The following is a 115,343-nucleotide window of genomic DNA, read 5'->3' on the forward strand; positions in this document are numbered from 1 at the left end:
CCAATGTCCTCCATATGGTGCTCTATATGTCCTACCAACGCCGCCTCCATTCCAAATCTACACGTGGAAACGGACTCGCAGATCAGCTTGTCGTCTGGAAGGTGGGGGCAGCGCACCGCTTACACATAATTGCACTCCCGGCTTGGGATATGGCCATTGGCACGCTCGAAGATAAACTCGGGCTTGGATTGGGCTTTCATTTGCATGTTGGGTCCTTTTGTTCTCGCTGGGGTTTTCCCAGTTGCTGAACAGGACATAAGGTCGCAAATTGCGTGCCCATAAGGGGGTTTGAATCCCTTTTTTCAGTTTTTTCTTTTGCACCCACGTTGAGAACACCAACATAGAAAAAAGCTCCTCCAAGAGCTTTTTTCTATGTTGGTGTTCATCAGGGCTAAACTGGCAAGGGCAGTCGATGATACACGAATAGCTCTCCCAAGAACTAACTTCGCATTTTCCGGTGTCTTCCCCTCTACCTCAACTCATAAGTGCTCAACGCCCTTCTGTCAGAGTGTCGGTTATGATCTTGTTCAGATCCGCCCCTACTCGCTTGAAGCCGAGTAGCCTTGCCGTAGCTCGAACAAGATCATCCATTTCCATATAGCCACACTCTTCTGTGAGCTTTTCCGATGCGGCTTTGATCTCCATAGGAGGAAGATACGCGGCCTTTACGACATTTCCCGTCTCTTCAGAGCGATCCCGCACAGGGGGAACTTCCGACTGAGACTTAGTAAAAAGAAATCTCCCTGAACTTAACAATGCACCGCCGGAATTTCTCTCTGCGGTTTGAACTGCCTGTTTCGTGACTTCAACGATACGCCGTCCTGCCCTTGTTCGTCCGAACGAGGCAGAGACTCGGCGCGCCAACTCTTCAACGTGTATGGGACCTTCGCGTTCAACGATCTGTGTCACGATCCTCACCAATTGAGAAATGGGGGCCTCATGTGGCTCCAATCCATTGGTATTCACGTTCAAATCTGCGCGTTCATAAAGCGGTGCTGTAACGGAAATCTGTTCAACATCAAACACTTCTTGATCTGAAATTTCCCCTGCCGCACCTGCTGTTTCCTCTAACAACTGTCGACCATCATTTGCCCCAGTCACAGCGATACCCGCCCCCGCTTTCTCCAAAGCTTTAGTCAGAGCCAGTCTCAGCCTCTCGATTTCAGCGTCACGACGGTAGAACCAATCAGTGCTCCATATGCGATGAAACTCCCAACCAAGGTTCTCAAGAATATCTTGACGCAACCTATCTCTCTCACGCGCCCACAAAGCCGAGTGGTAAGTGGCTCCGTCACACTCTACTGCCGCAATATATTGCCCAGGCTGATCCGGATGGCGAACCCCCAAGTCGATTCTAAATCCTGCCGAACCAACTTGTGGGTCAACAAGGTAACCCATTCCTTTGATTACCTGAGCCACATCTTCTTCAAAGGGGCTGTCCGCGTCGAGGCCCGTCGGTGCACGGTCATCCAAAATGCCTGACTTCGCATACTCCAAAAATCTCTTCAGAACCTTTGGTCCTTCACGCGTTGTCCGCGCAGGATCAATATCACCTGGGTTGAACGAAGCAAAAACGGAGCAGCGAACACGAGACCGAGTGAAAAGCACATTTAACCGCCGCTCTCCGCCTTCTCCGTTGATCGGTCCAAAAGACATACTCGGAAGGCGACCGTTCGGCTCGGTTGGCCCATACCCAACCGAAATCAAGATGACGTCACGCTCATCCCCCTGAACATTTTCAATGTTCTTGACGAAGACATCCTCCCTTTGGCCCTCCCTCAAGAACCCATCCAGAACCGGGTCGTTTCTTCGGGCGTGCTCCAATACTTCAGTCAGCATATCCGCTTGAGACTTGGAAAACGCTACAACTCCGAGCGAGAGATCAGGCCAGTCACGGGCATGCTTTGCGATTTCCGCTACAACGGCTTGTGCTTCAATCTTGTTGGTTCCCGTTCGCCCAGGGCCAGATTTTCCGCGTGAATAAACGCCGGGCACTCTGTGGAATTTCAATCCATAGTTATCATCGTGTTCAAGCGGTGACGGCGGAAGAACAAGATTGCCCTCGTAAAAGACTGAATTCGACATACGGATCAACGAAGGGTCTCTTGACCGATAGTGCCACTCCAGCATGCGTTGCCTCATACCTCGGCTTGAGCATGCTGTTAGGATGCTTTCCATATCGGCTGCGCTTGCACCAAAGGTTTCTTCTGCTTCATCGCTTTCTTCATCGCCGCTATCAACCAGGCGATCAAAGAATGATGTTGGTGGCAGCTGTTTTTCGTCACCGACCACAACGATTTGCTTGGCTCTTGCGATCACTCCAAAAGCATCTTCGGGTCGGATCTGCGATGCTTCATCAATAACCAAAAGGTCAAATGACAATGATCCGGGCGTTAGATACTGAGCAACTGAAATGGGACTCATTAGAAACACAGGTTTCATCCGTTGGACCATTTCCCCTGCGTTCTTCATGATCCAACGAACAGGTTTATGCCCACGCTTTCTTCCAATTTCACCGCGGATAATGCCCATCTGTCCGACACTACCCTTCGGAATCTGTTCTGAATGGCGTGCCAATATCAGCGAACGTGCGTCTTCAATACGCTTCCTGTCCAGCGAGCTGAATGCAGCAACAAGATCTGAACGGTCGAGCTCAGCCAATCCTTCGAGCTCTGGCTTTAACCTTCTTGCTTCCGCCCATCGCGCTTCTGCACAAGCGTAAAGAAACTCATCCTCGGCGTTTTTTGTTTCGACACGACCGTCATTGACAGCAGTGACAAGATCGCCAGCTCCTCGATCTACAAGAGTTTGGGTTGAGTTGGCGAGTGCGGTCCATTCAGAGTATCTTCCATGATCCGCTTCTATTCGTTTGAACCTTCGCAAAATCTGCTCCAGGTCAACATGATCGGTATCGTCCCAATACTCCGAGATCTGTTCAAGATCGAACTTCAGTCTATCGAGTGGAATCCTAAGGAGATCGTTAACCTTGGCGGCGGCCTTCCGCAATTGTTCGCCATTTTTGTCGATCGAACTCGATAAAGACAGTGCTTCAACCAATTCTTTGGACGAAGCAAACAAACTGGTTTCGTGAATACTGGATAGCCACCGTTGAACAGTCTGCAATTCGGAGAATGAAGTCCTCTCACCCCTCCAGTGTTCTCCAAGGGACGACGATAGATAGTTTTCTTCTTCGGCAAGCGTCGCTCTCTGCCTTTGGATATCAGCAAGCTTGTCGAGCAATGCGAGGCGTTCGTCAGGAGCTTTAGGTAATTGATTATTCAGATAAGAGGCGAACTCAGAAGATGCCTTGCGGTAAGAGCCAAACAGTCTGGAAAAGAATGAATTTTTCCCTTTGAGTAATGCAGAACGCAAATCTCTTAGCTCCGCATCCCAAGCCGAGGAGTTGAAATCGGTCTCTCCATGTTTGCGAGCTGCCGCCCAAGACTCTCCCACCGCAAGCGCCTCTGTGAGCCGTTGCTCAGAGCTTCGTTCAAACAAAGCGGTGCAAAACTGCTTTGAGCCAACAGGGGCTTCGCCCAACTTATCCAAACACGACGAAATACGATCAACCTGAGCGAGCGTCGAAGGTGCCTCAACTCCAATTGATTTTGCTATGTTCGTCGCATCGTTCAAACACGCCTCGATAGCGGCAACGGCTTCATTCAGTTCATTTCGAAGCCTTGCGATATCTGTTGGCTGGAGATTAAGCGATCGAACCCCAAAAAATGGATGATGTTCGGGAGATCCGACAGTCTCTCTGGAAACAACAAATCTATGAATCCCGCCCAATATTTCTCGGCGGACGTCAGGTCCGATCTTCTCAAGACCTGAAACCGGGATCCTGGGGGGCTCAACTTCGCGGCCGATAAACCTTGAAAGCTCAGCAATTGCGCCAAAAGCAGTCTCTTCACCGGCAACTATAGGTGTGTGAAGCAGATTTGAAATCCGATTAAGTTCGTCCCGCTTGTGTCGAAGCTCATCAGCCTGATTGACCGCTGACGACCCCCTTAGGCTTGCCATCAAAGTTCGGCCAAGCTCTTGGGCAAGAGCCTTTTTGTTTGAACTCCTTGAATGAAGTTCCAGGCAGACATCTCGAAGTCCGGACTTCACCAATCGTTCATGCACCACCGACAAGGCAGCCATTTTCTCTGCTACAAATAAAACCCTTTTTCCATCGTGAACTGCTGCTGCGATGATGTTGGAAATCGTTTGAGATTTGCCCGTTCCCGGAGGACCTTGGACCACAAGACTTGCGCCTTTTCGCACCTCCTCGATTACCTTCGTTTGAGAGGCGTCTGCATCTACAATTTGGATGATATCCGCAGGATCAAGGATTTCGTCCAGTTTGTCTTCTTTTCCAAACAATTCACCATCAGATTCAAACCCTTCAGCAATCAGTTGCTTTAGCAATGGGTTGTCGTCAAGTTCTCCATCAGGCCAATTCTCCGGAGCCAAATCCCTGTGCATGAGAAGCTTGGCAAAGGAAAAGAAACCCATTTGCATCCCATCATCTTCCACGCTCCAGCCTGGCTTAGATCCGATGACATCGCGAACTGAGTCGAAATAGGTATGAGGTTTCCACTCCTCACCTTCTTCAATTTCGGGAAGCGCGATCCCGTAATCTTGTTTCAGGCGCTCCTGAAGAGGCAAGTTTGTCGTGATATCCTCTTCTCGACAGCGGACATCGTAGGTCGATGTGCGCTCGTTCCGGACCAATTCCACGGGCAGAAGAATAAGTGGTGAGTTGCGTTCGACCTCAGAGTTTTCGCTTTCTCGCCATTTGAGAAACCCTAACGCCAAGAACAGGATGTTAACACCTTGCTCTTCTTCAGCGGTCTTAGCCGCTCCGGCCATTCGGAGCACCCGCTTCTGCAATGCTTCGGGTCCGAGAGGTGTTTCGAGGATTAAATCCGTGTAGCGTTCTGCCGACACCTCCTCAGTAATTTCTTTTTCTTCAAACCTGAGTTCGGGATCTTCGACTTCTTTATCCCAGCCCATCGCCTTGAACCGCATTCGTCGAGATTTCGAACGTAGAAGCTCGAAGACGTCATCAGATCTTTCATTGATGAGGTTCAAGCAGTTAGCGCGCTGGTTTTTCCGGTTCACATGGATCAAACGGTTTCGAGTTCCCGTCTCAAGTAGCTTTCGGCGAGCGTCCTCAAGAACTGAGATTACTCTGGTCGGGGTCAAATCGTTCATGTTGAAATCCAGTTATTGCTTAAACATCCAACGGGCACCCACCCACTAACAAACTCGCTGAAGTTGAACACTATGTCACTGAACCTTCAAGAAGAAACAGAGAGCTAATTGTATAAATCAACCACAATTAAGCCGCTGATCATTTTGCCTCCATTTCCTCTGCGCGCTCTCGCGCATTAAGACATCGCAATTTAGAATAAATCGGTTGCCATGGCCTCCTGATCCTCCCCCACTTGAATGATCCGCCCTTATGAGTTTTCTTTCGGTCGATTTTTCTCTTTTGGGAAAACGGACCCACATCCTTGTCATGAAGCAAAACATGGCAAAACTACGCGCAGCAGCGCGTTCCGTATCAAATCTACCAGCTCTTTCTCAGTCGCAAGTTGCGACGCGCTGGCGGCTGGATGCCGACACCGTTAGAAAGATCATACGAGAGCACCATCTGCTGCCTGTTCCGGGGCCGTGGAAGCGTGCGCGATACAGTATGCTCGATGTCTGGCGGATCGAGAGGATCCCGCACACCGCTGCGTTGGATCCGGCATTGCACCGCGAACTTCTTGAACCTCTCGCCAAGGCGACTGACCTCGCCAAGATGTGCGACTGCACCCCAGCCACCATCCGCAATTGGGCGCGCGAGGGTGTCCTGCCAAGTCTCCGGCTTGGGGGCTCTGTGCGGTTTCACCCTTTCGCTGTCCGAGGGGTTCTGAGTGCCTTTTGAGGTTCCAAAACCCGAATATCGCGTCTTGGACCGAACCGGAAAAAGTGAGGCAAACGCCCACAGAGTGTCACCTGTCAACTCTTTGCGGTCCTTTTCCTCATTTCGTGTTTCGGGTGCCGAAATTCGAAAAAAGGACCTCAAGTCGCATCCAAGCAAACCCAGACAAGCAACAGCATTCTTGAAGGGTCATGTGGCCCGTTTCGCAAACAAAAACAACAAGGAGCGAACTCATGCAAATGAACTTAAAACAGGCTGTTGAAATCCTGGACGCGGGCGAATTGCCTTACTCACCTGCGAATGCCGCCAAGGTGCGCGGTTCAGCAAACAAATGTGCACGTCTACCCGGCTACAATTGCGATATTTCACGGATCCCCGTCGATCCTGACGCCTTCGTCGAGCGCTGGCATAGGAATATGCAAAACAAAGATGCGCCAGAAGGCTTCAAAACCTTCAAGCAGTTCTCGACATGGCATTCGAACGTGAAGAGCCTCATGGACCACGTGTCTGGCACGCGCCGTGAGCGAGATCTTCTGCGAGATGTGGAAGATGACTGGTCGCAGCTGCTGGAGGCAACCTCGCAGCTTATCCGTAGGACGCATAAAGGCACCGGCATTCAGCAGATTGATTTGGTGGCGGTGATGGTGTTGCGCAACTTTGCGCGGGAAAACAATCGCCAGCCGCATCAGCTTACCGCGGGCCTGATCCATTCATGGATGCAATCCGCAACTGCAAGCCAGCGGACAGCCATGCGCAATGCCTCCAAGATCATCAACAAACTGCTGGAGCTGGATCACGACCTTCCGGAAGACCTACTGCCGGGGAAGATCGAGGAGATCCCGATGGTCACAGCCCGCCGGGTTACCCCGACATTGCCGCCTAAACTGGAGCGCGCGATCTCGGATATGCAAGCAGAGTTGCGCGAAGGTGAACGCTACAGTGGGTTGCTCAAGAACAAGCGCAAAGATCCATGCAGCGAGGGAACCGTGAAGAATGCACGTGAAGCCGCGCAATGGTTCTACTCCTGTATGGTAGAACTCGACCTTCTCGACCTCAGTGAAGATCCTGATCCAGTAACATTCGCTACGATGGGGCACATTCTGGCCGCCTTTGAGGCCGAGGTGGCAGGTGACTTCTACTGGAAGCCTCTGGCGCAAACGACGGTTCGCAAGAACTTGGAGGGAACCTTCCGCTTCCTGCGTCGATTTAACTCCGATCTGAAATCCGAGCAGAAAGAGTTCTTTCAGGGCACGTATTTTGAGAATTGGGACAGCATGACAGCTGACAATCAAGCCTTCTGCAGACGCCTCATGAATTCAGATCATAGCAAAGCCAAGTTTTTCTCCCTGGCGCGCCTTTTCCATGAAAAGGCAGCACCCCTGATCACCCGCTATGATGACCTGCCACACAACCAGAAAGCTCAGGCGGCAAACTGGGCGTTGGCCGCAGCCGCAGCGGCTGTGCTGACATTCCTGCCTGTGCGCGCCGATACCGCGATCCAGCTCACCGTGGAAGGGCCAGATGCGCATGTGACATTGCCTGTAAAATCCAAATTTGTGAAATTTGCGCTGCCACCTGAAATCATCAAGAATAAGAACTCCATCACCGCCGAAATTTCTCGTCGTGGGAAAGTTGACCCGCGCGCAATCCTGGAATGGTGGCTCAAGATTGCGCGTCCCGTGCTGATGAGCCGTTTACAAAACCCCGATCCCACATTGCTGCTGGGCGGCGCCGGTTATGCAAGGCTGAACAAAGCGTGGCGCTTCGCCACGGCATCGGTGGACTTCTACATGAACCTCCATCAGGTGCGTCACGCGATTGCGTCAATCCTATGGAATGAGCCGGGGGCTGACATCAACGTGATTGCATCCCTTCTCGGCGACCATCCTGAAACCGTAGCGCGTGTCTACGCCTTCCTCGATGTCGCCGCTCAGATGCAACGCGGCATGGACGGGATGGCAGCAGTGAATGCTGAGTTGGAAAGGAAGGTGCGCCCATGAGGTTCAATGTGAGCGAAGATCAACTGCCGCCCAAGATGCGGCGGTTCCTGAAAGACATCGACACGGGGCGCGCATATTCCGCGCCCACGCTGCAAAAAAACCGGGCAAATGTCTCATCTGCCCTTCGCTGTCTCGCCGAAACAGCTCAGATGAATGGCCTTTCGGCTGCCCTATGTGCAAAGACCGCTGATGCGGTGATTGAGCGTCTGCAAGCCGGAAACTGGTCGCCCAATACCGTTTCAAGCTTCAAGACGTTGATGCGCCATTATGCTTATGAAACGGGTGAAGGCGTGGATTGGGCTTTGAGTAGTGGCGCTTCAGATCGTCGACCGGTGGAGCTGGTCCTTCGTGCACCTCATTGGACGCCGTATCGCGCGATCTTGCCGTTGGCTATTGAAGGAGGTATCAGCGCCCGGGAACTTCGCTTGGCAGACCGCTGGTTGCGCCACCGCAATCAAGTGACACACTTGTCATTGGAACATGCCATGACGTTTCGCGCAGACCCAGGCAACCTCCGTAAGCTGGCAGCGTTTATGACGGCGATTGATCCGGGAAACCCGGATACTCTGATCCTTCAGACTGCTCAACGCAAGAGACGTAGCACCGCCAAGGGAGTGCAACACAAGCCAGCATACGGCGAGCTACCAGAACCCTTTTTGTCGCAAATGAAGGTGATCAGCCGCAAACCGAAGAAGCTTGGTGGCTATTCGGTGTCGCGTATCAAGGTGATGGGGTGTGCCATCAGACGCCTGATCCGCTCTGCAAAGCAGCGCGGGTTGGAGCCTGAGCTCACCATGGAAACCGCAACGGCCTTCGCTGAAGATTTGGTGTCAGGTGATCTGAAGACCACCTCCGCTGCTGGCTATTGCGAGTTCTTGGGATATTTCGCCAAGCGAGCTGGATATCCTGCCGAGATCGGGGACGCCTTGCTGGAGACCCATTGGGCACTCAAGGCGGCGTCCAAAGGCGATCTAAAGCGCAAGGAAATCAAGCTGGCCCAGGTGCCGATTGACCTGGTCGACCTCGCAAAAACGGCGAGCAAGCTCCTGGAGCAGGCGCCATTGGAGGAGGATCTCCGTAATCGTCGGCGCGACTACACTTTGGCTGGCGCAATTGCACTTCTGTGCAAGCTGCAAATCCGCGCAAAAGATCTCCGTGAGGGAAATGTAGGTCGGGAGTTCAGCCGCGATAGCGAAGGATGGTTCGTAGACTTACAAACGTCCAAAACCGGCACCCGCATAGATGGGCGGCTGGCGGATTGCCTGACACCATTCCTCGATACGGTTCTATTGATGGATACGGATCCGGCATATCTCTGGAAGATCTACGATCAACGTGCGGGCACCGCTCTCTTTGCCAATCCGGCACGCGATTGGAAATGCTATGGGCGTGAATGGTTGCGCCGCAATATGACCGAACGCACAGGCCACAGCGCGCATATCGTGCGGACGTTGATCTATGATTACTGCACCCTCGACGATGACCTTGATGCGAAGGTTGCACAGGCACTCGTCGGACACGCGCACGCAACCAGTAAGCAGTTCTATGAGGTAAACGCAGATCGGTATCGCAGGATTGAGGCCCTCAAGAACTTGGCAGACATCGAAAAATCCCTTCAGGGGTAACATCTGGCAGGTTGAGAGCACTTCGATAGACAAACCTGACGAAAAACTGATAGCGTGTTCAACGTCTTTGAAATTTCGTTAATTCTCGAAAGTCGTCGAAAGACGTTTGGTTGGAAAGACAAAAACTGAAATTGGGTGCTGGTATCATGTTTGTGGGCTTTCATGAGGCCGGATACTGCGTCGAAATCCAGATACGAATGGGCTTCACAAGTGAAGCACAGCGAAGGTTCGAAGCGAGATCAATACGGCAATTGAAGGCAAGTGCCTTTGCGCCATGCCTCTAAATTGGTTATTCAAACAAATAGTCTATTCACCAGGCAAGCTTTAACACAACGGAGCAAGTTGTTTGTGACGTCAATCTCCTACTCTTTGGGCCGTCCAACGCAACTCTCACCTAACAATCCCTGCTGGACCAATATATCTATAACTCCGAAAATTCTGAGCAGTTGGGCCTACTGATTAAGGCCACCGAATAAAAGGCTTAAATATGCGAGTGATCTTACTTGGAGCGGGCGCTTCAAAGAGCTATGGCGCCTCACCGACCGGCCAAAGAATGCCAATCGCAAAGGACTTTTTCCCGACATTCTTTGAGTTGGATGCTGCAGCCAACCCTTGGGTGCTGCGAGATGGGCTGATCCACTACCTGCAGTCACAGAAAGGTATCATGGACACGGATGATTATCTCGCTGCTGGCGTGGACATTGAGGAAATACACAGCGAGATCGCCACCAAATTGGCCAGCGTCGAAAAGAATGCAGAAGATCTCGACCGGATCATCTTCTCAAGACCCTACAACCAATTGATGTTCCTCTTCGCGACTACCTTGAACGAGATCGCGAATGGTCCGGTCTCGAAGAGCCACATTGATCTCGCGACATCGCTGAGGCCAGATGACGTCATCGTGACTTTCAATTGGGATACGCTTATGGAGCGCGCGCTGATTGAAACTACAGATTGGTCAGTTGATAGTGGTTATGGCGTTATTCCACATAGTGTGTTCCGCGACGAATGGGGCAGCCCCAAAGACTGCCATTCATCCAACAAACTAATTAAGCTCCATGGTTCGGTGAATTGGCTGACCGCCCACCCGATATACGAGGGAGAGGAACTGGTCCTAACTCACGCGCTACCGGCAGAGTCCCTGTTTGTCTACGAGCATGCCACTCGCCCCTACCCGACACATGCAGGACGCTATATGGAAGGCTACGCTCCCCTTACTTATGGATATTATCCGCCAAACCTGACAAATGTTCCGGGGCGCGCGGCCCCAGAAGGGCATTCAATTCTCAAATTCCAGCCTCGGATGCCTTGGATGCCGGAGGGTAAAGCAGAAAAAGACGGCCTTCCTTCTATGCCGTTGATCATCCCGCCGGTGAAGGAAAAAAGCTATCAGTTCTTTGGAACTTTATTTGAAAAGCTCTGGCAGCAGGCCGGAGATGCACTTCAAGCCTGCGAAGAAGTCCTCGTAATCGGGTATTCTTTCCCAAGAACTGACCTGAAGAGCCTGGATCTATTCACGAACGCTTTCGTGCAGCGCAGCTCTGTTCCACGTGTCACTATCATCGACCCTTATCCATCCCGCCCGAGAGAGGTTTTTCAACTGGAACTCGGAATTCCGGAAAGCCATCTACGCGTTGTGGAGGGCCCTTTCCTTGGCGAGGAGACGCTTGCACCGCTCTTTAAGAACTGACGGGGCAAAATTAAAATACTCTCTGAATTTGTGATTTTGATCGGCCTTGACCAACAAGTCGTTACTTGATGTCGCCGCCACTAATGTCGAACGCATGTTTAGCATCGAATAAAGGAAAATAGGACCGGACGCCGATGATTCATTTCGGAGTGTTCCCTTGCGTGAGAACACTCCGAAATGAACCACAGCACCGGAAAGAACATCATTAACTGAGAGAAAGCAGCCTCTCAAAACAGAAACCGCGCAAGTGAAAGGAGCATCATCATCACAAGTCGCGCTTGAAGCCCTCAGCACCATCGCAAAGGGCGCTGCACAGGAGAACGAATATGTTCGACCTTTCCAACGACACCATGACCAGCATGCGTGCGTTCATGGCCTCACATTCCGAAGCCGTGCAAAACACTGCCTATCTACTCGGCGGGCAGCCTGCACTGCGTAAAGCGCAATTACTTTTGGATGAGATTGCATCCTCACCCGTGATGACACGTCGCCTCGGCCGTCAATTGCTCGATTTTCATTCGCTGTTGACTCTTCAAAACGTGCACCACAGCGACACCGTTGAAGCGGCCTGCTTTGCAGATCTCGACCCTACTTCACCAGTCGTCGAAGACATCTGCGTCCTCTGTGATGAGCTCGAATGTGAAATGCACAAGCTCGATGACGCTGAATTAAGTTCTGTGTTGAGCCATCGTTTGGCAGCTTGATCTGCCAAACGAGCCCCGCCGGATCCGCACTCCTCGGATCTGGCGTCTTGAGAGGCTGCAATCTGCAGTTTCAAAACCAAAGGAGATATCAATGCATATCGAAATCGAACGTGAAGTGCACGAGATGACACTGGAAACACTTCGTCTGGGCAGGTTTCTGGCAGAAGAGTGGTTGGGCGGTAGCTTGGTCCCCAGAGGCACGAGCAAATCCGTCATTCTCGAAGCCCTACACGCACTTCAGGATCGGACGGGCTTTAAGGCGGTTGATGCAGATCTGATCGAGCTCATGGGGGAGCAAATCCGCGCGACCCTCAATGAAATCCGCAAAGGCAAAGGGGATGCGGCCCTCTCGCAGGATGTGGATCTCGTTTGGGAGCAGGATCAGAAAGTCGTCGAATATGTGAACCTCGCTTATCGCTGGAAGCAATTCAAAGCGGCCAAGGTCGCCCTGGATGACAAGCTGGCTGCCATCCGTGAAGCGGATATTCTCCTGACCTCGGTCGTTTAATTCCCCAATTGAATAGCCGGGGCTCATGGCGCAGTCCCGGCATAAACGATGCATTCCCAACGCAGACAAGCACGGTTTCGCTGTCGGAACCTGACAGAAAGGGCCGCGAGCGGTCGTTAGCTGCGTTCAGGCGCAATGTCCGCAAACAGAGAGACTATTACTAATCCCGTGACGGCAAACTGCGGGAAATTCCCCGGAACTCGGCAATCAGCGCACCATTCTGATCGGTGACAGACCCGTTATAGACATACACCCCGGCAATCCACATCAGGTCCAATCCCTGAAAGGCCCAGCTGAACGCAACGATCTGGATCAGATGGATCGTGATAAACGTTATATGTCTCCATTTCTCGCATTGAATGTGTCGGCGACAAATTCGAGGGATGCAGGTTGTCGCAATGGAACAACTGACTTGTTGCACGGGACTCCACATTGTGGCACTTCTGGGTGCACATGCGGAGTCATCGCCGAAGTCGGTTGCGAAAACTTCTAAGAAATTAAAGGACCCCAGGAAGAGGCTAACGCCCCTACCGCCGGAGCCAATACAAATAGAATTCAAACACTTATCTACGTTCGGTGTTTGTTGTATTGGCACATCTAAATACCTGCCACATTTTCGCCACAATATGCCCGCTTTAGTGCCTTTATTCACATGCATCGTTAACCAATTCGTCATCAAAGCCTGGGGATCGAAAGAGGCACAAAATGGCAAAGATTAGTAAAACGACGACCAGTGAAGCGGCGCCACAAAGGCGGTTTCATAAGGCTGACCCCTCCCCTTCGCAGAAACGCGCGTCCCCAAAAGAGGCACCAAAGGATCAACCATATCTCTTTTCAGATTGGGCCAGCATCTAAATAGGCCAAATTCTGACTTTGCGCGGCCATCCAGGCGGGTTAAACTGTGGGATGGCTCCTGTATCGACCTTAGACCAATCAGATCATCCCGTTTCAAGCATTCGAAATCTTGGACCGGCCTCTGATGAAAGCTTTTCGCGTGCGGGGATTCACACCGCCGCGCAGTTAAGAGAGCTTGGCCCAGATGCGGCCTATGAAAAGCTTCTTTTGGCCGGTAGCAAGCCCCATTTCATTGGGTATTACGCCATGGTCATGGGGCTGCAGGGTCGCCCTTGGAACGACTGCAAAGGCAAAGAAAAAGAAGCGTTGCGCCGTCGCTTTGATACCATCAAAGAAAAAGTTGCGCCCAACGTCCAAGCCTCTGATCCATTGGCAAAAATCTTTAATGAGATCGGGATTTTGCCGCAGCGTTAATCCCCGCTTCGCAGCGCTGGCAAACCTACCCCCGTGCTTTCAAAACCGCCGTCTGCCGCGATCACCTGTCCCGTGACATAACTGGCTTTGTCAGAGCACAGAAATGTAATCACATTTGCCAGCTCCTCCTCGGAGCCATACCGATTTAACGGAATTGCATCGTGATAAGACGCGATGATTTCCGGGCTGTGGACGGCCATCGCTAGCTTGGTGCGCACCGGCCCCGGACACACGCAATTTGCGCGCACGCCGTGTTCACCCAGCTCTGCAGCTTGCTGTTTTGTCAATTGGATCACAGCGGCCTTTGATGTGCCGTACGCCACGCGCAACGTGGACGCGCGAAGCCCCGAGATGGAGGCGATATTTACGATCACCCCCTTGCTCTTTTTCAGCTCGGCCATTGCAGCACGCGTGCACAGGAAAATGCCATCCAGATTGGTGTCCATCACCCGGCGCCACATTGCAAAGTCACACTCTTCAATCGGCCCAAACTCGGCCACACCGGCGTTATTGACCAAAGCATCGACTTGACCATAGTCCTGTTGAACCTCGGCGATCATGCGATCAACGTGTTCTGGCTGTGACACATCGGCCAGAACCCGCAAGCCACCGGTTTCAGAAACAGCAGCGTCCAAGGCCTTTTCGTCGCGGTCCACCATCGCCACGCGCCAGCCATCCGCCAAAAACTGCTTGCAGGTTGCAAGGCCGATCCCGCGCGCCGCACCGGTTACAATTGCCACTTTGCTCATGAAACTCTCCCTTTTTCAAAACGCTACACGGTGACACAGTTTGTGCAACAGATTTGAGGTGTGACCGTACGGCACAAAAAAAGGCCCGACCCCAATGGGACCGGACCTTTAATACGTCGGGTTACTGCGGCGATTTAGCCGACCAGTTCAAGACCCGAGAAGAAGAAGGCAATCTCTTCTGCTGCGGTTTCAGGTGCGTCTGAACCGTGAACCGAGTTTTCGCCAATCGACAGGGCGAATTCTTTACGGATGGTGCCTTCGGCCGCATCTGCTGGGTTGGTTGCGCCCATCACTTCGCGGTTTTTCGCAATCGCGTCTTCACCTTCGAGAACCTGAACAACAATCGGCTCAGAGATCATGAATTCGCACAGTTCGCCAAAGAAAGGACGCTCAGAATGTACGCCGTAGAACTGTTGAGCTTGCGCCAATGTCAGTTGGATGCGCTTGGAGGCAACGATGCGCAGGCCAGCTTCTTCAAACTTCGCAGCAATTTTGCCGGTCAGGTTGCGTTTGGTGGCATCTGGTTTGATGATCGAGAAAGTGCGTTGAACGGCCATGTCGGTCCTCATTTAAAGCTATGCCGGACAGGATGATCCCACCGGCCAAGTCGTTTCAGTGTCATTTGTCGCCCCCGTAACATGGCCCCCGAAACAAGGCAAGACGCGTTTGAAAAGCAGTGATTGACGCCCCCGCTTCACTCAGGCACATGAGGGGCATGCTTAAGATTTCCAACATCTCCTACGCCGTCGAAGGCCGTCCCCTTTTTGAAGGGGCCAGCGCGACCATTCCAACCGGGCACAAAGTGGGTCTTATCGGGCGCAATGGCGCGGGTAAAACCACGTTGTTCAAGCTGATCCGCGGCGAACTGGTGCTTGAAGGCGGGTCCATCACCCTGCCCGACCGCGCCCGCATCGGCGGCGTGGCGCAAGAGGTGCCAAGCAACGAAGTGTCGCTGATCGACACCGTTTTGGCGGCCGACAAGGAACGCGCGGCCCTGATGGCCGAGGCGGAAACCGCAACAGACCCAAACCGCATCGCCGAGGTGCAAACCCGCCTGACGGATATTGACGCCTGGAGCGCGGAATCGCGCGCGGCCTCGATCCTGAAAGGTCTTGGCTTTGATCAGCCCGAGCAATTGATGCCCTGTTCCGCCTTTTCCGGCGGCTGGCGTATGCGTGTGGCTTTGGCGGCGGTGCTGTTTTCACAACCTGACTATTTGCTGCTGGATGAGCCGACCAACTACCTCGATCTAGAAGGCGCGCTGTGGCTGGAAAACTATTTGGTGAAATATCCGCACACTGTGATGATCATTTCCCACGACCGCGAGCTTTTGAACCGTTCTGTTGGTGCGATCCTGCATTTGGACGAACGCAAGCTGACCTATTACACCGGTCCCTATGATCAGTTTGTGCAACAGCGCGCCGCCAAACGCGCGGTTCAGGCCGCTGCCGCCAAGAAACAAGATCTGCAGCGCGCGCATTTGCAAAGCTTTGTTGATCGTTTCAAAGCCAAGGCCAGCAAGGCAAAGCAGGCCCAAAGTCGCGTAAAAATGCTGGAAAAGATGACCCCGATTACGGCGCCGGAAGATGCCGCGCGTGTGGTCTTCACCTTTCCAACGCCAGAAGAGCTTTCCCCGCCGATCATTGCAACCGAAGCCGCCGCGGTGGGGTATGACGAAACCATCGTTCTAAAGAACCTCAACCTGCGCATCGACCAAGATGACCGCATCGCCCTGTTGGGGAAAAACGGTCAAGGCAAATCCACGCTTGCGAAATTGCTGTCTGGCCGGCTTGAAAAGAAAAGCGGGAAATTCGTCACGTCCAGTAAACTGCGCATCGGTTTTTTCGCGCAACATCAAGTGGATGAGCTTTACGTTGATGAAACGCCAATCCAGCACCTGACCCGTTTGCGCGGCCATGAAGGCCAAGCGCGTATTCGGGCACGGCTGGCGGGATTTGGGCTGGGCGCGGCCCAAGCCGACACAGAAGTTGGGCGTTTGTCAGGTGGGCAAAAAGCGCGCCTGTCTTTGCTTCTGGCCACCATCGACGCCCCACATTTGTTGATCCTCGATGAGCCGACCAACCACCTGGACATCGAAAGCCGTGAAGCTTTGGTGGAAGCCCTGACCGCCTATAGTGGTGCGGTAATTCTGGTCAGCCATGACATGCATTTGCTCAGCCTGGTGGCGGATCGTTTGTGGCTGGTCAAAGACGGCGGCGTGACCCCATATGACGGTGATCTTCAAACCTATCGCGCCATGTTGTTAGAGCGCGACAAGCCAGCGGGCAAACAAAAAGCCAAAGCCAAAGCCCCGATCAAACGGGCCTCGCGGGATGACATTTTGGCCCTGCGCGCAGAGGTCCGCAAATGCGAGGCCCGCGTCGAAAAACTGAATGAAATGAGCGAGAAGCTCGCGAAGAAACTCGCAGATCCAGAGCTTTATGAGGAAGAGCGCCTCGATGAAATGGCCGTTTGGCAAAAGAAGTATTCCGAGGTCATGGATGCAATGGACCGCGCCGAAGAGCTTTGGCTGAAGGCACAGGAAAAACTCGAGAAAGCAGGACGTTAACCTTGGATCCGCAATTTTTCATTCCAGCCTTTGTCACGTTGTTTGTTGTGATGGACCCCATCGGGCTGACGCCGTTGTTTTTGGCGCTGACACAAGGAATGAACAGACAGCAGCGGCGTGTGATCGCATTGCGCGCAGCGCTCGTTGCGGGTCTGTTGTTGACCCTTTTTGCCTTTCTCGGTGAAAATGTGCTGGGCTTTCTTGGAATATCAATGGCCGCTTTTCGCATCTCGGGCGGAATTTTATTGCTGCTGACTGCGCTTGATATGCTGTTTGAGAGACGTAGCAAACGGCGAAAAGATCAGACAGAAACCAAGGTTGACGCCGAAGAAGACCCCTCGGTTTTCCCCTTGGCGATGCCCTTGATGGCTGGGCCGGGTGCCATTGCAACGATTATTCTTTTGTCCGGTCAAGGGGATGGATTGTCCGGCACCGTATTGGCCTTGGCTGCGATGTTCACCGTGCTCTTGATCACATTGGCGCTGTTTTTCTCCGCAACCTTATTGGAACGCTTCTTAAAAGAAACCGGTGTCACGGTGCTGACGCGCGTGTTGGGAATGCTTTTGGCCGCCCTCGCCGTGCAATTTGTGCTGGATGGTTTAAAGGATTTTGGCGTGGTTGGCTAACGCGACACCTTGCCCCTATCGCTGTCCTTGCGCCCATGACAATCTTATTTGACGCCCTATATATTGTTGGCGGAGGATTTTATGACCAGTGATATGATCGGACAAATGGCCTATCTTGCGCTGCTTTTGGTGGCGGTTGCTGGCTATTTTATTTCGGAAAACAGGTTTTCACTTGGCCAAACCTTACGCCATGCTCTGATCTGGATTTTTATCTTTGTTGGTGCTTTGGCCGTTGTTGGACTATGGCAAAATGTGAAAAATGACATATCTCCGCGCCAGACATATATGAGCGAAACTGGCCAAATCACCCTTCCGCGCGCCTACGACGGGCATTTTTACGCACAATTAATGCTAAACGGAAAACCCGTAGATTTTGTGATTGATACCGGCGCAAGCAATGTCGTTTTGACCAAAAAAGACGCCGAGCGCGCAGGTATTGATCTGTCCGCGTTGCGGTTCTTTGGTCGGGCGATGACCGCCAATGGCCAAACCCGCACGGCGCCTGCCCGCATCGCACGGGTCGAGATCGAAGACATAATGGATTTCAATTTGGAAGTGTGGGTGAACGAAGGAGAAATGTCTCAATCCTTGCTGGGCAACACCTATCTTCAAAGATTTACCAAAATAGAAATTGGGCAAAAAGAGATGATCTTAACACGGTAAAACTCAATAGTACCTTTAAAACTCAGCAACTTAAGACTGCGCCTTCATCTCCCACGGGCCGTTTTCCTGCGACCAGTATTTTGCGGCACATCCCGCGGCAACAACGGCTTTCCACTGCCGTCGTGCGTGCGCAACAGCATCAGGGTCATTCCCGTCGAACATGATGGAAACCCGCTCCATCCCAGACATCTCAATGTCTGAAACATCAGCCCCATCAATGGAAATCAGCGCATTTGCACCATTCGCTATCGTCGCGTCAGCGGTCAACAAAACAGGCTGGTCAGCGTCATGAGAACCACCAGACACCGCGTGCGGCAAGAACCCATCTTCAGGCTCTTGCCACAGCTTTTCATCCAGCCAGCGCAGCCGCTGCATGTTGGTGCCGCGCACCAAAACCCGCCAGTCATTTTCGAGTGATCTCGACAATAACACCGGCAATGTCGCCTCAAGCGGCGAACGGGTCATGTGATAGAAGAAAACTTCTCCACCTGACTTTTTATCCGCCGCTTCCGTCACGCTCAGCCCTCAAACAAGTCTGAAACCAAACGGCTCAGCGCCAAAACACCCCAACCCGTGGCCCCTTTGGGCGCAAGCGCAGTTTCGCCAGCCGTCTGGGCTGTGCCGGCGATATCCAAGTGGATCCACGGTGTGCCGTCTTTCACAAACCGCTGCAAAAACTGTGCAGCTGTGATGGAACCGGCGGCCCGGCCGCCCACGTTTTTCATGTCGGCTTTGTTGGATTTGATCAGCGCGTCATACGCCTCACCCAATGGCAAGCGCCACGCGCCTTCGTTTTCGGTTTGCGCGGCTTTCAGAAAGGCGTTGCAGAGCTGATCGTCGTTTGAAAAGACGCCCGTGTTCTCATTGCCCAACCCGATGATAATGGCGCCCGTCAGGGTGGCAAGATCAATCATGCCCATAGGCTTAAAGGTTTCTTGCGCGTACCACATGATATCGCACAGCACGAGGCGCCCTTCGGCGTCTGTGTTGATCACCTCAATCGTGTCCCCCTTCATGGATTTCACAATGTCGCCCGGGCGTTGCGCACGACCATCAGGCATGTTTTCAACCAGCCCAACCACGGCGACAACATTGGCCTTGGCTTTGCGCAGCGCCAGCGCCTTCATGGTGCCCGCAACCGTGCCCGCACCGCCCATATCCATGGTCATGTCTTCCATGCCAGCGGCGGGTTTCAGGCTGATGCCACCGGTGTCAAACACCACACCTTTGCCGATCAACGCCAAGGGGGCCGCGTCTGTTTCACCACCGTTCCATTTCATAACCACAACTTTGGACGGGGTTTCTGACCCCATGCCCACCCCCAACAGCGCGCGCATCCCAAGTTTTTCAAGCTCTGGTTCATCGAGCACAGTCACGTCCACGCCCAATTCACCAAGTGCGACAAGACGATCCGCGAACTCAACCGTTGTCAGCACGTTGGAGGGTTCATTGACCAGATCACGGGTGAAAAACACACCGTCCACCATCGCCGCAATCGTTTCGGCTTCCGCTTCGATCTCATGCGCGTTGGTCATCATGACGGTCAGCGCGCCGCCCTCTTGGGCTTCTTTTGACATATGATCCACAAACTCATAGGCGCGCAATGCGGCCCCCATTGCAAGCTCGCTGGTGAAGCGGCGATTGCCTGCGAGGATCAAGATATCTTTTCCAAGCAATGACTTACCAATCTGACCGCCGGCTTTTCGCAAAGCGGCCCCTTTGGCTTGCTTGGACAGGCGAAGAACCTGAACGGCATCCGCGGCAAGCCCCGTGGGATAGGCCAAATCCGCCACATCCCCTTCTTTCATCTTGGAAAAGGCGTCGCTTTCCGCAAACCGCAACAGCGCTCCGCGCATCAGTTTGTTTACACGGCGCGCGCCCGGATCCAGCTTGCCCGGTTCAGACAGGATCACAACAATCCGGCCCTCATGTGTGGCGATGGCATCCAGATTGGTTTCGATAAAACGGGGGGTAATGGGGGTCGGCATGAGAAGTCCTTTTACGGCGATTTACGGCGATCTTTTGCCATTCGTAGCCTTAGGCGGCCCGAAACGCCAGATAGCAGTTTTCCCCTGCGGCCCAATCGGCTAGAAACACACAAGATGTTGTGGCTAACCGGGGGGCTCGTGGCCAGATTCGACCGCTATATCCTTGCGCAGCTGTTGTTGCAGTTCGGTTTTGCCGGGCTGGTACTGGTATTGCTGTTCTGGATCAATCGCGCGGTAAAGCTGTTTGATCAGATCATCGCCTCGGGTGAAACCGCCCTGGTCTTCCTTGAATTTTCCGCGATGATTCTGCCCAGTGTGATCGTCTTTGTGCTTCCTATTGCCGCCTTTACCGCCACGGTCACGGTCACCAACCGCCTGAGTTCAGAAAGCGAATTGGTGGTGGCACAGGCCACAGGGTTTGGGCCCTTTCGGCTTGCCCGCCCGGTTTTGATCTTTGGCGTCATTGCTGCGGTTTTCATGCTGATCCTGACACATATCCTTGTGCCAATGAGCCAACTTCGTTTTGCAGAACGTCAGGCTGAGATCGCGGAAAATGTCACCGCGCGTTTTCTGACCGAAGGAAGCTTTGTGCACCCGTCCGAAGGCATCACGCTTTATATCCGCGAAATCACCTCTGACGGGGAACTGCTGGATCTGTTTTTATCGGATGAACGGGGAAAAGGCGATGGCGGCGCGCATCTGACCTATTCCGCGGAACGGGCTTTGATTTTGCGCACTGATGATGGCCCACGCCTGTTAATGTTTGATGGTTTGGCGCAAGTTCTATCCACCGACGGTCGCTTGACCACAACCGGGTTTGATGAATTCACCTATGACGTATCTGCGCTATTAACGGGACCAATTGCGGGGAATCGAACCGTCAGTCAGATTTACACGCCCGAACTCCTTGATCCCAGCGACGCCGTGCTAAAGGAAACGGGTCTTACGCGCCCTGCACTTCGTGCCGAGGCTCATTTCCGCAATGCCCAAGCATTTTATGTGATTGTGGCCGCTATGGCAGGGTTTTCAATGTTGATCGTCGCGGGCTTTAGCCGCTTTGGTATGTGGCGTCAGGTGATTATCGCCATCGCCGTTGTTGCGACGTTACAATCCTTGGACAATACAATGTTGGATCTGGCACGGCAAAGTGACAAGGAATTGCCGCTTGTTTATGTCGCCACATGCGCTGGGGCCGTATTTAATATCTTGGTGCTTTGGCTCGCGACCCGCCCTTCGCCATTTGACGTCCGGCGCCGACGTCGTTTTGCACGACACATGGCCAGCGGGGGCTCCTCATGAAATTGCATTTCTACATTGCTCGCCGCTTTCTGTTTTCTTTCGCCGCGATGCTTATGGTTCTTGGGTTGATTTTCGTCTTGCTCGACATGGTTGAGAGCATGCGCAAATTTGATGCCGCACAAATCGGGATACCCGACATTATAGAGCTGACCCTGCTTCACATGCCGATGTGGATCTACCGGATTATTCCTTTGGTTGTGATCCTTTCCACCATCTGGATGTTCCTCAGCCTGTCGCGCAGCTCTGAGATGGTGGTCACGCGCGCGGCGGGGCGATCCGCTTTGATCACCCTGATATCCCCCGCTCTGACTGTGTTTTTATTAGGTGTGGTCTTGCTGGCGGTGGGCAATCCGATTGCCGCGGCGACATCAAAAAAATACGAACGATTGGCCGCGCAATATAAAGGATCTTCCGCATCGGTATCCTCGATTTCAAAAGAGGGTGTTTGGTTGCGACAGGGCAACGAAGACGGGCAAATCGTTATTCACGCCGCCTCTTCTGACCTAGGGGGCACGCGCCTTAGAGATGTGACATTCTACTCGTTTTCACTCAAAGGCACCCCAACAATGCGCATAAGGGCCGCATTGGCCACGTTGCAACCCGGACGCTGGGCGTTACGGTCCGCAAAGGTCTGGGATCTGGGGAAAGCGGACAACCCCGAGTCCGAAGCCTTAACCCATCCGGCATATTGGATTGCGTCGAACCTGACCGAAGACCAAATTCGCGACAGTTTGGGAAAACCCACTGATATCTCAATTTGGGATCTGCCCGCCTTTATTGATCAGCTCGAAGAGGCTGGGTTTTCGGCGCGTGCCCACCAAGTCTGGTTGCAAATCGAACTTGCCACGCCGTTCTTTTTGGTGGCCATGGTGTTGGTTGGTGCAGGTTTCACAATGCGTCACACACGTTTTGGCCGTACCGGTATGATGATCATGTTTGCGCTTTTGCTCGGCTTTGGTGCCTATTTCATTCGAAACTTTGCACAGATCCTCGGGGAAAACGGCCAGATCCCGGTGATGTTGGCCGCATGGACACCTCCGATTGCAGTGATTTTCTTGTCGCTCGGTATTTTATTACATTTGGAGGATGGATGATGGGGCGGTTAATGCGTCATCTCTGCGATCTTCGCATTGTCACAAGGCATGTATTGAGCATTGCTTTGCTCACAGCCTTTGTTCCACTCTTGCCCTCTTCTTCTGCGTTTGCGCAAAGCACCTCGACACAATCGTCGATGGCAACCTTGGTTGCAGACAAAGTGCAGGTGTTAGGGAATTCCGGCGTTTTGGCGCAGGGCAATGTTCTGATCTACTTCGGCGGAAAATCATTGACCGCGTCCAGCGTTCGGTATGATCAACAAGGTGACAAGTTGATGATCGAGGGGCCTATTGTCCTTCAGGATGGTGATGATCAGGTTATTTTTGCCAGTGCGGCTGAACTGTCCGGCGATCTCCGCAATGGAATCTTACAATCCGCTCGTTTGGTTCTGAACCAACAGCTACAGATCGCGGCTGTTGAGATTAATCGCATCCAAGGGCGCTATACCCAGATGAACAAAGTCGTGGCCTCCTCGTGCCAGGTCTGTGCCAAACATCCCGTTCCCTTGTGGCAAATTCGGGCAGAACGCGTGGTCCACGACCAGCAAGAACGGTTTATCTATTTTCACAATGCTCAATTCCGCATTGCCGATGTGCCCGTCTTTTTCCTGCCGCGCCTGCGCATGCCTGACCCGACCTTGACCCGCGCGACGGGGCTTCTTGCCCCCAAAATACGCACCAACTCGGCCTTTGGCACCGGCCTTCTCGTGCCATTTTTCATCCGCCTTGGCGATCATGCGGATCTTACCTTATCACCGTTTGTTGCAACAAAATCTAGAACACTCGAATGGCGATATCGGCATGCCTTTCGCTCCGGGGATCTGACATTTCGTGGTGCGATCAGCGATGACAGCATCCTGCCTGGTGAAAAACGGTTTTATGTCTTTGGTGAAGGGACATTTGCGCTTCCTCTGGATTTCAAGTTGAAGTTTCAGCTGCAAGATGTGTCGGACCCCGGATATTTGCTCGATTATGGCTACTCTGATGAAGACCAACTGCGCAGCGCCATTGCAATCACCCGTGCGCGCCGAGACGAGTTTATCTTTGCGGGCCTCACGCGCCATGAAACTCTGCGCGCAGATGAAATTCCGATTTCGGATCAATTGCCCTTTGCCCAAGCCGATCTTCTTTATGAAAGACGCTGGGTGCCCGGTTGGGTTGGTGGCATCGCAAGCTACCAATTGTCGGCACAAAGCTATTTTCGCGAAAGCAGCGAGGATCAGTTGGGGCGCGATGTGACGCGTCTTGGCGCCTCGTTTGATTGGCAACGAGATTGGCAGTTGGATGGCGGGGCGATTGTGAAAGTTGAAACCGCCGCGCAATCTGGGCTTTATTGGATTGAGCAAGACAGCAACTATGATACCGAACAAAGCTTTATTACGCCCTCCGCTGCGGTAACGTTGCGCTGGCCCTTTTCGCGTGTCGCAGCGAACGGAACGCTGGATGTAATTGAACCCGTCGCTCAACTGGTTTGGAGCAAAAACGCAGGCGCGAGCATTCCGAATGAAGACAGCACATTTGTCGAGTTTGACGAGGCCAATTTGTTTTCGCTGTCTCGCTATCCCGGATTTGATGCCATTGAAGACGGCGCGCGTGCCAACCTGGGTGTGAAATGGACGCGCACCAGCCCTTCGGGTTGGGGCATGACCTTAGCCGCAGGTCGGGTGTTTCGGTTTGACGGTGCAGAAAATTTCTCGAACGCGTCTGGCCTGTCTGGTGATCAGTCAAATTGGTTGATTGCGGGGCAAATTCAGTTTGGCAGTCAGTTCGCGATGCAAGGGCGTGCTTTGGTCGATGACAATTTTAACATCGCAAAAACGGAAAGCCGCATTGCGTATCTTAGCGACACATGGCAACTGGGCGCCGCCCATCTTTGGGTTGTTGCAGATCCTCAAGAGGGTCGCGCCGACAAAATCCACGAGCTGCGTTTAGATGGTGCCTATCAAATCAACGACTTCTGGCGGATCAGCGCCAATGGAGATTTCGATATTGAAGCGCATCAGGCCACACGCGGAAAACTTGGCATTCAATACAGCAATGAGTGCGTGAAGGTCGATTTTTCCCTCTCGCGCCGCTTTACCGCATCAACTAATGTTAAGCCAACAACCGATGTCGGCTTGCAGGTAGAACTGATGGGGTTCGGCGGCTCGACGCGCGGCAAAGCGCGGCAATGTGCACAATGAGCGCCCCAATAATACGCGAATATCTTGGGGCTAGCATCGTCCCGCCTATTCGGTGCAATATGCGCCAAGACGCGAACTGACTGCGACGGATAAACAGATGAGCAGGACCAATATGACACGGGCTTTTACCACCGCCAAAAAGACACTGACCCATTGTGTTGGCGCGCTTTCTCTAGGTGTGTTGCTGTTGGGATCACCGGCGCAGGCACAAAACCTGTTTGCCCCAATTGCAAAGGTCAATGACCGGGTGATCACCGCATATGAACTGTCACAGCGCGCGGCATATCTGACGTTGCTGCGTGCCCCTGGCGATCCACAAATTCTGGCCCGCGAGCAATTGACGAATGAAGCACTGCAACGCGGCATCGCAAAACAGCTAGGCGTCACCATCTCCGACGAAGAATTACAAACCGGGATGGAGGAATTCACCGCCCGGTTCAACCTGACCGTCGAGAAGTTTCAGGTCGCGATCGCACAAGGCGGGGTTGCCATCGAAACCTTTCGTGACTTTGTGGCCGCGGGGCTGATTTGGCGAAACGTGGTGCGGGAACGCTTCCGCGGGCGCATCAACATCACCGAAGAAGATGTGGATCGTCGATTGGCACAAACTGGATCTTCGTCAGCTGTGCGCGTGTTGTTGTCAGAGATTATTTTGCCCGCAAACACGCCGCAGGCCCAGGCCGCCTCATCGGCACGCTCAACTGAAATCGCGCAAATTACAACGTTGCCCGCCTTTGCCGCAGCAGCGCGGCGTTATTCCGCGTCGCCGTCGAAAGGGCGCTCGGGACGTCTGGATTGGATGGACCTGTCCAACCTTCCCCCTGCCATCGCCGCACAGATCATTGCGCTTGCGCCTGGCGAGGTCACCGACCCACTTCCAGTGAACGGTGGCATTGCATTTTTCCAGATGCGCGCCTTGGAGGAATTTGAAGGACCGGCGCCGGAAAATGTCAGTGTCGACTATGCGACATATCTCATCCCTGGTGGAAAAACCCCAGAAACCCTTGGCAAAGCGGCAACAATTCGCGCCAAGATCGACACTTGTGATGATCTATATGCCGTGGCGCAAGGTCAGCCGGTGGAACAATTGGTTCGGGAAAACCGCCCAGTTGGCGAGCTTCCGAATGATTATGCGATTGAGTTGGCCAAAATGGATCCGGGTGAAAGCTCCACCGCTTTGGTGTCGCCCTCCGGTCAGAACCTTGTCTTCTTGATGTTATGCGCCCGAAGCAGTGAATTGCCGGAAGAAGTAAGCCGGGATCAGATTAAGGCACAGCTGCAAAATCAGCGCCTTCAATCTTACGCAAAAAGCTACCTCGAGGAACTGCGCGCCGCGGCCTTTATCGAAGATTACACTCAGCAATGACCTCTCAGTCGACGGTCGCGCCGATTGCTCTGACGATTGGGGAACCCGCAGGGATTGGGCCCGAATTGGTTGCACCAGCTTTTCACGATCTGAACGGCACGGTCCCGTTCTTCGTGATCGGGGATCCTAACCACCTGCCAGACGGGACCGATTTTACGCCGATCCAAGCGCCTCATGAGGCCATTTCCGCAAGCAGTTTACCTGTGTTGCCACATGCTTTCGGCCCAAAGCGCACCCCCGGCACCCCCAATCCCACGCATGCCCAACATGTCATCGACGTGATTGCGCGGGCCGTTGATTTGACCCTGTCTGGGACGGCCTCGGCGGTGTGCACCAACCCGATCCATAAAAAAGCCCTGAAGGTTGGGGCCGGGTTTCCCTTTCCGGGCCACACTGAATATTTGGCGCATTTGGCAGGTGGGGCTGATGTTGTCATGATGCTGGCGTGTGACGCGCTGCGCGTGGTGCCCGCCACCATTCACATTGCCCTGAACGACGTTCCCAAACAATTGACGCAAACTGGGCTGGAGCAAGTCATCCGCACCACCCAAGCCGCCCTCATCCAAGATTTCGGCATCTCTAACCCGCGCCTGTCAGTGGCCGGATTAAACCCCCATGCGGGCGAAGGCGGCGCGATGGGACAGGAAGAAATAGATATGATTTCCCCCCTTCTGGACAAACTGCGCGCAGAAGGTTTTAGCATTCTCGGCCCACAATCCGCAGACACAATGTTCCATGCAAAAGCACGCGCCGGGTATGATGCCGCGATTTGCATGTATCATGATCAGGCCCTGATTCCGATTAAGACCATTGATTTCGCAGGTGGGGTCAATGTCACATTGGGCCTGCCCTTTGTGCGCACGTCACCGGACCATGGCACCGCCTTTGACATTGCCGGTCAGGGCAAGGCGGACCCCAGCTCGCTGATCGCGGCCTTGCGGATGGCCTGGCAGATGGCACAAGCTAGAAATGGAACCCCCGCATGAGCCAAATCGACAATCTTCCGCCATTGCGCGAAGTGATTGAAACCCACGACCTCGTGGCGAAAAAATCCCTCGGACAGAACTTCCTGCTTGATCTTAATCTAACCGCCAAAATTGCACGGCAGGCTGGGGATCTGACAGAATGCGATGTGCTGGAGGTCGGCCCCGGCCCTGGAGGATTGACCCGCGGTCTCTTGGCAGAAGGGGCGCGCAAAGTGCTGGCCGTTGAAAAAGACAGCCGGGCGATGGCGCCGCTTGCGGAAATCCAAGCCGCCTATCCCGGCCGACTTGAGGTGATCAATGCCGACGCGTTGGAGCTTGATCCGCTTGAACATCTGACAGCCCCGGTGCGCATTGTATCAAACCTGCCCTATAATGTCGGCACCGAGCTTTTGGTGCGTTGGTTGACGCCAAAATCCTGGCCCCCCGCTTGGTCAAGCCTGACCTTGATGTTCCAAAAAGAAGTGGCTGAACGCATTGTCGCCAAGCCCGGCTCAAAGGCCTACGGCCGTCTGGCAGTACTGGCACAATGGCGGGCCGATCCGCGCATTGTGATGGAGCTTGCCCCAGAGGCCTTCACCCCGCCACCCAAAATCAGATCCGCCGTCGTTCATCTTGAGGCCCTACCGGAACCCCGGTTTGAAGCGGATGGCAAAAAACTTCAGATGGTTGTTGCGACAGCTTTTAATCAACGACGAAAAATGTTGCGCGCCTCATTAAAGGGGCTTAGCCCCGATATTATCGACATCCTCACATCTGTAGGGATCAAACCCACTTGCCGGGCCGAAGAAATCGGGCTTGAGGAGTTTTGCGCTTTGACCCGTGCGCTCACCGGGGCGACGGGGAAATAAATCTGTCAGGACAGCCCGACAGCACGGACCATCAAAACCCTCTGTGCACCTTGGCTAAGAATGCTCTTCATGTGCGGTTGCCGCCAGTGCTTTGTTAAACGCCTTTAGCGCATCGACCTGATAGATAACCCCCCAAAGCTCTGGCGCATCGCCCTCACCGCCCAGCGTCACAACCGGGATAAACGTGCTGCCAGATGTTTCAAAGATCGGCATGACAACTTCTAATGTTGTGTTTCCATCGACATAAATACCCTGCTCTATCAGTTCCCAACAATAGGCGGCATCCGGTGCGCGACCGCCATCAATGTCGCGCATCACCGACACGACCCGGACCATCGACAGCAAATAGGCCTGCGGACCGGCTGCAAGGTGAATATTGCGGCGTTCCAATTGGGTGAGGAAAAAGGAACGATCAACAAGCCTGCTGGACAGGGCCGTGGATAAAGATACCGCACTCATCACCGCGATACCGGTCTGCCAGTCTCCGGTCAGTTCAAAGACGATCAAGGTGGTGGAAATGGGCGCCCCCAGGACCGCCGCGGCAACCGCGCCCATGCCCGCAAGCGCGTAAAGTGTCTCTGACCCAGAGACATTGGGGAACACCGCGGTTGCGATTATACCAAAGGCCAGACCGGTCAACGCCCCGACCATCAAAGCAGGCGAAAACACCCCGCCGCCCATACGCCCCGCCATGGTAATCGACACCGCTATCACCTTTATCACAGCGAACACCACGAGTTCATGCAACACCAGCTTCCCCGTGAGTGCAAGTGAGGTGGTTTCGTATCCAACACCGATAATATGCGGGAAGAAAATCGCCAATCCCCCCAACATCAGCCCCGCAAGCGCAGGGCGTAACAGCTTGGGAAGTCTTATTTTTTCCTGAAGTTGAGTGCCAATATCATCTGCCCAAAATATCGACTTCATCAAAACCACGGCCACAAGACCGCTTAGGATACCGAGCATCAGAAAGGCGGGCAGCTCGACATAAAACGCCAAACTGCCTTCAAGCGGCAAGACAAACTCCGTCATACCGCCGTATTCCAGCCGGTTGATCACCGTGCCCGCGACCGCCGCAATAGCAATCGGGGCAAAGGCGTGTACCGCGAAATGGCGAAGCACCACCTCGAGCGCGAATAAGGCCCCGGCGATAGGTGCATTAAAGCTGGCTGACACGGCCGCCGCCACAGCACAGCCCAACAAATCGCGCCCGGTGATCCCATTGGCGTTGATCCGGTTGGCGATCCAACTTGACATCACCGCAGCCACGTGCACCACTGGCCCCTCACGTCCCGTTGAGCCGCCGGTCGAAAGTGTGATCAGCGAGGCCAGCGCCGACCCAAGGCCCGCGCGTTTTTCAACCCGCCCTTCCCACAGCGCAGCCCCTTCAATCACATCCGCCACAGACCGCACCCGCCCGTCTGGTGTAAACCAATTCAAGATGCCCCCAACAACCAAGCCGCCAATAGCAGGCAGCATCAAAATCCAGTACCATGGCAAGGTAGAGGCAAAGCTATGGAGATGCGCGAGGTCATTGGTTCCGTAGAGTGAGGCTTGAAGCCACTCGATTCCCTTCCGAAACGCCAACGCAGCACCACCGGAGGCGATGCCAATAACCAATGCAATCAACCAAAACTGAAGCTGTGACGGCCCTTTTTGGATCAACAGTTTCCAGCCCGTAGACAATACCTGAACACGAGCCTTTAATGCACGGATAATAAACAATTTTGTTTGATTAAAGATTATCAAAACTTCGCCCGACCCTTTTCCCGCATGCCCATTCAGGCTAATCTGTCTCGGCTGCTGTCTAGGAGATGATGGATGTCCATCAACACCGTTTATGCCGAGCTCACATCGTTTCTAGGCGATCGCGTGAGCCGCTCCAAGTCTGATCTGGAACAACATGGCGGATCAGAAACCCATTTTGCCGAAACTCTGCCAGAACTGGTGGTGTGGCCGGAGAACACCGAAGAGGTGTCTCGGATCCTGTCGCTTTGTCACAGCTTCGGTGTGGCGGTCACGGCGTTTGGGGCGGGAACCTCACTTGAGGGGCATACACTCCCCCTACGGGGGGGCGTCTCTTTGGATATGACCCGCATGTCTGCGTTGGTTTCGGTGGACCCCGGGGACATGATCGCCGTGGTTGAACCAGGGCTTACGCGTGAGGCGTTGAACGAAGAACTTCGCGCGACGGGGTTGTTTTTCCCTGTGGATCCAGGGGCAAATGCCACAATCGGCGGTATGGCCTCTACCCGGGCCTCTGGCACCACCACCGTCCGGTATGGGTCAATGCGCGACAATGTGCTGGGCCTGACCGTCGTGCTGGCAGATGGCCGTATTATTACGACCGGATCGCGCGCCGCAAAATCTGCATCCGGTTATGATTTGACCGCATTGATGCTTGGTGCGGAAGGCACCTTGGGGATTATCACCCAGTTGACCCTGCGCCTTCATGGGACACCAGAGGCGATAAGCGCCGGGGTTTGCGCGTTTCCTGACCTAGCCTCGGCCGTGGCCACGGTTCAGCAGGTGATCCAAATGGGCATCCCGGTCTCGCGGATTGAATTTCTGGATGAAGACAGCACCCGTGCCATCAATGCCTATTCGGGCATTGCCTTGCCAATATGCCCCCACTTGCTGGTCGAGTTTCACGGCACGTCTGGCATGGTTGCTGAGGCAGCCGAAGAATTCGGGCAGGTCGCAGAAGATTTTGGCGCGACCAGCTTTGAAAGCGCAACAAAAACAGAAGACCGCAACCGGTTGTGGAAGATCCGACATAGTGCGTTTTATGCGGTGCTTGGGTTGCGGCCCGCCGCGCGTTCCATGGTCACCGATATTTGCGTTCCCATCTCCAAACTGGCCCAAGCCGTCGAAGAAACACGCGCTGACATTGCAGCATCTGGTCTAATTGGCCCCATTTTGGGCCATGTCGGGGACGGTAACTTCCATGCTATTTTGCTGTTAGAAGACGGCAATTCCGATGAAATGGCCATCGCGAAATCGCTCGCGGAGAAAATGAGCAAACGCGCCTTGGCGCTTGGTGGAACCATTACCGGCGAGCACGGCGTGGGCATGGGGAAACTTGGCTTGATGGATGCGGAACACGGGGCCGCGTGGGGTGTCATGGGCGACATTAAACGCGCCTTGGACCCCAAAGGCATACTGAACCCTGGAAAGCTCGTGCGCCCATCAAATTAGCTGCCTGCGACAGCTATAAAGAGCCTTATTAGCCCTTCGGCACGAATAAGGGTGATTAGCCGTTCAGAAGTTCTTTCGCGGCCTCACGCGCCGCATCCGACACCGTGTCACCAGAAATCATACGGGCCAATTCATCGACACGCTCACTTGCGTCCAATGACACCACGGTTGAAAGCGTGATACCGTTGGTGACGGCCTTTTGAACCCGCCAGTGATGCCCCCCCAATGCCGCAACTTGCGGACTATGTGTGACCACCAGAACCTGCCCCCCGTCTGAGAGCGATTTCAAACGCCGCCCAACCGCGTCGGCCGTCGCCCCGCCAACGCCACGATCGATTTCATCAAAAATCATCGTCACCCCTTGGGCATCGCGGGTCAAACAGACCTTTAATGCCAACAGGAACCGGCTCAACTCGCCGCCAGATGCAATTTTATTAAGCGGGCCAGAGGGCGCACCCGGGTTGGTCGCAACGGTAAAGGTCACCGCATCGGCCCCATCTGGCCCCGCCTCACTTGGTTCAACCAATGTCGTGAAAACCGCACGCTCCATCTTCAGCGGCGCAAGCTCGGCCCCCATTGCCGCATCCAACGCGGCGGCTGCTTTTTTTCGGGCTTTGGTGAGGGCTTGCGTGGCAATCGCATAAACCTGTTCGGCTTCCGTTACAAACCCCTGAAGGGTTTCGATTTGCCCTGCACCCGCATCCAATGCCTTCAGCCGTCCGCGCAATTCCTGCGCAAAATCGCCCAGCTCATCCGGTTGCACATTGTGCTTTCGCGCCAATCCCCGAATGGCGAACAACCGCTCTTCAGCTTCTTCAAGCTCATGTGGATTAAATGAAAGCCGGTCGAGAGCGGTCTCAACGCCCTGCACAGCCTCGCCCAATTCAACCATTGCCCGCCCGAGCGCAGAAATCGGCGCCTCAAGCGCCCCGTCAGATTGCGCAAGCGCGCCCTCAAGCCAGCGTAGCGCATCCCCCATCCGCCCTTCGGCCCCTTCACCATGGCCCAACGCCTGATGTGCTTTGGTGATGTCTTCACCAATCCGCTCAGCCGATTGCATCAAACGTCGACGCGCATCCAACGCGCCCTCTTCACCCGGTTGCGGGTCGAGTTTATCCAACTCACCGACCGCATGGCGCAGGAATTCCTCTTCAGCCTGAGCCGCCGCCAAAGCATCTTGGGCTTGGGCCAAAGCTTTGCGCGCCGATGCCAGACCTTTCCAAGCCAAATGCGACCGGTCGACCAAGCCTGACATCCCACCAAAACTGTCCAAAAGCTGGCGATGCACGCGTGGGTTCAGCAATCCACGGTCATCTTGTTGACCATGAAGCTCGATCAAAGTGTCTGATAAGGCGCGCAACACATCGCCCGACGCGCGCCGATCATTCACCCAAGCCGTTTTTCGCCCGTCTGCACGATTGATACGGCGCAGAATCAGCTCGTCCTCTGCCTCAATGCCTGCGTCCTCCAACACGGCGCGCGCCGGATGGTCCGCCGCAAGATCAAACACAGCGGTAACCTCACCCTGTTCCGCCCCGGTACGAACCAAATCGGCACGTCCGCGCCAGCCCAGAACAAACCCAAGACTGTCCAAGAGGATGGATTTTCCGGCCCCGGTTTCCCCGGTCAACACATTCAATCCCGGCTGAAACTCTAGCTCCAGACGATCAATGATCAACAGATCTCGGATTTCAAGACCACGCAGCATTCTGCCCCCAAACCGGATCGAACAGGCTTACAGCCAGTCGCCCTTGATCAGCTGACGATAAACACTTGCCAGCCAATTGTCGCCTTTGGCTTTGGGTTCCAGCCCCGCATTCGTCAACAACCGATAGCTGTCTTGATACCATGGGGTCGATTGGAAGTTATGCCCCAAGATGGCCCCGGCGGTTTGGGCCTCATCCGTCAAGCCAAGTGCAAGATAGCTTTCGACCAAACGATGCAACGCCTCCGCCACATGGCTGGTGGTCTGGAACTTTTCAACCACCACACGGAATCGATTGATCGACGCTGTGTAATGTTTGCGTTTCAGGTAATAACGGCCGATTTCCATCTCTTTGCCCGCAAGGTGATCAAATGCGAGATCAAATTTAAGAATCGCCGAACGCGCATATTCGGTGTCGGGGTAAAGCTCGATCACCGCACGCAACGCTTGCAGCGCCTGAAAGGTCAGCCCCTGATCCCGGCCCACTTCGTCGATCTGATCGTAGAAGCTGAGCGCCAAGAGGTATTGCGCATAGGCCGCATCCTCATCGGCCGGGTAAACATCAATGAACCGCTGTGCCGTTGCACGCGATTGTTCATAGTCTTTGTCTTTGTGAAAGGCGAACGCCTGCATGATCAAGGCGCGCTTGGCCCATGCGGAATAGGGGTAAAGGCGCTCAACCTCACCAAACCACTTGGCCGCTTTGTCCGGTTTACTATTTTCCAGATCATATTCGCCGCGCTTGAAAATCTGTTCCGCGGTCCATTCTTCAATGGGCTTTTGTTCAACCGGATCAGAGAAAACGCCGCCGAACAGCCCCCCCCCATTGCCGCCGCTAAACGACCCAGAGCCGACGCTCCCGCTGCCGCCAGAACATGCCGAGACCAAAAGCCCCGCCACGAGTACGGTCGTCACTTTTTTTGTCAGATTGACGCGGATCATGGCCGGTGCCCATCCCATAATTCATCTTTTCAGGTCACACAGTTAGCATGCCTGTTTCGCTTGTCCTAGCACAGTTCTTTTCGGTGCAAAATGCCCTTGGCGTGGTTTTTCGCGAGTTGTCGCCGATCAGAAACGATCATAAGAGCAAAACGGGCGATGTTGGGGCGGGTTATGCGGTCAGCGGAAGGTCAGACCGACGAACGCCCACACCGGGCAAGTGACGCGCAGTGGCATCATCACAAGTCACCAACCGCCAGGCATCGGGCTGATCAAAGAGCGCACGCAACAATTTGTTGGTCATCGCGTGGCCAGCCTTATGGCCTACATACCGGGCTTTCAAAGGGGCGCCAGCCAGCGCCAAATCCCCAAGTGCATCAAGCATTTTATGGCGTACCGCCTCGTCTACACGACGCAAGCCCCCGGGGCTTACCACATGGTCGCCGTCAACGACGACAGCATTTTCGCCAGGGATGCCCCCCAAGGCCAACCCATTGGCCTGCATCGCATCAACATCGGCTTGACGACAGAACGTCCGGCAATCTGACAACTCGCGAACAAAATTGCCATTCGACATATCGAGGCTTTTGTTTTGCGTCCCGATCGCTTGATCAGGAAAAGAAATATGGAAATCGATCAAGAAACCGTCAGCGGGTTCCAATCGCGCCCAGGCGTCATCTTCGGCAAATTCAACCGGCGCCAGCAGCTCGATCATCCGCACAGGGTCCGCCAATTCGCGCACCCCCGCCCGGATAAACCCCTCAACAAACCGCGCCGCACTTCCGTCCATGATTGGGACTTCTGGCCCATCAATCTCAACCAAAGCATTGTGAATGCCACATCCAATAAGCGCCGCCATGATATGCTCAATCGTGGATACCTCGACATTGGCGTCATTGCGAACCAAGGTACACAAGCGCGAGGGAACCACCGATGCCCAATGGGCTGGGATCATATTGTCGCGACCTTCGATATCGACACGTTTGAACCAAATCCCGTATTCGGCTGAAGCTGGATTGATGGTCATCCGCACCGGACGACCGGAATGCAATCCGGTACCGGTGAATGTAACTGGGCTCGAGATCGTGGTCTGCACAAAGTGCCTCATTTGTGGCGTCCGGGTGCCTTTCCCGGTGATCAAAGGGGTAGCCTTATGGTTCTCGCATCACAACTCAAACATTTGTAACGGTTTGAAACATGATAAAACACCACGCGGAACAACATAAAGATCCCTCTTTATCCCCCTGAAAGAAAACAGAAAACGGCCACCCAAAGGATGGCCGTTTCGATAATGATCACCTCAAACTCGGCAGTGTTTTGCCGAAGGTTTTGACCTTAGTTTGCCTGGCGGCGCAGGAAAGCCGGAATTTCGACTTTTTCTTGTTCAGCATCCATCGCAGGGGATTGTGCTTGATGTTGAACAGGTGCCTCGTGCTGCGCTGGCGCCTGAACGGAAGGCTGCGTGCGTGCGGCATGATCTTCTGCGGCACCAGCCCCGGTCATCCGATTGATCAACGAGTTGATTCCAAAGCGCGGTTTATCCGCAGCTGGGTGATGGGATGCGGCGGCTGACTGTTGTGCAACATACTGCTGTTGCGCCGGCTGTTGCGCTGGCTGTTGGGCTTGCGCGCGTGGCTGATTATGTACAGCCGCCTGCAAACGGGCCAAAGCTTCTGGCGATGGGGTGCCAGGCGCAGGGGCTTTGGGTGCAACAAATTGTGCAACTTCAGGCTCTTGCTCGAAGCGGTTGTCCATTGGCGCTGGCTGTTCTTGCTGCATTTGTGGCTGATACGCGGGCGGAGGCAAATCGCCGCCGGCATGTTCGGCTGGAAATACATTCTCGCCCTGCTCTTCTGCTGCAGCGGTTGTTGCGTTCAGATCCTCGCCAAACAAAGAAGGCTCGATCGGGGTTTCCGAAGATGGATTAGAAGCAGCGACAACGGCCTCAACATGTGCTTCGAATTTCTCCTCAACCACCAATGGGGCTTGCAATGGTTCAGACAAACGACGGCGTGGGACAGGCACATCCATCACCACTTCGGTTGCGTCAATCCCTGTGGCAACGACAGACACGCGCATTGCGCCTTCCATGCCGTTGTCCAGCGTTGAGCCGACGATGATATTAGCGTCCTGATCCACTTCTTCGCGGATACGGTTGGCCGCTTCGTCCAATTCAAACAGGGTCAAATCGTAACCACCAGTGATGTTGATCAACACGCCTTTGGCCCCACGCAGGGAAATTTCGTCCAGCAGCGGGTTGGCAATGGCTTTTTCGGCCGCTTGAACGGCGCGATCTTCGCCTTCAGCCTCGCCGGTGCCCATCATCGCCTTGCCCATTTCGTCCATTACGGCGCGCACATCAGCAAAGTCGAGGTTGATCAGGCCCGGACGAACCATAAGATCGGTAACACCCTTAACACCTTGATAAAGAACATCATCCGCCATCGAGAAGGCTTCGGTGAAGGTGGTTTTTTCATTGGCCAAACGGAACAGGTTCTGGTTCGGAATGATGATCAATGTGTCAACCATCTTCTGAAGCTGCTCAACGCCGTCTTCGGCCTGCTTCATGCGCTTAGCGCCTTCGAATTGGAACGGCTTGGTGACAACACCCACCGTCAATACACCCAATTCGCGCGCAGCTTGCGCAATGATCGGTGCGGCCCCGGTGCCGGTGCCCCCGCCCATACCTGCGGTGATAAAGCACATATGTGCCCCCGCCAGATGGTCAACGATCTGTTCAATGCTTTCTTCAGCGGCCGCCGCCCCAACCGATGCTCGCGCGCCGGCCCCAAGGCCTTCGGTGACTTTCACACCCATCTGGATGCGGTCTTTTGATCGCGAATGCTGCAATGCTTGCGCGTCAGTGTTGGCCACTACGAACTCGACACCTTCGAGTTCTTTTTCGATCATGTTGTTGACTGCGTTGCCACCGGCACCGCCCACGCCAAACACCGTGATACGAGGTTTCAATTCTTCCTGACCTGGCATGGTAAGGTTCAATGTCATGATCTGTCCGCCTGTCTTAAGTGCGTGAGCTGCGCGGCATTCTATGGCCGTTCACAAGCTTATGTTCCTTTGCGGCGTGAATCGCCGATTGACTGCCTCTTTTCAGCCACAATAGCCTGAAATCAGATGCTCCGTCACGCCCCAAAAGATATATTTGCACAAAATATGGTGAAATTCGCCGGATAATCAGCAGGATTTCGCCCAAGAACACAGGATATTGCGGATCACCAGTTGTCTTTGAACCATTTCATCGCGCGTTTCAGACTGCGGGCCGGGTAGCTTTCTGCGGGAATTGCAAAATCCCACCACTCGTCCTGCGGGTTTGCGGCAAACAAACACAACCCAACAGCCGAGGCAAACCCCGCCCCGGTTGCGGCCTGTGGCAGACCCTGAACGCGCAGGGGGCGACCGATGCGCACTTGCTGACCCAGGATTTTTGGCGCCAACCCATCCAGCCCCGGAATTTGACTTCCGCCGCCGGTCAGCACAATTTGTTGGCTGGGCAAGTGATCAAAACCAGCCGCATCCAGCGATTGACGCACCTCTTCCAGAATTTCTTCGACACGCGGGCGAATGATACCAATCAGCTCAGCTCGGCTAACCGTACGGCGATCTCGTTCCCAATCGCCCGTGTCTCCGCCAATTTCAATCATCTCGCGATCGTCCATACCTGTGGCGACAACGCCGCCATAAAAGGTCTTGATCCGTTCGGCTGTTGCCATGGGAACTTGCAGGCCTTTCGCGATATCCGAGGTAATGAGATCGCCCCCCAAGCGCACCGAATCTGCAAAAATCATATGCTTTTTCATGAAGATGGACACGCCAGTTGAACCACCACCTAAATCAATGCAAGCGGCCCCCAATTCCCGTTCATCTTCGACCAATGCGGAAATCCCGGAAACATAGGCTGAACTGGCCAGCCCCGCGAGTTCCAGATCGCAGCGTTTGATGCAATATAAAAGGTTCTGAATGACGGCGCTGTCGACAGTCAACAGATGCATATCCACCGCCAGCCGATTGCCCATTTGGCCACGAGGATCAGACAAGCCTGACCGATGATCCAGTGCGAAATTGACGGGTTGCGCATGAAGAACCTCGCGCCCAGCCCCAAAGTCCGGGACATCACAGGCGGCCAGGACGCGGCCCACATCATCTTCGGACACCGAACGATCGTTCAACTCAACCGCGCCGGCCAATCCGTATGACCGTGGATTTGCCCCCGACAAACAAGCGATGACGTGGTCTACACGGACATTGGCCATTTTCTGGGCGGCTTGAACCGCGGTTCGAATGGCCCGTTCGGTTTCTTGCATCGCATCAATTTCGCCGAAACGCACCCCACGCGAGCGGGTGGTGGCGGCGCCAATCACCCGAAAGGCGCTTTGGCCGGCCAGGCTGCCGACCCCGTCGCCATCGCGATGCTGATTGGTTCCATCAAACCTCAGCACCAGACAGCCGATTTTTGCGGTCCCAATATCCAAAATCGCAATCACACCACGCTGCATGGCTGCTTGTCGCATCGAGCGCATAGCGCGCTGTTGGGCATAAAGATCGCTCATTGTGAGGTGTCTCCAAGGTCCAAAGCTTTGATCCGGCGCAGTTCATCGGTGGCTTGATCCGCCATACGCAGCGTCGGTCGCAAAGGGTTTCTCATGTCAATAATTGTCAGATCGCGCGCCAAAAGGTCCTGCGCCTGATCCAAAGCCAAAATCTGTTCCAACGCGGCGACCGGGGCATTTTCCGGCAGTAAAATCCGCTGATCATCCTTCAACACAACATCCCAACGGCGCGCACCAACACGCACCAAGCCACGCAATTGTGTCGCCAATGGTCGGGCCGCGGCAAAGATCATCAACGCTTCTTTTATGGCATCCTGCGCGCCCTCGCCCACCACCAACGGAAGATCGGCACGGGCCGAACGCGCGGTGAGACTGGCCACACGGTGTCCGGTGTTGTCCAACAACTCCAACTGCTCTCCCGTGCGCCAAACGATCACGGGAGCGCGCTCGGAAATTGCCACTTCAAGAACGCCGCCGGGCCGAATGCGCAACTCGGCCTCAGCCACAACATCGAGTTTCATGATCTCATTGCGCATGACATCGAGGTCAAGATCGAAGGAGGAAATCGGGAAATCAATAGGAAGGATGGTGCGCACCGCGTCACTGACAATCGGCGTCGCCCCTTCAACCGCCATGAGTTTCACCATGAATTCTGGGCGCTCTTGGACAGAGCGCTTCATCGCGGTCAATTTTTCGCCAATGGCATAGCGATTGGTGGGGTTGGAAAAATACCAACCGGTCAAAAGCAAGACCAAAAACACAGGTACTCCGACCCGCAAAAAGGCGCGAAACACGGGTGTTAGCCAAAGTCGATGTGCTTTATAGGCCATGCGCGATGGGGCGGGATCACGGCGCGGCCCTTGTTGTTTTGGCGCGGGGGCGGCGACCGCGCGATATGTTTGGCGGTCTACCGGTTGCACGATGCGTCCTCCACCATCCAGGCACACAGCGCGCCGAAACTCATGCCGTTATGGGCGGCTTGTTCTGGCACCAAAGACGTCGGTGTCATGCCCGGTTGCGTATTGGTCTCTAACAGGATCAGCCCGTCCAGCCCGCGCGTTTCGTCCCAGCGGAAGTCGGTACGGCTGACACCGCGACACCCAAGCGCCTGATGGGCGCGCACAGCGTAATCACGACAGGCCGCCTCGATCTCAGCAGGAATATCTGCGGGGATTACATGGCGCGATCCACCATCAGCATATTTGGCGTCATAATCGTACCAACCATCGGTCAGAATATCGGTTACGGCGAAGGCCACGTCGTCCTTCACGGCGGTCGTCATCTCACGACCCGGCGCGTAGGTTTCCACCATGACGGTTTGCGGCATGGTATCGGCCAGTTTGGGTGGGCTATTGGCGCCTTCGTTGACGATATAAATCCCGACCGAGCTGCCTTCGTTATAGGGTTTCACCACATAAGGCGGCGCGATCACATGGCGGCGCTTCACCTCTTCGCGGTCGGCCAGAACCGATGCCATCACCGGCAAGCCAGCCGCGCGAAACACATCTTTGGCGCGTTCTTTGTCCATCGCGATCGCTGAGGCAAGCACGCCTGAATGGGTGTAGGGGATCTGCAACCACTCCAGCACGCCCTGCACACAGCCATCTTCGCCCCAACGGCCATGCAGCGCGTTGAACACAACATCAGGTTTGATCTCTTTCAGGCGTTCAACAAGGTCGGGTCCAGCGTCCAGCTCGACCACATCATACCCTTCTTCCCGCAAAGCCTTGGCGCATTCACACCCGGAACTTAACGACACCTCGCGTTCAGCTGAGGGGCCACCAAATAAAACCACGACTTTCGGGGCTGTCCTGCTCGACTTGCCCGTCATGTGCCTCGTATCCCGGACCAATTGGTCCCACTTCGGATCTTATGATCCTAATCTGCTTTAAATGAGGCTGTACCGCCCCTTGAATTGATCGGAATTGTGTCCCAATCCCTTTATCATGCGCTTGTTGTGGCCCGCTTATTTTGGTGCCGGTTCGCCCACGCGCATAATTTCCCATTGTAGCTTTATGCCGCTGTGTTCGTAAACCTTTTTTCTGACCTCTTCCCCAAGTCCTTCCAGGTCATCCGCTGTGGCCCCATCAACATTGGTCAGGAAATTGGAATGCATCACATTCATCTGCGCCCCGCCCCGCGTGGCGCCGCGCTGTCCGGCATCTTCAATCACTTTCCAGGCCTTAAGCTCATGGCTGTCATCGGCGCGTCCGGTAGAGCTAAACCCAGCCGGATTACGAAACGTGCTGCCGGCTGTGCGATCTTTTGTGGGCTGTGTTTCATCGCGTTTCGCCAGTTGTGCCGCCATCCGATCCGCCAGCGTTTGCGGGGCCCCTGTTGGCCCTTCAAACTCCGCGCGCGTGATCACCCAACCTTCTGGAAGGTCGGTTTGGCGATATTGAAAATTCAAGTCATCCGCGGACAGTGTCACACGCTCACCTGACCGCGTGATCGCATGCGCTTTGACAAAAACATCAGCAACATAAGACCCATAGCACCCGGCGTTCATGCGCACAGCGCCACCAATTGCGCCCGGAATGGTGCGCAGGAATGTCAGGTCCACGCCTGCCTCAGCCGCTTTGCGCGCGACATGCGCATCCAGCGCCGCGACACCCGCTGTGACCCTTTGGCCGTGAACTTCGATTGCGTTGAAACCCCGTCCCATACGAATGACGACACCGCGAATGCCACCATCGCGCACGATCAGATTTGACCCAACGCCCATGGGAAACACCGGAACCTCGGGATCAAGCTGGGACAGGAAGGTCGCCAGATCATCCTCATCTGCGGGCATAAACAGCCACTCCGCCGGGCCGCCAACGCGCAACCACGTCAGGCCGGCCAGCTCTTTTTCGGCCATTAGGCTCCCGCGGGTTTCGATCTGATCAGGCAGAGCCATTGGATATTCCTTTTGCCAAACGGCGCAGCCAACGCCCGAAATAGATCAGCGGCCAGCGCAAAACCAACGCTCCGGCGAGACCAGTAACCGCTCCGGCCCAGATCCCGTTCTCATAGACAATAAAGAGCCACAGGGGCAAGCCCACCGCCGCCAGAACATAGGCCGTTTTCCAGTGCTTGTCGCCCGAGGGAAACAGCGCGGCAATGGCAGCGCCAATCACCCATAGACATGCGAGAACCAGTGAAAATGTCACGAGGCCGCCCTTATCTGACGCAGCACTGCCCACAAGGGGCGGCGAAACATGGAAGCCAGAGCAAGAATGGCAACCCCAGTCCAGATCCAGCCATGCACCATGCCAATCCATATGATCAACAGCGGTGCCACCAATAAAAGCGCCAATCCGGGGATAAATTGAGACCGCATGGGCAAAAACGCGACGATGCTCGACGCAATTACCCAAAGGCAAGATAGGATCAATACCAAACTCATCTGCTTAACGCCCTTTTCGCATGTGTCGAATTGTTCGCCCCAAGGCTGCCGCAAACCCGATCACCGGCCCAAAACTCAGCACTGTTTTTGAAAGCACCGACAGCCCTCCGATGAAGAAAGCACCAATTGCCAGCAATATCACAGCAGACAGAACCACCTTTGCCACGCTCAGACGTGACAGGCCGAGCCAGCCCCCCAAACAGAAGTAGATCGCAGCAAAAAGCAGAAACCCCATCTGTTTATGTCATCATTTTTCCGGGAAGTGCATTGGCCCATGTGCTGATCGTACCGGCCCCGAGGCAGACAACCATATCACCGGGCTTGGCCTCGGAGGTAACAAGCGCCAAAAGCGCGTCCTCGTCCGGGATTGCCTTTGCCTGACGGTGCCCGTGTCGCACCAGCCCCGCCACCAGATCATCACGCGACGCCCCATCAATCGGGTCTTCGCCTGCGGAAAACACATCGGCAATGCCGACAACATCTGCTTCATTAAAACAGGCACAGAAATCTTCGAACAGGTCATGCAAGCGGGAGAAACGGTGCGGTTGATGCACCGCGATCACGCGCCCTTCTGTGGCTTGACGTGCGGCCTTTAACACCGCTGCAATCTCCACCGGGTGGTGACCGTAATCGTCGATGATGGTGACACCATTCACCTCCCCCACGCGGGTGAAGCGTCGGTTCACACCGCCAAACCCGGCCAGAGCCGAGCGGATTTCGTCGCGCTTCATGCCCAGATGCAACGCGACAGCCACCGCAGACAAGGCATTGGAAACATTATGATCCCCAGGCATTGGGAGCGTACACCCCTCAATCTTTGTACCATCGTGATGCAGTTCGATGTCAAAATGCGCAACCCCACCCTTATAGGTCAGGTTCACCGCTCGTACATCCGCTTGCGCATTGAAGCCAAAGGTCACAACACGCCGATCTGTGATTTTACCCACCAGCGATTGCACTTCTGGATGGTCGGTACAGCAAACCGCCAAGCCGTAAAATGGAATGTTTGATACAAAGTCCAGAAAACCCTGACGTAGGGCATCAAAATCGCCCCAATGCTCCATATGTTCCGGGTCGATATTGGTGACAATGGCGATGGTTGCCGGAAGGCGATTAAAGGTACCGTCGCTTTCGTCCGCCTCTACCACCATCCATTCCCCCTGCCCCATGCGCGCATTGGAGCCATAGGCGTGGATGATGCCGCCGTTGATCACGGTGGGATCAATGCCACCATGCACCAACAGTTCAGCCACCATCGTTGTGGTGGTTGTTTTGCCATGCGTCCCAGCCACCGCGATGTTCGATTTCAACCGCATCAGCTCCGCCAGCATTTCGGCACGTCGCACAACCGGCAGGCCCTTGGCGCGCGCAGTATCAAGCTCGGGATTGCCGGGTTTGATCGCGGATGAGATCACCACCACTTCGGCGTTCTCAAGGTTTTCAGCCCGCTGGCCAATGAAAATTTCGGCTCCCAGCTCTTTCAAACGATCGGTGATTTTCGAGGCCTTCAAATCGGACCCTTGAATGCGGTATCCGTGGTTCAACAGAACCTCGGCAATCCCTGACATCCCAATGCCGCCAATACCGACGAAATGAATGGCGCCCATTTCGGTGGGCAATTTGGTGGCGGCTGCGTTCATGTGTTTTGTCCTGTCAATTCTTCTACCAACGCCACAAGGCGATCTGTGGCGTCCGGAATGCCCTGCGATAAAGCGGCCAACGCCATCTGAACCGCCCCATCGGGGTGCTCTAATACATTTGCAATCTGCGCTGACAACATCGCTGGATCCAACTGACTTTCCGGGATCAAGATTGCGGCTTGCGCGTCCACCAAACCACGCGCATTGGCGGTCTGGTGATCTTCTGTGGCGTGTGGATATGGGACCAGGATCGAGGGTCGCCCGATGACAGAGATATCCGCCACTGATGACGCCCCCGCCCGGCTGATCACCAATTGCGCCTCGGACATCCGGCGCGGGATGTCATCGAAAAAGGGCTGCACATCTGCGCGAATTCCGTGTTCGGCGTAGTAATTCACAACGCGCTCATGATCTTCATCGCGGGCCTGGTGGCTGACAGAGATATGATGCAAAAGATGCTCTGGCAAGCTTGCGATTGCGGCGGGGACATTGTCAGACAAGGCGCGCGCGCCTTGGCTACCGCCCATCACCAAAATCGACATGGGGTAATCCCCCGGAGCAATATACCCCGCACCCGCGCGCTTCAGCACCGCGCCGCGCACGGGATTACCAGTATGAAGCGCCGTGCCACCCTCGGGCACTGCGGTTGGCCATGTTCCGCAGGCCACGTAGTTTACCCGCGTCGCAAAGCGCTTGTTAACCCGCCCCAAAACGCCATTTTGTTCATGAATCATCCGCGGCAGCCCCAACATCCACGCGGCCCCAATCGCCGGAATGGACGGGTATCCACCAAAGCCAACAACCGCAGCAGGACGGTCACGCCGCAACCGCATCGCCATTGCAAGCACACCGCCGAGGATCTTAAACGGCACCATCAATTTCGCCACCGGACCACCGCGCGAAAACGTGGCGGAGCTCACCTCTTCCACTTCAACCATATGCGGAAAACCACCCGTATAGCGCGCCCCGCGCGCATCGGTCGACAGCTTGACCCGCCAGCCTTTGCGCAACATGGCCTCGGCCAAAGCTTGCGCAGGGAACATATGGCCGCCGGTTCCCCCGGCAGCAATCACAAGAAGAGGTTGGGTATGCGACATTAGCCTGCTCGTTGATTAAAGACGTCCTGCATCTTGCCCTGTGGGCGCGTGCGGGTGAAGGCCAGCAACATACCTAATGCAATGCCACCTGCAATAAGCGAAGATCCGCCATAGCTGACAAATGGCAGTGTCATGCCCTTGGCCGGCAACAAACGGACCGCAACACCCATATTGATGAGCGCTTGCACGCCGAAAATGGCCGCAAGCCCGGCGCCCGCCAGACGAATGAATGTGTCACGTTCTTGGATCAGGCGCATAAAGCTGCGCACCACAACCGTCGCATAAAGCGCAATGATGATCAAAACGAGGATCAGGCCATATTCTTCTGCGGCCACGGCAATGATGAAATCCGTGTGGGCATCCGGCAGGGACCATTTCACTTGCCCCTCCCCCACTCCAACGCCAAAAAACCCACCTTCGCGGATCGCGTTTGCGGCGTAGCCAAGCTGGGTGGTTGGGTCGACATCCGGGTTCAAAAACCCATCAATCCGTCGCGCCACATGTTCCGAGTTATTATAGGCGACGGTCATCCCCATAAAAACCATCCCAACAAGGGTGACAAGCACGGTAATCGGGGCGCCCGCAAGAAAATACATCACGCCCCAACCAAAGGCGATCAATGCCGTTTGGCCGTAATCTGGTTGGGTCACAAGAAAGGCGCAAATGACAATCAGCAAACCAAGCGACATCGCTTTTCCGGGCGGGCCATTCAACTCGTGACTGGCGGCCATCAACCAGGCAGCAACAATGATAAATCCGGGCTTTAGAAACTCTGACGGTTGGATCGAGGCAAAACCCAGCGAATACCAACGCACAGCCCCTTTGCTGAAATCCGTGCCCAGGACGGGCAGCATGACAACGGCGACGAAGGCAAACCCAAAGCCAATCACACCAAGACGGCGCACCAGCGTTGGGCTCATCATCGTTGTGGCGAACATGGTCACAAGCGCAATTGTTCCAAACAGCAATTGGCGTTCAACATAATGGAACGACGGCAACCCGTTGCGCGCCGCCAACGGCGGTGAGGCCGCAAGCCCCAGTAAAAGCCCAATGCCGAAAAGGATGAGAATGCAAGAAACCGACCATCTGTCGATTGTACGCCACCAACGGGGAAGAATTGGATCGCCATCCCGCCGGGGGATCGCGCCATAGACCATCTCAGTCATAATTGCCGCCTGTCACTGCTTTAAATACCGCTCGTTATCATTTGTTTTCCCCGGATTTTTTGAAATCCGTGGTCTGTGCCACAATCCGGTGAAGCCCCAATGTCCCTTAGGGTCTGACAGAAGGGTAACGCATTTTTCCTGCAATCACCAGTACTTAATCCGCTTGCACCACGCAGGGACGCCTATCCGCCAGACGGCGTAATTTGCCGGGCGGCGGCGCGCTCCAGCCGCAGTCGCCCTTCGCGCCACAAAATGATCCCACCCGCTGAAATGACAATTGCAGCCCCGATAAGGGTTTGCAGGGTCGGCAGGTCGGCAAAAATGAAATAGCCAAAGGCGATCGCAAACAACATGGATGAATAATCAAAAGGCGCGATGGTTGAGGCATCCGCGTATTTATACGCCGTGGTCAACAGCGCCTGCCCGATCCCGCCGACCAGCCCGGCGGTCAGCAGCAAGGCCCATTCCAAAGGGGTCGGCCAAACCCAGCCAAAGGGCGCGGTGAGCAACCCTGCACCGGTCGCACAAAGCCCCGCATAAAGCACGACGGTGGACGGGTGATCTTTGCCGACCAAACGGCGCACAAGGATCTTGGCGACCGACACGAAACACGCAGCGACAAACGCCAGCATCGCCCCAAAGGCCATGAGGTTGGCCTCGGTTCCAGCGATGTGCCCAAATCCGGTCAACCGCGGCCATAGGATGATCAACACACCAAATAAGCCAAGGCCAACCGCGGCAATTCGGATCATCCGCACGCGTTCCCCCAAGAACATCGCCGCAAAAATGGTGGTCAGGATGGGCGAAGCAAAAAAGATCGCGGTCACTTCTGGCAAGGGCAAATACCCCACCGCGGCAAAGCTTAACCCCATGCCGCAGACCCCAAAGAGCCCGCGCATCAGGTTGCCGCGCAGGTGATCTGTTTTTAATGCAACCGCCAGACGGCCTTGCCACATAAGCCAGGTTAATATGATCGGCAGCGCAAAGAACGACCGAAAAAACACCGCCTCTCCGGGCGGGATGTGGTCGGACACCGCTTTGATCATCGCCTGCATTGAGACGAAAAAAGCGACAGATGCCAATTTAAGAAAGATGCCAAAGCGTGGGGTCATGCCCTTGCCTATGACGCACAAGTGTAAAACACCAGCCCAAACAAAAACGGGCACCCGAAGGCGCCCGCTTTCATTGATAGTTCACCGTTTAGGTGATTTTGGTCAACAGCGTATCAAGGCTTGCTTTCGCGTCACCATAGAACATGCGGGTGTTTTCTTTGAAGAACAATGGGTTCTCGATGCCGGAATACCCGGTCCCCTGCCCACGTTTTGACACGAACACCTGCTTGGCTTTCCAGCATTCCAGAACCGGCATGCCGGCGATCGGGCTGTTCGGATCCTCTTGCGCCGCTGGGTTTACGATGTCGTTGGACCCGATCACGATGGCCACATCCGTTTCCGGGAAGTCATCATTGATCTCGTCCATTTCCAGCACGATATCGTAAGGCACTTTGGCCTCAGCGAGCAGCACGTTCATATGCCCCGGCAGACGCCCCGCAACAGGGTGGATCGCAAAGCGCACGGTCTTCCCTTTGTCGCGCAAACGACGGGTTAGTTCAGCCACATTCTGCTGCGCTTGGGCCACGGCCATACCGTAGCCTGGGATGATCACCACGCTGTCAGCCTCTTCCAACGCGGTGGCAACACCGTCAGCATCAATGGCAATCTGCTCGCCGTCAATTTCCATCGCTGGGCCGGTTTCGCCGCCAAATCCACCAAGGATAACGGACACAAACGACCGGTTCATTGCCTTACACATGATGTAAGACAGGATCGCACCAGATGACCCCACAAGCGCACCAACAACGATCAAAAGGTCATTGCCGAGTGAGAAACCAATCGCCGCCGCGGCCCACCCTGAGTATGAGTTCAGCATCGACACAACAACCGGCATATCCGCACCACCAATGCCCATGATCAAATGGTAACCGATAAAGAACGCCGCCAGGGTCATCACAAAGAGCGGCAGGAAGCCACCGGTGTTAAAATACCAAATCAGGCAAAGCACCGAAATGATCGCCGCCGCCGCGTTCAGCATATGCCCACCGGGCAGTTTGGTTGCGGCAGAGGACACCTTACCCGCCAGCTTGCCGTAAGCCACCACAGACCCGGTAAAGGTCACAGCACCGATGAAGATGCCAAGGAACAACTCGACCCGCAGGATGGATTGCTCAACGGGTGTTTTATGGGCCAAGAGGGCTGCAAAGCCGTCCAGCGCGTCACCAGCGCCATGGGGCATCGCCAGCACATTTGCCAGCTCGATATGGGCGATATAGCCGACAAAAACAGCCGCCAAACCCACCAGCGAGTGCATCGCCGCCACAAGTTGCGGCATCTCGGTCATCTGGACGCGCTGCGCCACAACATAACCGATCATCCCGCCGCCTGCGATCATCAGGATCGACAAAAGCCAATAGCCCGCGCCGGGACCAACAAGCGTGGCCGCAACCGCCAGCGCCATGCCGACAATCCCATACCATACCGCGCGTTTTGCACTTTCCTGCCCGGACAATCCGCCGAGGGACAGGATGAAAAGAACAGCTGCAACAACATAAGCAGCAGTCGTGAAACCGAATTCCATAATCCCGGCCTCCTTAAGATTTCTGGAACATGGCAAGCATGCGCCGGGTTACGAGGAAACCGCCGAAGATGTTAATCCCCGCCATGAAGATCGACAGCGCCGCCAGCAAAATCACCAGGAACGAGCTTGATCCGATTTGCATCAACGCCCCCAGAATGATGATCGACGAGATTGCGTTGGTCACAGCCATCAGCGGCGTGTGCAACGAATGCGCCACATTCCAGATCACTTGGAACCCGATAAAGACGGACAGCACAAAGACGATGAAGTGCTGCATAAAGCTGGCAGGTGCCACAAGCCCGACGCCCAAAAGCAACACGGCCCCAATGGCAAGCAAGGTCACCTGCTGTTTGGTTTGTGCTTTAAATTCAGCAACTTCCTGCGCGCGCTTCTCTTCTGCGGTCAACTCTGGCACCACCTCTTTCGGTTTGGCCGCAATCGCCTGAACCTTGGGGGGGGGCGGTGGAAAGGTGATCTCTCCTTGGTAGGTCACCGTTGCCCCACGGATCACATCGTCTTCCATGTCATGATTGATCTGACCATCTTTTTCAGGGGTCAAATCGGTCATCATATGCCGGATGTTGTTGGCATAAAGACTAGAGGCTTGCTGCGCCATGCGCGATGGGAAATCGGTATAACCCACAATGGTCACGCCATTGTCGGTCACGATTTTCTCGTCCATCACCGTGCCTTCAGCGTTGCCACCTTTTTCCGCCGCCAAATCGACAATCACCGAACCCGGTTTCATCGCTGCGATCATGTCCTTAAGCCACAGCTTGGGCGCTTCGCGGTTGGGGATCAACGCCGTGGTGATCACAATGTCCACCTCTGGTGCCAATTCACGGAACTTGGCCAATTGCGCTTCGCGGAACTCAGGGGACGAGACCGATGCATAGCCGCCCGAGGCCGCGCCATCCGCCTGATCTTCTTCAAAATCGAGGTACACAAACTCTGCACCCATTGATTCCACCTGCTCGGCCACTTCTGGCCGCACGTCAAACGCATAGGTGATTGCACCCAGCGAGGTGGACGTGCCGATCGCGGCCAAACCGGCCACACCAGCGCCAACCACCAGCACCTTAGCCGGTGGCACTTTACCAGCAGCCGTCACCTGACCGGTGAAGAACCGACCGAAGTTATTGCCCGCTTCAATGACCGCGCGATAGCCCGCGATATTGGCCATCGAGCTAAGCGCATCCATCTTCTGAGCGCGTGAAATACGTGGAACCATTTCCATCGCAATCACATTGGCGCCAGACTTCTTCGCCTTTTCCATTCCATCTTCATTCCCACCGGGATTAAAGAATGAAATCAGCGTCTTGTCCGCAGACAGCCGTTTCAGCTCTGTGTCATTTGGTTGACGCACTTTAGCGATGATATCCGCAGCTTTCCACAGTGCCGCCGCCGTTTTCACGACCTCAACCCCTGCGTCTTTATAGAGCTTGTCAGCAAAACCAGCCGCCAATCCGGCTTTGGTTTCGATAACACACTCATAGCCGAGCTTTTGTAACATCAAGGCGCTTTCCGGCGTCATCGCGACCCGGTTTTCACCCTCAAACAATTCCTTCGGAACACCGATTTTCACGTGTCTCTTCCTCTTCTCCCGTCAAGAACAAAGCGCGGAGCATCCCCCACTTTGCCAATCTGATCCCTTACATCAGGGCAGTTTTACGCAATGCGCGCGCAATAAGCTATCACTACGCAACGTTCTGCGACAATTTTGTTTCAAAATCCGTCATAGCCAGCGGCGCACTTGTGCCGCCCACTCTTGGAATTCAGGCCCAAACTTGGCCCGCAATCCCGCCTCTTCATCTTCTATGAACCGTTTTGTGATGATGCGAATGAACAGCGGCACCAAGATTAACGCCGGCAGGACATCCCACCGTATCAGACATCCAGCGAGCAACATGGCATCGGCCAGGTAAATCGGGTTGCGGGAATACCGGTACAGACCGTGCTGTAAAAATACAGAAGGCTCTCGGCGCGGCACAACACTGGTTTTGCTGATCAAAAACGTCATGGCCGCGCCCAGCATCAACAGCAAAGCGACTGCGATCAAGCCTGTGCCAATCCCTTTGGTCAACGCCCAATCAAACCCCAGCCCCGGCCACAAATGATCCAGCCCAAACCCCGCGCAGAGCATTCCAACCAGCCAAACCGGAGGCAGATCAAGCCAGTTCATCACTCCTCGCAAAACAGTTTTCCCCTCTTTTCAACCCGTGTTGGGGCACATTCGGCAATGTTTCCACGAATGCCAAGGGCCAAACGTAGGAAACTCTCCCAAATCGTGGTCAATCGGCGAAACGATCCCACAATTGCCGATCACAATTCAGGGATTGCCAGCCAAGTAATTTCAGATAGCGTCAGCCAAGGTGTTCCGGATATCGGATCCGATAACATCAACAGGAGGACACATGACGGATTTTTCCAAAACAAAACAGCTCTTCGAGTTACCTGAAGGGATTATTTATCTCGACGGAAACTCTTTGGGGCCATTGCCAAAATCGGCAAAAAACCGCATCGCCAAAACCATTTCGGATGAATGGGGGCAGATGCTTATCACCGGTTGGAACAAAGCCGGCTGGATGGCGCAACCCGCAAAGCTTGGTGATCAAATCGGGCGATTAATCGGTGCCGAAGCGGGGCAAACCGTTTTGGGGGATACTTTGTCGATCAAAGTCTACCAAGCACTGGCGTCTGCGTTGGAAATGCGCCCGGATCGGCGGGTGATCCTGTCCGACAGTGGCAATTTTCCGACCGACCTTTATATGGCCGAGGGGCTGATCCGGTCGCTCGACAAAGGGCATCGACTTATCACCCCAGCACCAGAAGAGGTTGAGGCGCATATCAACAGTGACCTTGCTGTTTTAATGCTGACCGAAGTGGATTATCGCACCGGGCGCCGGCACGATATGGCACGGTTGACCAAATTGGCACAGGATGCCGGGGCGTTGGTGATCTGGGATCTGGCGCATTCGGCAGGGGCCCTGCCCGTAGACGTCGCCAATGGCGGGGCCGATTTCGCGGTTGGCTGCACCTATAAATACCTGAATGGCGGCCCAGGCGCGCCTGCGTTCATCTATGTGGCCCCACGTCACTCCGATGCCGCTCGCCCTGCTCTTTCCGGTTGGCTTGGTCATGCTGCCCCCTTTGCCTTTGACCTGAATTATCAAGCAGGCCGCGGGATTGAGCGGATGCGTGTCGGCACGCCACCCGTCCTTCAAATGGCGTCTCTTGAGGCGGCTTTGGCCATCTGGGATGATGTCAACCTCGACCATTTGCGCGCGGCCTCCATTGCCCTGTGCGAACAGTTTATCAAAGGCATTGAAGCAACCTGCCCGGATCTGTCCCTTGCGACACCGCGAGACGCCGCCCAGCGAGGCTCGCAAGTGAGCTTTCGGTGTGAAAACGGCTATGCCGCAATGCAGGCCTTGATCGCACGCGGCGTTATTGGCGATTTTCGCGCGCCAGATATTATGCGGTTTGGTTTTACGCCACTCTACATTGACAAAGGTGATGTAGCCCGCGCCATCGACATCATCGCTGACGTCATGCAAAATCGCCTTTGGGACCGCCCAGAGTACAAAGTTCGTTCTGCGGTCACCTAAGACGATCAGGAAAGTCAAAACCTATATGACACAATGCCACACAATATCACGCCCGCAAGGCTGGATCGCCGCTTGGCGACGGATTGCGATGTGTACCTGTTTAAATGGCGAGCGGGGCTGTCCTCCCCCACACCCCCATTTAAACAGGAGAGAACAATGACCCCCGCTGACACACCGTATAATCCGGCCAAAGATGGCGCCCAAATGAGTTTCGACGGGCGCATGTCTTATGGCGATTATCTGGATCTGGATAAGATCCTGACCGCACAACACCCAAAATCTGACGCCCATGACGAGATGCTGTTTATCATTCAGCATCAGACATCAGAATTATGGATGCGCCTCGCGCTTCATGAACTTGGCGCGGCAAGGGACACTTTGTCCGACGGGCGCTTTGGCCCCGCGTTTAAAATGCTCGCCCGAGTGGCGCGGATTTTTGAACAGCTCAACAACGCTTGGGATGTGTTGCGCACAATGACTCCCGCAGAATACACCCGGTTTCGCGAGACCTTGGGGCAAAGCTCAGGCTTTCAATCATGGCAATACCGGCTGATCGAATTCACTTTGGGCAACCGCAATCAGGCCATGCTGAAACCCCACGAACATCGCGCGGACATTTATGACAAACTCACCCAAGAGCTGTCGCGCCCATCGCTTTATGATGTGGCGTTGCGCACGCTTCACGGCACCATGCCTTTGCCTGAGGCGGTGCTAAAACGCGACCCCTCTGTGCCGTATGAGGCCTCCGACGAGGTACGCGCCGCATGGGCCGCGATCTATCGCGATCCGGACACCCATTGGCAGCTTTATGAGCTGGCGGAGAAACTGGTGGATTTTGAGGATTACTTCCGCCGGTGGCGGTTTAACCATGTGACAACGGTTGAACGGATTATCGGCTTTAAACGCGGGTCCGGCGGCACCTCTGGCGTGGCCTATTTACGGCGCATGCTTGAGGTAGAGTTGTTCCCAGAGCTTTGGCATCTGCGCACGGATCTATAAGCCCGGCAATGCGGAACGCGCGCGGCGTGACTATTCTTCTCGCCGCGCGACAGATTACATGGTCGGCTTGATAAAGGTGTTGTTGCGCAGATCCGCCATTGCCTGCCGCAATTCATCTTTCGTGTTCATCACAATCGGCCCGTGCCAAGCGACCGGTTCGCGAATGGGCGCGCCCGCGATAAGCAGGAACCGAACGCCTTCTTCACCGGCTTGAACGCGCACCTCGTCCCCCGCACCAAAACGCACCACGGTGCGGTTGCCGGAAAGGTCGCGGATATTGGCCTCTTGCCCAAACACTTCTTTCTCAAGCAACACCCCCTGCGGGGTCGCCGCATCCGTAAACGCCCCCGCCCCTTCAAAGACATAGGCAAATGCTTGTCTGCGTGTATCAATTGGAAAGCTTTTGGTAACGCCTGCGGGCACTGAAATGTCCAGATAGAGCGGATCTGCTGCGATCCCATCTACTGGGCCAGCGCGGTCCCAAAACGTCCCGACAACAACACGCACCACGGTTCCGTCATCCTCTTCGATCACCGGGATTTCAGCGGCAGGCACGTCTTGATAATTGGGCGAGGTCATTTTTAATTCGCGTGGCAGGTTGGCCCACAGCTGGAATCCATGCATTTGGCCTTGGGTGTTTGCTTGTGGCATTTCCTGGTGCATAATCCCGGACCCGGCGGTCATCCATTGGATATCACCCGCGCCCAGCGTTCCGGAATTTCCCAAGCTGTCTTCATGGCTGACCTGCCCGGCGAGTACATAGGTGATTGTTTCAATCCCCCGATGGGGATGCCAGGGGAATCCCTTCTCCGACTTCGCCGGGTCATCATTGCGAAAGTCATCAAAGAGCAGGAACGGATCATAAGCCTCGGGTTCATGAAATCCAAAAGCGCGGTGCAAATGCACGCCTGCGCCCTCCATTGTGGGCTGCGCTTTCGATTGGGTCAGAATTGGGCGAATAGACATGTGGCACCTTTATGGATCTGTCGGTTGATCCAAAGATATGCCTAATGAACGGGCTCGCCAATTGCGCACATTTCCGCAAGGTATTCGCAAAAACGCACAGATCGACCTAAGCGGAAAATGAGGGTGCCAATTGACACCCTCACTCTTACCAAATCAGCTGTCGCCGGGGTTACAATCTTCATTGTTAAAGCAAATTTTTGGCCCATCACGAGGTTTGGTGATCACCAAATCCTCTAATGTGCGTGGATAAATCCCTGTCCATTCACCCGAAAACGGGGGAACGTAACGGGCAGAGGATTCCACCATCACCAGATACTCCCCCTTATACATGTCAGGAATAGCATCATTATAGCTGGCTCGAATTGCTGTTGTGGTCAACCTGGGCACAGCTCCATCCGGATAGGCTCTGGACCAGAATCTAACAAGTTTTCGAGTGTTGCGGTTGCCACAATTCCTTTTACACCGAACAACCGTCACCCTGACCCAGCTTTCATTTGAGCTTTGCGTCAAATAGCGAAAGACTTTGCCATATCCCTGCATCTCATTGGGGGTGACATTGTTTTCGCGCGAGATCAAATCCGAGATCGCATAATTCGCCTTAAGCGACTGGCTCTTTGCGCGAAACACATCGAAATAGGTGAACGTCCCCATGAAAACAACCAAGATCACCGGTAGGATGATCACCGCCTCAACGGTCACAGACCCTTCATCACGGCGCTTAAACTGACGGAAAAAATTCAACATCTTAGCACCCTCCTATGATGGCTCTGCGACATATGCAGACCAAGCCGACATTGTGACACCACCAGAGGCATCGCGCGGCATTTTCATGATAAATGGTGTGGTTCCAAAGAATGGATCCATGACCAGACATGCCCGCAACAATGTGGGGGATTGATCATCCCCCAGCGTAAACAGCAGGTTGGCAGGGTCCACCCCATCAACACGGTTGCGACACGGGATTTTGCCCGTAGGCATGGTCCATGTGCCAGTGGGGATCACACGCACATCCACGGCCAGATCCGTGGTGCAATCCGAGAAAAAGATCATCTCGTTGCACATGCGTCTTTTCAATTCGTCCACAGTGGCTGGCGACAAGTCCCCCAAACGCATCGAGCGGATATTCAAGTCGAGCGCTCGTTCCAGTAAAACCGAACGCATTGTGAAGATGCCCAGTTCAAACGAGGTCAGAAACAATGTCATGAAAGCTGGAAACAACAACACGAATTCGATTGTGGCATTGCCATCCTCGCCCCTGATCCGGCGCCAAAGTGACGTGATCCAAGTCATTGATATCCCTCCTTCTCTTTCACTGTTTCAGCACTATCTGGTCAAACGAAGCTTAGCGATATCTTGACCGATGGTCGAAAATGTCTCGACCAGATCCACACCATTCACTTTGAAGTAATACCCGTCACCGGACGAACAGCTTTCAAGGACGTTTGCCCCGCTGCCACCCCCATCGGTTTCAAGCTCGATCGTGTAGATCTTGATACCTTCGTTTTTTGCGGCGGTGCACAAATCCAACAGACGTTTGTCTTTGCCATCGGTATAGTCATAGAAACCGTGGTAGTTATAGCTCCGGCTCATCTTTGTCCCCGGCCAGGACGTGCCCGGCATATCAAGCCACCAACCCCAACGCTTAAGCAACCAAACCTCTTGCCAGTCCAGCTGTTCTGCTGCGCGTGTTTCGGTTTTCCAATTGCTACAGCTATACCCATAATAATAGCTGTAGGAATAGTTTGTGCATTCCTTATCCCCAACACCCCAAGGATGGTCTTTATACTGATTGATCCAGGGCCAATACCACCGATCATCCGTATTTGTATTCGGGTCATTTTCGTAATGAACCGACATCTTTGAAGCGTCGCCGTCCACAGTCCAAACCCGCGATGGGCCTGACCGGTATTCGTCATATAAATAGGGCTGCGATGTGTTTTGCCCGTCGGTCATCAGCACAACAACCTTTTGGCTATTGGCGGCCCCATACGCCTTTGGACGGTCGGCAAACGCGCCATTAACCTCAAGGTCATCCACCAAACCATCAACCACGGTTTCAATGGATGGGTCCAACATCGTCACCCCCCATTTCAGACCAACATCAATGGAAGTGTTCCCGCCTGCTTGCAACTGTCCAATGCGCGTTCCCAAATCGGTATGGGACGCGGAAAGCGGCATAATCGCCCGCCAGCTGTCAGTCTGACAAGGAAACCTGTAGGTTCTGGGCGACGAACTGCTGGATCCACTGTAATCATCGAAGCGGCCCGTCTGACGAATATCCAAGTTCTCATTAAACGCGGTCGAGGTAAATTCATCCGGATAAAACGTCGCGCAATACGACGCTTCGTGCACGTCCCGGCGATTGAATTTCTTAAGAATTCCGGCCCCAACTGTTACCTGAGCATTATAAGGTATCAGGGAAATCGACGTGGTATTGGCCGGCATTGTACAGCCGGTTGTGCTGGTCGGGTTGTCAGGATTACACAACAAGATATTCACGAACTGCTTCGCTGCGGTTTTCAACTCCGCCATTTTTGAACTGCCGGTGGTCGAGGTTTGGCTCATCGACCCGGACACATCCACAACCAATGACACTTCGCTTAGGCCCGCAGATTGCGCCGCCGCCCCAGAGGCAACAGCTTCAAACCCTTCGATCCCTACAAATTGAAGCAACAAAGGATCAACATGCATCTTTGCTTCGGCTGAAACCTCGCTTGCGGTGCCAGAGGCAACAACTTTCACGTCGGCTGGGTCAATGAAATCTTCCAGACCTGCACTTTTGAAATAGGACAGCACCACCGCTTTACGATCTGCCAGCTCCCCCGGTGTCTGCGACGGGTGGGCCGCCGCCAAAATCGCGCGGTCCAATGTGGCCTGCAATCGCGTGCGCTGGGTTTCATACAGCATCAGGTCCACGCCCAATCCACCGATGATCAGCATTGCGATGATCAGAAACAATGAAAAGATGACCAGTGATCCGTCGTCATCAGATCCAAACCGGATCAGACGCCGCGTCATCCGGCCGCGTTGCTGTGTCGTCTGGTTTTTCCAATCTGCATGTCGCATCCTGAAATCCCCTTTCCCTTACCAAAAGCCCTATTGGTTTGCCTGCGCTTCAGACAAAAGCCAGGTCACCCAAACCCTAATACGAAAGAGTTAACCCTATCCTTGTGGCAAAATTAGGGCGCAATCCGCCTCTGTTTTTTGACGAAAAACCTTAGTAAATCCCCAATTCGGCGCAAGCTGGGGTTCACATTTCGCTCAAGCGAGTGTGATCAATCTCGAAACTATCGGGATGCCTTGTTAACCATTCGGGCCTAGGCTGTGTGTAAATGTGTCGCAGTTAATGATTCGACTATCTTGAATTGGTCCATCGTCAGGAGCCCCTAAATGAACCACACAAACGAACCCTCGTTCCGCGAATCCGTTGATCTTATGTTTAATCGAGCGGTCGATATAATTGACCTCCCGCCGGGCCTCAAAGAGAAAATTCGCGTCTGTAACGCCACCTATACTGTTCGTTTCGGTGTGCGTTTGCGTGGCGAAATCCAAACCTTTACCGGCTATCGCTCTGTGCATTCCGAACATATGGAACCGGTCAAAGGGGGCATTCGTTATTCTCTGGGTGTGAACCAGGACGAGGTCGAGGCGCTGGCAGCCCTGATGACCTATAAATGCGCGCTCGTGGAAACACCCTTTGGCGGATCTAAAGGCGGTCTTTGTATCGACCCGCGCCAATATGAAGAACATGAGCTGGAACTTATCACCCGCCGGTTTGCTTATGAATTGGCAAAACGCGACTTGATACACCCGTCACAAAACGTCCCCGCCCCTGATATGGGGACAGGTGAACGCGAAATGGCCTGGATCGCCGACCAATACGCGCGGATGAACACCACCGACATTAACGCTAAAGCATGTGTAACCGGCAAACCCCTGCATGCAGGCGGGATTTCCGGCCGTGTAGAAGCCACCGGCCGTGGCGTACAATATGCATTGCGCGAATTTTTCCGTCATGAGGAAGACAAAGCCAAAGCAGGCCTGGCTGGGAAACTGGAAGGCAAACGCATTGTTGTTCAGGGCCTTGGAAATGTGGGTTATCACGCTGCCAAATTCCTGTCCGAGGAAGATCACGCCAAAATCACTGGCGTGATCGAACGCGACGGTGCCTTGGTAGACGAAAACGGGCTTGATGTCGAAGCGGTCCGCAACTGGATCATGGCAAATGGAGGGGTAAAGGGGTTTGCTGACGCGACCTTTGTCGAAAACGGCGCCTCTGTGCTCGAGCAAGAATGTGAAATTCTGATCCCTGCGGCCCTAGAGGGGGTGATCAACCTGTCAAACGCCGAGCGCATCAAAGCCCCGCTGATCATCGAGGCCGCGAATGGTCCTGTAACAGCAGGCGCAGATGATCTTCTTCGTGACAAAGGCTGCGTAATCATTCCCGACATGTATGCAAACGCAGGCGGCGTGACCGTTTCCTATTTCGAGTGGGTGAAAAATCTGTCCCATATTCGCTTTGGCCGTATGCAGCGACGTCAGGAAGAAGCCCGCCACCAACTGGTTGTGGACGAACTGCAACGCCTTGACCGTTACCTCGGCGACGCGTGGTCAATGACACCAGAGTTTAAGGAAAAATACCTGCGGGGTGCAGATGAACTGGAATTGGTCAGATCCGGTCTCGATGATACAATGCGCACAGCCTATCAGGCGATGCGCGAGGTCTGGCATTCGCGCGATGATGTACCTGATTTACGCATGGCGGCTTATCTGGTGTCCATCGAGCGAATTTCCAAAAGCTATCGCGCCAAAGGCCTATGACAACGGAAATCTCTCAAATAGTCCGCAGAAAGGCCGCGTCTTGCGCGGCCTTTTTCTTTACCAAAACACAGTTAACAGACGTCAGGAAGTTTGATTTACTTTCGCAGTCGATCAGCCGATGCGGCATCTTGAAGGGTCCAATATTGCAGCGCATCGCGCATGCCTTCGGCCGCTTGTGCCCGCCATTCCGGCGACGTCATACGCTGGAGGTCCTTTGGCGATGTCATAAATCCGAGTTCCACGAGAACAGATGGGATATCCGGTGCTTTCAACACCGAAAACCCGGCCTGCATTCTTGGTGATTTGTATAAAGAGCCCGTCGCCGAATGGATCCCCTCAACCAGCGCATCAGCAAGCGCTTCTGCGCGCGGTGCCGTTTCCGTTCGCGCCAGATCCATAAGTACCAACGCCACCTCGTCATCTTGATTGGCCAAATCAACACCTGCCAACAAATCCGCCCGATCATGACGTTCTGCCAATTTCTCCGACGCCACATCTGACGCCTCTTTTGACAATGTATAGACCGTTGCCCCCGACGCCCGCCCCTGTGCCAAAGCATCGGCATGCAATGAAATAAACACATCGGCGCCGGCGCGTCGTGCAATCGTCACACGCTCTTCCAACGACACAAATCCATTTCCATCGCGCGTCAGGACCACGTTAAACCCACCCGAACGAAGCAACACTTCGCGCAATTCACGCGCAAAGGCCAGCACCAGATCTGCTTCAACAACACCAGCAGATTCCGCGCCTGGATCAATGCCACCATGGCCGGGGTCCAGCACAACCGTCAAAGGCCCTTCACCACGTTGGCGCATTTTACCGTCAGAGGGCACATGGAACGGCTTGCCAAAATTCTCAGCGGCGGGTGCCCCGGCTTTCGCGGAAAACTCTGTGGGTGAGGTCGCGGCGAGTGTCACATTTAGCACCGTTCGCGCCGCGTTCGTCTCCATGCCGGCTTCAAGCACCGCAAGTGGTTTGGCCAAATCCAAAACGAGTCTGGTCCAACCAGGCCGGTATAAGCCCGCACGCAAATCCGAGATTTGGTCGCTTTCATAAAGCACCGCCTCGCGATCAATCCCTGACCAATCCAATTCAGAAAAATCGATCACCAAGCGCCGTGGGTCGTCTAAGGTGAATATGCGCCAGGGTACCGGCCGGGTCATCTCAACGCTCAGATCAAGGCTGCGCCAATGCGCATTTAGCGTAACGCCTTGTCCGCTCAACCGCGCCAATGCAGACAAGTTATCAGAGCTGCCCTGGGCCCAACTGGCACTGGGCAACATGGTCACACACACCCATATGATCAGGTGGAAAAAACGCAAGGCACTGCTCCTTTTTCGGGCGATCATATCAGACCGCCCGCAGCTGGCCAGCCTTGGATCAACTGGATCAGTTTGTGTTGCGGATTTCTTCGACGAATTGCTCCATCTGTGCGAGCGGCATATACCCGCGCGCCAACACCTCGCCCATCACGAACGCCGGCGTTCCAGTGATCTGCAATCGCCGCGCCAGCGCGTGATTGGCGCCCAGAATTGCGTCAACCTTGTCCGAACTCATACCATCAGCAATCGCTTTGCCATCAAGACCAAGACCGTCAGCTGTCGCAATCAGATTGTCGACACTGGCCGCGCCACGCAGGGTGATCAGCGTATGATGAAGTTTGTCATAGGCGTCTTCGCCGAACAATTGCTGCGCGGAAACCGCAAACCGAGCCGAGGCAAGACTGTCTTCGCCCAAAATCGGATATTCTTTCAAAATCAAGCGGATATTACTGTCTTTTTCCAAAAGGGCTTGCACCTCTTCATAAGACTTTCGGCAATACCCACAGCGATAATCAACAAATTCAACAATAGTCACATCGCCATCGGGATTGCCTGCGATATGCGAAAATCCATCATGAAAGAGATCCTCAGCATTGGTCTTGACCAGCTGCAGATCATCAACAGATTTTTGTGCTTCCTGACGTGCTTCCAAAACACTGACCGCTTCCATGATCACTTCGGGGTTGTCCATAAGATAGGCCCGCACTTCGTCGCGAAACGCGTTGCGTTCATCCTCTGATAGGTTGGACAAATCAAACGCCCCAGCGGGCATCGCAATTCCAAGCAAAGTGGCGGTGGTCAAGGCAAGTGTCAGACGTTTCATGAAATCTCTCTCTGTGGAAACCGAGCTTTCCACCGACATAAGCGATTGCGAAGGATACGCCAAGCCCATAGCCCCCGACACATAATCAAACCCTCGCGATCTGGCGTGGCAGATTGTCCGAACGTCGAGAACCACCCGCGTCCCCCGGCGCGCCCTGTTGACTTTGCGGCCGACGCACGGCACCTCTTTCGTGCCAAAACACGAGGATGTCATGCGCAAGTCAACCCGCGGCCAAGTCGCCCCCTTTATCGTCATGGATGTGATGGAAGCGGCCCGTGCTGCCGAAGCAGAGGGTCGCCATATTATCCATATGGAAGTGGGCCAACCGGCCACGGCTGCCCCCAAAGCAGCGCGTTTGGCCCTCGCGCGTGAGATGGAAAAAGACGCACTAGGTTACACGGTATCTTTGGGGTTGCCAAAGCTTCGCGAGGGAATCGCAAACCTTTACAAAGACTGGTATAATGTCGACCTGAACCCCGCGCGCGTGGTCATCACACCCGGCAGTTCTGGCGCATTTATCTTAGCCTTTTCCGCGCTGTTTGATGCCGGGGATAAGGTTGGTCTGGGCGAACCCGGTTATCCCAGCTATCGCCAAATTCTCAAGGCGATGAGCATTGACGCTATTGGGCTTCAGACCAGCCCAGATAACCGGTATCAACCCGTACCCAGCGACATTCCACCGGGGCTTGCGGGCATGATCACCGCCTCGCCCGCCAACCCATCAGGCACCATGCTTGATCACGCCGCGCTTGAGGCACTCATCGCTCATTGCCATGCCCAAGGTACCAGTTTCATCGCCGATGAGATTTATCACGGGCTTCAGTATGAGGGGCGGGCAATCTCGGCGTTGGAAGTATCTGACGACATTTATGTCATCAACAGTTTCTCGAAATACTTCTCGATGACCGGCTGGCGGGTGGGCTGGATGATTGTGCCCGAAGATCATATTCGGCACGTAGAGCGCATCGCGCAAAACATGTTCATATGCGCCCCTCACGCCAGTCAAGTGGCCGCGATTGCAGCGCTTGATGCGCGTGATGAACTTGATGCAAACCTAAGAACTTACGCTGAAAATCGCAAACTCATGACCGAAGCCTTACCAGCAATCGGTTTTGGAAAATTCGCCCCGGCCGATGGCGCCTTTTACATCTATTGCGATGTCAGCGACTATACCCAAGACAGCGTGGCCTTTGCCAAGGAAATACTGGAAAACGCAAATGTGGCGGTGACACCAGGGTTAGATTTCGACCCACGTCGCGGCGGACAAACATTACGGTTTTCATACGCTCGCTCAACCGAAGATATTCGCGAGGGCTTAAAGCGGTTGGCCGCGTTCATGTCCACTCGGTGATCAAACCGCCAACGCCTTGCCAAACACCCGGCCAATGCGGGTGATCCCAGCAACGTAATCCTGATAGGTATTGGCGTTGCTTTTGACCCCATCCAGCGCGGCAAGCAACGTTTCCGCCATCTCTTGCGCGGTGCCATCCAATTCGATCCGGCCAGCCCCGACTTGCGCCTCAAACCACTCTGCCAGAACCTGCGCCAAGGCGACCATACCCTCGGCGATTTCCTGTTCAGCAACCGAGTTTTTGTCTTCCATCAACTCATGTCCATGCGGCGAGTTGAAGAGCGCTTCCATCCCTACCCCGCCCTTGGCGAGCAACGCTGCCACCAAGGTATCGGTGACGGCGCGCGCCGGGTCTTTGTCCAGCTCTGCCCGCAAATCGCGCACGGCCTGCAAGAAAAACACCGAAGCCAGACGACGAAACAGATCTTGTTTGTTTTTGAAATGAAGATACAGCGCAGCGCGCGACATGCCTGCGGCTTTGGCGATGTCTTCCATGGAACTGCGCCGAAACCCATACAGTCGAAATACATCTAATGCGGCCAAGAAAATGACCATCTGTTTATCGTCGGTTGGGGGTGTCAGGTTAGGATGTGCAGGCATTTGGAGCTTTTGACAGTTTAGGCAAAAAATGTCAATTGACTTACTGACATTATCTATCCAAAGTGTCAGTAAGTCGCACAATGCGTTACCCACAGGAGCCCCCCATGCCGACAACCCTCACCATCAATGGCACATCACATCAGGTGGATCTGCCGGGAAATGTCCCTTTGCTATGGGTGCTGCGCGATGCGCTTGGCTTGACCGGCACAAAATATGGCTGTGGGGTTGCCGCCTGCGGGGCCTGCACTGTTCAAATCAATGGCGAGGCGACCCGTTCCTGTCAGGTATTGCTTGAGGATGTGGACGGTCCTGTTACCACAATCGAGGGTCTCGGGACGCCAGATAACCTTGCTGCCATTCAAAAAGCGTGGGTCGCAAATCAGGTGGCCCAATGTGGGTACTGTCAATCAGGACAGATCATGCAAGCCGCGAGCCTTTTGGCGGAAATCCCTGATCCAAGTGATGAGGAAATTGACGAAGCAATGGCTGGAAACCTGTGTCGTTGCGGTACTTACCCCCGCATCCGCGCCGCCATTCATGATGCAGCCAACATGATCAAGACAGGGGCGTAACTATGGGAAAGTTAAAAACATTTACCCGCCGCGCCTTCATTGTCAGCTCGGTTGCCGTGACCGGCGGCGTCGCCTTTGGCGCCTATCTCATGGCCCGGACGCCGGACAATCCGTTGGCCGAGTCCCCCGGCGCGCTCAATCCCTGGGTGGTCATCAACACTGACGGTATAACCCTTGTCGCGCCGCGGGCCGAAATGGGGCAAGGTGTGATGACAACACTGGCGGCGCTGATCGCAGAAGAACTTGATGTGGCGCTTGAAGCGGTTAACGTGATCCACGGCCCACCCGCGCAAGCCTATTTCAACTCGGCCGCTGTGGCCGAGCGGCATTACTCGGAAAGCCAGCACCAACCCTCAGGCTTTGGCGCGATTATGGCGCAGGCCTTCCCGAAAGTAATTTCATTGCAAATCACCGGGGGATCCACATCAGCCATCGACGCCTATAGCAGGATGCGATTGGCGGGTGCCTCTGCGCGTGCGACCTTATTGCAAGCCGCAGCAAACCAACTTGGCACTGGGTTGGATGTGTTGAAAACCGAGAACGGCCATGTGATTGCGCCGGATGGAACGCGTATTCGCTACGCCGATCTTGCCTCTGCAGCGGCGGATCTGGAACCAGCCCAGGCCCCACGCCTGAAATCCCCGGCAGAGTGGCGCTATATCGGCAAAAGCCAACCGCGCAAGGATCAGGCCCCCAAGGCGACTGGGACCGCGGGTTTTGGTATTGATGTGCGCCTGCCTGGCATGCGTTTTGCCTCGGTTCGGATGACGCCGCGTCTGGGTGGGGAAATGATATCCTTTGATGCCAGCAATGCCGAAACCATGGACGGTGTGGAAAAGATCCTCAACCTTGGTGATGGTGTGGCCGTCGTGGCCAGCAACACCTGGCTTGCGATCGAGGCGGTCAATGCAATCGACATCACCTGGGGCAAGGCCCCCTACCCACATGAAAATGCGGATATATTTGAAAAAATATCGGAGGCATTTGACACTGATCCCAATGTCACCCTGCGTGAAGATGGCGAACTGGCGACGGCCCCCACCAGCTTTGAGGCTGAATATCGCGTGCCCTATTTGGCCCATGCCACGATGGAGCCGATGAACTCTACCGCAGTAATAACAGACGGTACATTGGAAATATGGTCGCCCAATCAGGCGCCGATCATGGTTCGGGATCGTTGCGCCAAACTCGCCGGTATCGACAGCGACAAGGTCACTGTGCATACGCCCTTTATGGGCGGCGGATACGGCCGACGCGCCATGGTCGATTTTGCCGAAATCGCCACGCGGGTGGCCGTGCAAATGCCTGGCATCCCAGTACAGACCACATGGTCGCGCGAAGAAGATATGCGCCATGATTTCTATCGCCCCGGTGCCATTGCCCGGATGCGTGGGCATGTTGAAGACGGCAAGATCACCACACTCGACGGTCAGATGGCGGCGCCCTCTATCATGGCGCAAACCATGAAACTGTTTACCGGATTTGACTTGGCCCCAGCGGACCCGACGCTGACCGAAGGCGCACATGATCAGCCCTATGCGATCCCCAATCACCGCGTGCGCGGGCATTCTTCGGATGTCGCCATCCCAGTTGGCTTCTGGCGCTCTGTCGGCAACAGCCAGAATGCCTTTTTCTACGACAGCTTTGTGGATGAATTGGCCCATGAGGCCAGCGTCGACCCCCTAGAATTTCGCCTGCGCCATATGCGCGGCGAACATGCGCCATCGGCGACAGTTCTCGAAACCGTGCGCGACATGTCCGGGTGGACCGGCAAAACGCCAGACGGTGTCGGCCGCGGTGTCGCGTTCTGTTTTTCCTTTGGTACGGCTGTGGCCGAAGTGGTTGAAGTGCAGCAAGATGCCGATGGGGTGATCCGTCTTTCCGACATGTGGATTGCCGCTGACCTTGGACTTATACTTGACCCGTTGAATGTCGAGGCTCAGTTGACCGGAGGTGCCGTCTTTGGCTTATCTGCCGCGATCCATGGTGAAATCACCTTTGCCGATGGCATGGCCGAGCAGGAAAACTTCCCTGATTACGATGCTCTGCGCATGGCAAGCACACCGCGTTTCCATGTAGAATTGTTACAAAACATGGAGCGGATGGGCGGTGTTGGCGAACCCGGCACGCCGCCTGCCGCCCCTGCGCTGGCCAACGCATTGTTTGACCTAACAGGCCAACGCGCGCGCCAATTGCCGTTGGGGTCACAGTTTAGTTTCTTAACCTGACCCAAATTCGGGATTTGCCCTGATAATTGTTCACAAAACCGCCCAAATGCCCCCCATTTGGGCGGTTTATCCGTTAAAAGCTCCAATTCTGCCCAATTTTGGTCTGAATTTTCCACGAAATAGAGACAATCCCGATGCGTGTCTATCGATGAGCTGCGCGTCATTGTCCTAACGGTCAGTGGTTTTGACCAGAGCAGTGTGAACGAACGCCCATGGCAACCTATGCAGTAGAGTTTTACAATATTGATCCTCTATCTGTTCTTCCGACAACCGTTGGGGGGACCTATTCCTGGGCAGGCCCTGTCACGGCGGCTGGCACGGCAACCATCACCGACAATGAAGCGGGGATTGAGGGGCTAACCCTTGATGGAGACGAGAGCGGAGGAGAAACCGCCTCAGCAAATGTCACCATCGGAGCGAACAGCTCGACCGGTGCATCGGTGGAAGCAGAAGAAGTCTGGACACTGCGAGACACCACAACAGGTGACGAGTTTCAAGTTGCAACCCTGCATGTCCTAAGCGGCGGAGCCTCTGGATACTATACGCTTTCAGAAGTTCCCCTTATCTCGGGGCGGTCCTATGAAGTTGTCACATATGACACAGACCCAGATGTTTCCGCTGGGGATGCGGTATTCACCTATGCAGATCATTTTTTGGGCGATGGGATTGTTGACGGGACCTCTGGCAATGACACCATAGACACAGGCTATTCCGGTGATCCTGAAGGGGACGCCGTTGACGACGGACACGGAACGGGTGGGTCTGGTCAAGGCGATGTGATCGAGGGCAACGGCGGAAATGACACTGTAGACGGCGGTGCCGGCGACGATACTATCTATGGCGACTTTGGCGAACCAACCACTCAGGCCGCGCCGGAAGAGCATTTGGACTGGACCGCACAAGGTGGCCAAGGCACCAATCTTACAGGTGGGTTCACGCAGACCACTGGCGACATTGATGTCACGATTGGCTTTGTCGATCCCGGAAACAACGCCACCACCTTTACGGTTGAAACCGGAAATACCCAATATGTGGGCAGCGGCCCCTATGACACCAATTCATCCGGTCGTGTCTATGGAAATGGCGACGCCGAAACCGCGGAATTGGAAATCGATTTTGCGGCGACCTCTGGTGCGTCTGTCACGGGCGAAGTCACAAATGTTTCATTTCGTGTCAACGACTTAGATGCCTATGCTGGCAACCACACAGATCAATTCACCGTCACAGCCTTTGACGCGGACGGGAACCCTGTCACGGTTACCTTAACACCTGGCAGCGACATAAGCGTTGCCGGCGACACCGCATCTGGCAACAACAATTACAGCTCCAACAGCGAACAAGCATCCCTTTTGGTCGAAATTGACGGCCCCGTATCGAAGATCATTGTCGAGTATGCCAACGGTCAGGGCGGCACACATGCGGTGGACATCACCGATATCTATTTCACCCCAATTCCCGTTGGCGGCGATGACAGCCTGGTTGGCGGCGCGGGGGATGACACCATTTACGGCGAAGGCGGCGACGACACGTTGGTTGGTGGCGCAGGTCAAGACAGCCTTGTGGGCGGTGCAGGGTCCGACGTGTTTTCACTGGGCGCGGGCGATGTTGCAGAGGGCGGGAAAGCCTCTGACCTCTTCAAACTGGACCTGACCGACGCGCTCGATGGCTCCGGCCCCACAATCAATATTGATGGTGGCGAAGACGACGACAATAGCGATATTGACGTGCTGGACATGACCGGTTTGATCAATCGCTGGGTAGATGTCTCTTTCGACGCGGGCAATGCGGAAAATGGGTCCGCCACGCTGAGCGATGGGACGGTTGTCAACTTTTCAAACATTGAGAACCTGATCATCTGTTTCACCCGTGGCACCCGCATTCAAACAAGCCACGGACCACGGGCCATCCAGGATCTCCGGGTGGGTGATATGGTGGTGACACGCGACAATGGCCTGCAACCGATCCGCTGGATTGGGTCGAAATCTGTGGTCGGCCGCGACGATTTGGCCCCAATCCGTTTTGCCAAAGGCGCCTTTGGCAATGACCGCGCGCTTCTGGTCAGCCCACAACATCGCATGGTTCATCAAAGCGCAGATGCGGTGCTTTTGTTCGACCAATCAGAGGTGATGATCCCAGCAAAACACCTGATCAATGGGAAAACCATCACGCGCGAAGAACGTGCCGAGGTGACCTATTTCCACATGATGTTTGATCAACATGAGGTGGTCTATGCTGAAAACACACCCTCCGAGAGCTTTCACCCCGGTCATCAGGGTCTTGCCGCGCTCAATGATGCTGCACGTCATGAGCTGTTTACATTGTTTCCCGAGCTGCGCTCTGCACCTGAAAGCTATGGTCAAACCGCGCGTATGGTTTTGCGCGGCTATGAAACGCGCGCGCTTCAATTGGCGGCATAGCCCCCTTCGCAACCGTGCGGAAACGTGGATTATTCCAGTGCCAGTTTCCCCGCCAGCGATGCAAATGAACTCACCCGTTGTCAGCTTGCCACGCGCGGGCTGCGTCCCCAAAGGCCTGAAACAACACGCGCGACACCGGATCTTCGGCCGCTTTGTATTCGGGGTGCCATTGTACGGACAACGTGAACCCTGGCGCATCTTTGATCAGGATCGCCTCTGGTGTGCCATCATCCGCATGTCCTTCAATCACAACACGGGATCCGGCGGTTTTGATCCCCTGCCCATGCAAGGTGTTGGTCCGCACGCAGGTTTTTCCCAGCAAGTTATGGAATGCGCCACCTTTGTCAAAGACCACGTCATGCCGAATTTCAAATTTCTCATCCAATGTGCCATCGGGCGGCATCCGGTGGTTCATCCGGCCTGGTAAGTCGCGAATTTCAGGATAGAGCGTGCCGCCCATCGCGACATTCACCTCTTGAAACCCTCGACATATCCCGAAAAAAGGCTGGCCGCGTTCAACACAGGCACGGATCAAAGGCAAAGTGATTGCATCGCGGCAGCGGTCAAACTCGCCATGGGCGTCGGTTTCTTCCTCGCCATATTCCGCAGGGTGCACATTGGGGCGCCCACCGGTAAACAAAAACCCGTCGCAAATCTCAAGCAGCTCATCAACCCGCACATAATCGGGATGACTGGGAACAATCAGCGGCAGACACCCCGCCACAAGACTGATCGCTTCAGAGTTCATCGTTCCGCCTGCATGGGTCGGATATTGATCGTTCAGCAAATAGGAATTGCCAATAATGCCAATGACGGGGCGGGTCATGAATACTCCGGATTTGTCGCGCTATAAAAGGGTGATAGCAGATTTCAGCACCGCTGATAAACCCCGTTCAACCGCGTGTGACCCGACGTGTGTCAATTGCTGATTATATGCGACGCGGTTGGTCGCACACCACAACAAGCGCGCGGGCGACATGGTCGGGGCCGCTGGCATTTTCGTAGCTATGTTCAAAATCCGCATCAAAATAAAACGCATCCCCTGCGGCCAGAATATTGCGTTTTCCATGAAGGGTCAGGGCGACCTCTCCTGTCAGTATGTATATCAATTCAACGCCTGGATGAGCATGAGCAATTGCAGGGGTCGAATCTGTGGGAAAGGTCGCGAGATAGGCTTCAATAATCCGATCAGGGACCGGAAAATCGAGGCTTTCGAACAGATAGCTCACCCCCTTTTCACCATCAATGGGCAGTGAGATCCGATCCTGAGCGGTGACATGTACCGCGATTGGATGTGCCTCTTCAGGGCCAAAAAAGTGATCTAGCCCCACCCCAAACACCAATGCGATACGCACCAAAGTTGGCAGGGTCGGCACCACAAGTCCGCGTTCAATCTTGGACAACATCCCCGCAGACAGCCCAGTATGGTCTCCTAATTGAGCCAACCCCAGCCGTTTATCGCGCCGCAGCTGAAGCACCTTAGGTCCGATTCTATAGGCGTCGATCTGGTCTGACAGTGTTTCTGACAGCATTCTTACGTCCCATCCCTGCTCATTGTTTTGCATCTCACGACAATTATCAGCACGAAATTTTCACTTAATGCAATAAATATTCCTCTCACGAAAACGTGCGTTGCGCAAGCGTCAACTTTCACCACAGTTAATTATTGTTCACACCATGAAATTCCGAAAGGACGATCCAATGCCACTTCGTATCCCAACCCTGAAAGACGTAACCGTTGCCTTAACCCTTGGCCTTGCCCCAATCGCAGCCTGCACCTCATATGCCGGTGGTGCCGATATCGTGGACACCGCAGTGTCTGCTGGAAACTTCTCAACACTTGCAGCCGCCCTAGAAGCGGCTGATCTGGTCGACACATTGAAGGGCGACGGGCCATTTACCGTTTTTGCCCCAACTGACGCCGCCTTTGCCGCCCTGCCCGCCGGCACCGTCGAAACCTTGCTAAAGCCAGAAAACAAGGACCAGCTGACCGCCATACTGACCTATCACGTCGTGCCGGGCAAAGTGATGTCAGGCGATGTTGTGAACCTCAGCAGCGCAACCACCGTAAACGGTGCTGACGTCGCCGTGACTGTGATGAACGGGAAAGTCATGATCAATGGCGCAACGGTCACCGCAGTTGATGTGGCGGCATCAAACGGCGTGATCCATGTGATTGATACGGTGCTCATTCCAAACAGCTAAAGCTGTGAGGATGCTCATAAATATAGGCGGCCAGACGATTTGGCCGCCCTTTATTGTCGACTATTATTATCCGTCTGCGGTCAAACCCGCCGACGCGATCCCGGCGGCCCCGGCGGCCAGATCGTTTTCAGATGTATCCCCTGTCACGCCGACGGCGCCGATCACCTGCCCGGCATCATCGCGCACGAGAATGCCACCCGGAACCGGGATCAGCTTGCCATTATAGGCCCCGTTGGCGGCCAGCACGAAATAGGACTGCGCCTCTGCCCGATCTCTCTGCGCGGTGCCGCCGATCCCGAGCATGACAGACCCATAAGCCTTGCCAAGTGCAATGTCGAACCGGCCGGGAGGTGCCCCATCGCCGCGTTCAAATGCAATCACATGACCTCCTGCATCGACCACAACCACGGACAACGGTTTCATGGCCTGATCTATGCCCGTTTTCATTGCGGTGGCGATAATTTGCTTTGCTGCGTGCAAATTAAGTGTCATGTCAGATCTCCGTTCATAGAGGTTATCCTGAAAGTTCAGCTTTCAAGGCCAAACGACGCGCGTGCAAAACTGGTTCGGTATAGCCAGAGGGCTGCACGCGACCTTTAAAGACCAGATCACAGGCCGCCGCAAATTCCTGACCGTCAAAATCAGGTGCCATGGGGCGATAAAGAGTGTCCCCTTCGTTTTGCGCATCAACCTTCGCGGCCATCTTACGCATCGCTTTCATCACCTCATCTTCGCTGACCACGCCGTGGTGCAGCCAGTTGGCGAGGGCTTGTGCTGAAATCCGACAGGTTGCGCGATCTTCCATCAAGCCAACATCGTGAATGTCTGGCACTTTGGAACAGCCAATCCCCTGCCCGACCCAACGCACCACATAGCCAAGAATACCCTGCGCGTTGTTCTCAACCTCTTCGCGGATTTCATCGTCAGACCAGTTTTCACCCTCGGCGACCGGGATGGTCAGCAGATCTTCTAATGTGCCACGCGGCCCCGCGGCCAACAGCTCATCCTGACGCGCCATAACGTCCACTTGATGATAATGCGTGGCGTGCAAGGTCGCGGCCGTTGGGCTGGGCACCCAAGCACAGGTAGCACCTGACTTTGGGTGGCCAATTTTATCGGTCAACATTTGCTCCATCCGGTCGGGCATTGCCCACATGCCTTTGCCAATTTGCGCCCGTCCCTTGAGGCCACACGCAAGCCCGATATCCACATTGCGATCCTCGTAAGAGGCAATCCATTTCGCCCCTTTCATCTCACCTTTACGGATCATTGGCCCCGCCTCCATCGACGAATGGATTTCATCGCCGGTGCGATCGAGGAACCCTGTGTTGATGAAAGCGACCCGGTGTTTGGCGGCGCGGATGCATTCCTTTAGATTCACAGAGGTGCGCCGCTCTTCATCCATAATGCCAAGCTTTACGGTGTATTGCGGCAATCCAAGAGCGGCTTCAACACGAGAGAAGATCTCGTCCGAGAACGCGACCTCCTCTGGGCCGTGCATCTTGGGTTTTACAACATAGACGGACCCAGTGACCGAATTGCCGCCGTCGCGTTGCAAATCGTGCATGGCGATCAATGTGGTGATCATGGCGTCCATCAACCCCTCGGGTACCTCAGACCCATCATCCAAATGGATCGCCGGGTTGGTCATCAGATGCCCCACATTGCGCACCAACATCAGCGCGCGACCTTTGACAGAAACAGTCCCATCCGGCCCTTCGAAGGTCAGATCCCCGTTCAGTTTACGTTCAAACGTCTTGCCGCCTTTTGTGACCTCTTCTGTCAGTGACCCATCCATCAGCCCAAGCCAGTTGGAATAGGCCAAAACCTTATCCTCGGCATCCACCGCCGCGACGCTGTCTTCGCAGTCCATAATGGCGGAAACGGCACTTTCCAGCCAGATATTAGACAGACCAAGCGGGTCGGATTTGCCGATTTCTGTTGTTTCGTCAAATTCAAGTCGAAGCTTTAAACCGTTGTTTTCAAAGAAATACCCAAGCTCGCCTTTGCCCAAATATTGCGATGTGTCGGCAAGCGCTGGAAAAGCAGACTCTTCTTTAGTGGCGTGTGCCCATTTGCCTTCTGCCAAGGGCAAAGCATCATCAAGAAAGGCCTTAGCCTTCGCAATCACCCGCGCCCCACGCGCGGCGTCATATCCTTTTCCTTCAGGCAAATCGCCCAAGACATCTGTGCCATAAAGCGCATCATACAGGCTGCCCCATCGGGCATTGGCCGCATTCAGCGCAAATCGCGCGTTCATAATGGGCACCACAAGCTGCGGCCCCGGTATGCTGGCGATTTCCGGATCGACATTCGACGTCAATATTTTGAAATCTGGTCCCTCTGGCACGAGATAGCCAATTTCGGTCAAGAAAGCTTGATAGGCCTCATGGTCATGCGCCTGCCCTTTGCGCTCAATATGCCAAGCATCCAATTTGGCTTGCATATTGGCCCGCTTGGCCAACAGCGCCCGGTTTTTTGGCGTGAAATCATTCAGAATGCTCGCAAATCCCCGCCAAAACCCATCTAATTCAACGCCGGTGCCCGGCAACGCCCGCCTCTCGATGAAGTCCACGAGTGCTGGTGCGACGGTCAAACCTGAACGATTTTGGCCTGTTTGGTTGTGCGTATCGGTCATGATGCTCTTCCTTATGCTCCCACATATTTAGGCAACAGGTTTCCGATAGGCAACAGACCGGCGCCTGAGAAGGATTACGGGTCAGGTAAATATCTCTTAACTGATCGGTTGCCTGCGCGCGAACAATTCCCGCCTTGCGGGTCTTCTCTGGTGGGTCTAACCTGCCCGCCTTACCGGGTTGAAAAGGATACGATATGACCGCGCATGCTCCTGAAAAAATCTTCCTTTCAGATTACACGCCACCAAATTGGTTGATCGAAGATGTCGGGTTGAATTTTCACCTTAGCCCAACGGCGACGCGCGTCACCTCGACCATTCGATTTGTGCCGAACCCGGCCGCGGCATCTCGTGATTTTTTCCTTCATGGTGAACAACTTAAGCTTATCTCTGCAAGTATTGATGGAACGTCCGTTTCGCCAAAGGTCACAGAACAAGGCCTTACTTGCGATGTGCCGGACCATGCCTTTACTTGGGTTGCTGAGGTTGAGATCAACCCCGAGGCAAACACCTCGTTATCTGGACTTTATATGTCTGGCGGCATGTATTGTACGCAATGCGAGGCAGAGGGATTTCGCCGTATCACATTCTATCCGGACCGCCCCGACGTAATGGCCCCTTTCAAGGTGCGCATCGAAGGATCTGATCCGGTGCTGCTGTCAAACGGCAACCCAACGGCTTCTGGCGAGGGCTGGGCGGAATGGAATGACCCTTGGCCCAAGCCTGCCTATCTGTTTGCGCTGGTTGCCGGGGATTTGATTGCACGCGATGACACATTCACCACCATGTCCGGCAAAAACGTCGACCTGAAACTGTGGGTACGCCCGGGCGATGAAGGCAAAACGGCTTTTGGAATGGACGCGCTGAAGGCGGCAATGGCTTGGGATGAACGGACCTATGGCCGCGAATACGACTTGGATATTTTCCAAATCGTCGCCGTGTCAGATTTCAACATGGGCGCCATGGAAAACAAAGGCTTGAACATCTTCAACACCTCTGCGGTTCTGGCCAGTTCTGACACCTCTACGGATGCGAATTTTGAACGGATTGAGGCGATTATCGCGCATGAGTATTTCCACAATTGGACCGGCAATCGCATCACCTGTCGGGATTGGTTCCAATTGTCCCTGAAAGAGGGGCTGACAGTTTATCGTGATCAACAGTTCTCCGCCGATTTTCGCTCTGCCTCTGTGCGGCGGATCGAGGATGTAATTTCCCTGCGCGGACGACAATTTCGCGAGGACAACGGCCCGCTTGCCCATCAGGTTCAACCCGACAGTTTTGTTGAGATCAATAACTTCTACACCGCGACCATCTATGAAAAAGGGGCCGAACTGATCGGCATGATGAAGACATTGGTGGGGCATGATGAATACTACAAGGCGCTCGACCTTTACTTTACCCGCCACGATGGGGAAGCTGCGACAATTGAAGATTGGGTGCGGGTTTTTGAAGACAGCACCGGACGCGATTTGACCCAATTCCGTCGCTGGTACAAACAAGCCGGCACGCCGCGCCTGACGGTCACAGATGACTTTAAAGACGGAATATATACTCTTAATTTTGAACAGAAAACGCTACCGACGCCAGGGCAGGAAGAGAAGCTTCCGCAACATATTCCGATCGCCGTCGGTCTGCTGGGGGCCAATGGCGATGAGGTTTTGGCAACACAGATCCTCGAGATGACCGAAGACAAACAAAGCTTTACCTTCGAGGGGCTCACCAGCAAACCCACCCCGTCGATCTTGCGCCACTTCTCTGCCCCAGTGATCCTGGATCGCGACAGTACCCCGGAAGAGCGTGCCTTTTTGTTAACCCATGACACCGACGCATTTAACAAATGGGAAGCAGGTCGCGCGCTGGCCAAAGACGTATTGATTTCCATGATTACCGGGCGCAGCGCCCCAACGCAGGACTATCTTGGGGCGATCACCGCCATGCTGCGCGATGACCGGCTTGACCCCGCCTTCCGGGCGCTGGCAATCCGCCTTCCGGGGCAAGATGATTTGGCACAAACGCTGGCCGATGGCGGCGTTACGCCAGACCCTTTGGCAATCTACCAAGCGCATCAGACACTGCGGCAACAAATGGCAGAACATCTGCAAGATCTTCTGCCGCGCTTATCTGCGGAAATGGATGTGGCTGACGCGTATAAGCCAGATGCTGAACAGGCTGGCAAGCGCGCGCTTGGGCTGGAGTTGTTGATGCTTGCCAATCGGTTGGATGGCGGGGCCGCGGCCACAGCGCAATATGCCCGCGCCGACAATATGACCCTGCGTATGGGCGCTTTGGGCTGTTTGCTTGAGGCTGGCAAAGGCGATGAAGAGCTTGCCGATTTTCGGGCGCGATTTGAAGGGGACGCGTTGGTCATGGACAAATGGTTTGCCATGCAGGTGGCCCATGCCGCGCCGGAAAAAGCCGCCGAGATCGCGTCAACCTTGACCCAAGACAGCGATTTCAACTGGAAAAACCCCAATCGCTTCCGCGCTGTGTTTGGGGCGTTGATGATGAACCAGGCCGGCTTTCATGATGAAACCGGGAAAGGCTATGCGCTTTTTGCGGATTGGTTGATCAAGCTTGACCCAGTGAATGCGCAGATCACTGCGCGGATGAGTTCTGGATTTGAGACGTGGAAACGCTGGGATGCGGACCGTCAGGCCCTGATGCAAGCCGCGTTGAAACGGATCATGGCAACCGAGAACTTGTCACGAGATACTCAGGAAATGGTTGGGCGCATTTTGAACTGAGCCCCTTGATCACGAAAGAAATCAGTAAGGCGCCAAGGCTTCAACGCGTCTTACTGATCCTCGCCCCATGCAGATCAGCTTGACTGGCAATAGCTCTGCTGGCTGATCCAATTGCGCATGTCTTCGCGTTTTTTACGGGAATGGAATGGCCCCCAATCGGCCGCCATGCCGCGCATCCCTTGTGAGACCACGCCATCGCGCGGCACGGTCACGGCCATGATCCGCACCGCACAGCTTAGGTTCTTCTCGCCGTTTTTCAGTGCCGCCCCTGATCTGGCCTCGCATCCATACCCACGCGCTGTGCCCGGCAGAATTTGCACCAACCCATACCATTTTCCGCCACCGCCCACAGCCGTTTGGCGCCAGGTGCTTTCGTGCTTTGACAAGGTGGACAGCATTCCCGTCCAAAAGGCATTCCGCCCCCGCGCGTCTTGCGTCGGATAAGCGGGGCACCATGTTTCGATATCACGCGGCACAATGTTTGCCAGCTCGGTCCCATGTGTTTCAAGCGCCGACATTGTTGCTGCGGTCCAAGTTGCCCCGGCATCAAGATGATCCCAACGCATGTCTAATGGGGTTTCCGAAGGGGGGGCGGATCGCGACGACAGGGTTTCGTGCCCCACGCAGCCTGATAAAGCCAGAACAGCAGCAGCAGCACCCAACCCAAAGATCGATTTTCGCACAACCGGCGTTACAGAAAATTCCATGGCAACCTGTCCCCATCATCCCATTCAACAGATGAACGCGACTTAGGTATTTCCCTTGCAACGAACAAGCCCAGCAGATGCATAGCTGCCATCTGCGCGATGCATTGCCGAGAGTTTTTGACATTAAAGTCGCGCGGTAGTTGCTCTATCACATGGTGTGGTAGGTTGGCCAATCGCGTTACCTAAGTCTCGTGAACACCCCTAATGGACAGGATTTCACGCAAGGTGTGATCTCCATTGGTGCTTGAGGTGGGCCCGCTCGGCGCCCTCAGCCCACCCCGATCAATTCCACTGACAAAGTCACGCCCTCTTGCCCCTTTGCGCCCCCTGCCCTAGAAGGCTTTTGGAAACGAAATCACGGGAAAGCGCACATGTTGGATCATCTCGTCTATGACGCCCCAAAAGTAAAAACCATTGCTGGGGCCCGCGAAGATTGGGAACTGGTGATTGGGATGGAAATCCATGCTCAGGTCAGCTCCAATGCAAAGCTCTTTTCCGGGGCCTCAACCAAGTTTGGCGCAGAACCCAATTCCAATGTGGCCTTTGTGGATGCGGCAATGCCGGGCATGTTGCCGGTGATCAACGAATATTGCGTGGAACAAGCGGTGCGCACCGGGTTGGGCCTTAAGGCGGACATCAACCTGTTTTCCGCCTTTGACCGCAAAAACTACTTTTACCCGGATCTGCCGCAGGGCTATCAAATCTCTCAGCTGTATCACCCGATTGTGGGCGAAGGCGAAGTGATCGTCGACATGGCGCCCGGTGTGGCGCGCAAGGTTCGCATTGAGCGCATTCACCTGGAGCAGGACGCCGGGAAATCAGTACATGACATGGATCCAAACATGTCATTCGTTGACTTCAATCGTACCGGTGTGGCGCTGATGGAAATCGTATCGCGCCCTGACATTCGTGGCCCGGAAGAGGCCGCAGCCTACGTGACCAAGATGCGCCAGATCCTGCGCTATCTCGGCACCTGCGATGGCAACATGCAAAACGGCAACCTGCGGGCGGACGTGAACGTGTCGGTCTGTCGTCCCGGTCAGTTTGAAAAATACATGGAAACGCAGGATTTTGGTCATCTCGGCACCCGCTGCGAGATCAAGAACATGAACTCTATGCGGTTTATCCAAGCCGCCATTGATTATGAAGCGCGTCGCCAGATCGCGATTGTCGAAGACGGTGGTGAAGTGGTGCAGGAAACCCGCCTTTATGATCCGGACAAGAACGAAACCCGTTCGATGCGGTCAAAAGAAGAGGCGCATGATTACCGCTATTTCCCCTGCCCTGACTTGCTTCCGCTTGAGATTGAACAGGACTGGGTGGATGAGATTGCCAAAACCTTGCCCGAACTTCCTGACGAGAAGAAGGCGCGGTTTGTCTCCGGGTTTGGTCTGTCAGAATATGACGCTGGCGTCTTGACCGCTGAGGCGGAAAACGCTGCCTTCTTTGAAAAAGTGGCTGAGGGGCGCGACGGAAAGCTCGCTGCGAACTGGGTCATCAATGAGCTGTTTGGCCGCCTGAAGAAAGACGACAAGTCGATCAAAGACAGCCCGGTATCCCCCGAGCAACTTGGCGGTGTTATTGCGCTGATCACCAAAGGCGATATTTCGGGCAAGATTGCCAAAGACCTCTTTGAAATCGTCTACACCGAAGGGGGCGACCCGGCCGAGATTGTGGACGCGCGCGGCATGAAGCAGGTCACCGACACGGGCGCCATTGAGGCCGCAGTGGACGAGGTGATTGCCGCCAACCCCGCGCAGGTCGAAAAGGCCAAGGAGAACCCAAAACTGGTTGGGTTCTTTGTGGGTCAGGTGATGAAAGCCACGGGTGGGAAAGCCAACCCCAAGGCCGTCAACGATCTGGTGAAAGCCAAGCTGGGTCTTTAAGACGCAACAACACGAAAATCTAAAGGCCCCCAGCGTGGGGCCTTTGCCATTTTTCAAGACCCTCACATCTGGGTGGATGACATGACCGAACGACGTTCTGAACTTTTGATGCCAGCCGGCAACCTTCGTAAATTGAAGCTGGCGATCCTTTATGGTGCTGACGCGGTTTACCTTGGCACGCCGGATATGTCGTTGCGCACAAAGTCTGAATTCTCGTTGGAGGATGTGATCGAGGGGGTCAATTTCTGCCATCAACACGGTCGGCGGGCTTATCTGACGCTGAATTTGTTTTCGCACAACAAAGACATCCCGAAACTGGACGAATACATCGACACGGTTCGAAAAGTGCAACCCGATGGCCTGATCATCGCAGACCCCGGTGTGTTTCAATATGTGCGCGAACGCGCGCCTGAATTGCCGCTACACATCTCTACTCAGGCCAATATCTGCTCTTGGTTGTCGGTAAAATTCTGGCAAGAACAAGGCGCAGAATTGGTGGTTCTGGCGCGCGAAGTTTCCTATCCCGAGCTGGTGGAAATTCGCGAAAAATGTCCTGATATCAAGCTAGAAGCCTTTGTGCATGGCGCCATGTGCATGACCTATTCTGGTCGCTGTCTTTTGTCGAACTTCATGGCAGAGCGCGGCGCAAACCAAGGCAATTGCGCCAATTCCTGCCGGTGGAATTATACCTTCCGGATGCGGATGAAAGACGGCACGGTTCAGGATTTGAATGTTACGGACGAAAACGCCGATATGTTCGAATTTCTCCTAGAGGAAGGCTGCCGTCCCGGTGAGTTATTGCCCATCGAAGAGGATGCGCGCGGGTCTTACATCCTCAATTCCAAAGACCTTTGCATTATGCCAAAGCTGGACGAATATCTGAAAATCGGAGTGGACAGCCTGAAGGTCGAGGGGCGTGGTAAGTCGGAATACTATTGCGCGATCGTCGCCCGCGCTTACCGGATGGCCATTGATGACTATTATGCTGACCCGGAAAATTGGGACCCCAAACCCTATATGCGCGAGTTGGAAGCGGTCGGAAACCGCGGCTATACCTTTGCCTTCCACGAAGGGCGCCTGACCAACCACGCGCATAACTACGAACACACGGCATCCCTTGCGCAATGGGAATATGCCGGGGTGGTCAGCGAGATCACGGACGACGCGTTTCTGGTTGAGGTGAAGAATAAACTTGAACCGGGGGAGGTGCTGGAATTCATCTCGCCCATCGCGCGCGAGACGGTTTTGTTGCGGATGTATGACTTTGAGGATGCCACCACCGGGCAGAAGAAAGACGTCGTACATGGCGGGACCAAAACCACGATCCGCGTGCCGTTTGCCTTGTTTGACCACGAAGACCTAGATAAGTTGCGCGCGCGTTTCCCGCAGTATTCCGTGCTGCGTAAGGAAAAAGCGCTGACGGATGAGCAATGGAACCGCGTGCGGTTTGACAAGCTCACGCAGGGGTTGGAAATCAGCGGGAAGCAAAACCCGAAAGCCTATGAAAAACGCCGGGACGCTTTGGCCGAAAGCATTGAGGCCTCGGGCAATGAAAAGCGGTTCAAAACCAATCGTATCGGCACGGAGGGGTGTTGTGGGAAAGGCTGCAATGGCTGCATGATTTTCTGGCAAGACGATCAATATGCCCGCGCGCGCGACGTGCTTTTGAAACGCAAACAAGGCGAACAGCTGACCCGTGCCGAGGCCAATATGTTAAAAGAAGCGCCCATTCTGAGGTAAGTGGCGAAAGCCCGTTCCGAAAGCAGCGGTTCACAGGCCACACCCGGCAGGTTTTCGCCCCAACACGATGGGCCTGTCTGGTCACGCCGCACCCAAGATGATAGAGAACAGTCCACCCAAATAAGCGAGACAGCCAATGTTTGAATACCGCGTCGTTCCAGCACCGAAAAAGGGCATTAAAGCCAAGGGCATTCGTTCCAACGAGGAACGCTTTGCGTTTGCGATGTCCGAAATGCTGAACGATATGGCCACTGAGGGGTGGGAGTATCAGCGCGCAGAAACGCTTCCGGCCGAAGAGCGCTCTGGTTTGACTGGAAAAACCACTGTTTTCAAAAACATGCTGGTGTTTCGTCGCGCGGTTGCAGAAGAGCCGCAAATCGCTGATGTGGAAGAAGTTCAGGCCCCTGCGGTCGAAGACATGGATGTTGCGACAGTAGACCCATCGCCCGCATTGCCGTCAGCGGCAGACGCCAACCAAGTCCCCGAGACACATGTGACAGCGCCATCCATCGAGGGCACACCAGAAAAGGTGTAATCACCTGAGGTCACTCAGACACCTCTAAAGCGAGGGCGTGAATTTGCCCCATCAGCTCGGATCCAATTGCGCGATGAACCGCGCGGTGGCGGGCAATTCGGGACAGATTTGCGAAAGCTTGCGACCCAATCTCCACGCGAAAGTGGCTTTGCCCGCCATCCTGATACCCGGCATGTCCGCGGTGAAGCTCGCTTTCATCAATAACTTCAAGATGATCTGGCTGAAACGCCTCGGACAGCTTGGAAAAAATATCATCACGACGGGTCATTTATTGCCTCTTTCCTCTTCAATCATCTGGAAAAAGCACTAAACTCTCTGGTCCGAGTCGAAAAGAGTGTACCATGGCAAACAACGATCCTTTTGGTTTCAATATGTCGGTTTCCGCCGCCAAGAAAAAGAACCCGCGCGGCAAGCGGGGGATGTCTGGTGCGTTTGAAACGTCGAACCGCGAATGCGAACATCCGACCTGTAAAGAAGCGGGTCAGTATCGCGCGCCACGTTCACCCGATCATTTGGATGAGTTTAAGTGGTTCTGCAAAGATCACGTTCGGGAATATAACCTGAAGTGGAACTTTTTCGACGGCGCCACAGAAGCGGAAATCAACGAGCAGCTTGATAAAGATAAGGTGTGGGAACGCGAGACCAAGCCTTTGGGCAAAGCCTCGGAAGAGCAACGTGCTTGGGCGCGCCTGGGGGTTGATGACGCCCATCAGGTTTTGGGCGAAAATGCCACGCAAAACCCCGGCAAATCGGTCACAGGCACCACACGTCGCCTGCCCGCCACCGAGCGTCGCGCGATTGAGCTTTTGGATGCACGCGATCACTGGACAAAAGCTGAGATTCGTAAAGCTTACAAAAAGCTGATCAAAGTGTTGCACCCAGACATGAACGGGGGCGATCGCAGCCAGGAAGAACAACTTCAAGAAGTGGTTTGGGCCTGGGATCAGATCAAAGACAGCCGCAGCTTTAAGTAATTCAAAAGGCGTCTTTCGGGGCGCCTTTTCATGCGCAGATCCGACCAGTTCGGCAAAACCCGCCGGTCCGTCTGGACTGATTGGTAAAATTCCGAAGCCTCCCTCTTGCACAAGCAAATAATATCAGGCACCACGTCGGGGATGGCGCTGGATCTGCCGCGCCATAAACCGTTCAGGGAAGGACCGAGCAGATGGCTGGCAATACGATGGATGCAAACACGAAACCCACCGAGGATATTTCTGTTCGCGAGGTTTTCGGCATCGACACCGATATGACCGTCAAAGGGTTTGCGGATCGCACTGATCGTGTTCCAGAAATCGACACGACCTATAAGTTCGACCCCGATACCACGCTCGCAATTCTCGCTGGTTTTGCCTTTAACCGTCGCGTGATGGTTCAAGGCTATCACGGCACTGGGAAATCCACCCATATTGAACAGGTTGCCGCGCGTTTGAACTGGCCCTGTGTGCGCGTCAACCTTGACAGCCACATAAGCCGGATTGACTTGATCGGTAAAGACGCGATCAAATTGAAAGACGGGATGCAGGTTACTGAATTCCAAGAGGGCATCCTGCCTTGGGCGCTTCGCAACTCTACCGCGATTGTGTTTGATGAGTATGATGCTGGTCGTGCAGATGTGATGTTTGTGATCCAGCGCGTGCTGGAGCATGACGGCAAACTGACCCTTTTGGATCAGAACGAAGTGATCACCCCCAACCCGAACTTCCGCCTGTTTGCCACCGCAAACACCGTCGGTCTGGGCGATACAACGGGCCTGTATCATGGCGTTCAACAAATCAACCAAGCACAGATGGACCGTTGGTCTTTGGTCGCGACATTGAATTATCTGTCGCATGACGCCGAAACAAATATCGTACTGGCCAAAAACCCAGTTATGAACACCGAGAGCGGCCGCAAAACCGTCAGCCAAATGGTCACTGTCGCGGATCTGACCCGCACCGCCTTTATGAATGGCGATCTGTCGACCGTTATGAGCCCACGAACCGTGTTGAACTGGGCAGAAAACGCCCGCATTTTCCGCGACGTGGGCTATGCGTTCCGTTTGTCGTTCCTGAACAAATGTGATGAACTTGAACGCCAGACTGTCGCTGAGTTTTATCAGCGTTGTTTTGACGAAGAACTGCCGGAATCGGCCGCAAGCATGAGCCTTGGTTAATCCAAATTAACTCTGAAAGCCCTGTTATCGCAGGGCTTTTTCTATTGTGTTAACGTTTAATAAGTGCGCCTGAGCTATCATAACCTCGGGTGAAAAATTGGGTGATGGTGTGATGCGCATTCTCTTCGCGTTGGCTTTTGTGTCGCTTGCGGCATGTCAGGATGAACCGAAAAAAGTGACGGCAGACTCTGCACCTCCGAGTTCATGCGACATCATCCGGGTCGTGGACGGCGATACGGTTAAGGCAATCTGTCATGGGCGCGAACAAAATCTGCGCCTGTTGGGGTTTGACACGCCGGAAACCTTCCGCTCGCGCTGTCCCGATGAAAAGGCGTTGGGGACTGTGGCCACCAATCACCTTCGCAAATTGATCGAAAACGCGGGTGAAGTGCTGCCAGTCACTGGACGCCCTGACAAATACCGACGCCTTTTGACCACACTTTATATCGATGGACAGGACGTGGCAGAAATCATGATCGAAGCAGGGCTGGCGGTGCCCTATCACGGTGAAAAGCGGATTAATTGGTGCGACAAGCTGGGCGCGCAGACAAACGCTCCGCTGGGCTGATCTTTTCAACGGATCTGGCGTCAAATTTCACCGGCAATACGGTGGAAACCGCTTTCCAAAATTCAGCTATGCGCCTAGTTTGAGCGCATGACCAAGCCAAATGACAATCCCGCCGATCCGTTTAAGAAAGCTCTCGCTGAGGCGACCAAAACGCTCGCTGATGATGCGGAGCTGTCGGTCACCTATTCGGTGGATCCTCCAGGTCAGACCAATGATGCGGTGCGCCTTCCGCAGGTGACACGGCGCATGACACGGGATGAGGTTTTGTTGGCACGCGGCACGGCAGATGCCTATGCCATGAAGCACAAGTATCACAACGCGGCGACCCACACGCGCTATGCCCCGCCCGGTCAAATGGCCCGAGATTTGTATGAGGCGATGGAAACGGCCCGTTGCGAGGCAATGGGCGCGCGCGACATGCCGGGCACCGCGAGCAATATCGATGTTAAAATCGCCGATGATGCCATGCGCCGGGGCTATGATCAGATCACGGCTGCGGCAGATGCGCCATTGGCAGACGCCGCAGGCTATCTTGTGCGCCACTTGGCGACAGGTCGAGAGCTGCCTGACGCGGCTGCCAACGTCATGAATTTATGGCGAGATTTCATCGAAGGTCAGGCTGGAGATCATCTGGACAACCTGCAAGAGACCTTGGCAGATCAACAGCAATTTGCCCGGTTTGCCCGTCAGGTCATCGATGATCTCGGATATGGCGATCAACTCGGCGATGACCCTGACCAAGATGATCAATCTGATGATGAAGCGGAAGCTGAAGAAGATCAGCAAGACGAGGACCAGCAAAACGAAGACGCCGCTGACGAGTCTGACGACACCGATGCCAGCCCGGAACAATCGCAAGAAGAGACGCTCGATCAAACCGAAGCTCAGGTCACCTTTGACGATTTGGCCGAGGACGAGTTGGGCGAAGAAACCGAGATGCCCGAGGGCGAGGCCCCGCTGGAGCCCCCTGCCCCGGCCCCCGCGTCCGAGGCTGACCCCCAATACCTGATTTATAACAGCGAATATGACGAAGAAATCTTAGCCGAAGATCTGGCCGATCCAGCAGAGTTGGAACGCTTGCGCGCTTATCTCGATCAACAGCTTGAACCCTTGAAAGGCGCCGTGAGTCGCCTTGCCAATAAGCTGCAGCGCCGATTGCAAGCACAACAAAACCGGTCTTGGTTGTTTGACTTGGAAGAAGGGATTTTGGACGCGGGCCGATTGGCGCGTGTGATCGCAAACCCGACCACTCCGCTGAGCTTCAAACGTGAAAAAGACACGGAATTCCGCGATACCGTCGTCACGTTGCTGTTGGACAATTCCGGTTCGATGCGCGGTCGCCCAATCTCTATTGCTGCAATTTGCGCCGACGTTCTGTCGCGCACGCTTGAACGCTGTGGTGTGAAGGTCGAAGTGCTGGGCTTTACCACACGCGCGTGGAAAGGCGGCTTGGCCCGCGAGCAATGGCTGGCAGATGGTCGTCCGCAACAACCCGGCCGTCTCAACGATCTGCGCCACATCATCTATAAACAAGCCGACGCGCCCATGCGCCGGACGCGCACCAATCTGGGTCTGATGATGAAAGAAGGCCTGTTGAAAGAAAACATTGACGGCGAAGCATTGGAATGGGCCCATCGCCGACTGACCAACCGGCATGAAGCCCGTAAAATTCTTATGGTGATTTCGGATGGCGCCCCGGTGGATGACAGTACCCTTTCCGTTAACCCTGCGAATTATTTGGAAAAACACCTGCGCGATGTGATTGCAATGGTAGAAAAGCGCGCGCAGGTGGAATTGTTGGCAATTGGCATCGGTCATGATGTGACCCGTTATTACGAACGCGCAGTTACCATTACGGATGTGGAGCAATTGGCGGGTGCAATGACCGAACAATTGGCCGCATTGTTCGATAGCGACCCGCGCGCCCGCGCGCGCATCATGGGCATCAAAAAGGCGAGTTAGCAATAAAGGAGGCCCTGAGGGTGTGCCACCTGCTGCGTCAGACCTGCCATGCCGCATTGGGGCCATTCGGTGTACGTCGTCCTGTGTAAGTGGTCTCAATTGCTTTGGTCCGAAGTGCGGCGCGCCTTGCGCAGGAAACAGCCAACCGAAGCATCGCTCGCGGGACGTCGCCGACTGCCATGATGTGACCAAGATCCTGTCAGCAAACGCCCGTGTCTTGCGCCTCAGCTAAGGCTTGCCAGAAAACCGAGCATTTTCGCCGCCAACCGGCCAGTTCCGCCCAGATCTATATCGCTCAAACCATTTTATGCGTCCCATTATGTGCGCGCATTCCGCCGCGTGCAGACAACCAAGTATCAAGCCATCGACCTCGAATTTGTTGCCATTATTGCGACCAAACACAGAAGAAAGCCCTTTCCCTCACCCGCCGCCAAAGGCAAAATGCGCGCATCCCCGCCAATACCCTCACGGAGACCCCCAGATGTTCCAAAGCTTTGAAACCACCGCCGCCCCCGATCGCGGCCCCGCCCGGTTGGAGCGTTTACGCCGCGCGATGAAAATGAAGGGTTTGGATGGGATCATCGTCCCCCGTACAGACGCCCATCAGGGCGAATATGTGGCCGATTGCGATGCCCGGCTTGCGTGGTTAACCGGGTTCACAGGGTCCGCAGGGTTTTGCATCGTGCTAAACCATGTCGCCGGTGTGTTCATTGATGGACGCTATCGCAATCAAGTTTTAACCCAGGTCGATCTGGAACATTTCACGCCGGTGCCGTGGCCTGAAACCCAGCCCGGACCCTGGTTGATTGATCAGATCACCGGCCCGACCCGCATCGGTTTCGACCCTTGGTTACACAGTCGTGGTGAAATTGAACAGCTACAAAAAGCTGTGCAAAACGCCCCCATTACGCTGGTTCCGACAGATAACTTAGTGGATCAAATCTGGGCCGACCGCCCAGCCGCGCCCAATGCCCCAATCACGCTGCAGCCGTTGGAGTTTTCGGGGCGTTCGCGCGAGGATAAATGTGGTGAACTCGCCGATGAGCTGATGTCGCGTGGGCTAAAGGCACAGGTCCTGACCCTCTCCGACAGCATTGCCTGGTTATTGAACATTCGCGGCACCGACATTGAACATATTCCTGTTGTACAAGGCTTCGCTATTTTACATGACGACGCCCATGTAGATTTCTTTACCGAAGAGGGGCGCGAGGGGATTGCGTTGCTTGGTGCAGGGCTGACCATTCACCCAACACGCAGTTTTGCACCTGCGCTGCAGAAATTGAATGGACCCGTTGGTGTAGATCGCGCAAATGCCCCTTATTTCGTAAGCCACACGCTTGATATTTCTGGCATTGAATTTGAATGGAACGAAGACCCGACCATCTTTCCAAAGGCGCGTAAAAACCCAACCGAGCTTCAGGGCGCGCGTCAGGCCCATTTGCGCGACGCCGCGGCAATGGTGGAGTTCCTCAGCTGGTATGATGCTGCCGATCAGACCAACCTGACAGAAATTGATCTTGTGACTGAGCTGGAGGGGTTTCGCCGCGCCACCAATGCACTTGAGGATATCTCATTTGAAACCATTTCAGGTGCCGGACCCAATGGCGCAGTGATCCATTACCGCGTCACACATGACAGCAACCGCCAGCTAGCTTCCGGAAATCTGGTGGTGCTCGATAGCGGTGGCCAGTACCGCGACGGAACAACAGATATCACCCGAACATTGGCCGTGGGCCCCGTTGGACACGAAGAAAAGCGCTGTTTCACATTGGTGTTGCAAGGGATGATTGCCCTGTCGCGTGTGCGTTTCCCCAAGGGGCGCAGCGGGCGTGATTTGGACCCGATTGCCCGCTATCCGCTTTGGGCAGAACATCAGGATTACAACCATGGAACCGGCCATGGGGTTGGTGCGTTCTTATCGGTTCACGAAGGCCCGCAAAGATTTTCTGCCATTTCAGAGATCGAGCTTGAACCAGGCATGATCCTGTCCAACGAGCCGGGATATTATCGCGATGGCGCTTTTGGCATTCGAATTGAAAACCTTGTTGTCGTTGAAAATGCCCGCCCCCTACCCAGCGGCGATACAACGCGCCAAATGATGGGATTAGAGACATTGACCTATGTGCCAATTGACACCTCATTGGTGATCAAGGATATGCTGTCAGCTGCCGAAAAAGACTGGCTAAATGCATATCATGCGGCGTGTCTTGCCATGATTTCTCCGCGTGTCAGTCAGACCGCCCAAGTATGGTTAGAGGGGGCTTGCGCGCCGATTTGACGCGCGACATGGCAACAAATTCTGTTATGTTCGCCCAGAAGAGGAAATGGGGATTGCTATGACCGATCACATCAAGATCAAAAAGGCCGAAGGCAAATGGACTGTCCGCGCGGGCGGTGCGGTTCTTGGGGAAAGCCGTGAGGCACTAGAAGTTCAGGAATCCAAAGGGTCTGCCGTCATTTATTTCCCCAAGAATGATGTCGCCATGGCGTTCCTTGAGGCAAGCGACACCGTGACCACCTGTCCCTATCGTGGCGAGGCGGCGCATTATTCCATCCACACGAAGTCGACCATCATCGAAGACGCAGGCTGGAGCTATAGTTCCCCCGTGGAAGACTTGGATGCGCTCAAAGATCATATGGCGTTTTACGGCGACAAAGTTACAGTCGCTCGCACTTAATGTGACCGAAAACACAGGGCAAAAGCCCGAATTTTCTTGATATCACTCATGCCTTCTCCGGGGTTGATCAGATCTTCGCCGGGGTTGATATGGTGCCGCCCCCCACGGCGGCGGCCACCCCGGTTGTGCTTGGGCAGCTGGTCGGCAGGCCGCGCGCAACCCGGACCGCAAGATAGGCAAAGGCCTGTGCCTCAAGCATGTCGCCATCCAACCCAATATCATCAATTGGCAACACCGGAACAGAGCAGCGGTCGCGCAACTGGGCCATCATCGCGGCGTTATGGCGTCCACCTCCGGTGACCAGAATTTGTTTCGGGGGGCGGGGACAATGCTCTAGCCCACGCGCGACAGCCGCCGCAGAGCAGGCCACCAATGTGGCAACGGCATCCGGGGCGCTCAGCGCACAAACAGCATCCGCCAGATCCGTGAAACTATCGCGATCGAGAGATTTGGGGGGGATCCGCAAAAAATAGCCATGGGACATGAAACGATCGACGATTGTCTCATCCACAGTTCCAGAACGTGCCATTGCACCGTCTTCGTCATATGGTTTTCCAAATCGAAGTTGCATAAAATCATTGATCGGTGCATTCGCAGGGCCTGTGTCAAACGCCAAGCACGCACCGGCGATTTCCGGACTTTGGATGGTCGGGTCCACCCATGTTACATTCGCAACCCCGCCCAGGTTCAAAAAGACCAGCGGATCAACCGCATCGACAAATCGTGCGCAGGCATGGTGGAAAAAGGGGGCCAGTGGTGCCCCTTCGCCCCCCAGTTGGACGTCGGTGGATCTGAAATCCCAAACCACCATACGCTCAGTCAACTCGGCCAGAACCTGCCCATCACCAGCTTGATGTGTGCCGCGCCCGTGCGGATCATGCGCCAGAGTTTGACCATGAAACCCAATGATATCAATTTCTTCATTCCGAAATTTCGACAATAACACAGCATGTTTTGTTTCGACCATTTCAGCGGCACTGGCCACCCCATCATCTTCCGGCCAAGCCCCCAACATGGATCGAAGTTGCATTTGTTCTGAAGGGGCATAAGCAACAAATGAGCGTTTTCCAAATCTCACTATGTCCTCGCCATTGGTCAAAACCATGGCCGCATCGACCCCATCCAACGAGGTTCCTGACATGCACCCCAACGACCAAACTGCTCCGTCTTTTAACATGCTCTTCCCCTTTTGCGCCCCCCCGTTTATACGGAAGGCTCAATGACAAACATGGACCGAAAAACGATGACCTACCACCCAAAATCCGACTTCATGCGTGTGATGATCGAGCGCGGCTTTCTGGCTGATTGCACCGATTATCAATCGCTTGACGAAGCTCTGGTCGAAGGTGTCGTGCCGGCCTATATCGGCTTTGACGCCACTGCAAAATCACTGCATGTGGGGTCGCTGATCCAAATCATGATGCTGCGCTGGCTGCAAAAAACCGGCCATAAACCGATCACCCTGATGGGCGGCGGTACGACAAAGGTGGGTGATCCATCGTTTCGGGCCGATGAGCGCCCGTTGCTGACCCCGGATCAAATCGACGACAACATCGCGGGCATCAAAAAGGTCTTTGCAAATTACATCGACTATGATGCGGATGGCGACAACAACGCTGTGATGATCAACAACGCGGAGTGGTTGGATGATCTCAACTACCTCGATTTTCTGCGCGATATTGGGCGTCACTTCTCGGTCAACCGAATGCTGGCCTTTGAAAGCGTAAAGTCCCGTTTGGATCGGGAACAAAGCCTGTCGTTCCTAGAGTTCAACTATATGATCCTGCAAGCCTATGATTTCTTGGAACTTAATCGCCGCTATGGTTGTTTGCTTCAAATGGGCGGATCGGATCAATGGGGCAATATCGTCAACGGGATCGACCTGACCCGCCGTGTGCTCGACAATCAGATCTTTGGTCTGACGTCGCCGCTTTTGACCACTTCTGATGGCAAGAAAATGGGCAAATCACAATCTGGGGCGATTTGGCTGAACTCGGACATGTTGTCGTCTTATGAGTTTTGGCAGTTTTGGCGCAACACCACCGATGCGGACGTGGGACGTTTCTTGAAACTTTACACCGAGTTACCGCTAGAGGAATGCGAACGCTTGGGTGCGCTGGAAGGCTCTGACATCAACGACGCGAAAATCGTATTGGCAAATGAAGTTACAAAACTTGCCCATGGCGAAGACGCCGCGAAAGCAGCCGAGGCGACAGCGCGCGAAGTCTTTGAAAAAGGTGGAACCGGGGATGATCTTCCGACAATCACCCTGTCCGCCGATGACATTGGGGACGGAATTTCAATCGTTCAGTTGATTGTGAAATCCGGCTTGGTCAAATCCGGGAAAGAAGCCAAACGGCTGATTTCCGAAAATGGTGCCCGCGTAAATGACGCGCCACTTGAAAACGCTGGGCAAATGATCAGCGCGGCAGATCTGGCCACACCGCTGAAACTGTCCGCCGGCAAAAAACGCCACGCTCTTGTGCGATTCGACGGATAATCTGTCCAAAACGCGAAAGTAAAACGCCCGGGGCAACTGTCTCGGGCTTTTTTTTGCTCGGAATGATTGCCGATGATTTTCGGTGTTGCTACCGTCGCGGGAAACCAATGGAATGAGGCCTTGATGTTCCCCGTAAATCCCAATTTTTCCGTGACCGCCCCGCCCCCCGTCATGGAGGCACGTCGTTGGGTTGACGGCAAGAGTTTCTCTTCCGACCTGCCCTTGATCAATGTCAGTCAGGCGGCCCCGGTTGATCCACCCCCGCAAGCATTACGCCAAGCCATTGCCGATGCGGCGCTCACCCTTCCGGAGGCGCATCTTTATGGCCCGGTATTGGGATTGCCCGCGCTTCGCGATGAAGTCGCCTTGCACTTCAGTCGCGCTTACGGCGGCGAAATAAAGTCCGAAAATGTGGCGATCACCTCTGGATGCAATCAGGCCTTTTGTGCAGCACTCGCCACGTTAGCCGCCGCCGGAGATGAAGTCATCCTTCCAACACCTTGGTATTTCAACCATAAAATGTGGATGGATATGGGCGGGATTAAAACCGTTCCCCTCGCGACGGGCACAAGCCTTCTGCCCGACCCTGCGAAAGCAGCCGCGTTGATCACGGATAAAACCCGCGCAATTGTGCTGGTGACACCGAACAATCCGGCGGGCGTCGAATACCCTGCCGAGTTGATTGCCCAATTCCGCGATCTGGCCCGTGCCCGAAATCTGGCGTTGATCATCGACGAAACCTACCGAGACTTTCACAGTCAAGAGACCCCGCCCCATGACCTGTTTCATGATCCCGATTGGGGTGACACCGTCATTCAACTCTACAGCTTTTCAAAAGCTTATCGGCTAACCGGTCACCGTGTCGGCGCGATTGTGACATCAAGAAATCGTATGGCGCAGATCGAGAAGTTCTTGGATTCGGTTACGATTTGCCCAGCCCAACTTGGGCAACATGCGGCCCTTTGGGGCATGCGAAACCTTGGGGATTGGCTTGCGGGTGAACGCCGCGAAATCCTATCGCGTGCGCAAGCTGTTCGCGACGGGTTCTCGCAAGTGGCCCCAAAGGGCTGGTCGCTTTTGGGCTGCGGCGCTTATTTTGCGTATCTACAGCATCCGTTTTCTCAGCCATCGGATGAGGTTGCCCGTGCTTTGGTTGATAAATCGGCCATTCTGGCATTGCCCGGCACCATGTTTACCCCAAAAGATGATCCAGATGGGGCGCGCCAGATGCGCGTTGCCTTTGCCAATATCGACCAAGAGGGTATCACAGCATTCCTTACGCGACTGACTGATTTTCGTCCCTAGCCCAACACCGCTTGGCATTCTCTCATTGCTGACCTAAAACCCTTGGGACCCGTGATGAAAAAGGATTGAACCATGGCAACCGGAAAGATCTCGCGCACCTTCGGATGGGGCCTTATGGCCCTTGTTATCGTTGGGCTTGTAGGCTTTGGATCAACCAATTTTGGCGGCTCGGCACGCTCAATTGGAACCGTCGGTGACAAAGAAATTGACGCCCAGCGTTATGCACGAGACCTAAACGCAGAACTGCGGGCCTTTTCTGCGCAAACGGGCCAAACGATGACGCTCGCACAGGCGCAGGCATTTGGTCTCGACCAGCAGGTTCTTGGCCGTTTGCTTGCCTCCACAGCGCTTGAGAATGAAACAGAGCGATTGGGCCTGTCTGTTGGGGATGCCCAGGTTCGAAATCGGATTGTAGAGATTGCTGCTTTCAAAGGCATTGATGGCAAGTTTGATCGCGAGGCCTATTCATTTTCGCTTGATCAATCCGGCATGACAGCGGCCCAGTTTGAGGCATCGTTGCGGTCAGAAGTTGCCCGGCAATTGTTACAAGCGGCGGTCGCCAATGGCACCACCGCGTCATCTGCTTATGTGGATGCACTTTATGGCTACGCGCGCGAGACGCGCAGTTTCACCTGGGCAAGCTTGCCTATGGCTGCGTTAACCGCCGAGCTGCCTGCCGCCACGGATGATGAGCTTCTGGCTTATTATGAAGCAAACACCGCAGAGTTCACATTGCCCGAAACAAAAGAGATCACCTATGTCTGGTTGGATCCAGAAGATTTAATCCCCGGTATCTCCGTCAGCGATGAGGACCTTCAAGCGCTTTATAAAGAACGTCAAGACGAGTTTGTTGTGCCCGAACGCCGGATGGTTGAGCGTCTTGTTTTTGGGTCGCAAGAAGAGGCGCAGACCGCTGCGGATGCCATCGCAGCCGGAGACAAATCATTTGAAGATCTTGTCGCAGAGCGGGATTTAACCTTGGCGGATATTGATCTGGGCGATCTCTCCAAAGAAGAGCTTGGTGGAGCCGCTGATGCGATCTTTTCACTTACAGAGCCGGGCGTTGCAGGCCCCGCTGACAGCAATCTTGGCCCTGCCCTATTTCGGATGAACGCCATTTTGGCGGCGCATGAAACGAGCTTTGAAGCAGCAAAGGAACAGCTGCACGGGGAATTGGCCGCCGACACCGCCAGACGCCAAGTCAATGATATGATCACAGAACTCGATGACTTACTCGCAGGTGGGGCAACCTTGGAAGAGCTCGCCGATAGCCACAACATGCGCCTTGCCACAATCAGCTGGACCGACGGCGACAGCGAAGGTATCGCCGCTTATGACAGCTTCCGCGAGGCCGTCACAAAAGCTGCCGAAGGGGATTTTCCCGAAATCACTTTGATGGCTGATGGCGGCGTTTTTGCAGCGCGTGTCAACAAAATTGACGAACCGCGCCTGCAGACACAGAAAGAGGTTTCTGATCAGGTGCTGGCGGGCTGGGCGACCGATAAGCGATTGGAATTATTGGCTAAACAAGCTGAAGAGATGGTCCCCGATTTACAATCAGGCGAAAGCCTTTCGTCGCTTGGTTTGGTGGAAATTGTAGAAGTTGATCAGGGGCGTGACGCCTTTATTGAGGGAACACCGCCCACGTTCATCACAGAGGTTTTCGACATGGCGCCAACTGATTGGCGCATCGTCCCTAGCGCCAGTGACGTAATTCTGGTGCGTCTGGACGGTATCACCGCCGCAGATCAAACCAGCGATGACGCCAAGGACATCAAAGAGCAGTTTACCGCAAACAGCACCCAAGAACTGGGGCTCGATGTGGAAAGCGCCTTTGCGCGCGCGCTTGAAACCGAGGCAGGCGTGAGTTTGAACCGCCCTGTCATCAACGCCATCCACGCACAATTCCCATAAGGATTTCCCATGGCTCTTACCCCGTCATTTGACGCTTTTGAAGCCGGTTGGAATGCCGGGAAAAACCAGGTGGTCTACACCCGTCTGGCCGCCGATCTGGATACGCCTGTAAGCTTAATGATGAAACTGACCGAAGCCCGTCGTGACAGTTTCATGCTTGAAAGCGTAACGGGTGGCGAAGTGCGAGGGCGCTACTCGATTGTTGGAATGAAGCCAGACCTGATCTGGGAATGCCACGGTGACACGGCCCGGATCAACAGGCAAGCTCGGTTTGACGCGGAGGGTTTTGTCCCAATGTCGGGCAACCCTTTGGATGCGTTCAGAACGGTTCTGGCGGAAAGCGAAATTGATCTTCCGAACGACCTGCCCGCGGCATCGGCGGGGCTGTTTGGCTATCTTGGCTATGACATGATCCGCTTGGTCGAACATTTGCCGGATGTGAACCCCGATACGCTTGAACTTCCAGATGCGGTGATGATGCGTCCCTCTGTGGTGGCCGTCCTTGATGGTGTCAAAGGCGAAGTCACACTGGTCGCGCCAGCCTTTGTAAGCTCCGGGCTCAGCGCCAAAGCGGCTTATGCACAGGCGGCGGAACGGGTCATGGACGCGTTGCGGGATCTGGAGCGTGCCGCCTCTGGCGAAAGCCGCGATCTTGGCGACGTTGCAGAGCTTGGGCCGCTCACATCAAACTTCGCCAAAGACGATTATCTGTCGGCGGTCAACCGCGCCAAAGAATACATCAAAGCCGGTGATATCTTTCAGGTGGTGCCAAGCCAGCGTTGGGTTCAGGATTTCCCCCTGCCCCCATTTTCACTGTATCGTTCGCTCAGACGCACCAATCCGTCGCCCTTTATGTTCTATTTCAACTTTGGTGGGTTTCAGGTTGTGGGCGCAAGCCCAGAAATTCTGGTGCGTGTGTTTGATCGCGAAGTCACCATTCGCCCCATTGCAGGCACGCGTCCACGCGGGGCAACCCCCGAAGAAGACAAAGCCTATGAGTTGGATTTGCTGGCGGACCAAAAAGAACTCGCAGAGCATTTGATGCTGTTGGATCTCGGCCGTAACGATGTAGGACGTGTGGCCAAAATTGGCACCGTACGCCCGACAGAAGAGTTTATTATCGAGCGTTACAGCCATGTGATGCACATCGTCTCAAACGTGGTTGGCGAGCTTCACGAAGACAAAGACGCGCTGGATGCCTATTTCGCAGGAATGCCCGCTGGCACCGTGTCTGGGGCACCAAAAGTGCGCGCGATGGAAATCATCGACGAGCTGGAACCTGAAAAGCGTGGGATTTACGGTGGTGGCCTTGGGTATTTTAGCGCGGGTGGTGACATGGACATGTGTATCGCCCTGCGCACCGCGGTTGTGAAAGATGAAAAGCTCTATATTCAGGCCGGTGGCGGTGTTGTCTACGACAGTGACCCCGAGGCGGAATATGAGGAAACGGTCAATAAATCCAAAGCCATCCGGGCAGCTGCTGAAAGTGCTGGGATGTTCAGTCAGCGACGAGGCAACTAGGGTTTTCACATTGAATGCACAAAGGGCGCGATGATCTTCGCGCCCTTTTTTATTGGGTTCCCAATATGTTATCTCTGTTATTCCCCAAGCATCCATGTGCCATTTGGCCAAAACGCGTGATAGGCAAAGGCAAAAAGCACGTCATGCGGAACATCATTGCCCGCGGCATCCCGAACGCGAATGGTTCCCACGTCCCGTCCATTGGCGATACGGGCCGCATCAAGCGCGGATGCTTGCCCAGCCGCCCAAGTTAACGTGACACCCGCCTCATTCACTTCGCCCAACTCTGCCAATCGCGACATTGGCCATGCTTTGTCCCCGACACGCACCACACGGGCCAATGCGGGAACATCATGCGGAGGAAGCTCACCATTGAAAAACGGATAAGGTCGATTGCGCCCGTCGTACCCCACATATGGATTACGCCCATAGGACCGGTTGGCTTTTGGTTCATCCATCACCACCCCCTCGGGATTACGCCGCGCAAATTCCGACCAGCTTTCCATCCAAGCTGGCAGCTGGGTCAACTCGGCCCCCGTGTGCACGCCAACGATGCCGGTGCCAATCGCCTGCTGCCACCAGCTCTCTGTTTCGCGATCATACATGACCATGTCAGAGTTTCTGAGCTTGCCGGACACCCCAAACGTCAGAACCTTCCCCGCGACACGTCGGTCAAAAACCATACCTGAATTGCAAAGCGGACAAAAAGTGACGGCGATGGGCACCCCGGCCACAGTATCATTCACAATCTCATGCCATGTCAGATAGCGAATGGGATAGGCCCGAGGAAGCTCGCCGTCGATTTCCACGGTCAGCACCGGTTCGCGCGCGCCAAGGCGGACTTCATCCACAGCGGGTAAAAAACTGGGATTGGACAAAGCGGGGATCCCATCACGGCCCGGCCCGCCTGACAGGATTTCGGTCCAATTGGGAACGCTGGTTTGGCTGAAATCCGTTTTCGGAAACTCATGTTGCCAGAAATTGGGATCCGCGCGCAGCCCCTGAGCCCACAGGCCAAGGACCACAAGCATTATCGTCAGGGTTAAACGCATTGGGGCCTCCTCTCGCTGATCACACCGTGACAGAGAGAGAAGGCCCCGCAAAGCCCCGCTCACGCGGGTTTGAGCTATTGTGGGTTATTCAACCACACGCATGCTTTCCATCACATCCGCATCGCCAATCATCTGACCATTGGGGCCTTCGCCCTTTTTGATCGCCTGAACCACGTCGAACCCTTCGGCCACTTGACCCACAACGGTATATTTCCCATCAAGGAACGGACCGGGGGCGAACATGATAAAGAACTGGCTGTTGGCCGAGTTCGGGCTTTGCGAACGAGCCATGCCAACCACACCGGCAACATAAGGCTCGTCGGTGAACTCAGCCGGAATATCAGGCAAATCAGAACCGCCCATGCCCGCGCGTTCAGGGTTTTGCCCATCCACGCGACCATATTGAACATCACCTGTCTGGGCCATAAAGCCGTCAATCACGCGGTGAAACATGATGCCGTCATATTTGCCATCACGGGCAAGCTTCAGGATCCGCTCAACATGTTTCGGTGCAAGATCCGGGCGCAGTGTGATCAACACTTTGCCGTTTGCTTCACCTGCGATGGTCAATTCCACTTGGGGAAAGCTGTCTTGGGCAACCGCTGCGTTGGGCTCATAGGTTTGCGGCCACAAGGTATAGACCGCAAATCCAACAACCACAGCAACGCCTGCCAGAAAAGCCACCCAGAACGTCCGGATATCTTTTGTGGATTTATCAGACATCTGCGGCGACCTTAACCGATACCATCAGGTCCGGGTCCGCAGGTGGTTCGCCAACAGCGATTGCATCCACAAGATCCATACCTGATGTCACGCGTCCATAAACGGTGTACTGGCCGTTTAAGAAGTTATTGTCGCTGAAGTTGATGAAAAACTGGCTGTTGGCCGAGTTCGGATTGGCCGAACGCGCCGCACCAATGGTGCCACGATCATGGGGCAGTTTGGAAAATTCTGCTGGCAGATCAGGAAGATCCGACCCGCCGGTGCCAGCGTGGCGCATCATCATCGGATCTTTGCCGTTCTTCACGTCACCTGTCTGTGCCATGAAGCCCGAGATTACGCGGTGAAACACAACGCCATCATAAGCGCCCGAACGCGCCAATTCTTTCATACGTTCGCTGTGTTTTGGGGCGACATCGGGCAGAAGCTCGATGACAACAGTGCCATTTTTGAGTTCCAAAAGGATTGTGTTTTCCGGATCTTTATACTCGGCCATCTGGGCCTCCTTTTTCATATCTTATTCGTCGGCCAACCTATGCGCGCGGCGCTAGGATGAAAAGACCTTGCGATGAATTCTCCATTGGCCGTTGACCCGCGCGCATAAATCGTGTGCAAAAGCATCAGATTTGATGGAGAGATGTTATGGCCTGGAAGACACTGGACGAGATGGAACTGGCGGGGAAAGTGGTGCTGACGCGGGTCGACATCAATGTTCCGGTCAAGAATGGCACTGTGACCGATGATACGCGCATTCAACGCATCCTGCCAACACTCCGCGATATTCTGGCCGCCGGGGGGAAACCGGTGCTGTTGGCGCATTTCGGCCGGCCCAAAGGTGAACGCGTGGCGGAGATGAGCCTGTCGGTGGTGCGCCCGGCACTGGAAGCGGCCCTGGGCCGTCCTGTCAAATTTGCCGAAGACTGTATTGGGGGGCCCGCCAAAAAAGCGGTGGCCGCTCTGGAAGAGGGCGATGTTCTCTTGCTGGAAAATACACGTTTTCACGCTGGCGAGACAAAAAACGACGGTGCTTTTGTGGCCGCCCTTGCGGCCCTGGGCGACATTTATTGTAACGATGCGTTCTCAGCGGCCCATCGCGCACATGGTTCCACCGAAGGCATTGCGCGCCTGCTACCCTCATGTGCAGGTCGCTTAATGCAAGCTGAACTCAGCGCGCTTGAAGCCGCCCTGGGGCAACCGGAACGTCCCGTCATGGCCGTCGTCGGCGGAGCGAAAGTATCAACCAAGCTGGACCTTTTGGGCAATCTTGTCGAAAAAGTTGACCATCTGGTCATTGGTGGCGGGATGGCAAACACGTTTCTTGCGGCCCAGGGCATCAATGTGGGCAAATCATTGGCCGAACATGACCTGGCTGACACAGCCAATGAGATCCTGACCAAAGCCGAAGCCGCGGGCTGCGAGATTATCCTGCCCTCCGATGTGGTTGTCGCACGCGAATTTGCCGCAAACGCAGAGAATGAGGTTACGGCCGCGGATGCCTGCCCCGTTGATGCCATGATCCTTGACGCGGGCCCTGCGAGTGTTGATCGCATTATTGCCACCATGGAAAACGCAAAAACCCTGATCTGGAATGGGCCACTTGGCGCGTTTGAAATCGAACCTTTTGACAAGGCCACCAACGCGGCTGCCGCGAAGGCGGCAGAGCTGTCAGAAGCGGGCAGATTAATCTCAGTTGCCGGTGGTGGTGATACCGTTGCGGCACTGAACAAAGCACATGCAGCAGACCGTTTCACCTATATCTCCACGGCCGGGGGGGCGTTCCTTGAGTGGATGGAAGGAAAAGAATTGCCCGGCGTTGCGGCGCTGAGCGCATAAATTTGTCATATTGTTATGGGTGTCCGCATTTCTGTGTTGGCGCGCTTTGCTTTTGAAGAAAAATGCCAAGCATCCTTCGTAGCCCCACGAAGGACACCCATCGCGACACCACGAACGCCAACGTTTTCTGGATGCACACGACGATCTGAACCCTGCTCAGGCCGAGCATGACCGGATGATGATCATAATCCTTCGGCCAAAACCGGAGGCGCTCTCTGACATCGAAGCGCGCACGCTTGCGCGACAGCTCGGGTGCGACAAACACACGACCTGTCGCTGACATTTATTGTATTCAGGATCATCGGGTCCGGCAACGGACCCTTTTTTCCGGGGTCATCGAGGCAGATGAACGACCAAGGACACCCCGGAATGGGTCGCGAAAATGGGTTCGGCTGTAATGGGTTCGGCTGTGAAGACACATTTACTCAATACCGAATGCCCGGCGCCGCAAGCATGACGCCTAAGAGAACAAACGGCCCTCACTTCGCCTCATCCCAGGAACTGCTCGATGACCAGCGCCTGTTGTTTTCGCCCATCCGGGTCAAGTTCGGTCTTCAGCTTGGTAAAGGCTTCAGACCAATCGGACGTCCGGGTGCGGACCGGGGGCGTTTCTGCGGCCATGACCTGCATGACCACATCCGCGACGTCATCCGCGGTCTGGTAGATGCCCGTGTTTTGGCGATTTTGCGCGCCAGAGACGTATTTCTGAAGGATCGGCAAGTATTCATCCTCGAACATTCCGCCGGTCTGGCTGATCTGCTCCAGCACGGTATTGGCAAATTCGGAGACGATGCCGCCTGGTTCTACGGCGGTGAAGTGGATGCCAAAGGCGGGGGTGATGTAGCTCGCCATTGCCTCTGTCAGACCTTCGACCGCGAACTTCGCACCGCAATAGATTTCATTGAAAGGCTGACCGACCAACCCGCCGACGGAGCTGATGTTGATGACGTGACCCGCGCGGGCCTTGCGCATATGGGGCATGACGGCCTTTGTACAGCGCGCGACGCCCATGTAGTTGATATCGAGGATCTTATGAATGTCCGCTTCTTCAGCCTGTTCAAGGCTGCGGGCATAGCCCATGCCGGCGTTATTGACGAGCACATCGATGCGCCCCTGCTCCGCTATGACGGTCTCGACCGCATGGGTGACGGAGGTTGTATCCTGTACGTCGAGTTGCCGCACCAAGAGCGACACACCCGCCGCCTCTGCCGCCGCATCCAGGGCGTCGCATTTGGTGGTGTTGCGCATGGTGGCATAGACGGTGTGTCCGGCCTGTGCGGCCTGAACCGCAATGGCGATGCCAAGCCCGGTGGATGTGCCGGTAACAAGAACGACTTTTGACATGGGTTGATCCTTTTGGTCAGTGGTTTGCGATGGAGAGCCAGACCCGGTCGAAGGCCTTCGCAATCAGGGGTTCGGGAATTTGCTGCCCCGAGAGCACCGCGCCGCGGGCAAGTTGCATCGCCGGCGCCACCAGCAGAAGCGACAGCAGGCCAGGATCGAGGTCAGCCAACGTGCCGTCATCGACCCCGCGTCTGAGAAGCGCCGCGATATCGTCGGCGTATCCGTCAGAGATCACCTGCTGCTCTGGCAACAGGATCTTCGCGGCGGCGGCGTAGTCGAGAAACAGGAAGTCATGCGGCCGGTCGCGCACGAAGCGGAACATCCCGAACCACATTTCTCGAACGAGGCGTGCGCTGTCGGTCTCGGCGCGGTGTTGCGTGATGCTGCCATGAAACTCTGCTTTAAGCTCAATATAGATCTGACGGAGCATGTCGTCCTTGTTCTCGAAATGAACATAGACCGTGCCGGCGGACACCTTGGCCCGCTCAACGATGCGCGCAATGTTCACGGAGGAAATGCCGTTCTCGACCACTTCGGCGACAAGCGCGTCGCGAAGCTTCTTTCTGGTGTCATTCTTGCTAAGTCTTGCCATTGATCGCCCTCAGTTGATCTCGCACAATTAAGATAATGAATATTCATTATCAAGAGGGAGGCGGCGTTTTTTTTGCCGTGGACACTCGCTTTATCTGGCGCAGGCGCGCAGGTTCTGGAAGCGCTCAACGCCGCGTATTGCACGGGATATTCTTTTGGCAAACAAGGGTTGACATATTTCTGACTAATTTAGTAAGTTATTTACATCAGCCAACCGCATCAGCGGCCAGCCCCTTCAACGACTGACCAATGAGCGCGAAGATGACCCGAATTACTGACAAAAAAACCGACGCCCCCTTTGACATAATCCTACGCCTTCCCACCCCCCAAGGCCCGATTGCCGCGGCGGAATGGTTGCTTGACCAACTAGAAGGAACACGCAAATGAATGCCGCATTGCGCACATCGCGATTTGACACCCTCTCCCCGCCACAGACACCACAATACGAGGCATTGTCGCTGACCCAATACGGCAAAACGGCTCAGATCACCTTGAACGGCATGATTTATACATTGACCATTACCCGTGCCGGAAAACTTATCCTGACCAAATAAGCAATGTGGCTTTGGTAACGAGTGACAGATTTACCAATATCACCGACTTGCGTCTCAAGCGATTGGCGCGCGCCCTGCCATTCACCGTATTCAGGGCTCGCCCGCTCCTCCACCGCCTTCAGTAAACTGTTAGCGCCAGCAGAATTGCAACCGGCGCGCCACTGCCATAGAACAGGGCAAACGCCACCCTGATGTCAGACGGGACAGATATGCCAAATCAACAACAATTGGATAAAATCAAGGCCGGTAAAGGCTTTATTGCAGCGCTCGACCAGTCGGGCGGCTCGACGCCAAAGGCATTGCGCCTTTATGGTGTCGAAGAAAACGCATATTCTAATGATGCCGAAATGTACGACATGATCCATGCCATGCGTTCGCGGATCGCCAAAGCCCCCGCATTTACCGGCGAAAAGGTGGTCGGGGCCATCTTGTTTGAAATGACGATGGATCGTCAAATCGACGGACAGCCCACCGCAAGTTATATGTGGGAAAAGCGCGGTGTGGTTCCATTTCTGAAGGTCGACAAGGGCCTCGCGGACGAAGAAAACGGCGTGCAACTGATGAAACCGATGCCAGAACTGGATGCTCTGTGTGAGCGAGCAGTCGCTGCGGGGATCTTCGGCACCAAAATGCGCTCGGTCATAAATGCCGCAAACGCAGAAGGCATTAAGGCCATTGTTTCACAACAGTTCGAAGTCGGAAAACAAATCATCAGCCATGGGCTGGTGCCGATCATCGAACCCGAAGTCACCATTTCGATTTCAGATAAGGCCGCCGCCGAAGATCTGCTTTTGGCAGAGCTGACCGCGCAGTTGGACACATTGTCTGACGACCAAACAGTGATGTTGAAATTGACGCTGCCGGAAACAGCCAACCACTATGTGACGCTTGTGAACCACCCACGGGTTGCATCGGTTGTGGCCTTGTCGGGCGGCTATTCCCGCGAAGAAGCAAACGCGCGCCTGTCCAAGAACACCGGCATGATCGCAAGCTTTTCTCGGGCGCTCACCGAAGGGTTGTCCGCACAACAATCTGACGATGCATTTAATGCGACGATCGCAGACACAATCGACAGCATCTATCAAGCATCCATCGCGGGCTAGCCCACCGCAAACCTTTGATCATATGCGCCCGCAGCAATCGCTGCGGGCGTTTGCATTTGAGCAGACTTTTTTTCACCGATGATTCGTTTTTGGGATTCACAAGCCGAATCACCTATGCCATAGTGTTCTTGCACCACCCAAAAGAGGTGGGCATGAGGCAGTATCATACGGGCAAGAAACCTATGGGTAATCCCCGCGCACAATCTGGATTTGGTGGAGCAATCTACTTTGTCGTGGCTATCGGCCTCGGCATTTACTTCACCTTTGCCAGCGTGCAGGGCGACTTCGGTTTATTCCGCCGTGTGCAAATTGAGGCCGAGGCGCAAGCGCTCATTCAAGAACGCGCAGCGCTCTCGGCCAAAATTGCCCGTCTGCAAAACAAAACCCATCGCCTATCTGATGAATACCTCGACTTGGATTTACTTGATCAGCAAGCCCGGTCAGTTCTGGGATTGGTCCGCGCAAACGAAGTCGTTCTGCGCTAAACTACCCCTTCTAAAACCTCTATTGGAAACACAAGCATCGCTGCGCCGCAGCGTGCAGGTCTATTTTTTGTCGACCTGAAGCCCAAAAGGCTGTAATAGATAGTTTAATGCTAAACTATTCCAGCAAGTAGAGCTGACGCCAAAAGGAGGACGCCATATGGCAGCCCGGAAAAGCGCCAAGAAATCAAACACATCCAAAGAGGATTTGTTGACGTTCTATCGCGAAATGCTTCTCATCCGTCGATTCGAAGAGAAATCAGGACAGCTATATGGCATGGGTCTGATTGGCGGGTTCTGTCACCTATATATCGGCCAAGAGGCCGTAGTTGTTGGGCTTGAAGCCGCTGCCATTGAAGGCGACAAGCGTGTCACATCCTACCGCGATCACGGCCACATGTTGGCCTGCGGCATGGACCCCAAGGGTGTGATGGCAGAGCTGACCGGCCGCGAAGGTGGGTATTCGCGCGGCAAAGGCGGCTCGATGCACATGTTTTCCACCGAAAAGCACTTCTATGGTGGGCATGGGATTGTTGGCGCGCAGGTGCCCATCGGAACCGGGCTCGCGTTTGCGGATAAATACCTTGAAAACGGCGGCGTGACCTTCGCCTATTTTGGGGATGGTGCTGCAAACCAAGGACAAGTTTACGAAAGCTTCAACATGGCGTCGTTGTGGGAGCTTCCGGTCATCTATGTGATCGAGAACAACCAATACGCCATGGGCACATCACTGCAGCGGGCAAGTTCCACCCCCGAGATCTACACGCGCGGCGAAGCGTTTGGAATTAAGGGCGAAGCGGTGGACGGCATGGACGTTATGGCCGTGCGTGACGCCGGTTTACGTGCCACTGAATACTGTCGTTCTGGCAAAGGCCCCTATATTCTAGAGATGAAAACATACCGCTATCGCGGTCATTCCATGTCAGACCCTGCAAAGTATCGCACCCGCGAAGAAGTACAGAAAGTGCGCGAAGAACGTGACGCGATTGAACATGTGCGCGAGTTGCTTTTGCAAGGAAAACATGCCTCTGAGGAGGAGCTGAAGGCCATCGACAAAGAGATCAAAGCGGTTGTGAACGATGCGGCTGAATTCTCAAAAGTAAGCCCGGAACCCGCGCTCGAAGAGCTGTGGACCGATATTTACGCCTAATCTCAGGACAGAGGAACAAAACAGATGGCTACCGAAATTCTCATGCCCGCCCTCTCTCCGACCATGGAAGAAGGCACATTGGCCAAATGGCTGGTGAAAGAAGGCGACACCATTCAGTCAGGCGACATTCTGGCGGAAATTGAAACCGACAAAGCGACGATGGAATTCGAAGCGGTTGACGAAGGCATCATGGGGAAGATCCTCATCGCTGACGGCAGCGAAGGCGTGAAAGTGAACACACCCATCGCTGTGATGATCGAAGAAGGCGAAAGCGCGGATGACATCTCGTCTGCTGCTCCCGCACCTTCCGAGGCGGCATCTGCCCCTGTCGAAGCCCCTGTCGATACCCCTGCCCCAGCGCGCGTGGCGGCCCAACCAATCACTCCGGTCATTCCGGCCGAGGCCGATATCCCAGCCGGCACTGAAATGCGCCAAACCACCGTACGCGAAGCGTTGCGTGATGCGATGGCCGAAGAAATGCGCCGCGATGACACTGTTTTCCTGATGGGGGAAGAGGTCGCGGAATATCAGGGCGCTTATAAAGTCAGCCAAGGGTTGCTGGACGAGTTTGGCGCCAAGCGCGTGATCGACACGCCAATCACCGAACATGGCTTTACGGGGCTGGCCTCGGGGGCTGCGATGGCCGGTTTGAAGCCGATTGTTGAGTTCATGACCTTCAACTTCGCCATGCAGGCGATTGACCACATCATCAACACGGCCGCCAAAACGCGGTATATGTCTGGTGGGCAAATGTCCTGTCCCATCGTGTTCCGCGGGGCCAATGGTGCCGCATCCCGCGTTGGCGCACAGCACAGCCAGGATTATGCGGCATGGTATGCTCAAATCCCCGGTTTGCATGTGGCAATGCCCTATTCCGCGGCCGACGCAAAGGGCCTGTTGAAATCTGCGATCCGCGATCAGAACCCAGTTGTTTTCCTGGAAAACGAGCTGATCTATGGCACCAGTTTTGATGTTCCGGTCATGGATGATTACATCGTGCCGTTCGGCAAAGCGCGGATCTGGCGCGAAGGCACCGATGTGACCATCGTCAGCTTTGGCATTGGTATGAAATACGCGCTTGAAGCCGCGGATGAGCTGGCCAAAGAAGGCGTGTCCGCCGAAGTGATTGACCTGCGGACCTTGCGCCCGCTGGACTATGACACGGTGATCCAATCGGTGATGAAAACCAACCGCTGCGTGACCGTGGAAGAAGGTTGGCCAGTGGCCTCGATCGGCAACCACCTGTCCGCCACGATCATGGAGCGCGCGTTTGATTATCTTGACGCCCCCGTGATCAACCTGACCGGCAAAGACGTTCCAATGCCTTACGCCGCCAACCTTGAAAAGCTTGCGCTAGTGACCACGAAAGAGGTCATTGATGCGGTCAAAGCTGTAACTTATCGCTGAGGAGTTTGAGCATGCCTACTGAAATTCTCATGCCCGCCCTGTCACCCACTATGGAAGAGGGCACACTTGCCAAATGGCTTGTGAAAGAAGGGGATACTGTGCAATCCGGCGATTTGCTTGCCGAGATCGAAACCGACAAAGCCACGATGGAATTTGAGGCTGTTGACGAAGGTGTCATTGGTAAAATCTTGATTGCTGACGGCAGCGAAGGGGTGAAGGTGAACACGGCCATTGCGGTGCTGTTGGAAGAGGGCGAAAGCGCGGATGACATCTCGTCTGCGTCGCCAACACCTGCACCAGCCGCTGAGGCCACTCCGACTGAGGCGCCTGCGGCCGCGCCCGTCGCTGCACCGGCGGCGCCTGCACCACAAGCGACGGATGGGGCACGCATTTTTGCATCCCCCTTGGCACGCCGCATCGCGTCTGACAAAGGTCTGGATCTTGCACAGATCACTGGTTCGGGTCCAAAAGGTCGGATTGTGAAGGCAGATGTCGAAGCCACCTCCGCAACCGCACCTGTTGCAGCGCCTGCGGCCCAAACCCCAGCCCCAGTTGCTGCCCCTGCCCCGTCCGTGTCGTCGGATGCGGTGGCCGCGATGTATCAGGACCGCACGTTTGAAGAGGTCAAGCTGGATGGCATGCGCAAGACAATTGCCGCGCGCCTGTCCGAGGCCAAGCAGACCATCCCGCATTTCTATCTGCGCCGCGACATCAAGATTGATGCTTTGTTGGCGTTCCGCAGTCAGCTGAACAAACAGCTGGAAGCGCGCGGTGTGAAACTGTCGGTAAACGACTTTATCATCAAAGCCGTGGCTGTCGCCTTGCAACAAGTGCCAGAAGCCAACGCGGTTTGGGCAGGCGATCGGGTTCTGCAAATGACGGCCTCGGATGTGGCTGTTGCTGTCGCCATTGAAGGTGGCTTGTTTACACCCGTCTTGCAAGATGCCGATCAAAAATCGCTGTCCAGCCTGTCGACCCAGATGAAAGACCTTGCCGGCCGGGCCCGAGACCGCAAATTGGCGCCTCATGAATACCAAGGCGGCAGCTTTGCCATTTCGAACCTTGGTATGTTTGGCATCGACAATTTTGACGCCATCGTGAACCCTCCTCATGCGGGCATTCTGGCCGTTGGTGCCGGAGTGAAGAAGCCTGTTGTTGGCGATGACGGCGAGCTGGGGATTGCGACCGTGATGAGCGTGACAATGTCCGTTGATCACCGTGTCATCGACGGGGCCGTTGGGGCGAACCTGCTTAAGGCAATCGTGGACAACCTTGAAAACCCAATGACGATGCTGGCTTAACACACATTCAAAACATTAAATCTATTGATCTGGCTCAAGGTGGCACACAGCCCCTTGGGCCATTTCTTTGCGCAACCGAAATTCCAAATCAGGAGCATGTGATGGATTTCAAAGCACTTTTGGCGGACACCACCGCCAACACCGACGAGTACCGCAAAATCTCTCCAGATGGGGCCAAGGGGTTTTCTACAATGCACCGGGCCGCAATGAGCAACGGGGCCCTGTCGACCAAAGACAAAGAACTGCAATGCATTGCGATCGGGATCATCAAGCAGTGTAATGATTGCATCGGGTTTCATGTGCGCGCCGCGATCAAAGCCGGTGCAACGCGCGAGGAGATTGCGGAAACGGTCTCTGTGTCCATTATGATGGGCGGCGGACCCGCCTATATGTACGGATCACGCGCACTTCAGGCCTTTGATCAACTGTCGTAAGGCGGCCAAGAGATACGAACGGACAATACAAAAGGCGGTGCCTTTTGTATTGTGTTTCCAGATGACGAATAAGTCAGGCCGTGACCACGACAAGAAACAGTGCTGAAAACCCCATGACCGCAGCCAACCAAAGCTTTATCATTTTCATAAGTCCTTAGGATGTTTGAACACCACTTCCCTAAAGACATATCCGATATTTATCTTTGATTTAGAACAACTTGTACGCTGGTATCGCTTCACATGTTTACCGTTTGAAGGTTTGGTCCATGCTGACAGCAGGTTGAGAACATCCCGCTTCGCCAACGATACGCGCTGGAACCCCTGCCACAGTAACGTTTTCAGGAATCTCCTCGAGCACAACAGAACCCGCGGCAATTCGCGAACACCGCCCCACCTGAATATTGCCCAACACTTTTGCACCAGCCCCGATCAAGACACCATCGCCGATTTTCGGGTGGCGATCTTCGTCTTCTTTCCCGGTCCCGCCTAAGGTGACCGAGTGCAACATCGACACATTGTCGCCGACAACTGCGGTTTCCCCGATCACAATCGAATGGGCGTGGTCAATCATGATCCCTTTGCCGATGCGTGCGCCGGGGTGAATATCGATGCCGTAAACCTCGGAACAGCGCATCTGGATGAAATAGGCCAGATCTCTTCGTCCTTCGCTCCACAAAAAATGCGCGAGGCGATAGGCTTGCATCGCCTGAAAGCCCTTGAAGAAAAGGATCGGTTGCAACATGCGGTGGCATGCAGGATCACGTTCCAAGATCGCGGCAATATCTGCACGCGCGGCATCAGACAGCTCGGCGCAACCATCATAGGCTTCATCTGCAATCTCACGGAGCAAAACCATGCTCATTTCATTGGAGCTGAGCTTGGCGGCAAATCGATAAGACAGCGCTTTTTCCAGATTTTTGTGATGCAAGACACATGCATGCACCAGGCCGCCCAAAAGAGGTTCCTCCACGACAGCCTGGTGGCCTTCGTGTGTGATACGCTCCCAAACCGGATCAAGATTTCTCACATGCGCGCGTGTCTTGGCCATCATTCGTCCTCACATTGTCTGACAGTTCTATAACAGCTAGGGGATAAATGCCAAATGCAAAGCGGTGATCACAAAGATGTCAGCTTGGAATGGGGCTGGAATTTGATCGTTCTGACGCGGCTATCCTGGGTGTGCGAAAAGCGCTTGATTGGCGACGTTTATTGCACCGCCATCAAGCAGATCAGATTGGGTCGCAGACCGGTCTATACCGGCCCAAACCGACAAACGCCCCCCCGATCGGGTCGAGGGGGCGCGCTGTTTAACCCAACACCTGTGCAACACCTCTCAGCGACGCAATCGGGGCACCTCAAGTTGCTTTTCTTGCACGCAACATCTTTAGCGCCGCGTAAATGGTCATCATGCAGTCACAGTAATCAGGGTCATCCTGATATGGTTCACGCAGACGGGCCATTCCTTTCGCGACAGCCGCAAGGCTGCCATTGCCCCATTTGGGATGCGCGGCCCCGGTGACAAACCGATATCTGTCCGCCGCGTTGGCCCGTGCGATCATCCGAACGATCGCATCCGGCCTTCGTTCTGCCTGTATCATCAATAAAGCACAGGCCGCGGCGGCCACATCACCTGGAAGGACCGGACGCATATTAAGCCCCCACAGTGATCGATGCAAACACCCCAGGCCCGAACCGATCAGAGACTTGGGCAACCTCCACGGTAAACACACCACTGACACCGTCAGCTGTTTGCATGACAGCATCATAGGTCCAGTTTGGCACGGTCGTCTGCTCTTCGCGCAAAACACTCCCGCCTTGGGAAATTCGCACCATGTATACTTCTCCAGCTTCGCCCAGCGGCACCTCGCCTATCCCCCAGTGATCGCCATCAACACGCGTTCTACGCACCCAGCCGATGGCCAGATCACCCGCACCAACATCTGTTGCGGTCAGGAAAACTGGTGCATAGGGTCGCAGCCCAATTCCTTGAAATGCCACGACCTTATGCTGAAAACTTGCGTCACTATAGGGCAAGCGCGCGGATCCGATGCGGTAATGACGATCCACCCCGCGCGCCGAGGACGGAAGGCTGATTTGTTCTGCGCGACCGTCCAGCAAAACAAAATAGCTTCCCACGGGCCAAGTGTCGGGCATCAATGCATCCGTTCCGGCCTGACCGCGCAAACGCCCCGAAAGCTCGTATGTTCGCTCGCCGACCAAAGTCGCGGTGGTGAACTGAAACACCTCCCAGTTTTCCGGGCTTCCGTCGCCAATCGCCGCGACATTTGCCCCATTCAACAGGTCGGAAAGTGACACGCTCGACAACGTACCATCAATCAGTTTCACCCGCACAGATGCACCGCGATCCAACATCCCTGCGCTCGCTTTGTTTAATACCGTTTCGGTCACGCCGATGGTTGCGCGTCGATCCAAGATCGTATTCACGGCATAGCCGTTGTCAGAGGCCGACGAATACACGGCAACCTTACCCAACCACGGCCGCGATGACGCAGCGATATGGGGGGCATGAGGTTCTTCGTCTCCGGTGATCAGCGGCAAATCCAAAAACAGTGGGAATGCCGGCGGTGGCGTCACAAACGATTTGTGCACAACCGTTGCTTCTTTTGTGGCTGTCGGGCCATAAACACCCGCCTCAACTCGTGTTGCTTGTACAACCTGCACACCGGCATGTTCGATATGATCCATCCGAAACAATTCGGTCCCAGCCTCCGTGGCGATTTCCACCACCTCACCAGCCGTTTTTCTAATCTCAGACGGCGGCAATGAGAAATTGGCACGATCGCGTGCGATCCGGGCTTCAGCGAGCCAGCGTTCAGAAATATCCTGAGCCTCCGCTTGGGTCAAAATGAGTGGTATTTCACTTTGAGACACGGTCTGATTGCCGTCGTCAGGAAAGATTGCCTCCGCTGAACGGACTTCATAATCCCCTTCACTTTCCACAAAGCTCAGGCGGACCCGGCCAGCAACATCGGCTTCGCCGTCACGAATGCGTTCAAGCGTCGTGTTCTGTTCTGACGTCAGGGCCATTTTCTCAGGATCAAGCACATGATCAGGCCGTCCTGTCCGCGTGCGGAAATGCAGGACACCTTCATGTTCTGAAGCTTCAAACCCATAGGCAAGCATGAGTGGCTGCAATGCCGATCGCCCGGAAGAGATATCTTTCACGACATACCCACGAACAAGTCCATAAAGCTTCGAAACATCGTAATTTTTCAAACCAGAACGATCACATACCTCGGATACAACAGACGCCAACGAACGCGACGAACTGCGCCCATTCAGCCAATGACCCCGGGTATAATTCACGCCGTCGCTCCACAGTTCCAGATTATTTGGAAATGCTGGGAACGGGCGTGCATCCCACGCCCAAATATGCGCCCGACCCATGTCGATCATTTGCACATCCGTGGCCGAATGTGTCGGGTTGTTTGAAACATCGCCCCAATACTCATTCATGGCGCGCACATATTGCATCTGGATCAGGTCATCGCGACGCCCAGTAGAGTATTGCGGCAAGGTGGATTCCGAGCTTTTCGGATCGAGGAATTTATTCGGCTCATTGGTCGCCTTATCAATCGCAGCACACCCCATTTCAGTGAACCAAAATGGCTTGGATCCAGGCAACCAATCCGTGGGCAGCGGGTGGCGCATGCCACCAATCCGATTGTGGTGCGAGCGATACCACCAATTCCGCAAATCTTTGTACCTGTACACCCAAGGTTCATCATGCGCGCCATCGGTGATCGGGCTGCGGTTTTGGGCATCACGGTCTGTTTGTGAAGCATAATACCAGTCATACCCCTCCCCACCTTCGATGTTCAATTTCAGATAGTCGAGGTTGTAAATCGAGCCGTGATGCCCATCGAGATGTTCAAACCCATCACGCCAATCAGACAGCGGCATGTAGTTGTCTATCCCGATGAAATCGATGTCATCATGGCTCCACAGTGGATCAAGGTGATAATAGATATTTCCAGATCCATCCGTCGGGCGATATCCAAAATATTCTGACCAATCCGCCGCATAGGAAATCTTAATGTCCGGCCCGAGAATGGCACGCACATCTTGAGCCAATTCAATCAGCTTCTCGACCACAGGAAAACTGTGCCCCGCCCCGCGAATTTGTGTCAACGCGCGCAGTTCGGACCCAATCAGAAATGCATCCACCCCGCCCGCATCCGCACAGAGATGGGCGTAGTGGAGAATGAAGCGGCGATAGGAAAATTCTGCCGGGCCGGTATAATCCACCCCATTGGCCGTCACCGAAAAATCAGAGGCTTGCGCCAGCCCAAAAAACGCATCGACTTCGGCTTCGACAGCGCTGGTGCTATCGGGCGATCCAGATACGCCCGGTGCAAGCGACGTGGTAATACGCCCGCGCCAAGGCAGCTTAGGCTGTCCAGTCGTCCCAGTCCAAGGATCAACAAGTGTATTGCCCTGAAGTTGCTCCATCAAAATGAAGGGATAGAACGTCACCTTTTTCCCTTTGGCCGCCATCGCGCTCAGCGCTTCTTTGACGGATTGGTCAGTTGGCGTTCCACCATAAACCGCGCGTCCGTCCTCAATCGGGACAATGCCCGCCGCCGCCCGCGAGATCCCCGATACGGACCAGGGCATCGTGTCACCATCCTGCGACTGTTGCTCTACCTTCGGTTGGATATCGCAGTTCGCACAGCGCAGGTCGGACCCAAACCACGAAACGATCAAGGAAGTTGCGCCGCAATTGGGCAGGTCGTTTTCCAGAATATCCAACGAGGTCGCAAAATCGGTCAGGCCCGATGGGCTGTTGGAGTTGCTCAATCCGGCGACACCAGGCTCTGCAGTAAAAGCCACCTTTGACGTTGCCAAAGCGTATTCCCCGGTGCCCGGAATGATCGCAACGGCATTGGTGCCTCTCGACAACTCGGGCACCTGATCCGCTTGCTCAGGGCGCACGACTTCAAAGCTGAGCTGAGGAACACGATTGCCAAATTGGCCGAGTTCGAGATCCTCAATCACCACATAAGCCGTGCCGCGATAGGCAGGCACATTGCCAGCCCCCATCACTGCTTCGATTTTTGGGTCGGGCAGTTGGCTATTGTCCCCGGGGTACACGCGCATGTTCAGATCACTGATCGCAATCTCATTGCCATCCGCCCAAATACGGCCGACCCGTGTTATTTCACCTTCACATAAGGCAATCGCAAGGCTGATAGAATAGCTGTAGCTTGTCACTTTGGGCTGGCTTGGTGCGCCTTTACCGCCTCCGGACGTTTCGGATTGCTCCTGAAACCGGGTTGCCCAAATCACCTGTCCTGACAGGCGCGCACGTCCATAAAGCTGCGGAATTGTTGTCCCTTCAGACGCCCCGGTAAGGCGTAACCGATCGACACGGCCCGTTTCAATCGGATCCGACCCTCCCCCCAATATTTTGCTATCAATGGCGCGCCCCAAAGTTGCGCCGATGGCCTTACCTATCGCCACAGACGACAGACCCAAAAGTCCACCGCCAACCGACGCGCCAAATGCGGCGCCAACGCCAGCCAATACAATCGTAGCCATCAGTCAATCCTTTCCGGAAACGCAAATACCGCAACAATGCGGCGCGCCCACGGGGCCGACAGGGGGCTTTCAACCACCCCGTGCCCACTATAGGCGTGAACAAAAGTTTGATACGGGTCATCAGACCCAAGAATTCCGAGGTGTTTGGCCACCGCATCCTGCCGCATTCGAAACAGCAGTACGTCGCCAGCTTTGGCGTCCGCTGGGTCTTTTTCGGTTAAGACATCAGCGGCACTGTTCCAAAGGCTTTCCAGGCCGGCGGGCTCGGACCAATCTTGCGAATATGCAGGAATTTCCATAGGTTCCGCCCCTAAGACAGACCGCCAGACCCCTCGGATCAACCCAAGACAATCCGTACCTATCCCTTTGCAGGACGTTTGATGTTGATAGGGGGTGCCAATCCATTGCTTCGCTTCAGCCAACACAAGCTGGTTTTGTTTGAGAGCTTTCATGGTCACATCCTCAAAATGAAAATTGTCATTATCGCGTGAATTCCACTAAACGGATGTCGCCTCGGCACCCCGTCCGTTTGCTAAATTGCCCCCATCATTTTGCTCAGAAGCAACGGGATATGACATCAGCCAATCCTCCCCTGGAATGTCGGGAAAACCTTGGAAATTCAAAAGATTACTGAACCGAGCCTTGCAGGTCTCAGGTCGCTTATCACAGCCTGCCTCAAGTTGGATCAGATCGCTCAGGTGCATTTCAGCCCGGATCGCTTCCCAAAGCTCGATTTTCCGGCGGCCGTCAGGCAGGGTGGTATCTTTACGAATGATACCGACAAGCCCGGCACCTTCACCGGATTTCACCACGAACCGACCGCGTTCAAACCAACCGTCTTCAAAGCCAGTAAGTCCCTCAAAAGTAAACTCGATTTCGCTTTTGTTGATTACGGCCGAGGCTTCGGTCGAAAATGCAGGATCCGCGAGGTTTACCGTGCAGCGCTTATCGCCAAGGATGGCCCCACATGGCTTTTGATAGGCGCGCCCCTGAGGACGGTTGAGTTTCTCGGTTTGCCCAACCAGCTCTGCACGAAAGCCACCGGCCTCTCGCGTCAATTCACCAACCGTTCCTCGGAACTGAAGGTAGGATTGCGAAGGGGCCTGCCAGTTGACCAGCCACGCCTCGACCAATGCGCCGTCAAAACGCCCAGCCCTGATGTCTTGTTCTGTGATTGAGGCATCACTCAGCAAACCCAAAGCTTCTGTGTTATCGACGGAAAGCCCTGTTGTTTGCTCAAGCGCGTGGGCCGTTAAACCCGTATCAGCCTTGCATAAAACCGTGCCCACCATCAGGTCGCTGTCATGGTCAGTGAACCCATAGGTTTCACCATCTTTGCGCGTCATCACCCAGCACCGGGCCACCGTTGTGACACCTGTGGCAAAATGATTTTCAAATTGCTCGGAAATCGCCATTACACACGGACCTCCACCACAGGGACATTGGGCCCATTGCCGGCTTGAAAGGAGGCGACGGATGTATGGATCCGATCGGTGTCAAAGCGCACAGGAACATCAAATTCAAATCCTGCCGTAACTTCAGCGCCATTTTCAGGGGCCGTGACAAAGGTCACTAGGCCGGTATTTGCGTCATATGAAAAATGAACACCTTCAACCAACGGGTCGCCTTGAAGGCCAATCGTGACCGTCCCGACCACTGGCTTTTGGATGGGGCGTGCATAGGATTGATCTCCGCTCCAATATGTCTTGATCAATTGCCATTCAACGCGGGTTCCATCCCCCACCCCAATCACCTGGTCATGGTATTCCGGATCGACGGAAGGGGCCGAGCTTTTAAAGTCCGACCAATCTTTCCAGCGAAACCCGTGCAATTGCCCGCGACGTGCCTCAAAGAACGCAATCAGCGTCTCGACATCATCCAGGCTGCGCATCCCAATCCCTGCATCATATCGACGCCGAGAATGCTCCCACGGGGTGTTGCGCTCTTCGAACCCGTTTGCCAGCGTCACAACCTCTGTGCGCCGTTCTGGTCCACCAACCGAGCCAAAACTTAGATTGGCCGGAAACCGAATATCATGAAAAATCATCTTTTTCCCTCCTTAACGGTGCCGTTGCCCACGCGACAGCGCACGCGACATTTGTGATGCGATCTGGCTTTGCGACCGGCGGAACCCTTCCACATCAGGCGTGGAGATATTCATCGTGATATTAATGGGTTGCCCGCCGCCTTGGGTGCGCACACCCAGGCTTCCGTCCGCACCGCGAGACAACGGCATAATCGCCTCTGGCCCCGCCTCGCCCATTAATCCCATCCCATTTGACATAGGAAAGGTTGTGGCACTTGAGACCACGCCACCTTTTGCAAATGGCATCACCTTGCCCTGCGAAAACGCACCACCTTTTTCAAAGGCGAGAAACCCATTCATCACGGACCCCATGCCTTGCGCCAAGATCCCACCAAAATGGTCAGTCACCGGCTTTAACGCCGCATTATAGGCGGTTTGGGACATGCTGTTCGCGAGCCCTGTAAGGGCGTCTGAAAGCTTTGCACCATCAAAAACAAGTCCATCAAACGCCTTTTTCAAGCCGGAACTAAACCCTGACGAAAGCTTGTTTACATCGACATTCAGATCCGAAATCGTTGAATGCACACCCTTAAGCTCCGTTGAAAA

97 protein-coding genes (1 of these 97 running past the window's edge) are annotated in these 115,343 nt (G+C 54.7%); 47 read left to right on the top strand and 50 right to left on the bottom strand.

Annotated elements, in window-relative coordinates; genetic code table 11:
* Positions 1–489: 489 nt before the first annotated feature.
* A complete protein-coding gene (locus KKW20_RS07890; protein WP_214567343.1) occupies positions 490–5,199 on the bottom strand; it encodes a DUF3320 domain-containing protein in 4,710 nt (1,569 codons plus the stop codon).
* Between the two features lie 250 nt (positions 5,200–5,449).
* On the opposite strand from KKW20_RS07890, the gene KKW20_RS07895 reads away from it, so the two are divergent.
* From KKW20_RS07895 to KKW20_RS07925, 7 genes are all read left to right on the top strand, one after another.
* Positions 5,450–5,917 (top strand): helix-turn-helix domain-containing protein, encoded by a 468-nt coding sequence (locus KKW20_RS07895; RefSeq protein ID WP_214567344.1) that lies wholly within the window; start codon positions 5,450–5,452, stop codon positions 5,915–5,917.
* Positions 5,918–6,147: 230 nt separating this feature from the next.
* Positions 6,148–7,914, top strand: coding sequence for a hypothetical protein (locus KKW20_RS07900; protein WP_214567345.1), 1,767 nt, complete (start codon positions 6,148–6,150; stop codon positions 7,912–7,914).
* Complete coding sequence (locus tag KKW20_RS07905) at positions 7,911–9,539, top strand: hypothetical protein (protein ID WP_214567346.1); 1,629 nt, start codon at positions 7,911–7,913, stop codon at positions 9,537–9,539. Before KKW20_RS07900 ends, KKW20_RS07905 begins: the two co-directional genes overlap by 4 nt.
* A 487-nt stretch (positions 9,540–10,026) precedes the next feature.
* Positions 10,027–11,229: an SIR2 family protein gene (locus tag KKW20_RS07910; protein WP_214567347.1), complete on the top strand. Its 1,203-nt coding sequence runs from the start codon at positions 10,027–10,029 to the stop codon at positions 11,227–11,229.
* Between the two features lie 326 nt (positions 11,230–11,555).
* On the top strand, positions 11,556–11,933 hold the full coding sequence (locus KKW20_RS07915; RefSeq protein ID WP_214567348.1) for a hypothetical protein: 378 nt from the start codon (positions 11,556–11,558) through the stop codon (positions 11,931–11,933).
* A gap of 91 nt (positions 11,934–12,024) precedes the next feature.
* On the top strand, positions 12,025–12,441 hold the full coding sequence (locus KKW20_RS07920; protein ID WP_214567349.1) for a hypothetical protein: 417 nt from the start codon (positions 12,025–12,027) through the stop codon (positions 12,439–12,441).
* Between the two features lie 906 nt (positions 12,442–13,347).
* Positions 13,348–13,710 (top strand): TfoX/Sxy family DNA transformation protein, encoded by a 363-nt coding sequence (locus KKW20_RS07925; protein ID WP_214567350.1) that lies wholly within the window; start codon positions 13,348–13,350, stop codon positions 13,708–13,710.
* Here KKW20_RS07925 and KKW20_RS07930 read toward each other — a convergent pair.
* Entirely contained in the window at positions 13,707–14,459 is a 753-nt protein-coding gene (locus tag KKW20_RS07930) for an SDR family NAD(P)-dependent oxidoreductase (RefSeq protein ID WP_214567351.1), read from the bottom strand. The genes KKW20_RS07925 and KKW20_RS07930 overlap by 4 nt on opposite strands.
* 134 nt (positions 14,460–14,593) lie before the next feature.
* A complete protein-coding gene (gene ndk, locus KKW20_RS07935) occupies positions 14,594–15,016 on the bottom strand; it encodes a nucleoside-diphosphate kinase (RefSeq protein WP_214567352.1) in 423 nt (140 codons plus the stop codon).
* Between the two features lie 158 nt (positions 15,017–15,174).
* On the opposite strand from ndk, the gene KKW20_RS07940 reads away from it, so the two are divergent.
* The 3 genes from KKW20_RS07940 to KKW20_RS07950 all read left to right on the top strand — a co-directional run bounded on the left by KKW20_RS07940 (position 15,175) and on the right by KKW20_RS07950 (position 18,317).
* Entirely contained in the window at positions 15,175–17,028 is a 1,854-nt protein-coding gene (locus KKW20_RS07940; protein WP_214567353.1) for an ABC-F family ATP-binding cassette domain-containing protein, read from the top strand.
* 2 nt (positions 17,029–17,030) lie between these two features.
* Entirely contained in the window at positions 17,031–17,654 is a 624-nt protein-coding gene (locus KKW20_RS07945) for a MarC family protein (protein ID WP_214567354.1), read from the top strand.
* Positions 17,655–17,735: 81 nt separating this feature from the next.
* Entirely contained in the window at positions 17,736–18,317 is a 582-nt protein-coding gene (locus KKW20_RS07950) for a retropepsin-like aspartic protease family protein (RefSeq protein WP_214567355.1), read from the top strand.
* 30 nt (positions 18,318–18,347) lie between these two features.
* Here the strand turns inward: KKW20_RS07950 and KKW20_RS07955 are convergent, their stop codons facing one another.
* A complete protein-coding gene (locus tag KKW20_RS07955) occupies positions 18,348–18,833 on the bottom strand; it encodes a DNA polymerase III subunit chi (protein WP_343207564.1) in 486 nt (161 codons plus the stop codon).
* Between the two features lie 2 nt (positions 18,834–18,835).
* On the bottom strand, positions 18,836–20,305 hold the full coding sequence (locus KKW20_RS07960; RefSeq protein WP_214567357.1) for a leucyl aminopeptidase: 1,470 nt from the start codon (positions 20,303–20,305) through the stop codon (positions 18,836–18,838).
* Between the two features lie 138 nt (positions 20,306–20,443).
* On the opposite strand from KKW20_RS07960, the gene KKW20_RS07965 reads away from it, so the two are divergent.
* The 6 genes from KKW20_RS07965 to rsmA all read left to right on the top strand — a co-directional run bounded on the left by KKW20_RS07965 (position 20,444) and on the right by rsmA (position 28,081).
* On the top strand, positions 20,444–21,604 hold the full coding sequence (locus tag KKW20_RS07965) for an LptF/LptG family permease (RefSeq protein WP_214567358.1): 1,161 nt from the start codon (positions 20,444–20,446) through the stop codon (positions 21,602–21,604).
* Entirely contained in the window at positions 21,601–22,698 is a 1,098-nt protein-coding gene (lptG, locus tag KKW20_RS07970) for an LPS export ABC transporter permease LptG (RefSeq protein ID WP_214567359.1), read from the top strand. The genes KKW20_RS07965 and lptG overlap by 4 nt, the downstream gene beginning before the upstream one ends.
* 137 nt (positions 22,699–22,835) lie before the next feature.
* Positions 22,836–24,881, top strand: a complete 2,046-nt coding sequence (locus KKW20_RS07975) for an LPS-assembly protein LptD (RefSeq protein ID WP_214567360.1) — start codon at positions 22,836–22,838, stop codon at positions 24,879–24,881.
* Between the two features lie 97 nt (positions 24,882–24,978).
* Positions 24,979–26,247: a peptidylprolyl isomerase gene (locus tag KKW20_RS07980; RefSeq protein ID WP_246534511.1), complete on the top strand. Its 1,269-nt coding sequence runs from the start codon at positions 24,979–24,981 to the stop codon at positions 26,245–26,247.
* A complete protein-coding gene (pdxA, locus tag KKW20_RS07985) occupies positions 26,244–27,233 on the top strand; it encodes a 4-hydroxythreonine-4-phosphate dehydrogenase PdxA (protein WP_214567361.1) in 990 nt (329 codons plus the stop codon). The genes KKW20_RS07980 and pdxA overlap by 4 nt, the downstream gene beginning before the upstream one ends.
* Positions 27,230–28,081 carry a 16S rRNA (adenine(1518)-N(6)/adenine(1519)-N(6))-dimethyltransferase RsmA gene (gene rsmA / locus KKW20_RS07990; protein WP_214567362.1) on the top strand — a complete coding sequence of 284 codons (852 nt, stop codon included), beginning with the start codon at positions 27,230–27,232 and terminating at the stop codon, positions 28,079–28,081. The genes pdxA and rsmA overlap by 4 nt, the downstream gene beginning before the upstream one ends.
* A gap of 54 nt (positions 28,082–28,135) precedes the next feature.
* Here the strand turns inward: rsmA and KKW20_RS07995 are convergent, their stop codons facing one another.
* The gene (locus KKW20_RS07995; protein WP_425514263.1) at positions 28,136–29,797 is read right to left on the bottom strand and encodes a chloride channel protein; all 1,662 of its coding nucleotides are present in this window, start codon (positions 29,795–29,797) and stop codon (positions 28,136–28,138) included.
* Between the two features lie 105 nt (positions 29,798–29,902).
* Between KKW20_RS07995 and KKW20_RS08000 the strand changes: the two genes are divergently transcribed.
* The gene (locus tag KKW20_RS08000) at positions 29,903–31,279 is read left to right on the top strand and encodes an FAD-binding oxidoreductase (RefSeq protein ID WP_214567363.1); all 1,377 of its coding nucleotides are present in this window, start codon (positions 29,903–29,905) and stop codon (positions 31,277–31,279) included.
* Positions 31,280–31,334: 55 nt separating this feature from the next.
* Here the strand turns inward: KKW20_RS08000 and recN are convergent, their stop codons facing one another.
* The 18 genes from recN to KKW20_RS08090 all read right to left on the bottom strand — a co-directional run bounded on the left by recN (position 31,335) and on the right by KKW20_RS08090 (position 50,595).
* Positions 31,335–32,987 (bottom strand): DNA repair protein RecN, encoded by a 1,653-nt coding sequence (gene recN, locus KKW20_RS08005; protein WP_214567364.1) that lies wholly within the window; start codon positions 32,985–32,987, stop codon positions 31,335–31,337.
* 27 nt (positions 32,988–33,014) lie between these two features.
* Positions 33,015–33,926 carry an outer membrane protein assembly factor BamD gene (locus KKW20_RS08010; RefSeq protein ID WP_214567644.1) on the bottom strand — a complete coding sequence of 304 codons (912 nt, stop codon included), beginning with the start codon at positions 33,924–33,926 and terminating at the stop codon, positions 33,015–33,017.
* A gap of 169 nt (positions 33,927–34,095) precedes the next feature.
* The gene (lpxC, locus tag KKW20_RS08015) at positions 34,096–35,019 is read right to left on the bottom strand and encodes a UDP-3-O-acyl-N-acetylglucosamine deacetylase (RefSeq protein WP_214567365.1); all 924 of its coding nucleotides are present in this window, start codon (positions 35,017–35,019) and stop codon (positions 34,096–34,098) included.
* A gap of 239 nt (positions 35,020–35,258) precedes the next feature.
* Positions 35,259–36,929 carry a cell division protein FtsZ gene (gene ftsZ, locus KKW20_RS08020; protein WP_214567366.1) on the bottom strand — a complete coding sequence of 557 codons (1,671 nt, stop codon included), beginning with the start codon at positions 36,927–36,929 and terminating at the stop codon, positions 35,259–35,261.
* A 224-nt stretch (positions 36,930–37,153) separates the two neighbouring features.
* Entirely contained in the window at positions 37,154–38,488 is a 1,335-nt protein-coding gene (gene ftsA / locus KKW20_RS08025) for a cell division protein FtsA (protein ID WP_214567367.1), read from the bottom strand.
* Positions 38,485–39,408, bottom strand: coding sequence for a cell division protein FtsQ/DivIB (locus tag KKW20_RS08030; RefSeq protein WP_343207565.1), 924 nt, complete (start codon positions 39,406–39,408; stop codon positions 38,485–38,487). Before KKW20_RS08030 ends, ftsA begins: the two co-directional genes overlap by 4 nt.
* Positions 39,396–40,319, bottom strand: coding sequence for a D-alanine--D-alanine ligase (locus KKW20_RS08035; RefSeq protein ID WP_214567368.1), 924 nt, complete (start codon positions 40,317–40,319; stop codon positions 39,396–39,398). Before KKW20_RS08035 ends, KKW20_RS08030 begins: the two co-directional genes overlap by 13 nt.
* 135 nt (positions 40,320–40,454) lie before the next feature.
* Positions 40,455–41,387 carry a UDP-N-acetylmuramate dehydrogenase gene (murB, locus tag KKW20_RS08040; protein ID WP_214567369.1) on the bottom strand — a complete coding sequence of 311 codons (933 nt, stop codon included), beginning with the start codon at positions 41,385–41,387 and terminating at the stop codon, positions 40,455–40,457.
* Positions 41,374–41,640 (bottom strand): DUF2484 family protein, encoded by a 267-nt coding sequence (locus KKW20_RS08045; protein ID WP_214567370.1) that lies wholly within the window; start codon positions 41,638–41,640, stop codon positions 41,374–41,376. Before KKW20_RS08045 ends, murB begins: the two co-directional genes overlap by 14 nt.
* The gene (locus KKW20_RS08050) at positions 41,637–41,876 is read right to left on the bottom strand and encodes a DUF2484 family protein (protein WP_214567371.1); all 240 of its coding nucleotides are present in this window, start codon (positions 41,874–41,876) and stop codon (positions 41,637–41,639) included. The genes KKW20_RS08045 and KKW20_RS08050 overlap by 4 nt, the downstream gene beginning before the upstream one ends.
* Before the next feature lie 4 nt (positions 41,877–41,880).
* Positions 41,881–42,111 carry a hypothetical protein gene (locus KKW20_RS08055; protein WP_214567372.1) on the bottom strand — a complete coding sequence of 77 codons (231 nt, stop codon included), beginning with the start codon at positions 42,109–42,111 and terminating at the stop codon, positions 41,881–41,883.
* Between the two features lie 4 nt (positions 42,112–42,115).
* Positions 42,116–43,516: a UDP-N-acetylmuramate--L-alanine ligase gene (murC, locus tag KKW20_RS08060; protein WP_214567373.1), complete on the bottom strand. Its 1,401-nt coding sequence runs from the start codon at positions 43,514–43,516 to the stop codon at positions 42,116–42,118.
* On the bottom strand, positions 43,513–44,613 hold the full coding sequence (locus tag KKW20_RS08065) for a UDP-N-acetylglucosamine--N-acetylmuramyl-(pentapeptide) pyrophosphoryl-undecaprenol N-acetylglucosamine transferase (RefSeq protein WP_214567374.1): 1,101 nt from the start codon (positions 44,611–44,613) through the stop codon (positions 43,513–43,515). Before KKW20_RS08065 ends, murC begins: the two co-directional genes overlap by 4 nt.
* Positions 44,613–45,779 (bottom strand): putative lipid II flippase FtsW, encoded by a 1,167-nt coding sequence (ftsW, locus tag KKW20_RS08070; protein ID WP_214567375.1) that lies wholly within the window; start codon positions 45,777–45,779, stop codon positions 44,613–44,615. The genes KKW20_RS08065 and ftsW overlap by 1 nt, the downstream gene beginning before the upstream one ends.
* Before the next feature lie 182 nt (positions 45,780–45,961).
* Positions 45,962–46,891, bottom strand: a complete 930-nt coding sequence (locus KKW20_RS08075) for a DMT family transporter (RefSeq protein ID WP_214567376.1) — start codon at positions 46,889–46,891, stop codon at positions 45,962–45,964.
* Positions 46,892–46,979: 88 nt separating this feature from the next.
* Positions 46,980–48,413 carry an NAD(P)(+) transhydrogenase (Re/Si-specific) subunit beta gene (locus tag KKW20_RS08080; RefSeq protein ID WP_214567377.1) on the bottom strand — a complete coding sequence of 478 codons (1,434 nt, stop codon included), beginning with the start codon at positions 48,411–48,413 and terminating at the stop codon, positions 46,980–46,982.
* 13 nt (positions 48,414–48,426) lie between these two features.
* The gene (locus KKW20_RS08085; RefSeq protein ID WP_214567378.1) at positions 48,427–49,998 is read right to left on the bottom strand and encodes a Re/Si-specific NAD(P)(+) transhydrogenase subunit alpha; all 1,572 of its coding nucleotides are present in this window, start codon (positions 49,996–49,998) and stop codon (positions 48,427–48,429) included.
* 150 nt (positions 49,999–50,148) lie between these two features.
* Positions 50,149–50,595, bottom strand: a complete 447-nt coding sequence (locus KKW20_RS08090) for a methyltransferase family protein (protein ID WP_214567379.1) — start codon at positions 50,593–50,595, stop codon at positions 50,149–50,151.
* Positions 50,596–50,827: 232 nt separating this feature from the next.
* Between KKW20_RS08090 and kynU the strand changes: the two genes are divergently transcribed.
* Both kynU and kynA read left to right on the top strand, forming a co-directional pair.
* Positions 50,828–52,021: a kynureninase gene (gene kynU / locus KKW20_RS08095; protein ID WP_214567380.1), complete on the top strand. Its 1,194-nt coding sequence runs from the start codon at positions 50,828–50,830 to the stop codon at positions 52,019–52,021.
* A gap of 156 nt (positions 52,022–52,177) precedes the next feature.
* Positions 52,178–53,020 (top strand): tryptophan 2,3-dioxygenase, encoded by an 843-nt coding sequence (gene kynA / locus KKW20_RS08100; protein WP_214567381.1) that lies wholly within the window; start codon positions 52,178–52,180, stop codon positions 53,018–53,020.
* Positions 53,021–53,074: 54 nt separating this feature from the next.
* Here the strand turns inward: kynA and KKW20_RS08105 are convergent, their stop codons facing one another.
* From KKW20_RS08105 to KKW20_RS08120, 4 genes are all read right to left on the bottom strand, one after another.
* Positions 53,075–53,986 carry a pirin family protein gene (locus tag KKW20_RS08105; protein ID WP_214567382.1) on the bottom strand — a complete coding sequence of 304 codons (912 nt, stop codon included), beginning with the start codon at positions 53,984–53,986 and terminating at the stop codon, positions 53,075–53,077.
* Between the two features lie 153 nt (positions 53,987–54,139).
* Positions 54,140–54,730, bottom strand: coding sequence for a TadE/TadG family type IV pilus assembly protein (locus tag KKW20_RS08110; RefSeq protein ID WP_214567383.1), 591 nt, complete (start codon positions 54,728–54,730; stop codon positions 54,140–54,142).
* Positions 54,731–54,742: 12 nt separating this feature from the next.
* On the bottom strand, positions 54,743–55,276 hold the full coding sequence (locus KKW20_RS08115; protein WP_214567384.1) for a TadE/TadG family type IV pilus assembly protein: 534 nt from the start codon (positions 55,274–55,276) through the stop codon (positions 54,743–54,745).
* Positions 55,277–55,309: 33 nt separating this feature from the next.
* Positions 55,310–57,052, bottom strand: coding sequence for a TadE/TadG family type IV pilus assembly protein (locus tag KKW20_RS08120; RefSeq protein ID WP_214567385.1), 1,743 nt, complete (start codon positions 57,050–57,052; stop codon positions 55,310–55,312).
* A 324-nt stretch (positions 57,053–57,376) separates the two neighbouring features.
* Between KKW20_RS08120 and KKW20_RS08125 the strand changes: the two genes are divergently transcribed.
* Complete coding sequence (locus tag KKW20_RS08125; protein ID WP_214567386.1) at positions 57,377–58,807, top strand: Glu/Leu/Phe/Val family dehydrogenase; 1,431 nt, start codon at positions 57,377–57,379, stop codon at positions 58,805–58,807.
* A 95-nt stretch (positions 58,808–58,902) separates the two neighbouring features.
* Here the strand turns inward: KKW20_RS08125 and KKW20_RS08130 are convergent, their stop codons facing one another.
* The gene (locus KKW20_RS08130) at positions 58,903–60,159 is read right to left on the bottom strand and encodes an N-acetylmuramoyl-L-alanine amidase (RefSeq protein ID WP_214567387.1); all 1,257 of its coding nucleotides are present in this window, start codon (positions 60,157–60,159) and stop codon (positions 58,903–58,905) included.
* Positions 60,160–60,199: 40 nt separating this feature from the next.
* Positions 60,200–60,955 (bottom strand): DsbA family protein, encoded by a 756-nt coding sequence (locus KKW20_RS08135; RefSeq protein WP_214567388.1) that lies wholly within the window; start codon positions 60,953–60,955, stop codon positions 60,200–60,202.
* Between the two features lie 211 nt (positions 60,956–61,166).
* Here KKW20_RS08135 and KKW20_RS08140 point away from each other — a divergent pair, with 211 nt between their 5' ends.
* Positions 61,167–62,306, top strand: a complete 1,140-nt coding sequence (locus KKW20_RS08140) for a pyridoxal phosphate-dependent aminotransferase (RefSeq protein WP_214567389.1) — start codon at positions 61,167–61,169, stop codon at positions 62,304–62,306.
* Here the strand turns inward: KKW20_RS08140 and KKW20_RS08145 are convergent, their stop codons facing one another.
* Entirely contained in the window at positions 62,307–62,906 is a 600-nt protein-coding gene (locus KKW20_RS08145; protein ID WP_214567390.1) for a TetR/AcrR family transcriptional regulator, read from the bottom strand.
* A gap of 104 nt (positions 62,907–63,010) precedes the next feature.
* Between KKW20_RS08145 and KKW20_RS08150 the strand changes: the two genes are divergently transcribed.
* From KKW20_RS08150 to KKW20_RS08160, 3 genes are all read left to right on the top strand, one after another.
* The gene (locus KKW20_RS08150; protein WP_214567391.1) at positions 63,011–63,478 is read left to right on the top strand and encodes a (2Fe-2S)-binding protein; all 468 of its coding nucleotides are present in this window, start codon (positions 63,011–63,013) and stop codon (positions 63,476–63,478) included.
* Between the two features lie 2 nt (positions 63,479–63,480).
* Positions 63,481–65,706 (top strand): xanthine dehydrogenase family protein molybdopterin-binding subunit, encoded by a 2,226-nt coding sequence (locus KKW20_RS08155; protein WP_214567392.1) that lies wholly within the window; start codon positions 63,481–63,483, stop codon positions 65,704–65,706.
* 212 nt (positions 65,707–65,918) lie between these two features.
* Positions 65,919–68,123 carry a Hint domain-containing protein gene (locus tag KKW20_RS08160; RefSeq protein WP_214567393.1) on the top strand — a complete coding sequence of 735 codons (2,205 nt, stop codon included), beginning with the start codon at positions 65,919–65,921 and terminating at the stop codon, positions 68,121–68,123.
* 70 nt (positions 68,124–68,193) lie between these two features.
* Here the strand turns inward: KKW20_RS08160 and KKW20_RS08165 are convergent, their stop codons facing one another.
* Both KKW20_RS08165 and KKW20_RS08170 read right to left on the bottom strand, forming a co-directional pair.
* A complete protein-coding gene (locus KKW20_RS08165; protein ID WP_214567394.1) occupies positions 68,194–68,949 on the bottom strand; it encodes a gamma-glutamyl-gamma-aminobutyrate hydrolase family protein in 756 nt (251 codons plus the stop codon).
* Positions 68,950–69,052: 103 nt separating this feature from the next.
* On the bottom strand, positions 69,053–69,655 hold the full coding sequence (locus KKW20_RS08170; protein WP_214567395.1) for a cupin domain-containing protein: 603 nt from the start codon (positions 69,653–69,655) through the stop codon (positions 69,053–69,055).
* A 169-nt stretch (positions 69,656–69,824) separates the two neighbouring features.
* Here KKW20_RS08170 and KKW20_RS08175 point away from each other — a divergent pair, with 169 nt between their 5' ends.
* On the top strand, positions 69,825–70,328 hold the full coding sequence (locus KKW20_RS08175; RefSeq protein ID WP_214567396.1) for a fasciclin domain-containing protein: 504 nt from the start codon (positions 69,825–69,827) through the stop codon (positions 70,326–70,328).
* Positions 70,329–70,394: 66 nt separating this feature from the next.
* Here KKW20_RS08175 and KKW20_RS08180 read toward each other — a convergent pair whose 3' ends face one another.
* Both KKW20_RS08180 and KKW20_RS08185 read right to left on the bottom strand, forming a co-directional pair.
* The gene (locus KKW20_RS08180; protein ID WP_214567397.1) at positions 70,395–70,820 is read right to left on the bottom strand and encodes a GlcG/HbpS family heme-binding protein; all 426 of its coding nucleotides are present in this window, start codon (positions 70,818–70,820) and stop codon (positions 70,395–70,397) included.
* 22 nt (positions 70,821–70,842) lie between these two features.
* Complete coding sequence (locus KKW20_RS08185; protein WP_214567398.1) at positions 70,843–72,966, bottom strand: malate synthase G; 2,124 nt, start codon at positions 72,964–72,966, stop codon at positions 70,843–70,845.
* Positions 72,967–73,160: 194 nt separating this feature from the next.
* Here KKW20_RS08185 and pepN point away from each other — a divergent pair, with 194 nt between their 5' ends.
* Positions 73,161–75,710, top strand: coding sequence for an aminopeptidase N (gene pepN, locus KKW20_RS08190; RefSeq protein WP_214567399.1), 2,550 nt, complete (start codon positions 73,161–73,163; stop codon positions 75,708–75,710).
* 74 nt (positions 75,711–75,784) lie between these two features.
* On the opposite strand, the gene KKW20_RS08195 is transcribed toward pepN, so the two are convergent.
* Positions 75,785–76,417: a lytic transglycosylase domain-containing protein gene (locus KKW20_RS08195; protein ID WP_246534514.1), complete on the bottom strand. Its 633-nt coding sequence runs from the start codon at positions 76,415–76,417 to the stop codon at positions 75,785–75,787.
* 371 nt (positions 76,418–76,788) lie between these two features.
* Here KKW20_RS08195 and gatB point away from each other — a divergent pair, with 371 nt between their 5' ends.
* The 3 genes from gatB (at position 76,789) to KKW20_RS08210 (ending at position 80,578) form a co-directional block, all read left to right on the top strand.
* Positions 76,789–78,303 (top strand): Asp-tRNA(Asn)/Glu-tRNA(Gln) amidotransferase subunit GatB, encoded by a 1,515-nt coding sequence (gatB, locus tag KKW20_RS08200; RefSeq protein WP_214567400.1) that lies wholly within the window; start codon positions 76,789–76,791, stop codon positions 78,301–78,303.
* An 81-nt stretch (positions 78,304–78,384) separates the two neighbouring features.
* Entirely contained in the window at positions 78,385–80,043 is a 1,659-nt protein-coding gene (locus tag KKW20_RS08205) for a U32 family peptidase C-terminal domain-containing protein (RefSeq protein WP_214567401.1), read from the top strand.
* A 136-nt stretch (positions 80,044–80,179) separates the two neighbouring features.
* Entirely contained in the window at positions 80,180–80,578 is a 399-nt protein-coding gene (locus KKW20_RS08210) for a DUF4177 domain-containing protein (RefSeq protein ID WP_214567402.1), read from the top strand.
* 10 nt (positions 80,579–80,588) lie between these two features.
* On the opposite strand, the gene KKW20_RS08215 is transcribed toward KKW20_RS08210, so the two are convergent.
* Positions 80,589–80,846: a BolA family protein gene (locus tag KKW20_RS08215; protein WP_214567403.1), complete on the bottom strand. Its 258-nt coding sequence runs from the start codon at positions 80,844–80,846 to the stop codon at positions 80,589–80,591.
* A gap of 73 nt (positions 80,847–80,919) precedes the next feature.
* On the opposite strand from KKW20_RS08215, the gene KKW20_RS08220 reads away from it, so the two are divergent.
* The 6 genes from KKW20_RS08220 (at position 80,920) to KKW20_RS08245 (ending at position 87,938) form a co-directional block, all read left to right on the top strand.
* Positions 80,920–81,552 (top strand): J domain-containing protein, encoded by a 633-nt coding sequence (locus KKW20_RS08220; protein WP_214567404.1) that lies wholly within the window; start codon positions 80,920–80,922, stop codon positions 81,550–81,552.
* A gap of 191 nt (positions 81,553–81,743) precedes the next feature.
* Entirely contained in the window at positions 81,744–82,730 is a 987-nt protein-coding gene (gene cobS / locus KKW20_RS08225) for a cobaltochelatase subunit CobS (protein ID WP_214567405.1), read from the top strand.
* 112 nt (positions 82,731–82,842) lie between these two features.
* Positions 82,843–83,298, top strand: coding sequence for a thermonuclease family protein (locus KKW20_RS08230; protein ID WP_214567406.1), 456 nt, complete (start codon positions 82,843–82,845; stop codon positions 83,296–83,298).
* 87 nt (positions 83,299–83,385) lie between these two features.
* Positions 83,386–85,260 carry a cobaltochelatase subunit CobT gene (gene cobT, locus KKW20_RS08235; protein WP_214567407.1) on the top strand — a complete coding sequence of 625 codons (1,875 nt, stop codon included), beginning with the start codon at positions 83,386–83,388 and terminating at the stop codon, positions 85,258–85,260.
* Between the two features lie 481 nt (positions 85,261–85,741).
* Positions 85,742–87,538: an aminopeptidase P family protein gene (locus KKW20_RS08240; protein WP_214567408.1), complete on the top strand. Its 1,797-nt coding sequence runs from the start codon at positions 85,742–85,744 to the stop codon at positions 87,536–87,538.
* Positions 87,539–87,596: 58 nt separating this feature from the next.
* The gene (locus KKW20_RS08245) at positions 87,597–87,938 is read left to right on the top strand and encodes a DUF427 domain-containing protein (protein WP_214567409.1); all 342 of its coding nucleotides are present in this window, start codon (positions 87,597–87,599) and stop codon (positions 87,936–87,938) included.
* A gap of 67 nt (positions 87,939–88,005) precedes the next feature.
* Here the strand turns inward: KKW20_RS08245 and KKW20_RS08250 are convergent, their stop codons facing one another.
* On the bottom strand, positions 88,006–89,115 hold the full coding sequence (locus KKW20_RS08250) for an anhydro-N-acetylmuramic acid kinase (protein WP_214567410.1): 1,110 nt from the start codon (positions 89,113–89,115) through the stop codon (positions 88,006–88,008).
* Between the two features lie 66 nt (positions 89,116–89,181).
* Between KKW20_RS08250 and tyrS the strand changes: the two genes are divergently transcribed.
* From tyrS to trpE, 4 genes are all read left to right on the top strand, one after another.
* A complete protein-coding gene (gene tyrS, locus KKW20_RS08255) occupies positions 89,182–90,438 on the top strand; it encodes a tyrosine--tRNA ligase (protein ID WP_214567647.1) in 1,257 nt (418 codons plus the stop codon).
* A 123-nt stretch (positions 90,439–90,561) separates the two neighbouring features.
* Positions 90,562–91,743: an aminotransferase gene (locus KKW20_RS08260; RefSeq protein WP_214567411.1), complete on the top strand. Its 1,182-nt coding sequence runs from the start codon at positions 90,562–90,564 to the stop codon at positions 91,741–91,743.
* A gap of 72 nt (positions 91,744–91,815) precedes the next feature.
* On the top strand, positions 91,816–93,657 hold the full coding sequence (locus KKW20_RS08265) for a peptidyl-prolyl cis-trans isomerase (protein ID WP_214567412.1): 1,842 nt from the start codon (positions 91,816–91,818) through the stop codon (positions 93,655–93,657).
* A 9-nt stretch (positions 93,658–93,666) separates the two neighbouring features.
* On the top strand, positions 93,667–95,178 hold the full coding sequence (gene trpE / locus KKW20_RS08270; protein ID WP_214567413.1) for an anthranilate synthase component I: 1,512 nt from the start codon (positions 93,667–93,669) through the stop codon (positions 95,176–95,178).
* 77 nt (positions 95,179–95,255) lie between these two features.
* Here trpE and KKW20_RS08275 read toward each other — a convergent pair whose 3' ends face one another.
* The 3 genes from KKW20_RS08275 to KKW20_RS08285 all read right to left on the bottom strand — a co-directional run bounded on the left by KKW20_RS08275 (position 95,256) and on the right by KKW20_RS08285 (position 97,446).
* Entirely contained in the window at positions 95,256–96,230 is a 975-nt protein-coding gene (locus tag KKW20_RS08275) for a DUF3179 domain-containing protein (protein ID WP_214567414.1), read from the bottom strand.
* 84 nt (positions 96,231–96,314) lie between these two features.
* A complete protein-coding gene (locus KKW20_RS08280) occupies positions 96,315–96,953 on the bottom strand; it encodes a peptidylprolyl isomerase (RefSeq protein WP_214567415.1) in 639 nt (212 codons plus the stop codon).
* Positions 96,946–97,446, bottom strand: a complete 501-nt coding sequence (locus KKW20_RS08285; RefSeq protein ID WP_214567416.1) for a peptidylprolyl isomerase — start codon at positions 97,444–97,446, stop codon at positions 96,946–96,948. The genes KKW20_RS08280 and KKW20_RS08285 overlap by 8 nt, the downstream gene beginning before the upstream one ends.
* A gap of 146 nt (positions 97,447–97,592) precedes the next feature.
* Between KKW20_RS08285 and KKW20_RS08290 the strand changes: the two genes are divergently transcribed.
* Entirely contained in the window at positions 97,593–98,783 is a 1,191-nt protein-coding gene (locus KKW20_RS08290) for a phosphoglycerate kinase (protein ID WP_214567417.1), read from the top strand.
* A gap of 489 nt (positions 98,784–99,272) precedes the next feature.
* Here the strand turns inward: KKW20_RS08290 and KKW20_RS08295 are convergent, their stop codons facing one another.
* Both KKW20_RS08295 and KKW20_RS08300 read right to left on the bottom strand, forming a co-directional pair.
* Positions 99,273–100,127 carry an SDR family oxidoreductase gene (locus KKW20_RS08295; protein WP_214567418.1) on the bottom strand — a complete coding sequence of 285 codons (855 nt, stop codon included), beginning with the start codon at positions 100,125–100,127 and terminating at the stop codon, positions 99,273–99,275.
* 16 nt (positions 100,128–100,143) lie between these two features.
* Entirely contained in the window at positions 100,144–100,719 is a 576-nt protein-coding gene (locus KKW20_RS08300) for a TetR/AcrR family transcriptional regulator (protein ID WP_214567419.1), read from the bottom strand.
* 382 nt (positions 100,720–101,101) lie between these two features.
* On the opposite strand from KKW20_RS08300, the gene hemP reads away from it, so the two are divergent.
* The 7 genes from hemP (at position 101,102) to KKW20_RS08335 (ending at position 107,149) form a co-directional block, all read left to right on the top strand.
* Entirely contained in the window at positions 101,102–101,272 is a 171-nt protein-coding gene (gene hemP, locus KKW20_RS08305) for a hemin uptake protein HemP (RefSeq protein WP_214567420.1), read from the top strand.
* 209 nt (positions 101,273–101,481) lie between these two features.
* Positions 101,482–102,375, top strand: coding sequence for a fructose bisphosphate aldolase (locus KKW20_RS08310; RefSeq protein WP_214567421.1), 894 nt, complete (start codon positions 101,482–101,484; stop codon positions 102,373–102,375).
* A 182-nt stretch (positions 102,376–102,557) separates the two neighbouring features.
* On the top strand, positions 102,558–102,860 hold the full coding sequence (locus tag KKW20_RS08315) for an FtsB family cell division protein (RefSeq protein ID WP_214567648.1): 303 nt from the start codon (positions 102,558–102,560) through the stop codon (positions 102,858–102,860).
* 157 nt (positions 102,861–103,017) lie between these two features.
* Positions 103,018–104,007 (top strand): pyruvate dehydrogenase (acetyl-transferring) E1 component subunit alpha, encoded by a 990-nt coding sequence (gene pdhA / locus KKW20_RS08320; RefSeq protein WP_214567422.1) that lies wholly within the window; start codon positions 103,018–103,020, stop codon positions 104,005–104,007.
* 24 nt (positions 104,008–104,031) lie between these two features.
* Positions 104,032–105,414, top strand: a complete 1,383-nt coding sequence (locus tag KKW20_RS08325) for a pyruvate dehydrogenase complex E1 component subunit beta (protein ID WP_214567423.1) — start codon at positions 104,032–104,034, stop codon at positions 105,412–105,414.
* Positions 105,415–105,425: 11 nt separating this feature from the next.
* Entirely contained in the window at positions 105,426–106,715 is a 1,290-nt protein-coding gene (locus KKW20_RS08330) for a pyruvate dehydrogenase complex dihydrolipoamide acetyltransferase (protein WP_214567424.1), read from the top strand.
* 101 nt (positions 106,716–106,816) lie between these two features.
* The gene (locus KKW20_RS08335) at positions 106,817–107,149 is read left to right on the top strand and encodes a carboxymuconolactone decarboxylase family protein (protein ID WP_214567425.1); all 333 of its coding nucleotides are present in this window, start codon (positions 106,817–106,819) and stop codon (positions 107,147–107,149) included.
* A gap of 244 nt (positions 107,150–107,393) precedes the next feature.
* Here KKW20_RS08335 and cysE read toward each other — a convergent pair whose 3' ends face one another.
* The 7 genes from cysE to KKW20_RS08370 all read right to left on the bottom strand — a co-directional run.
* Entirely contained in the window at positions 107,394–108,197 is an 804-nt protein-coding gene (gene cysE, locus KKW20_RS08340) for a serine O-acetyltransferase (RefSeq protein ID WP_214567426.1), read from the bottom strand.
* A gap of 307 nt (positions 108,198–108,504) precedes the next feature.
* Complete coding sequence (locus KKW20_RS08345; RefSeq protein WP_214567427.1) at positions 108,505–108,798, bottom strand: DUF7742 family protein; 294 nt, start codon at positions 108,796–108,798, stop codon at positions 108,505–108,507.
* Between the two features lies 1 nt (position 108,799).
* Complete coding sequence (locus KKW20_RS08350; protein ID WP_214567428.1) at positions 108,800–112,711, bottom strand: baseplate multidomain protein megatron; 3,912 nt, start codon at positions 112,709–112,711, stop codon at positions 108,800–108,802.
* Entirely contained in the window at positions 112,711–113,163 is a 453-nt protein-coding gene (locus KKW20_RS08355; protein WP_214567429.1) for an NlpC/P60 family protein, read from the bottom strand. Before KKW20_RS08355 ends, KKW20_RS08350 begins: the two co-directional genes overlap by 1 nt.
* A gap of 45 nt (positions 113,164–113,208) precedes the next feature.
* The gene (locus KKW20_RS08360) at positions 113,209–114,126 is read right to left on the bottom strand and encodes a DUF2163 domain-containing protein (RefSeq protein WP_214567430.1); all 918 of its coding nucleotides are present in this window, start codon (positions 114,124–114,126) and stop codon (positions 113,209–113,211) included.
* Complete coding sequence (locus tag KKW20_RS08365; protein ID WP_214567431.1) at positions 114,126–114,758, bottom strand: DUF2460 domain-containing protein; 633 nt, start codon at positions 114,756–114,758, stop codon at positions 114,126–114,128. Before KKW20_RS08365 ends, KKW20_RS08360 begins: the two co-directional genes overlap by 1 nt.
* A gap of 12 nt (positions 114,759–114,770) precedes the next feature.
* Positions 114,771–115,343 carry the 3' portion of a phage tail tape measure protein gene (locus KKW20_RS08370; RefSeq protein ID WP_214567432.1) on the bottom strand. 90 nt of this gene lie beyond the right edge of the window, so 573 of the gene's 663 nt are visible here — the last part of the coding sequence; its start codon lies beyond the right edge, outside the window — the gene reads right to left on this strand; it ends in the stop codon at positions 114,771–114,773.

The sequence above is a fragment of the Aliiroseovarius lamellibrachiae genome, from assembly GCF_018599245.1.
Taxonomy (GTDB): Bacteria; Pseudomonadota; Alphaproteobacteria; order Rhodobacterales; family Rhodobacteraceae; genus Aliiroseovarius; species Aliiroseovarius lamellibrachiae.

Bases quoted from the DNA above. Each gene is read 5' to 3' on its own strand.
- KKW20_RS07890 (WP_214567343.1), bottom strand. From the start codon at position 5,199: ATGAACGATTTGACCCCGACCAGAGTAATCTCAGTTCTTGAGGACGCT.
- KKW20_RS07895 (WP_214567344.1), top strand. From the start codon at position 5,450: ATGAGTTTTCTTTCGGTCGATTTTTCTCTTTTGGGAAAACGGACCCAC.
- KKW20_RS07900 (WP_214567345.1), top strand. From the start codon at position 6,148: ATGCAAATGAACTTAAAACAGGCTGTTGAAATCCTGGACGCGGGCGAA.
- KKW20_RS07905 (WP_214567346.1), top strand. From the start codon at position 7,911: ATGAGGTTCAATGTGAGCGAAGATCAACTGCCGCCCAAGATGCGGCGG.
- KKW20_RS07910 (WP_214567347.1), top strand. From the start codon at position 10,027: ATGCGAGTGATCTTACTTGGAGCGGGCGCTTCAAAGAGCTATGGCGCC.
- KKW20_RS07915 (WP_214567348.1), top strand. From the start codon at position 11,556: ATGTTCGACCTTTCCAACGACACCATGACCAGCATGCGTGCGTTCATG.
- KKW20_RS07920 (WP_214567349.1), top strand. From the start codon at position 12,025: ATGCATATCGAAATCGAACGTGAAGTGCACGAGATGACACTGGAAACA.
- KKW20_RS07925 (WP_214567350.1), top strand. From the start codon at position 13,348: ATGGCTCCTGTATCGACCTTAGACCAATCAGATCATCCCGTTTCAAGC.
- KKW20_RS07930 (WP_214567351.1), bottom strand. From the start codon at position 14,459: ATGAGCAAAGTGGCAATTGTAACCGGTGCGGCGCGCGGGATCGGCCTT.
- ndk (WP_214567352.1), bottom strand. From the start codon at position 15,016: ATGGCCGTTCAACGCACTTTCTCGATCATCAAACCAGATGCCACCAAA.
- KKW20_RS07940 (WP_214567353.1), top strand. From the start codon at position 15,175: ATGCTTAAGATTTCCAACATCTCCTACGCCGTCGAAGGCCGTCCCCTT.
- KKW20_RS07950 (WP_214567355.1), top strand. From the start codon at position 17,736: ATGACCAGTGATATGATCGGACAAATGGCCTATCTTGCGCTGCTTTTG.
- KKW20_RS07960 (WP_214567357.1), bottom strand. From the start codon at position 20,305: ATGCCGACCCCCATTACCCCCCGTTTTATCGAAACCAATCTGGATGCC.
- lptG (WP_214567359.1), top strand. From the start codon at position 21,601: ATGAAATTGCATTTCTACATTGCTCGCCGCTTTCTGTTTTCTTTCGCC.
- KKW20_RS07975 (WP_214567360.1), top strand. From the start codon at position 22,836: ATGGCAACCTTGGTTGCAGACAAAGTGCAGGTGTTAGGGAATTCCGGC.
- KKW20_RS07980 (WP_246534511.1), top strand. From the start codon at position 24,979: ATGAGCAGGACCAATATGACACGGGCTTTTACCACCGCCAAAAAGACA.
- pdxA (WP_214567361.1), top strand. From the start codon at position 26,244: ATGACCTCTCAGTCGACGGTCGCGCCGATTGCTCTGACGATTGGGGAA.
- rsmA (WP_214567362.1), top strand. From the start codon at position 27,230: ATGAGCCAAATCGACAATCTTCCGCCATTGCGCGAAGTGATTGAAACC.
- KKW20_RS08000 (WP_214567363.1), top strand. From the start codon at position 29,903: ATGTCCATCAACACCGTTTATGCCGAGCTCACATCGTTTCTAGGCGAT.
- recN (WP_214567364.1), bottom strand. From the start codon at position 32,987: ATGCTGCGTGGTCTTGAAATCCGAGATCTGTTGATCATTGATCGTCTG.
- KKW20_RS08010 (WP_214567644.1), bottom strand. From the start codon at position 33,926: ATGATCCGCGTCAATCTGACAAAAAAAGTGACGACCGTACTCGTGGCG.
- ftsZ (WP_214567366.1), bottom strand. From the start codon at position 36,929: ATGACATTGAACCTTACCATGCCAGGTCAGGAAGAATTGAAACCTCGT.
- ftsA (WP_214567367.1), bottom strand. From the start codon at position 38,488: ATGAGCGATCTTTATGCCCAACAGCGCGCTATGCGCTCGATGCGACAA.
- KKW20_RS08035 (WP_214567368.1), bottom strand. From the start codon at position 40,319: ATGACGGGCAAGTCGAGCAGGACAGCCCCGAAAGTCGTGGTTTTATTT.
- murB (WP_214567369.1), bottom strand. From the start codon at position 41,387: ATGGCTCTGCCTGATCAGATCGAAACCCGCGGGAGCCTAATGGCCGAA.
- KKW20_RS08050 (WP_214567371.1), bottom strand. From the start codon at position 41,876: ATGAGTTTGGTATTGATCCTATCTTGCCTTTGGGTAATTGCGTCGAGC.
- KKW20_RS08055 (WP_214567372.1), bottom strand. From the start codon at position 42,111: ATGGGGTTTCTGCTTTTTGCTGCGATCTACTTCTGTTTGGGGGGCTGG.
- murC (WP_214567373.1), bottom strand. From the start codon at position 43,516: ATGAACGCAGCCGCCACCAAATTGCCCACCGAAATGGGCGCCATTCAT.
- KKW20_RS08065 (WP_214567374.1), bottom strand. From the start codon at position 44,613: ATGTCGCATACCCAACCTCTTCTTGTGATTGCTGCCGGGGGAACCGGC.
- ftsW (WP_214567375.1), bottom strand. From the start codon at position 45,779: ATGACTGAGATGGTCTATGGCGCGATCCCCCGGCGGGATGGCGATCCA.
- KKW20_RS08075 (WP_214567376.1), bottom strand. From the start codon at position 46,891: ATGACCCCACGCTTTGGCATCTTTCTTAAATTGGCATCTGTCGCTTTT.
- KKW20_RS08080 (WP_214567377.1), bottom strand. From the start codon at position 48,413: ATGGAATTCGGTTTCACGACTGCTGCTTATGTTGTTGCAGCTGTTCTT.
- KKW20_RS08090 (WP_214567379.1), bottom strand. From the start codon at position 50,595: ATGAACTGGCTTGATCTGCCTCCGGTTTGGCTGGTTGGAATGCTCTGC.
- kynU (WP_214567380.1), top strand. From the start codon at position 50,828: ATGACGGATTTTTCCAAAACAAAACAGCTCTTCGAGTTACCTGAAGGG.
- kynA (WP_214567381.1), top strand. From the start codon at position 52,178: ATGACCCCCGCTGACACACCGTATAATCCGGCCAAAGATGGCGCCCAA.
- KKW20_RS08105 (WP_214567382.1), bottom strand. From the start codon at position 53,986: ATGTCTATTCGCCCAATTCTGACCCAATCGAAAGCGCAGCCCACAATG.
- KKW20_RS08110 (WP_214567383.1), bottom strand. From the start codon at position 54,730: ATGTTGAATTTTTTCCGTCAGTTTAAGCGCCGTGATGAAGGGTCTGTG.
- KKW20_RS08115 (WP_214567384.1), bottom strand. From the start codon at position 55,276: ATGACTTGGATCACGTCACTTTGGCGCCGGATCAGGGGCGAGGATGGC.
- KKW20_RS08120 (WP_214567385.1), bottom strand. From the start codon at position 57,052: ATGCGACATGCAGATTGGAAAAACCAGACGACACAGCAACGCGGCCGG.
- KKW20_RS08125 (WP_214567386.1), top strand. From the start codon at position 57,377: ATGAACCACACAAACGAACCCTCGTTCCGCGAATCCGTTGATCTTATG.
- KKW20_RS08130 (WP_214567387.1), bottom strand. From the start codon at position 60,159: ATGATCGCCCGAAAAAGGAGCAGTGCCTTGCGTTTTTTCCACCTGATC.
- KKW20_RS08135 (WP_214567388.1), bottom strand. From the start codon at position 60,955: ATGAAACGTCTGACACTTGCCTTGACCACCGCCACTTTGCTTGGAATT.
- KKW20_RS08140 (WP_214567389.1), top strand. From the start codon at position 61,167: ATGCGCAAGTCAACCCGCGGCCAAGTCGCCCCCTTTATCGTCATGGAT.
- KKW20_RS08145 (WP_214567390.1), bottom strand. From the start codon at position 62,906: ATGCCTGCACATCCTAACCTGACACCCCCAACCGACGATAAACAGATG.
- KKW20_RS08150 (WP_214567391.1), top strand. From the start codon at position 63,011: ATGCCGACAACCCTCACCATCAATGGCACATCACATCAGGTGGATCTG.
- KKW20_RS08155 (WP_214567392.1), top strand. From the start codon at position 63,481: ATGGGAAAGTTAAAAACATTTACCCGCCGCGCCTTCATTGTCAGCTCG.
- KKW20_RS08160 (WP_214567393.1), top strand. From the start codon at position 65,919: ATGGCAACCTATGCAGTAGAGTTTTACAATATTGATCCTCTATCTGTT.
- KKW20_RS08165 (WP_214567394.1), bottom strand. From the start codon at position 68,949: ATGACCCGCCCCGTCATTGGCATTATTGGCAATTCCTATTTGCTGAAC.
- KKW20_RS08170 (WP_214567395.1), bottom strand. From the start codon at position 69,655: ATGCTGTCAGAAACACTGTCAGACCAGATCGACGCCTATAGAATCGGA.
- KKW20_RS08175 (WP_214567396.1), top strand. From the start codon at position 69,825: ATGCCACTTCGTATCCCAACCCTGAAAGACGTAACCGTTGCCTTAACC.
- KKW20_RS08180 (WP_214567397.1), bottom strand. From the start codon at position 70,820: ATGACACTTAATTTGCACGCAGCAAAGCAAATTATCGCCACCGCAATG.
- KKW20_RS08185 (WP_214567398.1), bottom strand. From the start codon at position 72,966: ATGACCGATACGCACAACCAAACAGGCCAAAATCGTTCAGGTTTGACC.
- pepN (WP_214567399.1), top strand. From the start codon at position 73,161: ATGACCGCGCATGCTCCTGAAAAAATCTTCCTTTCAGATTACACGCCA.
- KKW20_RS08195 (WP_246534514.1), bottom strand. From the start codon at position 76,417: ATGGAATTTTCTGTAACGCCGGTTGTGCGAAAATCGATCTTTGGGTTG.
- gatB (WP_214567400.1), top strand. From the start codon at position 76,789: ATGTTGGATCATCTCGTCTATGACGCCCCAAAAGTAAAAACCATTGCT.
- KKW20_RS08205 (WP_214567401.1), top strand. From the start codon at position 78,385: ATGACCGAACGACGTTCTGAACTTTTGATGCCAGCCGGCAACCTTCGT.
- KKW20_RS08210 (WP_214567402.1), top strand. From the start codon at position 80,180: ATGTTTGAATACCGCGTCGTTCCAGCACCGAAAAAGGGCATTAAAGCC.
- KKW20_RS08215 (WP_214567403.1), bottom strand. From the start codon at position 80,846: ATGACCCGTCGTGATGATATTTTTTCCAAGCTGTCCGAGGCGTTTCAG.
- KKW20_RS08220 (WP_214567404.1), top strand. From the start codon at position 80,920: ATGGCAAACAACGATCCTTTTGGTTTCAATATGTCGGTTTCCGCCGCC.
- cobS (WP_214567405.1), top strand. From the start codon at position 81,744: ATGGCTGGCAATACGATGGATGCAAACACGAAACCCACCGAGGATATT.
- KKW20_RS08230 (WP_214567406.1), top strand. From the start codon at position 82,843: ATGCGCATTCTCTTCGCGTTGGCTTTTGTGTCGCTTGCGGCATGTCAG.
- cobT (WP_214567407.1), top strand. From the start codon at position 83,386: ATGACCAAGCCAAATGACAATCCCGCCGATCCGTTTAAGAAAGCTCTC.
- KKW20_RS08240 (WP_214567408.1), top strand. From the start codon at position 85,742: ATGTTCCAAAGCTTTGAAACCACCGCCGCCCCCGATCGCGGCCCCGCC.
- KKW20_RS08245 (WP_214567409.1), top strand. From the start codon at position 87,597: ATGACCGATCACATCAAGATCAAAAAGGCCGAAGGCAAATGGACTGTC.
- KKW20_RS08250 (WP_214567410.1), bottom strand. From the start codon at position 89,115: ATGTTAAAAGACGGAGCAGTTTGGTCGTTGGGGTGCATGTCAGGAACC.
- tyrS (WP_214567647.1), top strand. From the start codon at position 89,182: ATGACCTACCACCCAAAATCCGACTTCATGCGTGTGATGATCGAGCGC.
- KKW20_RS08260 (WP_214567411.1), top strand. From the start codon at position 90,562: ATGTTCCCCGTAAATCCCAATTTTTCCGTGACCGCCCCGCCCCCCGTC.
- KKW20_RS08265 (WP_214567412.1), top strand. From the start codon at position 91,816: ATGGCAACCGGAAAGATCTCGCGCACCTTCGGATGGGGCCTTATGGCC.
- trpE (WP_214567413.1), top strand. From the start codon at position 93,667: ATGGCTCTTACCCCGTCATTTGACGCTTTTGAAGCCGGTTGGAATGCC.
- KKW20_RS08275 (WP_214567414.1), bottom strand. From the start codon at position 96,230: ATGCGTTTAACCCTGACGATAATGCTTGTGGTCCTTGGCCTGTGGGCT.
- KKW20_RS08280 (WP_214567415.1), bottom strand. From the start codon at position 96,953: ATGTCTGATAAATCCACAAAAGATATCCGGACGTTCTGGGTGGCTTTT.
- KKW20_RS08285 (WP_214567416.1), bottom strand. From the start codon at position 97,446: ATGGCCGAGTATAAAGATCCGGAAAACACAATCCTTTTGGAACTCAAA.
- KKW20_RS08290 (WP_214567417.1), top strand. From the start codon at position 97,593: ATGGCCTGGAAGACACTGGACGAGATGGAACTGGCGGGGAAAGTGGTG.
- KKW20_RS08295 (WP_214567418.1), bottom strand. From the start codon at position 100,127: ATGTCAAAAGTCGTTCTTGTTACCGGCACATCCACCGGGCTTGGCATC.
- KKW20_RS08300 (WP_214567419.1), bottom strand. From the start codon at position 100,719: ATGGCAAGACTTAGCAAGAATGACACCAGAAAGAAGCTTCGCGACGCG.
- hemP (WP_214567420.1), top strand. From the start codon at position 101,102: ATGAATGCCGCATTGCGCACATCGCGATTTGACACCCTCTCCCCGCCA.
- KKW20_RS08310 (WP_214567421.1), top strand. From the start codon at position 101,482: ATGCCAAATCAACAACAATTGGATAAAATCAAGGCCGGTAAAGGCTTT.
- KKW20_RS08315 (WP_214567648.1), top strand. From the start codon at position 102,558: ATGGGTAATCCCCGCGCACAATCTGGATTTGGTGGAGCAATCTACTTT.
- pdhA (WP_214567422.1), top strand. From the start codon at position 103,018: ATGGCAGCCCGGAAAAGCGCCAAGAAATCAAACACATCCAAAGAGGAT.
- KKW20_RS08325 (WP_214567423.1), top strand. From the start codon at position 104,032: ATGGCTACCGAAATTCTCATGCCCGCCCTCTCTCCGACCATGGAAGAA.
- KKW20_RS08330 (WP_214567424.1), top strand. From the start codon at position 105,426: ATGCCTACTGAAATTCTCATGCCCGCCCTGTCACCCACTATGGAAGAG.
- KKW20_RS08335 (WP_214567425.1), top strand. From the start codon at position 106,817: ATGGATTTCAAAGCACTTTTGGCGGACACCACCGCCAACACCGACGAG.
- cysE (WP_214567426.1), bottom strand. From the start codon at position 108,197: ATGGCCAAGACACGCGCGCATGTGAGAAATCTTGATCCGGTTTGGGAG.
- KKW20_RS08345 (WP_214567427.1), bottom strand. From the start codon at position 108,798: ATGCGTCCGGTCCTTCCAGGTGATGTGGCCGCCGCGGCCTGTGCTTTA.
- KKW20_RS08350 (WP_214567428.1), bottom strand. From the start codon at position 112,711: ATGGCTACGATTGTATTGGCTGGCGTTGGCGCCGCATTTGGCGCGTCG.
- KKW20_RS08355 (WP_214567429.1), bottom strand. From the start codon at position 113,163: ATGAAAGCTCTCAAACAAAACCAGCTTGTGTTGGCTGAAGCGAAGCAA.
- KKW20_RS08360 (WP_214567430.1), bottom strand. From the start codon at position 114,126: ATGGCGATTTCCGAGCAATTTGAAAATCATTTTGCCACAGGTGTCACA.
- KKW20_RS08365 (WP_214567431.1), bottom strand. From the start codon at position 114,758: ATGATTTTTCATGATATTCGGTTTCCGGCCAATCTAAGTTTTGGCTCG.